We start from the raw sequence: 113895 nt of genomic DNA, 5'->3' as shown, positions 1-113895 counted from the left end.
CACTTCGGCAGTGTCACCGATCTGCTCGTCGAGGCCTCGCTGGACGCGGTGCGGCGGGAACTGGACCAGATGCTGGTCCTGTTCAGCGAGAGCAGGACCGCCCCTGTAGGACTGGGCGACATGCTCACGATGATCGCCGGCTACCCCTCCGACGATCCCCTCACGGTGCTGATGACCGAAGCGGTGCTCGCCGCCACCCGGATCGAGCGGCTGCGGACCGAACTGGCCGTCCTGCTCGGCCGGTGGCGCTCCGCCACCGCGAAGTGGCTCGAGGAACAGGGAGTGGAGGACGCCGAGGCCACCGCCACCGTGATGGGCGCCGTCCTGGACGGCTTGGTGCTGCACTACATGCTCGACCCCGGACTGCGTTCGACCGCTCTGACCGTGCCCATCATGCGCATGGCCGGGCTGACGCCCGACAAGAGCGACCCCGTCGATGCCACCTGACGACTGACCCGTATCGCCGGGCGGCCCAGTGCCGTCGGAAGGAGCCGAGTGCGGTCGTCAAAACCCCCAGGAGGGCTCCATGGCAGAGACGACGACCCCGCGCGGCCAAGTGCACCTGCGCGCGGTGACCAAGACCTACGGGACGGGCGAGGCCGCGCTCACCGCGCTCGCCGGCGTCGACCTCGACATCGAGGCCGGCGAGATGGTGGTGGTGCTCGGCCCCAGCGGGTCGGGCAAGACGACGCTGCTGAACGTGATCGGCGGCATCGAGACCGCCGACAGCGGAACCATCGAGGTCGCGGGGATCGACCTCACCGGGCGTCCGCCGCGGGACCTGGTGGGCTTCCGGCGCGACCACGTCGGCTTTGTGTTCCAGTTCTTCAACCTGGTGCCGACCCTGACGGCGCGCGAGAACGTCGAGGCGATGGTCGAGCTCACCGGACGCGGCGACCGCCGCAAGGTGCCCGAACTGTTGGAGGCGGTCGGACTGGGCGACCGCATGGACCACTTCCCCGCCCAGCTGTCCGGCGGCCAGCAGCAGCGGGTGTCCATCGCGCGGTCCCTGGCCACCGATCCCGACCTGCTGCTGGCCGATGAGCCGACCGGGGCGCTGGACCAGACGACCGGGAAGTCGGTGCTGAAGCTGCTGCAGGACACCAACCGGCAGGGCCGCACCGTGCTGATGGTGACGCACAACGCCGCCGTGGCCGCGATCGCGCACCGCGTCATCACGATGCGGGACGGCGCCGTCCAGTCCGTCGAGCGCAACGCCGCCCCGGCCGACGCCGTGTCCGTGGGCTGGTGAGCTCCGTGCATCGCGTCCTGATCACCAAGACCCGGCGCGACCTGCGCCGCCGCCTCCCGCAGTTCGCCGCGATCGCGGTCACCGTCATGGTCGGCGTCCTGCTGTTCGTCGCCAGCTACGACGCCTTCCGCAACCTGACCACCTCCTACAACCGCACCTACGACCGGCTGCACTTCGCCGACCTCACCGCCACCGGCGGCGATCCGCAGAAGACCGCGCAGGCCGCACGGAACGCCACCGGTGTCGCGCGCGTGGCCACCCGTACCCAAGCCGACATCCCGCTGCGCCTCGGCGGTGACAAGCTGCTGGGACGCGTGACCGGCATGCCGCGCACGGGGCCTGCAGCGGTGGACGCCGTCGATCTGAAGGACGGCCGGAACCTGGCCGCGGACGACCCGGACGGCGTGCTGCTGGAGAAGCACGCCGCCGATACCTTCCACCTCTCCCCCGGCGACCATCTGCAGGCCTTCGACGGCCGGACCTGGCGCACCCTCACCGTGCGGGGCGTCGTCGTCTCCCCCGAATACCTGTGGCCGGCCCGCGACCGCCAGGAAGTCCTGTCCGACCCCCACTCGTTCGCCGTCGTCTTCGCCCCCGAGCAGACCGCCCGCGCCCTCGCCGGTTCGAAGGCCCAGCCCCAAACCCTGGTGCAGTTGAAGGGCTCCGCGCCCGCGAAGGACCTCGACCGAGCAGCCGGCGCACTGCGGACCGCCGGCGCGGTGGACGTCACCGAACGCGCCGACCAGGCGTCCAACGCGACCCTGCACGAGGATCTGACGGGCTTCCGGCAGATGGCCGTAGGCTTCCCCGTCCTGTTCCTGGCCGCGGCCGCGATCGCCGCCTACGTCCTCATCACCCGGCTCGTCCTGTCCGAGCGCAAGGTGATCGCGACCTTCCTCGCCGGCGGCGCGCCCCGCCACGTCGTCGTGCGCCACTACCTCGGCCACGGGACCATCGCCGCAACCGCCGGCGCCCTCGTCGGGGCGGCCCTCGGGCAGTTGGCCACCTCGGGGATGACCCACGCCTACACCAAGGGGCTGGGCATCCCGGACACCGTCGTGCAGGCACGGCCGCTCACCCTCGTGATCGGGGTGCTGTTCGGCGTCCTCGTCGGCTTGGCCGGCGGGATCGCGCCCGCACTGTCGGCGTCCCGCGCCGCGCCCGCCGAGGCGATGCGCGGTGATGGAGGCGCGCTGCAACCGCCCGGACCGTGGAGCCGGGGGGTGGCACGAGCCCGCCGCCTGCCCGTCGTCGCCCGCCTCGCCCTGCGCGGACTCACCCGTAGCAAGCGCCGCACGGCCGCCACCATGACCGGCACGCTGCTCGCGCTCGTCCTGGTGCTGGTGTCCGGCGGCATGATCATCAGCATGCGGTCGATGATGAACACCCAGTTCGGCGACGTGCAGCGCCAGGACGCCACCGTCACTGCCGCACCGAGCACACCCGATCTGACACAGGACCTGCGAAGGATCGGCCACGTCGCACGCGTCGAACCGGTCACGGTTGTACCGGTGAACCTCACCGCCTCGGGCCGCTCGTACCAGACCACGCTGACCGGGTACCAACTCGGCACCCGCATGCACGGCTTCCGCACCGACCACGGCGGCGACGAGCCACTGCCCTCCACCGGCGTCCTCGCCGGCAAGGGGCTGGCCGCGAAACTGCACGTGGCAGTCGGCGATCCCGTCACGGTGCACTCCCCCGGCGGCGCGCGCACCGTCCGGCTCGCCGGATTCGTGGACGAGCCGCTCGGCACCTCCGTCTACGGCACTCGGCAGACCGTCCAGTCGCTGACCGGCGCCCGGACCGACTCCTACGAGCTGCGCTTCACCTCCGGCACCGGCTCCCAGCAGCGCGACCAGGTCCGCGCCCAGATCAGCCGACTGCCCGGAGTGGTCGCCTACGCCGACTCACAGGCCGTCAAACGCCAGTTCAACAGCTTCCTGAAGCTGTTCTGGATCTTCGTGGGGGTGATGCTGGTGCTCGGCGGCGTCCTGGCCCTCACCGTCATCTACGTGACGATGACGGTCAACGTCGCCGAACGGACATCGGAGCTGGCGACACTGCAGGCCGCCGGTGTGCCCCTGCGGCGCATCGCGGGCATCTTGGCGGTCGAGAACCTCACCGCCACCGCACTGGCGACACCAGTCGGACTGGTCGCCGGGGTCGCCGCGGCCTGGGCGGCCCTGAAATCGTTCGACAGCGACATGTTCTCCATGGAACTCAAGATCGGCTGGCCCACCCTGGTGCTCGCCGCCCTCGCCATGCTCGGCGCGTCGTTGCTGTCGCAGATCCCCGCCAACCGCATGGTCCGCCGCCTCGACATCGCCCGTATCGTCCGGGAGCGGGCGCAGTGACGAAGAGCCCGCCCTCCTGACAGTGGTGGAGCCCGCGGCAGAGCCTCGGGCTCCACCACTCGGTCCCGGACGCGCCCATTCGGCAGGTTTCCCGTGATTTCACAGACCGAAGGCGCGCCGGACAAGGAGATCGAAAATGCGCTGCGGCAGCAAGACCCTGGCGAACGGCAACCGGGTGGCGTCCCGCCCGACCCCATAACGCAAGCGAGGAGACCGCGAGACGGCGATCTTGGCGATCAGTTCCGCCGCCTCGGCGGGATCGGCGCCTTTCGGCAGGCTCTCGTTCAGGAGCCGCTCGGCTGCCTCGCGGACATCGTCGTAGTCGGCGATGGTCGTTCCGCCGACCGAAGCGGCCTTCAGGACCTCGGTCCTGAAGACGCCGGGTTCGATCAGCGAGACATGGACGCCCAGCGGCCGCACCTCGTATCGCAGCGCTTCGGTGTAGCGGGCCAAGGCGGCCTTGGACGCGGCGTAGAACGCCTCGTTCGGCTCGCCGACCCAGGCGGCGAGCGACCCGACGTTGATGATGCGGCCCCGCCCTCGTCGGCGCATCTCGGGCAGCACCGCGTTCACCATGCGGGCCGCGCCCAGCAGGTCGGTCTCCAGCACGGCGCGGGCCTCGTCCATCGAGGCCTCCTCGGCCATCCCTCGATGCATGACCCCGGCGTTGCTGACCAGGACGTCGACCGGCCCGGCTCGGGACACCACCTCGGCGACGCACCGCTCGACGGACTCGCTCGACCGCACGTCCAACCGCAGCATCACCACATCGCCGGCGTCCGGCAACGCCCGCCGGCTGGTGCCGAAGACACGAAAACCCTTCGCGGCGAACAGTTGCGCGGTCGCCTTCCCGATACCGGAGGACGCGCCGGTGACGAGGACGTTCTCGCGGCTGGCAGACCAGCCTGCGCGAGATCACCACATCCCACTGGACGGAGCAGCGTTCGACGAACCCTCGCGTCCGGCAGGCGGCGCAGGTGATCGGCAAGCAGCATCCCGTACCGCAGGCGCTGCTCCTCGTCTCCACCGTCCGCGCCGACACCCGCAGCTCCCTGGTGCGTCCGTTCGCGGGGACCGCCAACGACTTCATCAAGACCCACATCGAGATCCTCGAACGCACCGGCGACGTCGATTACACCAAGCCCCCGGTACCGCAGGTGCCCCGAACGCCTCGAGCAGGAACGGCCCATCAGCGCCCTGGCCGCGCCCGGTCGGTGAGTCGAGCCAGGTAGGCGTTATAGCGGGCGAGTTCGGCATCGCCGTCGCGATCGGCCTGCCGATCCGAGCGCGCCGCGGTGCGGCTGTCCGCTCTGAACCATTGGACGAACAGGGCGGCCAGGACGAGCATCGTGGGGACTTCCCCGAAGGCCCAGGCGATCGCGCCTCCGGTGGTCTGGTCGGTAACGGCGCTCAGCCGCCACGCGGTAGGCGGGTGGGCGAAGAATCCGACGATGGGGGACGCTGACATCATCACGGCGATGCCGAAGAAGGCGTGGAACGGCATGCCGAGGAACAGCTCCAGCATCCGCAGCGGATGGGGCGGGCGGTGCGGGGCCGGGTCGACTCCCACGATGGGCCAGAAGAACAGGAGCCCGACCGCAAGGAAATGGGCGAGCATCAGCTCGTGGCCGAGCCAGCTGCCCATGGCCCAGTCGAATAGCGAGGTGAAGTAGAGGCCGTAGAGGCTGCCTATGAACAGCGGCAACGTAAATAGCGGAGCTGAGACGGCCCGGGCGAAGCGGCTGCCCTGGAGCCGGGCGAGCAGCTCGCGCGGACCCAGGCGGCCACGCCGGGCGGGCAGGGTCCGCAAGGCGAGCGTCATCGGCGCCCCGAGCAGCAGCAGGATCGGGGCGAGCATGGACAGGACTATGTGCTGGATCATGTGGACGCTGAACAGCTCCATGCCGTAGCCGCCGATCCCGGTGCATGTGACTTCGGCGATGCACGCGACCCCGGCGGTCCAGGCGACGACCCGCAGGATCGGCCAGCGGTCACCGCGGCGCCGCAGCCGTGCCACCGCAGTGCCGTAGAGCACCACAGCGAGCAGGCATAGGACGGGTTCGAGCGGGAGCGGCTGCGGATGCCATGCCAGAAGTCGTTGGAGTGTGGGGTGCGCGGTCGGCATCCACATCGGCCCGCTCATGTGCATGTGTCCGTTCATGGGGTGCCCGGGTGCATGCCGGGCACGAGGGCCGGGATCATTCCCGGTGCGGGCGCCGGATCGGGAAGCTTTTGGATCATGAAAGCCGCCTTCGGTCGTCAGGGCTCCAGGAGGGCGCGGCCGACGTAGTCGCCGGGCGCCGTGGTGCCGCCGGGGACGGCGAAGACCGCGCTGGACTCGTGCCGGATGAAGCGTGTGAGGCCGTCGGCGCCGTCGAGTTTGCGCTGGACCTGGACGAACCCGGTGGTGGGGTCGTTCTGCCAGGCGATGAACAGCAGCCCGGCGTCGGGTGCGCCGTCGGCGCGGTGGCCGTCGTGGTAGGAGAATCCGCGGCGCAGGATGGTGGCTCCGCCGTTGGACTCGGGCGCCGCCACCCGTATGTGGGCGTCGCCGGGGATGGCGAGCGTTCCGTCCGGGGCGGTCGCCGACAGGTTCACCGGTGTGGTCTCGCCGCCGCCCGACAGCGGGGCGCCGTTGTCCTTGCGGCGGCCGATGACCCGCTCCTGGCGGGCGGTGGGCAGTTGCTCCCAGGTGTCCAGCAGCATCCGGATACGGCGCACGACCGCGTACGACCCGCCGTTCATCCAGGCCTCGGGGCCCGTGGTGTCGGTGACGAAGACCTTGGCGTCGAAGTCGCGGGCGGACGGGTGCGGGTTGTTGGTACCATCGACCTGGCCCATGAGGTTCCGAACGGTCATCGGCCGGCGGGTGGCCCCTGGGGCGCGGTTGAAGCCGTTCATCTGCCAGCGCACCCGTGCGGTGCCGGTCGCGGTGCGCTGCAGGATCCGCAGTGCGTGCACCGCGACGAGCGGATCGTCGGCGCCGATCTGGATCCACAGGTCACCGCCGCTCTTGGCGGGGTCGAGCGCGTCGGCGGAGAAGGGCGGAATCTCCACCAGCGCGGCGGGCATGCGATCGGCGAGCCCGGTCTTGGCAAAGAACGTGCGCCCGAAACCGAACGTCACCGTCAGCGAGGACGGGCCGGCGTCGAGCGCGATCTGATCATCTCCGCCGGGCGGCCGTCCGGCCGTCATCGCCTCGGCCGCCTGCGACCAACGCCGCATCAACCCGGCCACGGCGCCACGGTTCACGCCGGGTCGCAGGTCGAACGCGACCAAGTGCCCGCAGACCTGCAACGGCGTGGCGATTCCGGCCTGGTGACGTCCATGGAACGGAACGGCCGCGGCACCGACGGTGGCGAGCGCGGGTCCGTCGTGTTCAGGCCATCTGCGGGCGGCGGCGTCGGCCAGGCCCCCGACCGCCAGCCCGCCGACCCCGGCCCCGCCCGCCGCGCTCAGCAGCCGGCGGCGGGAGATGCCCGGGCGTTGCCTCGATTCCTCCATATGTGTTCTCCAAGTGCCTCGGTGCGCGCCGCGCCCGGGGCGGTCCCCCGGCGCGCGGCGCGCGGAATCGGTCACTGACCTGGTCGATAGGTCGCCGGCTTCACCGGCGCCTTCACGGTGATCGGCGGTGAAGCGGCGAAGCGCAGGACGAAGGTGACGGTGTCGCCGACCCGGGGCTTGCGTTTCAGGCCCATCAGCATCAGGTGGTCGCCGCCGATGCGCAGTGCCAGCCGACCGCCGGCGGGGACCGGCAAGGTCGGCTCCTTCTTCATCGCGCCGGTAGGCGTGGTGCTGTGCAGGGTGACGCTGGCTGCGAGGTCACTGGTCACCGCGGTCAGCTGATCGGACGCCCGCCCGGTGTTGGCGATGGTGAAGTACCCGGCGGCCATGTCCGCCATCGGCGGTTCGGGCACGTAGGCGCCGGTCACCGCCAGGTGCGGGCCGCTCCGGCCCGCACCGCGCGGCGAACCCGTGCCGTGCGCGGAGCAGGAGGCCACGGCCGTGGCCAGCAGCAGCGCCGCCGCGGCGGCCGGGCCCCTCACAGCCGCCCTCGGACGATCTTCGGCAGGTCGGCCGCGTACCGCTCGGTCGTCGTGCCCGAGGTGTAGATCATGTGGACCCTGTCGTCCGCCGGAGAGAAGGCCAGGACCTCAGCGCCATGGGTGACGGTGTAGGTGCCGTCGGTGTTCTTCACCGGCTTCTCCACGGCGACGCCGAGGCTGCGTGCGGCCTTCTGGACGGCGGCGAAGTCGCCGCTCAGACCGATGAAGCGGTCGTCGAAGGCGGCGAGCCACCGGTGCAGCCGCTCGGGGGTGTCGCGGGCGGGGTCGGTGGTTACGAAGATCACCCGAAGCTGCTTCTGGTCTCCGGCGGGCAGCTTCTTCACCGCGTTGGCCAGGTCGGCCATCGTCGTCGGACACACGTCGGGGCAGTGGGTGTAGCCGAAGTACATCAGCGTCGGTTTCCCGGCGGTCTGCTTGACCAGGTCGAAGGACTTGCCTCGGTCGTCGGTCAGTGTCAGCTCCGGCTTCGGCAGCGGCCGGTTCAGCCGGACGGCCGTCCCGCCCGTCGGGGAGGCAGTGGTCGTCGCGGCCGCCGCATGGCCGTCGGCGGCCGAGCCGCCGCACGCGGCGACGGTCAGGCAGACGGCGGCGAGGCCGCCGGCGAGTCCCGCGGCTCCGGCCATCAAGCGGAACGGGCGGGAGGAGGCGTGCGAGAAGGCACGCATGAAGGCCTCCAGAGGAGAGGATTCGCCGCAGGCGTGCAATTCCGCACGCGGCGACGCAACACGTGAATGGGGTCAGGCCGTGGGCACGGCCATGGCAGGCCGGCCCGCCCGACCTGCAGTGATTGAGTACAGGTGGGTGAGCGGCGCAGAACGTCGGCTAGGCCGCCTCGGCGAAGCGGCGGCTCGCGCCGGCCGGAGGCGGTCCACGCCGGATCACCGCATGGTGAAGGACGACGATCCCGTCCGGGACGGCGGCCCGCTCGCGGCGGCGCGCACCGGTGTGCAGGCGGCAGACCGGAGTCACGGCCGACCCCACCACCAGCGCGGCCAGCAACGCCGCCGCAGGCCCTGCAAGCCGTTCCGCCGTGCGCAGCGAAAGCCGGACCAGCAGCCACAAGGCGCGCTCGCCCCGATGGACGACCCAGCCGAGCAGGAAGGCGGCGGCAAGGTGAACGGCGAACATCGCCGGGCTTGGCATCAGCGGCATCGGCATGCCCGCCGCCGCATGCCCGGCCCCATGATGGGCGGCCGTCGCGTGCATGGAGGCCGGCATGCCGCCTCCGGCGCCATGCCGCCCCAGGCAGAACAGCACGTGCAGGATCACCTGCCCGCACAGCAGCGTTGCGACGATGCCCGACCGGGACCGCTCCCGATCGGCCAGCGGGGTCACCAGGACGAGCATCGCGAACACTCCCGCCAGCAGTGCTCGCCAGGAGGGACCGCCTCCGGCCACGGCCGCGTGCGCGCACGCCGACACCGAGACGCAGACGGCCGAGAAGGCCGCTGATCTGAGGACGCGCAGACCCGCGTCGGCGCGCCTCGCGCCGGGCACCGGGCCCGTCATCGCGCGGTCCGGGTCGAGCAGTCGCTCATCCCTCCGCCCCTCTGCGTCCGCCGGTCAGTTCCGCCGCCTTACCCGAAGATGTACTACGAACCGTAGTACATGCCCCCGCAGCAGGTCATGACAGCCGGACGCACCGCCCGAAGATCCCGGCGTCTCCGTGGTTCCCGCATACCATCTTTGCATAGTGCAAGAGTGGGCATAACGTGAGGCGACATGCCCTCCCCACCACGACCGACCTTGAGGAACACCAGACATCCCCGGCGACCGACCCGAACCGAGAGCACACCGCCCATGAGCCTGTCCCTCCGCGAACGCCTCATCCTGCTGCGGATCGAACGCGAACTGCGGCACCGCGATCCTCACCTGGCCGCCCTATTCGACACGCACGGCAGCGAGCCGCGCCCCAACGGCACCCCCGTGCCGCCGTCCCCCGACGAGCTTCCAGGCTGGCTGCTGATCGTCATGGCCTCGTGCGTCCTCGCCGTGGCCGTGATCGTCGCCCTGCTCTACCCATCGCTCTCCGACGCCCCGTCATCGGGTCCTTCCTCGGGGCCGGACGCCACCACGGTCTCCGCCACTCCCGGCAGCGGACGGCAGGTCTCCACACTTGAGCCCCACCGCGATTGACGGGCATGATCTGCCAGACCGGTTCCGCACCGCGGACAGGCCATCTAGCTGCAATTACGAGTGTGCGACGGGGGACAGGGCGTGGAGCCGACCGCAGGGGGCAGGCGACGATTCCTGAGGGTTCTTCCCTTCGGGATGATGACCGTGGTCGCCGCCGTCGATGTTCTCGCCGGGTCCGGCGTGGGCTACCTGCCGCTGCTGTCGCTCGGTCCCGCCTTCGCGAGCCTCTCCTGCGGGGTCCGGCGCACCGCCGCCGTCGGAGCACTCGCCGTCGCCCTCTGCGCCATACTCGGCCTCTACGATCAGAAGCTCGGCACCCGGGCCAACACCCTCACGTTCGTTTCGATCATCGGCGTGGCCGCCGCGGGCATGCTCGCCGCCGGCTTCCGCGAGCGCAATGAGCGGGAGCTCGCCGACGTGCGGACCGTCGCGGAGGTGGCGCAGCGCGTGCTGTTGCGTCCGATGCCCCGCAAGGTCGGTCCCGTCCAGGCCGCCGTCCGCTACGTCTCCGCGGCGGCCCACGCGAGGATCGGCGGCGACCTGTACGAGGTGGTGCCCACGCAACACGGCGTCCGCGTGATCGTCGGAGACGTGCAGGGCAAGGGCCTGGACGCCGTCGAGACCGCCGCGGTGGTGCTCGGCGCCTTCCGCGAAGCCGCCTACGACGAGCCCTGTCTCGATGGCGTGGCCGCCCGCATCGAGACGGCCCTCACCCGGCATCTGACCAGCGAGCAGTTCGTCACCGCGATTCTGGCCGAGATCCAGCCGGACTACGGCGCGACGCTGCTCAACCGGGGCCATCCGGCCCCACTCCTGCTCCACCGCGACGGGCTCGTCGAGCCGGTCGATCCGCCCGAGCCCGCGCCCCCGCTCGGCCTGTCCGGCCTTGCCGATGCGCCGGTACCGGCACGCGCGCAGAAGCTGGAACCGGGCGACCGGCTGCTCCTCTACACCGATGGGGTCGTGGAGACCCGTGACCAGGAAGGCACCTTCTACCCGCTGACCGATCGAGCGGCGCACCTTCTGGCCGCCGACGACCCCGAGGCGGCTCTGGACGCACTGGAAGCGGATCTGACCCGCTTCCGGGGCGCACCGCTGGACGATGACGCCGCCATGCTGCTCCTGCAATGGCGAGCACCCACCGAGCGCGGCGCGCACCGCCTCAGGTGACCAACTGAAGGCAGCCGGCGGCCATCCCGTAGCCGGAGCCGGCGGCGCACAGCAGCAGGCTCAAGGCCGGATAGGCCCTGGGTGGATCGGCCCTGGGCGGATCGTCGGATCCGCTGAGAGAGCGCTGCGCATCGAAGAACAGCCGCTCGGGCACCAGGGGGGCCCACGCCACCCGCTCCTCCTCATCGGCGGTGGTCTTGCCGATATAGGCGGGATTGCGGACGATGTCGTGGACGACCGACCATGACCAGCGCGGCCCGCCCCGCGGAGCCCGGACGCCCCTGCCCTCGAGCTCACGGATGATCGGCAGGATGCCCTGCCCCTGGGCGACCCGGCTGATGATCTCCCGGACGACGCTGGCCTGCGGCTCCATGGGCAGCTGCGTCACGTACCGCCCCCGCTCATCACGAATGCACCGGTAGCCGTAGGGCACCGGCCGACCTCTTCTCCGCGCCACCGCATCCCCCTTCACTGCACGCGGTCGCCGTTACGCCTGAGCAAGCATCCCCGCTTCCATTGCATAGTGCAATAGTTGCAACGGAACGGAGCTGCTTCGCCACGAGGAGCAGCACGCCTCCGGCACCCGCCGAGCGCTCATACCGAGGCGGCACGCCGCCCTCAGGGGCGGCTTCGCGGAGAAGGCCTCACTCCCAGCCGAGCGGAACGGCGTCGGAGACCGGTGGCTCGCCTCCGGCCTCGCTGAACGCCCGCAACGCGGCGACCAGGGCACTGCGTTCGCCCGGCGGCATACGCGCGACGATCTCGGCGATATCGGCGCGCCGCCGGGCCGTCACCTGGTCCACCACAGCGCGCCCGCCCGGGGTGAGCTCGATTCGGATCTCCCGGCCACTGTCGGGACTGGCCCGGCGATCGACCAGTCCAGAGGCGACCAGGCGGTCGACCATGCGCATCGCCGTCGACGGGTTGACGTCGAGCAGGCCGGCGAGCGTCACCAGCTTGGCGGGCCCCTGCGAGGACAGCACCACCAGCAGACGGAACTGCGGCAGCGTCACCGCGTCCTCGACGGCCGCCAGCGACCGGGCCGCGACCGCGACGAGCAGCCGCGAGGCGGTCAGCATCGCCGAGGTGAGTTCGTCGACATCCCCGACTTCGGGACCGGCGTCCCCACTTCCTTGGATCACGATCATGTTTCTACCGCTCCGGCAACGGGCGCGCCAGTCGCGCTCCGTCGCCACCGGCTCGGCCTGGGGAATGTCATTCGCGGCAAAAATGTTGCATACTGCAAAAGTTACGGGACGGACAGGGAGGGACGACTCAACAGTGGGCAACACGGTCAGCCGTCGAGAGATACCCGTCGAGACAGGCGCTCGCCTCCTGGTCACGCGGCTCCGTGAAACGCAGGGCGGGCTGATCGCCCTGGCCCTGCTGGTGGGCTGCGGGGCCGGGCTCGGCGCGGTCGTGTTCCGGGAGCTCATCACCGCGTTCACCCACCTGTTCACCGGGCATGCCGACTACTCGGTCGCGGGCCACGCGGCCAACCCGTACCTGCCGTGGCTCGGGCCGTTCTTCGTGCTGCTCGTTCCGGTGGTGGCCGGGCTGGTCTACGGGCCGCTGGTGCATCGCTTCGCCCCCGAGGCCCGCGGCCATGGAGTCCCCGAGGTCATGTTCGCCGTGGCACAGCGCGGCGGCCGCATCGGCGCCCAGGTCGCCGTCGTCAAGTCCCTGGCGTCGGCGCTGACGATCGGGTCGGGCGGCTCGGTCGGCCGCGAAGGGCCCATCGTGCAGATCGGCGCGGCGCTCGGCTCGGCCCTCGGCCGCCTGGCCCGCCTGACCGAGAACCGGCTGCGCATCCTGGTCGCCTGCGGCGCCGCCGGTGGCATCGCCGCCACCTTCAACGCGCCCATGGCCGGGGTCTTCTTCGCCATGGAGCTCATCCTGCGCGACTACACCGTCGAATCCTTCGGCGTCGTGGTGCTCGCCAGCGTCACCGCCAGCGTCATCGGCCGCGCCGTCCTCGGCTCCGAGCCCTTCATGTCACCGCCCCACTTCGAGGTCGCCCACCCCGCCGAGTACGTCCTGTTCGCCCTGCTGGGGCTGCTCGGCGCGGTGGTCGGAGTCGGGTTCACCCGCGTCCTGTATCTGGTCGAGGACCTGTGCGACCGGGCCTGGCGCGGCCCCGAGTGGCTCCGCCCCGCCGCCGGCGGCCTGCTCCTCGGACTCCTCCTGCTCGCCGTCCCGCAGATGTACGGCGTCGGCTACCCCGTGCTGCAGAACGCCGTCAACGGCCGGTACGCCATCGCCTTCCTGCTCGTGCTGCTTATGGCGAAGATCGCCGCGACGAGCCTGACCATCGGCATCGGCGGCTCCGGCGGCGTGTTCGCCCCCAGCCTGTTCATGGGCGCCATGCTCGGCAGCGCCTTCGGCGCCGCCGCCCACCACGCCGTCCCGTCCCTCACCGCCTCGCCCGGCGCCTACGCCCTCGTCGGCATGGGCGCGGTCTTCGCCGGCGCCGCCCGCGCGCCCATCACCGCCGTCGTCATCCTCTTCGAGCTCACCGGCGAGTACTCCATCATCCTGCCGATGATGACCGCCATCGTCGTCGCCGCCCTGATCGGCAGGCGGCTCACACCCGACACCATCTACACCCTCAAGCTGCGCCGCCGCGGCGTCGACCTGGACGCGCCGTCCGTCGACCCGCGGATGACCGCCCCGGTCTCGACCGTCATGGCCCCGGTCCCCGAGCCCCTGCCCGCCTCCTCGACCATCGCCCCCGCGTCCCGGCGCCTGGCCCTGTCCGCCCACGGCGCCCTCCCCGTCATCGACGGCGACGGCGCCTACCAAGGCCTCGTCACCTCCCGCGCGGCCGCCGAAGCCCTGGCCGACCCCGAACCCCGCGGGACGGAAGGCGGCCGTCCGGCGACCGTGGGCGCGCTGGCCGAGATGCCCGCCCCGCTCACCGCCGACATGCCCCTCGCCGACGCCCTCCACCACCTGACCACCACCGACGGCACCGGCCTGCCCGTCCTCGACACCGACCGCTCCGCCCTCGTCGGATGGGTCACCCACCAAGCGGTCCTCCGCGCCCTCCACGCTCCCCGGCCGGCGGCCGCGGTCTCGGCCGAGCCGACGAACGCGATCTCAGACGCCCTGACCGAAGCATCCGCCCCTCCGCAACAGACATCCGTGTGACCGAGTACGAATCCCCGGCGTGCAGGACAGCCCGACCGGCCTCAGCAGTCGTCACGCTTCGTCCCGGCCGTAAAGGCACCTCACCCGATGACCCCACAACAACTCGAGGAGCGGCTGCGCTCTGGTCTCGGCCACGTCCTCATGACCTCGGCGTTCTTCGACGCTCTCCACCTCGCCGTCTGGGAGGCGGTCAGCAACGCCATACGGCACGCGGCGACCCCGGACCCCGCCGTCGACGTGCGGACCGAGCCGACCGGCGACGTCGTCGTCACCGTCACCGACCACGGCCCCGGCTTCGACCGAGCCGAGATCTCGCACATCACCGCCCCCTACCGGGGTCTCGCTCTGATCGCCGCCAACGTCACCTCCGTCGCCTACTCCCCGGCTCCCGAGGGAGGAACCATCGTCACGCTCCGAAAGGCACTGCCCCGCAACGACCGGTGAGGCGCCGGCCGGCAGCCTGTGACGTAGATGGTCCCCGGTCGGCCGTGTAGTCGTCGCGTCGGACGAGGCGGCCGCTCATGCGATCCGGGCGCTGTGAGCGATCTGTGAGCGGTCTGCGGCACCGTCGCCGTCATGGACGACGCGATCCGGGCCGAGGGCCTGGTCAAGAAATTCGGTAAGACGGTCGCGCTGGACGGTGTGGACCTATCGGCTCCCCCGGGCAGTGTGCTCGGGCTGCTGGGCCCAAACGGCGCGGGGAAGACGACGGCCGTGCGGGTGCTCGCGACGCTGCTGCGGCCCGATGCGGGGCGGGCCGAGGTGCGGGGACTGGACGTGGTGCGCGACGCCGCGAGGGTGCGCCGGCTGATCGGGCTCACCGGGCAGTACGCGTCCGTGGACGAGGACCTGACCGGGGCCGAGAACCTCGTGCTGATCGGGCGGCTTCTCGACCTGCGCAAGGCCGAGGCGCGCGCCCGCACCGTCGAACTGCTGGAGCGGTTCGGGCTGACCGACGACGCGGGGCGCAAGGTGTCGACGTACTCGGGCGGGATGCGGCGCCGCCTCGACCTGGCCGCCAGCATGATCGCCCGGCCCGCCGTGATCTTCCTGGACGAGCCGACGACGGGCCTGGACCCCGGGCGCCGGGAGGAAGCGTGGCGGCTGATCCGATCGATGACGGCCGACGGCGGGACCGTCCTGCTGACCACCCAGTACCTGGAGGAGGCCGACGCGCTCGCCGACGCGATCACGGTGATCGACCACGGCCGGGTGATCGCGACGGGGACGCCCGCGGACCTGAAGCGCGTCGCGGGTGGGCAGACCCTCACCGTCCGGCCGCGCGACCCCGGACGGCTGGTGGAGACCGCGGCGGTCCTCAACACGGTGACCGGCCGCGACGCCGAGTCGCCCAGCCGAGGCGTGCTCGTCGCCCCGGTCGTCGGCGAGGACGGGGACCGCGCGCTCGCCGAGACCGTCCGGCGCCTCGCCGCCGCGGGGATCTCCGTCACCGAACTGTCACTGCGGCTGCCGAGCCTGGACGAGGTCTTCTTCACCCTGACCGGCCACCGCACCGGCGACACCAGCGAGGGAGAGGCCGCATGACCGCGACCATCGACACCACGACGACGATCGTTCCGCCGGCCAGGCGGCCGTTCGGGCTCGTCCGGCACAGCCTGCTACTGGCGGGCCGCAGCCTGACCAAGAACCGGCGGAACCCGGGCCTGCTCAGCGACGCCCTGTTCGTCCCGATCATCTTCCTGCTGCTGTTCGTGTACCTGTTCGGCGGCGCGGTGGCGGGCTCGACGCACCGGTACCTGCAGTACATCTTCCCCGGCGTGCTGGTGATGACGGCGATCCTGGTCGGGATGCTGGCGACCGGGCTCAGCATCAACACCGACATCAAGAAGGGCGTGTTCGACCGGTTCCGCAGCCTGCCGATCGGCCGGTCGGCTCCGCTCGCCGGCTCGGTCATGGGCGACCTGATCCGCTACGCCGTCGCCGTGGTGGTGCTGTTCGCCACCGGCTACCTGCTGGGCTTCCGCGTCGAGACCGGGCCGCTGCGGGCGCTCGGCGCGGCGGCGCTGGCGGTGACGCTCGGGTTCTGCATGAGCTGGATCACCGTGCTGATCGGCGTGCTGATCCGGGAGGAGGTCATCGTGCAGTCGGTGGCGTTCCTGGGCATCTTCCCGCTGGCCTTCGGGACGAGCATGGTCGTGCCGACCCGCACCCTGCCCGGCTGGCTGCGGGCGTGGGTGAAGGTGAACCCGGTGAGCCACGCCGTGGACGCCTGTCGCGGCCTGCTGATCGGCGGGCCGGTCGCGCACCAGGCAATGCTCACGCTGGTGTGGTCGGCGATGTTCCTGATGGTATTCGCGCCGCTCGCGGTGGCCGCCTACCGGCGGCGCAGCTGATCGTCCAGAAGGGCGAGCGCGTCGGCGACCTTCAGGGCGGCGCCCTTCGCGTAGGCGTCCCGGTAGGCGCGCTCCCCCAGGGCGCGCCGCAGCAGCCGGGACGCCTGGACGACATCGGGATTGAACGCGTCGGGCGAACCGCGCAGAACCGATGCGGCGCCGAGGGTCTCGGCCGCCGCCTCAGGCGCGGACGCGGCGCCCAGCCGTGCCACCGCGATGCCGGCGACCGCGGCGATCGGCAGGTCGGGCGCATCCATGGCCAGGGCAAGGGCTTTGCGGAGACGGCGGCGGGCTCCGTCCGGGTCGTCCGCCTCGATCGCCAGGTGCGCCATCGCGGTCTCCACCAGCGAACCGAACTGGGGGTAGGAGGGGACGCGGGCGAGGTACTGCTCGGCGGCCGCGTAATGGTAGCGGGCCTCGTCGGCGTCGCCGTCGTGGCGGGCGATGTCGCCAAGGGCGAGATGCGCGGGGACCAGGTGCCGGACCGGCGTCGCGGCACCAGGGCCGGTCATCGCGGCGAGCTCGTCCCGGGCCCGCCCGACGTCGCCGGAGCGGGCCCGGGCCACCGCGAGCATCACCCGCTGCATTCCCGCGCCTCCCTCCTGCCCCAGCTCGCGCAGCAGCTCGACGGACTCCTCCAGCTCGGCGATCGCGGTCTCGAAGTCGCCCGCCACCGTCCGTGTTTCCGCCGAGAACGCCAGCGCCAACGCCAGCCCCGCCCGCTCACCGGACCGCCGGAATCCCGCCAGGGCCGCGGCGATGTCGCGGGCGCCCTCGTCCATGGCACCGCGGTTACCGTTCAGCATCGCCCGCACCAGGTGCAGAGCGGCACACGCCCAGGGATCCGGCTCCGCGCTCAGGCCGCGGTCGACGGCCGCGAGCCCGCGGACGGGGTCGTCGTCGAGCAGCGCGGCGGACGGTTCGGCGAGCGCGGCGAGCGGATGCCCGGCGGCCGCGCCCGGTCGTAACCGTCGAAGCAGCGGATCATCGCGAGCGCCGCCGCCTGACAGGACGGTGTTGAACGCGTAACTGCCAAGAGCCACCGCGGCGGCGTCGCCTGGGACGGTTTCCTCACCCCGCATCCCCAGCACGAGGCGCAACCGCCGTGCCGCCTCGGCGTGATCCCCCTGGATCATCCAGAACGAGGCGAGCGCCGCCCCAAGGCGGACGGCGGACGCGGCGCCGTCCGACTCGACCGCCCACGCCAGCGCCGCGGACAGATTGTCGCGCTCGCCATCCAGCCTTTCGATCCAGTGCAACTGCCCGGCGCCGCGCAGGTGCGGCTCCGCGCGTTCGGCCAGGTCGAGGAAGCACGCCAGATGAGCCGCCCGCGCCGCGCCGGTCTCCCCCGCCGCCTCCAGCTGCTCCAGCCCGTACTCGCGGATCGTCTCCAGCATCCGGAAGAGCGGCCGCGGACCGTCGATCACCTGGAGCAATGACCGGTCGGCGAGGGCGTCGAGGGCCTCCAAGGCGTTCGCCCGTCCGCCGACTCGTGCCGCACCCTCCGGGCTGATCGCCCCCGGGAAGACCGACAGCCGCGCGGCGAACCGGCGCTCGGGGCCGTCCAGCAGGTCCCAGCTCCAGGCGACCACGGCGCGCAGCGTCCGGTGCCGCGGCAAGGCCGTGCGGGCTCCGCCGCCCAGCAGGGCGAACCGGTCCTCCAGCCGCGCGGCGAGCTGCTCGGCGGGCATCGTGCGCAGCCGCGCGGCGGCCAGCTCGATCGCCAGTGGCAGCCCGTCCAGCCGACGGCAGATGTCGCCGACCAGGGCGGCGTTCTCCGCGCCGACCTCGAAACCGCGCCGGACCGCCGCCGCCCGCTCCCCGAACAACCGCACCGACTCCGCCTCGCCCATCGGCGGGACCGGGCACAGCGCCTCTCCGTCCAGCCCGAGCCGTTCCCGGCCGGTCGCGAGGATCCGCAGGCCGGGGCAGCGGCCGAGGAGATCATGGGCGAGCCGGGCGGCGGCCTCCACCACGTGCTCGCAGTTGTCCAGGACGATCAGCGCCTCGTCCGGCGACAGCGCGTCGACCAGCAGCTCCGTGGCGCTGCGCCGCCCCATGCCGTCCCGTAGCCCGAGGGCCTCGGCCACCGCCCGCGGGACCCTGTCCGGGGCGGCGACCGCCGCCAGCTCCACCAGCCACACCCCGCCCGGGAACCGGCCGGCCACCTCCGCCGCGACGGTCGTCGCCAGCCGCGTCTTGCCCGCACCGCCCGGGCCGACGAGGGTGACCAGCCGCCCCTCCCAGAGCCGGCTCGCGATCCACGCGCGCTCTTCCTCCCGCCCGACGAAACCGGTCGACGGGGCGCGCAGGTTCCCCCGCGGCCGCTCCGGCGGAGCCGACCGCAGTACCGCGAGGTAGGCCTCCCGCGACTCCGGCCCAGGGTCGGCGCCCAACTCCTCGGCCAGAACGTCCCGGAACCGCTCGTACGCCGCCAGCGCCTCGGCGGGGCGTCCCGCACGGTGCAGAGCCCGCACCAGCAGCGCCTGCACCCGCTCACGCAGCGAATGCCGCGCCGCCAGCCCATCCAGCTCCGCGACGAGCCCCGCAGGATCGGCTCCTGCGGCGAGGTCCGCAGCGACACGGTCCTCCGTCGCGGCGAGCCGCAACTCCTCCAGCCGGACGGCCGCGGCGTCGGCGAACGGCAAGCCCGCCGCATCCGTCAGCGCATCCCCTCTCCACAACTCCAACGCCTCGCCCAGAACGGCGGACGCGCGAAGGGCGTCGCCCTCCCGCAAAGCCCGGGCACCCTCGCGAGCCAGCCGCTCGAAGGACAGCGCGTCAACCGCCTCACACGGAACATCCAGCACGTATCCCCCGGGCAGCGACCGCAGCAGCCCCTCGGGCAGCACCCGCCGCAACCGCGAGACCAGCGCCTGCAACGCATGAACGCGATCGGACGGCCCACCTTCCGGCCACAAATCGCGCACCAGCACATCAACCGCGACCGGCCGACCCGGCTCCAACGCCAACCTGACCAACAGCACCCGCAACCGCGCGCCGCCCACCGCGACGCCAACGCCCTGATCGGTCACCGACACCGGCCCGAGGATCGCAACGCGCATGCCCTCACTCTGCCACCGGCGGCTCCGCGAAACGGCTCCGGCAGAAACCGATGGCGGCGTGCAGCGCTCCCTGCTGTCTCAATCGCGCAACCCTCGGAGTCGACATCGCCTTGAGCCCCGCCAAGAAGCCGCACACGATTCGCGGGAGCGGCTACGCGCATTGCCAGTCGCCGGACATCCACGAGTCCGCGAGCAACAGGGCGCCTGGAGGTACCTTCACGAGATCTGTGCCCTGGGCGGGCGCGGCCGAGTGAGGAAGCCGGTGATGGCGGCGGCAATGGCAGGGTAATCGTCCCCGAACCAGATGAAGTGGCTCGGGGCGGTACTGGTGAGGAGGCGGGCGCCGGGAATGGCGGCGGCCAGTGCCTCGGCCTGTGCGAAGGGCACGGCGCGATCTCTGGGAGCAGCGATGATCAAGGGCGGCTGCTCGACGAAAGGCACCTGCCCCCCGCGCGCCATGCTGCGCAGGTCCGCAGCGAAGCCGGAGCCTGAGCGCATCCGCGCGAAGAGGTCCAGCAGCAGTGCGCGGTGTTCGGCGGACAGCCCGGAGACGAGCCCGGGGATCGGCCCGGTGGTCAGATCGCGTAGCAGCAGGTACAGCGCCGTCCGCGGGGCCCGACGGACCAGGCCGTGGACGAACGCCCAGCTGGCGCGTTCGACCAGCGGCGCGAACAGCAGGTTTCCGCCCAGCCGCGTGCGGCGGTCGGGCCAGGGAAGGAAGCCGACGGCGCTTTCCAGGATGAGACGCTCGACGAGGTCGGGATGCCGGGCGGCGAGGATCACCGCCGTCGGGCCGCCCGCCGACTGGCCGACGACCGCCGACAGCCGCTCGATTCCCAGGCCGGCGCAGAGTTCGGCGACCGCATCGGCGAACCGGGAGGGAGACGGCCCGGTGCCGATCGGCGTGCGGCCGTATCCTGCCCGCGACGGTGCCAGCACCGAGCATCCGGCCTCGGCGAACACCTCCTCCCCCAGCGGCAGGCTCGCCCGCATGTGCCCGCCGTGCAGGATCAGCACGACGGAGCGCCCGCGCTCTTCGAAGCGATACTCCAGCGGCCCGAAGGACGTCTCGGTGACAGTGGTCGGACGCTCGCGCATGGAGGTGCTCCCTGCCGTGGGCCTACGTCTTCCTGGCCGGGGACAGCCGGCCGGGGCCAGGATGTCACCGCTGCGAAAGCGCGCGACCGGCCACGTTCGGCCGGTGGGCCTGCGGCATGCAGTCGCCTCACCCGGATGGGCGGGCGTCCGGTAGGGCGGCTTCGGCTTGCGCGGCGGCATTACGGATACCGCGGGGGCGGCCGGCCCGGACCCATTGCCAGTACAGTCCTGCCGCGATGGCCAGTGACGCGCCGATGGAGACGATCGGGTCACCGCGGGTCAGGTTGACCACAAGTGTGAAGGCGACGGCCAGCGCACCGACCACGTTGACGACCAGGAACGTCCACCGCCGGTCGCGGAACGAGAAGCGTGTCATCGCGGTCAGGCCCGCGATGAAGCTGACGAACACCGACGCGGCGTAGAACAGGACGAGTCTTTGGTCGCGGCCTCCTGCGGCGGCGGTCGCCGCGGCGGAGATCAGCAGGAACACCAGGACACCCCAGTACGGCGTGTGATGGACATTGGTGCGTCCCACCCAGGCCGGCAGGATCCCGCTGCTGGTGCCGTCTTCGCGGTTCGGGGTACGGGCCAGCGCCTTGAGAAGTCCGGGCCCGGCCTGGAACGACGAACTGGCGGCTGCCAGCAGCAACAGGGCCGTAAGCGCCTGGAACGCCGCGAACACCGGGCCGGGAGCGGCGACGTGGGCCAGGCCGGCGATCTGGGTCGTGTCCGAAGGGGGAACGCCTATTTTCAGCCGTACCGCTTCTGCCGTCAGCCCCAGCGTCAGGGTTCCGACGATGGCCAGGGTGAGCCACAATGTGATGCGGCCGAAGCGGCGGCGGCCCCGGTCGTCCAGCTGGCCCAGCTGCGCGATCGCCGAGGACGGCGCTTCGATTCCGGTGGCCAGCGCCATCGCGACGGGGAAGGCCAGGGCGACCGCCAGCACCGGCGGGTGGGCGGCGTGGGAGGTGATGGTCCCGGTCGGGTGAGGAGCGGCGGATATGCCGCTCACCAGGACCGCGGCCGCCACGACGATGAATGCGACGGTCATTACCGCGAAGACGGTCCGGCCGAGGTGCCCGAACCAGGTGCCTCCCGCCACCGCGACGACCAGCAGCACCGCGATCACGATCCGCCACGGCGCCAGGGCGGGAGCGACGGCGATCACGGCCGAGGCACCGGCGGCGGAGCTGATGGCGATGGTCAGGACGAAGTCGACGATCAGTGCGCCGATCGGGACGAACGCGGCTCCTTCCCCGAAGGCCTCGCCGGTCGCGGCGGCCGCGCCACCGCCCTGGGGGTATCGCGCCACCAGCTGGTGGTAGTTGACGATGACCAGCACCACGATCGCCACCACCAGGCTCATCGTGGCGAACAGCAGACCGAGATCACCCTGCAGAGCCCGCAACGCGGCCTCGATCGCATAGGCCACCGACGACACTGGATCAGCCATCACCGCGAACGCGAACGCGAACAGCAGTATGGGCCGCGCATGCATCACCCCGGCGGCAGCAGGTGACCGCGCCGGCTTCCCGTAGCGCTGCCTGTTCTCCGCCCCCATGGTGTGCGCCCTTCCGCTGGACAGACGGGTTCTGACCGCCGACCAGACTTCCCGGCACACCAACGGAGAAAGTACCCGCCTGACCCGGGTCAATCCGGTCGCGGGCCGCTGTGTCTCCATGGACGGTCATGCTCGGCCGGACGCGGTCCGCCATGGCGAGCGTGCCTGAACGGGCCGGTCATAGGTAGCGCAGCCACAGGTACGGGGTACTGATCGCCACCGTGGTCAAGGTGACGATGATGCCGTACTTGGTGAAGTGCCAGAAGCTGATCGGGGTGCCGTTGCGGGCGGCGATGCCGAGCACGACGACGTTGGCGCTCGCGCCGATCGCGGTGGCGTTGCCGCCGAGGTCGGAGCCGAGCGCCAGCGCCCACCACAGGACGTGCTCGCCGCTGGCGTGTTCCTGGTGGACCAGGTCGGCGACGATCGGGCTCATCGTCGCGACGTAGGGGATGTTGTCGACGATGGCCGACAGTCCGGTCGAGGCCCACAGCAGCAGCATCGCCGTGAAACCCACCTTGCCGTGGGTCGCGTCGGCCGCCGCGCGCGAGACGTCGCCGATCACTCCGGTCTCGACCAGCCCGCCTACCATGATGAACAGGCCGCCGAAGAACACCAGGGTCGGCCATTCGACCTCTTCCAGCGCCTGCTCGATGGTGACCTTGGTCGCGGCGACCAGGAGTCCCGCTCCCAGGAGCGCGACGGTGGACGGCTCGTAGTGCAGCACCGGATGCAGCACGAACGCGGCGATCACCAGGCCGAGCACGCCGAGGCCCTGGACGAGCAGCCGCCGGTCGGTGATGGCCTCCTTCTCCTGCAGCGCCATGACCGCCGCGACGCGCTCGGGATCGTAGGTGAACGAGGCGCGGAACAGCCACCGGCACAGCCCGCAGAACACCACGACCAGCACCACCACCAGCGGCGCGAGATGGACCAGGAAGTCATTGAAGGTCAGTCCACCGCGGCTGGCGATGATGATGTTGGGCGGGTCCCCGACGAGCGTCGCGGTGCCGCCGATGTTGGACGCCATCACCTCGGCGATCAGATAGGGGACGACGTTCAGCGCGAGCCGCTCGCACACCAGGAAGGTGACCGGTGCGACCAGCAGCACCGTGGTGACGTTGTCCAGCAGCGCCGACGCGCCCGCGGTGATGACCACCAGCATCACCATGAGGCGGTACGGCTTGCCGCGCGCGCGTTTCGCGGCCCAGATCGCCACGTACTCGAACACCCCGGTCTGCCGCAGCACCGAGACGATCACCATCATGCCCAGCAGCAAGAAGACGACGTTCCAGTCGATCCCGGTCTCTTCGGAGAAGAAGGCCGCGCGGGCGTCGGTGACGTGCAGCAGGAGCATCAGTCCTGCGCCGCCGAGCGCCACCGCGGTGCGCGGAACCTTCTCCGAGGCGATCAGCACGTAGGCGATGACGAAGATCGTGATTGCGGCTGCGGCGGCCAAATCGCCTCCAGGTCGGGGGGAACGGTCATGGGATGCGACGAACTGGTCCGCCATGACGGGGACGGCGAATCACCCCGTCCGGCGATCAGGAGCCGGTGTCCTCCCGCCCCGAGTGGTGCGTGCGGTGGCTCAGCGAGCGCGCCCGGTCGAACCAGGCGGGGACGTCGCGTTCCTCGTCGAAGCCGCGCGCGACGATGATGTCGGTGGAGGAGTGGGCCAGGATCGACAGCACGATGGTCACCGCGACCAGGTGGAAGATCTTGTCAGCGGCGTCGATCCGCGAGTCCAGCACCAGCAGCCCGTACACCACCGAGGCGAACCCCTTGGGGCCGAACCACATCACCGCGCCCTGCTCGCGGGCGGTCAGCCCGGACCTCAGGAACGACACCCAGATCGCCACCGGCCGCGCGACCACCAGCGCCAGCACCGCGAACGCCCAGCCCGTCCAGCCGACCTCGCCCAGGAACGCCGGCGAGATCAGCGCACCGAACACCAGCAGCGCGGCCAGCTTCAGCAGTTCGGCGACCAGCTCGCCGAACTCCTCGAACGCGGCGCGATGCTGCTCCCCCATGGACGCGACCGTGATCCCAGCGGCGAACGCCGCCAGGAACAGGTTGCCGTGCGTGGCTTGCGCGAGCGCCAGCACCAGCAGCCCGATCGCGACGGCGTTCAGCGGCTCGTACTTCGGTGAGATCGCGAACAGCCGGGTGCGTTCCAGCATGATCGCGGCCCAGGGCACCACCACACCGATCACCAGGCCCAGGGCCAGCTCCCAGGCGAGCTCCCCTAGGTGCAGATCGCCACTGCCCTTGGCGATGGCCAGGAACAGCACCACGAACGGCAGGACGATGCCGTCGTTGACGCCCGACTCCACGTTCAGCAGATGCCGCAGCCGCGGCGGGACACGGTCGTTGCCGACCAGCGCCGCCGCGAACACCGGGTCGGTGGGGGTGAGGATCGCGGCGATGAGCAGCGATTCGATCCAGTCCAGGCCGACCACGTACCGCGCCAGCACCGCGGTCACCAGCAAGGTGAGCGGCAGGCCCCAGCCCAGCGCCCGCCCGGGCAGCCGCCACGCGGCGCGCAGGTCACGCCACCCGGCGTGCATCCCGTCGGTGAACAGCACCGCGAACAGCGCCAGCTCCGCCAGCCCGGACACGATCCCGTTGCCGGGCTGGAGACTGACGGCGCCGGTGACACCGTCCCCCAGCAGGAACCCGCCGACCAGGAACAGCGCCGCCGTCGACAGCACCGTCCGGTGCGCCAGGCTGGACAGCAGAACGGCCAGCAGCAGCAGCGCAGCGAACGCCAGCAGCAGATTCGTCATCGGTGACCAGGGCTTTCTGGGTCGACAAAACAGGACCTGCCGACCAGACTTCCCGGCTCACCAAGGCACGACCTTAACGGGATCTCGCGGTGTTTTCCACGCGACGCCGCCCCGCTGCGGGCCCCTCTTCGGCCGCGGACACCATGAACCGGGCCTGGTATAACGTCGGAGCGTGCGCGCCCGTGACCTCGCCGTCGAGTACCCCACCGTGACCCCCGACACCAACGCGCTGGAAGCCGCTCGGCTGCTGACCGAGCACGCTCTCCCCGGGCTGATCATCGTCGACACCGAGCGGCGCCCCAAGGCGGTCCTGCCCGGATCTCAGCTGCTGAGGTCCATCGTCCCCAAGTACGTCCAGGACGACCCCAACCTCGCACGCGTCTACGACGAGCAACATGCCGACCTGCTGTGCCGGCAACTCGCCGGCAAGACCGTCGCCGACCTGCTCACCAAGGCCAAGGCCCCCTGCCCGCCGTCGACGCCAACGCGACGGCGATGGAGATCGCCAGCATCATGGCCGCCACCCGCAGCCCTGTGGTGGCGGTCTCCACCGACCCGAAGGGCACCGACGCCCCGCTCCTCGGCGTCATCACCGTCGCCCAACTCCTCGACCATCTGCTCCCGCGCGCCTGACGCCGGTCATCTCCGAACCGCTCAAGGCGAAGGCAGTCGCCGATCGCCAGGAGCGTGGAAGCGACCATTCGGTAGACGAGAGGGCAAGTCGGCGTGGCCGGTGATGCGCCCTAACTGCAGGCGGCAAAGCAGACGAGCGTAAATAGGCTCGGCGATGCCGCCGAGAGCGCACTGCCGCTGCCGGTGAACGGTTCACGTGCCAGATCCTCGGCGAGGAGTGCGCCGCCTCAGGGCGGGCGCTGTGGGGTTCAGCCGAGGTCGCGGTGAGCGAACCGCCAGGTCCCGGCGGCGATGAGGACGACGGTTACGGCAGCCAGGGCGCCCGAGTCAGCGAGCCGGATGCCGTTCTTGAGGGGTTCGCCATCGATGTAGTAGTGGAAGGGCGTGAGGTGGCGCAGCCAGCCGGCGCCGATCTGGGGAGCGAAGCCGTGGATGGCGTAAGTGAGTACGCCCACCCCGGCGGTGGTACCGAACACGGTGGCGCGGCCTGTGCCGGTGGCGCCACCGATGGCAGTGGCCAGGGCGCCGAACAGTGTGCCCAGCAGCGCGACATTGAGGGCCTGGGCGGTGAAGTGGCCGAGCGGGATGGTGCCGAGTTCAGCGCTGGTGCGCACGGCCAGCAGGGCGCCCAGCACCACCGCGGCTATCAGCAGGGCGCCAGTGGCCAGGGCCGCGAAGCGGTGCAGTAGCAGGCGGGTGCGGCCGATGGGGTGGGCCAGCAGCAGCTCGAGGTAGCCGGACTCCTCGTCGGCGGAGACCATGCGCGCGCCGGTGGCGGCGCCGTAGAAGGTGGCCAGCAGCGGGACCAGCAGCCCGAACACCGCTCCCTGCAGGTAGCCGGCGGCCGAGGTCATGTCTTCCAAGCCGAACCCGCGCATCGCCTTGGGCACGTTGCGGGCGGTATCAGCGGTGACCTGCGGGTAGAAGCCGGCGTACATCATCGCCAGCAGGCCGGTAGCCGCCGCCCAGACGGTGAAGACGCGCCGGTTGTCGAACAGCGTCTTGGTGAACATTGAGCGGCTGAAGGCGCGAGCCGGCGCAGAGGTGCCGGACGGCACGGCCGGGGAAGCGGTGGTCATGTCGATTCCTCTGCGTGTGAGGGGTTCAGGAGAGGGAGTCACGAACGGCGGAGGTTTGGCGGGTCAGGCGCTGCGGCCGTCTGCGGCGGTTTGGGAGTGTTCGCCGGCGTAGTAGGCGTGGAACAGCTCTTCCAGGTCCTGGGTGTCGGTGCGCAGGGCGGTGACGGTGTGCCGGGCGGCGGCCTTGATCAGGGCATCGGGACTGCCGCCCACACGACAGGTCAGGGTGGTCCCCTCCACCGCCAGGCCGGTGATGCCGGGCAGGCCGGTGAACTCTTCGGCCTGGACCGGCGCGGCGAAGTCGATGCGCACTTGCAGGAATGATCCAGCGCGCAAACCGGCCACGGTGTCGAGGGCGACCAGGCGGCCTTCGCGGATGATGGCCACCCGGTCGGCGACCGCCTCCACCTCGCTCATGATGTGGCTGGACATGAACACCGTCTGCCCGGCCGTTTTGGCCTCGGTGACCATGTCCAGAAAGGTCTGCTGCATCAGCGGGTCCAGCCCAGAGGTGGGCTCGTCCAGGATCAGCAGCTCGGGGTGGTGCATGAACGCCTGAACCAGGCCGACCTTCTGACGGTTGCCCTTGGAGAGGCTCTTGATCCGCGCGTTCAGGTCCAGCGCCAGGCGGTCGGCCAGCTCGATGATCCGCGCCGCGGGGACTCCGCCGCGCATGTCGCCCAGGAAGGCCAGGCACTCACCGGCCTTCTGGCGGCCGTCGACCACGAAGTCGCCGGCCAGGTAGCCGATGCGGCGACGCAGCTCGACGTTGGCGCGAGGGTCACGCCCCAGCAGCCGGACGGTGCCGACGGTGGGGCGGATCAGGTCCAGCAGCAACCGGATGGTTGTGGACTTGCCGGCACCGTTGGGGCCGAGGTACCCGAATACCTCTCCCGTCTCCACACGCAGGTCGAGGCCAGAGAGGCCCCGCCGAACGACCCGCTGGGGCCAGTGCCCGGATACATAGGTCTTGGTGAGCTCGGTGAGCTCGATCGCCGCACGCATGACCCAAGAGAGTATCAGAATCTTCAAAGATTTTTGAAGATTCGGAGCTGTTAGGCTCGCTCTATCATCGTGGACCGAGGGGGGACGACCTTGGCAGACACCACCGAAGCCGCCGAACGGATGGCCTTGACGCTGGCTCAGGGCGGCATGCAGAAGGCGACGGCGCGCGTGATGGCGGCTTTCCTGTTCGCCGACACCGACAGCGTCACGGCCCCCGAGTTGGCCGAGCAACTCGGCATCAGCTCCGGCTCGGTGTCAGGGGCGATCAAGATGCTGTCCACCGTCGGGCTGATCGAGCGGGTGCCCGCCCCGGGAAGCCGCCGCGAACACTACCGGCTGCGTGACGGCGCGTGGGCCACGCTGATGTCGGCGCAGAACGGCATGGTGCAGGCCATGTTCGAGGCCGCCGACGAAGGCATCGCCGCTGCGGGCCCCGACTCCCCGGCCACCCGGCGGCTGGAGGAGATGCGTGACTTCTACGGCTTCATGTTCCGTGAAATGCCCGCTCTGGTCGAGCGCTGGAGCGCCGAACGGGGCACCACCTCCCACCCCACCGCCGGCATGCCCGCCTCAGACAGCTGAACCAGCGTCATGGCGCACGGCTCGCTGCGGGCGAGGGCGCACTGAAGGCGATGCCAGGCCCAGCTCTTGATCATCAGCTGATCCTCCGGGGGCGGCTGGTGGCCGCGGGGCGAGCCATAGCGGTCGAGCTGGGGATGGTTCCGCCGCGCCAGCCAGGATGATCAGCGGTGCGTTGCGCAGCGACGCGCAGTCCGCCGTGCCCCTGAAAGCGTCCAGCAGCGCCCTGGCCCGCCGCTTGCGCGGCGCAAGGGCCTGAACTTCAATCGGCCAGGCGTCACCCACACTGTCCGAGCACGGCGCGGCCACCCCACAGCCCACATCACCGCCCCTTGGGCGAACTGCCGCTCTACCTGTTCGGCCGCAAGGACGCCGCGTACCTCCAGGTCAGCGTGCAACCGCCGCGATCCTCGGTCGGGCACGTAACGCGCCCTCCGATCCAGGAACTCCTGAACCAGGGGCCATGGCGACCTCGTGCGCCGAGGCGGACGGGCCGTCACATGCCCTCGGATGGCGAGGAGCGTTCGGCGTCTGCCGCCTTGATGTGCTTCCAGCGCTTGTAGATCTCGGCCAGCTCGTTCTGGAAGAACCTGAAGAAGTCGCGCATCTCAGCCATCCGGGCTCCAGGCGACGTCTCGGTGCCGCCCAGCACGCCGACGCCTTCGTCGGCCAGGTCCGCGATCATCTTGAAGTAGACGGCCTTGGACACGCTGCCCTCGTACCAGGTGTCCTCCGTCAGCCGGTAGCGATGGCTCCGCGACCCGGCGGTCGGTTCGCGCACGAGGATCCCGATGTGCATCAGGTGGCGCACGGCCGTGGAGATCGCGCCCGGGCTCGCGCCGAGCCGTTCGCCGAAGTCCGCCGCCGACAGCGTCTCGGTGTCGCTGGTCATCATCGTGACGAGCACCCGCGCCGACATCGGCGGGAAGCCGAAGTCGGCCAGCGCCGCCGCCAGATGCTCGACGAAGTCGCGCACCGAGCCCTCGTCCCGGCCCGCCGATGTCCCCTCCACGCCTCATCACTCCCTCTGGTCGACAAGAACAGCTTCTCAAGCTTTAGAAGGTTTACGAGTTTCTAAATCTAGAATACCGTCCGAGGCATGACTCCCGTGATCTCGATGTCCGGCGTCGAGAAGTCCTTCGGCCGGACCCGCGCACTGGACCAGCTCGACCTCTCCGTGGAACCCGGCGAGGTCCATGGTTTCCTGGGCCCCAACGGGGCCGGGAAGACCACCACGATCCGCATCCTGTTGGGGCTGCTGCACGCCGACGCCGGTCAGATCCGCGTCCTCGGCGGCGACCCCTGGACCGACGCCACCGAGCTGCACCGGCAGCTGGCCTACGTGCCCGGCGACGTCAACCTGTGGCCGGGGCTGACCGGCGGCGAGACCATCGACCTGATCGCCCGGATGCGCGGCGGGATCGACCCGCGCCGAAGAGCCGACCTCATCGAGCGCTTCGACCTCAACCCGAAGAAGAAGGCCCGCACCTACTCCAAGGGCAACCGGCAGAAGGTGACCCTGATCGCCGCCCTGGCCTCGGAGGTGGAGCTGCTCGTCTTGGACGAGCCGACCTCGGGGCTCGACCCGCTGATGGAAGAGACCTTCCGCCAGGTGGTCCACGAAGAGGCCCGCAACGGCCGCACCGTACTGCTGTCCAGCCACATCCTGTCCGAGGTCGAGGCGCTGTGTCACCGGATCACCATCATCCGCGAGGGGCGGACGGTAGAGACCGGCTCGATCCAGGACATGCACCACCTCAGCCGCACCTCGATCACCGCACGGCTGACCGGCGAGGCCCCGCGCGATCTGCCCGGCGCCCACGAGGTGCACGTGGCGGACGGGCAGATCCGCTGCGAGGTCGGCACCGACCGGCTGAACGAGGTCCTCGGCCGGCTCATCGCCGTCGGGGTGCAGAACCTGGTCGCACAACCACCCACGCTGGAGGAACTCTTCCTGCGCTACTACGTCGACCGCCCCGCGGCCGGCGCGGACGCCTCCACGACGCATTCGGGCGCGCGCTCGGGGAGCGTGCGGTGAGCGGCAATCTCGCCGGCACCCGCAAGCTGATCCGGCTGATCCTGCGCCGCGACCGGATCCTGCTGCCCCTGTGGGTGCTGTGGATGTCACTGGCCCCGGTGAACTTCGTGTCCATGACCAAGGACCTGTTCCCCACGGCCGCCGACCGCCACCAGTACGCCGACACCAGCGGCAGCGACCCGGCCTTCCTCGCGCTGTTCGGCCCGCTGCACGGCGACAGCCTCGGCGGCATCGTCGCCCAGCGCCTCGGCCTAGTCCCGCTGATCGTGGCACTGATCAGCATCCTCACGGTGATCCGCCACACCCGCACCGAGGAGGAGAACGGCCGCCGCGAGCTGCTGGGCGCCACGGTCATGGGGCGGCACGCCCCGCTGGCGGCCGCCCTCATCGTGACCATCGCCGCGAACCTGGTGCTGGCCCTCATCATGACCGCCGGGCTGTCCGGCAAGGGTCAGCCCGGCGGCGCGTCCTTCGCGCTGGCGATGCAGTTCGCCATCTGCGGATGCGTCTTCGCCGCGGTCGCCGCCGTGGCCGCGCAGGTCACCGAGGGCGCGGGCGCAGCGCGCGGCGTCGCTATCGGCACGCTGGGCGTGGCCTACCTGCTGCGCCTGGCGGGCGACGCCGACGGCAACGCGCTGGCCTGGCTGTCGTGGCTGTCTCCGGTCGGCTGGGCACAGCAACTGCGCCCCTTCGCCGACGAGCGGTGGTGGATCCTGCTGCCCGCCGCCGCCCTCGCCGCGCTGCTGATCGCCGCGGCGTTCCGGCTGTCGGCCCGCCGCGACCTGGGCGCTGGCCTGTTCGCCGCGCGCCTCGGCCCCGAAACCGCCGCACCGGCGCTGAGCGGGCCTTTCGTCCTGGCCTGGCGCATCCACCGCGGCATGCTGCTGGCCTGGATCGCCGGGCTGGCCGTCCTCGGCGCGGTGTTCGGCGGGCTGGCCGAGGGGGTCGGCGACGCGCTGCGCGACAACACCGACCTCAAGGACGCGTTCACGCGCCTGGGCGGCGAGGCGACCCTCGTCGACACCTTCCTCGCCTCGGGCATGAGCATCGTCGGACTGATCGCCTCCGGCTATGCGGTGCTCACTACGCTGCGACTGCGCAGCGAGGAAGAGAAGCTGCGGGCCGAGCACGTGCTGACCACCTCAGTGCCCCGGCTCCGCTGGGCGGCCGGGCACCTGCTGTTCGCGTTCCTGGGCACCACCGCCGCCGTCGCCGCCGCAGGACTGGCCGCCGGGCTGGTGCACGGCCTGGGCACCGGTGACCTCGGACGACAGCTGCCGCGCATCCTCGGTGGCGCCCTCGTCCAACTGCCCGCCGTCTGGACGCTGGCCGCGATCACCGTGGCGGCGTTCGGCCTGCTCCCCCGCCTCACAGCCGCCCTGGGTTGGGGCGCCTTGGTGATCTTCCTGTTCCTCGGGCAGTTCGGCGCGCTGATGGGCATGAGCCAGCGCGCGCTGGACCTGTCCCCGTTCACCCACATCCCGAAGCTACCGGGCGGCGATGTGTCAGTCGCGCCCCTGCTATGGCTGACCGCCCTCACCACGGCGCTCGTCGCACTCGGCCTCGGCGGGTTCCGCCGCCGCGACTACACCACCTGACGGCCCGTGGCGCGGCCCGCGCCAGACCGCACCCGCCCGTTCACCATGCGATCGGGGATGGCGGCGTGTCGCCTTTCACGTGAGGCCCCTCCAGCTCCTCAGGCAGGTCCCAGCCGAGCCCTGAGCCGGGCGGCACCGAGCCGGACATGACGTTCACGCCCGGTGCCCAGGGACCCAGAATTCTCACGAACGATCCCCCGAGGTGCCCGAGGCGGTCCGTCGTAGGGACCAGGCACCGGTGCCGCCGCGGATCTGGATGAGGGTGTGTCGGAGCATCTCGATTTCCCCCTGATAGACGCCAGTCGTCGAGAGTACTTCACGTACGATGGCGAGGGACGAACTCAACCGGTCGATGCCGAACGGGCCGTCACCACGGTGCTCTACTCGCAACCGCGCCAACTCGCCGGTATAGAGGAGGACTTCCGCCCGGTCGCCGCGGACGGCCGTGTCGAACGTCCGAATCTCGTCCAGTCCAGGTCCTTCCAGGGCTGCCCCCGCCCCGGTGACCACGTCCTCGCTCGGCGTCAGCGGGCTCACCTGAATGTGCCAGGACGCCGCTCCGGAGCCGATCTCCAAGACAGAACCGCTGGACAGCGCCACCCGCCCCTTCTCCCCCGGCGCCTCGCACAGGATCTGCTTCGGCCCCGGCCGCCGTCCAAGAACAGAGTCACGCAGTTTGAGAGAAAAGGGGGCTCCGTCGTCCTGCCAGAACACCGCAATGCCCGGCGGGCCCACATAACGGAGAACCTCAAGACCTCCGCCGCCGACCGCGGCCTCGAAGGTCGGTAGATCGTCCACCGTCTGGACCGTGACGCGCCACGAGCCGCGCGCCTCGATCCGAACGTAACGCACCGCCAACGGCGCCCCGTCCGCCAATTCACGGTCATCAAGCACCACACGCGCTGAGGTATGTCCAGGAGAAACGAACGCCAACCAGTCATTGACCGCCGTCGGGGATAGCCCGGCCCAGGCCCACAGAAGATCGGCGGCATCGGACCCGATCTCCAGCACGAGAGGGACCAAGCGATATCCAGCCACCTCGAGACAGGCGGTGCCGCTGTCATGGTATTCGGCGGGTCGTCCGCCGGAAGCATCCCCCGGCAGAACGGCCTCCAGCGGCTCCCATCCCGCCGCACCCGCCAAGACCATGTCATCGACCTCAGCGGTGGATGCAATATTGGCCGCACCCCCCCTTCTCGCGGCCTCCCGCGCCTTATACCAGTCGGGCTTCACGCTTTCCGGATAACCAAATGATCGCCAATAGACGAGCGGAAGAACCGATGCGAAGCCAGCGATGAAGCAACCCATCACGACCGGTTCGATGAGCGACTCAAGAGGAGCATAGGAGAAGAAGCCACCCAGCGCCCAGAACCCGAATGCCACAGCAAGGCAGTTGCCCCCTAGGCCTGTCCCGCGCCCACCGTCCATCGAACTTTCCAAGAAAAGATACTCCTTGTATCTTTCCGAGATCTTTCCCGATGAGATCCTGCGATGCAGGGTGAAGCAGGCGATCGAGACCAGCGCACAGCCGAGCGGCACCCAGACGGGTAGGGTCTCCGACTCCATTCACTCTCCTGCAGACGCACGTCCCCTGAAATGTTGACACAACACAGCGAATAGCATTCTATTCGTCGCGCTCCGGTAAGGCCATAACCAGGCCCACTCGTTGTCCAGCAGCGCCGACGCGCCCATGGTGATGACCACCAGCATCACCATGAGGCGGTACGGCTTGCCGCGCGCGCGTTTCGCGGCCCAGATCACCACGTACTCGAACACCCCGGTCTGCCGCAGCACCGAGACGATCACCATCATGCCCAGCAGCAAGAAGACGACGTTCCAGTCGATCCCGGTCTCTTCGGAGAAGAACGCCGCGCGGGCATCGGTGACGCGCAACAGCAGCATCAGCCCGGCGCCGCGGCTCGCAGCGAGCGGCTGGCCGATGCGGCTTGGCCGCGGGAGGCCCAGCGGCAGCAGGTCCTGGTTGAGCGTGCCGGGGGCACTTTTCATCTGGTGGTTAGGGAGGACGTGGCCGCGGCCTTGGCGGACCTCGCGCGAGGCGTGGGGGCGACGCGGCTGGTGGTCGGTGCTGGACGCCGGCCCGCGTGGCGGCGCCCCTGTTCGGCGCGGGGGGTGGGCCCCGCCGTGGCCGAGCTGGCTGGCCGGATCAATGTGCAGATCGTCGCGCACCGGTTCGCCGGGCGGGGACCCCGCGTGGCGGGCCGTGGGGGTAGCGTGTTGAGCCGACGGCACCGGGAGATCGACTGGGCCTTGCACTGGCCGGGCCGTCGCTGCCGGCCTTCGCTCCGCCGAACATCTAGGCTAATTGATAGTATTGATGGAGGCACAGTCTCGCTTCTCTCATTTTTGGCTGCGAGTTCGAACCCACCCTCCCCCGTATCGCATGATTTCCCCAGCCAACTCCCGCCTCCGTTCTTCTTCTATCAACCATTGAGGCTTAATGCGCTCAGGCGGACCGACTTGCGAACGGCGCCACACAATGAAGATAGGAATAAACCCGGCCGACCAACAAATGACGCCCAACCACCCAAGAAGCCCGATATTCCTACTAGCCGAGTATTGAAGAAACAGCGCCCCAGCGAACCAAAGGCCACAGCCGACCGCAGCAGGAAACTGAGTGAACAGGGCACTGTCTTCTAGCTTCCCTCCTCCGCCACCAAGGTAGGCGTCGACGAGCTTCCTGCGCCGCCGATCAAAGTAAGCATCAAGGAAGGTGTGCGTACGCCACATCTTCAATGCGCACGCATGCTGCACGAATCCCAGAATTGAACCACCACCAAGAGCGGCAACAACTATCCAGAAGGCGCCGGTACCACCTTCCGGAAGGATGCTCGCCCCGACCGTCACCCTGGTCACCCCTCTATGCTTTACCATCTGAACCGCGTCGCAAAGAATCCGGCGATTCTACTGCCAAAGGCGCCCCCTGCATAGCCTGCCACCGTAGCACCGATCGCCGTACTCGGGCCAGGAAATGCACTGCCCAGGAAGCAATCCGGGTAGGCCCCCATTTTCGTTCGACTTGAGGTTGTCACCAAAGTTCTTACACAGCCAGTTGAAAAACGAAATTCACGTAATACCTGGACGTGAGCTTGGGCATATATTGAGGCATCCCAGGTCTACAGAGGCCGACAAGAATAGTCATGCGTCATGCTCAGGGCGGAGTACCGGAACGAAAGGGGCCGCCTGTGCGCAGTGCCTGTGGTGACTCCGATGATCGGCCTGGCCCACAACCAGGCCGCTCTGCTCCAGATCCTGCTGAGACTTCTGCAGTCGGAGTCAGCCGATGTACGGCACGCGCCAGGGCTACTACGCCTGGAAGCAGCGCGGCCCGTCCCGCCGGGCAGGCAGGACCGGGCGCTGACCGAGACGATCGCCAAGATCCAGGCCAGGTCTCGCCGGACCTACGGCGCCCCGCGCGTCCATGCCGAACTGCGGCTGCGGTTCGGAGTGCCCGTCGGGCGCAAGCAGGTGGCTCGTCTGATGCGCACCGCCCGGCTCGAGGGTGTGCGCCGGCGCCGCCGGGGGCTGACCCGCCGGGCCCCCTCAGTTGTCCCCCGCGGGTGATCTGGTCGTCCGCGACTTCACCGCACCCGGACCCGATCGGGTCTGGACGGCCGACATCACGCACGTTCCGACCGGCGAGGGCTGGTTGTATCTGGCGGTGGCGCTGGATTGTTCTCCCCGCGGATCGTGGGCTGGGCGATGGCCGACCACATGCGCACAGAACCGGCACTCAAGGCGCTGGAGACGGCGAACCGCCGACCCGCCCCCGGGGTGATCCATGACAGCGACCAGGGCAGTCAGTACACGTGGAAGAAGCAGCAGCAGAACACGCAGAACCCGAAGCCCGACGTCGCCGACCCGGACCAGATGGACCACTTCACCTGGTACGAGACGCACGGCTTCACCAAGACCTACCCGGGTGGGAAGAAGATCCTCACCCCGGCCGAAGTGCTCGGCCGCCACCTGCCGTCCCCGGACGCGGACGGCTGATCCCCGCCCATCTCGACAGGTCGGTCCGCCGGAACCACCCGGCGGACCGTCCGCCGTCCGCTACCGGCTTGCGTTCGCGGAGATGCGGGCGGCGACGGTCTTCGCCAGATAGGGCTCCAGAGGTTGGTCCGGCAGGTCGGAGTCGCCCGAAACCAGCAGCGGGGTGCCGTCGCCGGCGATGCCGAAGCAGAAGATGCGGCCGGACCTGGCGCCCTCGGCCGGGTCGAGGGCGACCAGGTCGTCCGCCGAACCCCACATCACCTGCTGGTCGGGCGCCAGCCCCGTGCGGAGCCGCGCCTTGCGCCGCTTCTTGTTCATGGTGTGGGACGCCCACGTGTTGACGTGCCCGGTCTCCAACCGCTCCGAGCGCCGCGGCTTGTAGACGCGGGCCTGGGCGTCCAGGGCGAACGGCCCGAGCGGCCAGCGGTGACCGATGGTCACCACGCGTCCGACGGACTCGAAGCCGTACGTCTGGAACCGCTGCCACGGATTGCGCCACTCCAGCACCGGTTCGGGCGGCACGCCCGCGTCCTGGAGGTGGCGGACCGACGCCGCGAGGACGTCCTGGACCCGCGCGACGGCCTGCTGCCACCTGGGCGGCTCGCTGCGGAGCCGGTCCTCCCGCTGCGCGGCCTGCGCCGCCGCCTGCTCGTCGAACCTGCGGCGTTCGGCCGACACCAGGTCATCGAAGTCCGACAACGTCCCCGTCCCTCCTGACGCCGGGCCAGGGAGCCTCGCGTGCGCGGTGGCCGGCAGTTCAAAGATCGCACACGCACCGCGAGCGCGTCATCCCCGGGAAACACCGGGTGGTGGCGCCCCCGCCGGGCCCGGGATCATGCGGCCATGAAGTTGATCGGCGGGCTGCGGCCGCCCGCGCTGCCCACGACCCCGGCGGGCGTGGAGCTGTGCGCGGTGGCGGTCTTCGTGGGCGTGCGGGCGGTGGACCTGGCGCAGTTCGCGGTCGCGTCCCCGGTCGCCCTGCGGCGGGCGACCTCGCCGGTGATCCTGCTGGTCGTGCTGGGCGGGTACCTGGCCGAGTCGGGCGCGGTCGGCGCGGCAGCGGTGCGCGCGCGGGCCTACCGCGACCGCCGCTGGGGGTGGGCCGACACGGTGGCGGCGGGCGCGGTGCTGCTGGCCCAGCCGTTGTTCACCGCCGCCTCCGACCGCACGGGGAGCTGGACGGCGTGGGGGTTCGCCTGCACGTTGAGCAGCGCGGTGGGGGTGGCGGTCGTCTTCACCCGGCGGCGGCACATCGCGGTGGCGGTCGCCGTGCTCGCCGGGTGCTACCTGGCCGCGACCCTGCCGGGCGCGGCGGACGGGTCGGCGGCGGCGACCGTGCTCGGCAACGCGTTCGCCTATGCCGGGTTCGCGGTGCTGGCCCGGCTGATGGTCGGGTACCTGCGGCGGTTGGCCGCCGACGCCGAGCGCGCCCGGCTGGAGGCGGCGCGGGCGGCGGCGGACGCGGCGCGGCTGCGCGAGCGGGAACGGCAGCGGCTGCTGCTGCACGACAACGTCAGCGTGCTGCGGCTCTTCGCGGACGGCGGTGTCCCCGACGAGCTGAACGGGCCGTTGCGCGCGCAGGCGATGGCGCTGGCCAACCGGGTACGCGCGTTCCTGGACGACACGGCGGGCGACCCTGCGGGTGCTTTCGCGGGCGGCACGGCGAGCGGCTCCGCAGGCGATCGGGTGGACGGTGCGGCGCCCGCGGCCGATGCTCGCCGCGGCGGCCCGTCGCTGGTCTGGGCGGTGCGTGACGCGGTCGCCGAATACCGGGACCTGCCGGTCGAGACCAGCGTGGACCTTGCCGAGGGCGTGCACCTGCCGGACGCGGCGGCCGGGGCCGTCCGCGCGGCCGTCGCGACCCTGCTCGCGAACGTGCGGGTGCATGCGGACGCCGCCAACGTCGTCGTGCACGCCGACGCCGACATCGACGAAGGGGAGTGGGAGGTGACCGTCACCGACGACGGCCGCGGATTCGATCCGGGGACGACCCCGCGCGGGTTCGGGCTGCGCGTCCAGGTCGAGCAGGCCCTGGCCGTGCACGGGATCTCGACGCACGTGCATTCGGTTCCGGGCGACGGGGCGCGCGTCACGCTGCGCGGTCCCCTGCCCGGCGGCGCCCCGCCCGGCGCCGCCCGGCCCCAGGCGGCGGACGGCGCCGGGCCGGGCACGGGGGAGGCGGCTTCATGACGGGAAGGCGGCGCGTGCGGGTGGCGGCGATCGACGACGACACCCTCATCCGGGACGGCCTGCGGGTGTTGGTCCCGGGCCTGGACGTGGTGGCCGCGTGCCGGGACGTGGCCGAGTTCCTGGCCGTCCGTCCCCGGGCGGAGGTCGTGCTGCTGGACCTCACGCTGACCGGTACCGGCACCGGTCCGGTGCTCCAGGGGCCCGGAGCGGTGGCGGCGCTGGCGGCGGACGGGTGGCGCGTTCTCGTCTACACCAACGAGCGGCGCCGCGCCGTCCTGGTCGCTTGCCTGAACGCGGGGGCGCGCGGGGTCGTGCACAAGGCCGAGCCGCTGCCCGCGCTCGCCGACGCCGCCGCCGAGGTCGCGGCCGGGCGGATCGTCATCACGCAGGCCCTCACCGGGCTGGCGGAGCTGGCCGAACGGCGCGGGCGGCTGCCCGGCCTGTCGCCCCGGGAGCGGGAGGTGCTGGCGGGGCGGGCGCGCGGCGAGTCGTTCCGCGCCATCGCGCGCCGCCTGTTCATCACCGAAAGGACCGCCTGCGGATACATGGACCAGGTCAAGGACAAGTTCGCCGCCTACCTGCGGGAGCACTCCGCCGCGGACCTGGAGCGGGCCCTCGGCCTGGAGCCGGTGGGGCTTTCCGACAGGGACCCGCGCGACCCGCCGGGACCAACGTGAGGAGCCGCATGCGCCAGCCGACCGTCCCCTGCCCGGTGCCGGGCCGCGTCCGACGTCTCGCAGCGGTGCTGGTGGCCGTGGCCGCCGCCCTGTGCGGTCTCATCCTGCACGCCCCCGCTACACCCGCGCGTGCGGACGCGCCGCCCGCGCGCGCCGACGGGCCGTCCCTGCGGGCGAGTCCGGCCCGCCCCACCAACCGCGAGCCCGTCACGATCAGCGGCCGGTTCCCGGGCGCCCGCTCCGGCTGGGACGTCTCGCTGTTCCGGGAGACCGGGATATTCGGCGGCGAATGGGAACACCTCGCGACTAACAGGACGGGCAAGGACGGCACGTTCGCGTTCCGCCTGGACCGCGTCGACGGCGACGAGACCTTTCGCGTCCTCCTCGCCGGCGACCGGTTCTCCAAGGACTTCAAGCTCAGTGTCCGGTACGAGTCAGTGGACAAGCGCTGGATCCGCGGCGACGCCACCGCCAACCGCAGGGCCTTCTTCGCCTGTTTCGACTCCGGCGGCGACCGGTGCCAGAGCGACAACGACGCCAACACCCCGCCCGGCTGGCTCGCCGCCGTCCTGGTGCTCTGCCTCCTCGGCGGCGGCGCGCTCGTGGTGTGGGCCGCGATGGCGCTGCCCCACAAGGCGCGTGCCGCCGCGGCCGCCGTGGGCCTGGTCGTCTGGGTTCCGGTGTTCGCCGACCTGGCCTTCGGCTACGCGATCCCGCGGATCGGGATGGAGCACAATATCGTCCTCGTGACGTTCCTGTACCCGCTGTACCTGCTGGTGCTGCTGCTCGGCATCGCCGTGATGATCGGCTACCCGCTCCTCATGGTCTTGCTGATGCGCGAGGACGTCATGCCGCCCGGCCGCGCCGGGCGCGCGATCCTGTTCGCCGCCGTGCTCGCCGTGCTGGTGGTCTGGGGGCAGGTCTACGCGCACGCGCCCGCCGTCGCCGCCGGGCCTTTCGCGGTGAAGACGCACTGGCTCCACGACGCGGTCCACACCTGGCCGCTGCAGTGGCCGGTGTCGGTGCTGTGGACCGTCCTGCGGTTCTTCGCGACGCCGGCGGGCCTGGCCGCGTTCGGGGCGCTCGCCACCCTGTCCGTGCTGCTGCCCGCCCCGAAGAGACCGGCGGGCGCGTCGATGGCGGCCCTCGCGCACGGCGCCGCCGCCAACGTCTCGGCCGTCGTCGTCGGCAGCGCCGGCCTCGCCGTCATCTCGATCGTCGCGTTCGCCGCCCTCGTGCTGGCGGCCGTCGCGCTGATGGCCTACGTGATGTTCTGCATCCTCGTCGCCTTCACCACCGCCGCCATGCTGCTCTTCCTGCTCAAGCGCTGAGGTCCGGCGGGGCGCCCGCCCGGACTCTCCGCGACCGGACTGGCCGGGGACCTCCACCCGGAGACGCCCACCTGCCGGGCGCGGCAGCGGCCCGCCCTGATCGTTGGCCGTGGAGGGCGACGAGCAGGGGCAGCGGTGGGCGATGGCGATCGATTCGCGGGTCCGCGAGCGGCTGGTGCGGACGGTGTCCTCGGCCACGTGCGAGATACGGGCCGTGCTGCGGACCCGGATCGTCCTCACGGCCGCCTGACGGCTGGCGAGCGGGAAGGCTCAGACTCTCCTGCTTGGGCAAGTCCGGGCCTTCCCGGTTCGTAGTGGTTCGTCTCGGCGAGCTCAACTCGGCGGGTCGGGCGGCGGCCGCTGCGAAGTCCAGCATCCGATGATCGAGCGGGCTCGCGGGACGCGCAGCGCGGCCGGGTCGCCGACGCTGTCGGCAGGTTCAGCGCGGACGCAGGCGACGTCGTCCGGGGCCGCGAGAGGCGAACACGGGACCCGGCATCCCAGCCGACGTGCAGGACCAGCGCCGTGGAACGCCGCCTGCAGCCGCCCCAGTGCGTGCTCCGCGCCGGCAGGCACCCGATGTCTGCCGGCGGGGCAATGGTGGGATACCTGACGCCGGGATGCGTCCGTCTACGTCACCGTCATGCACTCGGCCGTCCCCTCCGAGATGCGGGGCAGTGGATCAGCGTCAATGCCGGACTCGATGCGGCTGATCCACGAGTTCTGGACCTGTCCCTGCCGAAAACCTCGTCCGCGCAGGTCAAGCGGCATGTTCGTACTCGTTGATGATCCCTCCCAGCCGTTGCCTTCTTCGGATGTTCAGGTGAGCGATCTGGTTCGGTTCGGTGATCGCTGAAGGCAGCGGCTTCAGCGGGCGTGCGTTGGCGATGCCCTGATGAGGCCGATGCTCGTTGTAGAAGGTTTCGAACTCGCAGAGGGCGTGGAGCACGTGCCGCTGGTTCCAGACCAGAGTCCGGTCGAGGAGTTCACGGCGGCAGGTCTGCACCCACCGCTCCATCACCGCGTTCATCCTCGGCATCCGCACCCCGGTCAGCACCGTCTGGGTACCGGCATCGGCCAGGACGGCGTCGAACAGGTCGGGGAATTTGCCGTCGCGGTCGCGGATCAGGAAACGTGCCCGGCAGCCGGCGTCCTCCAGGTCCATGACCAGGTTCCGGGCCGCCTGCGTCACCCACCAGGGTCCGACCGGAACCGCACACGTGGAAGAGCTGGGCAGACCAGCCGATCACCCCTGCCCGCAGGCAGTCGATAACTCGACCGTCCGTCCGAAACGGCCGAAAGATCGACCTCGAATCACCATCGGTGGATCGAGGCTAAGGGCGGGGAGGGCGGCTGCGGGTAGACGGAGGTCCCTGGGCGGAACGGACCTTCGGCCCTGTCTGGGCCGATGCGGCCAGTGGTGGACTTGGTCCGCCGCTGCGGTGAGAGAGGAAGCCCTCGGCATCATCGTCGTCAGCAACGCTGGGGAGCCCGTGAACGCGCTGGATCTGGCCCGATGGCAGTTCGGGATAACGACCGTCTACCACTTCATCTTCGTCCCGCTCACCATCGGGTTGTCGATCCTGGTCGCGGGCATGCAGACCGCCTGGCACCTGAAGAAGGACCCGGTCTACCTCCGCATGACGAAGTTCTTCGGGAAGCTGTTCCTGATCAACTTCGCGATGGGGGTGGTCACGGGGATCGTGCAGGAGTTCCAGTTCGGCATGAACTGGTCGGACTACTCGCGGTTCGTCGGTGACGTCTTCGGGGCGCCGCTGGCCATGGAGGGCCTGCTGGCGTTCTTCCTGGAGTCCACCTTCCTCGGCCTGTGGATCTTCGGGTGGGACAGACTGTCGCCGCGGCTGCACCTGGCGACCATCTGGCTGGCGGCGATCGGTACCAACCTGTCCGCCTACTTCATCCTGGCGGCCAACTCCTGGATGCAGCACCCGGTCGGCTACAAGATCAACCCTGTGACGCACCGCGCCGAGCTCACCAGCATCGGGAAGGTGCTGACCAACTCCACCACCCTGGTGACCTACCCGCACGTGCTGTCCGGCGCGTTCCTCACCGGCGGGGTGTTCGTCGTCGGCATCAGCGCCTGGCATCTGCTGCGCGGGCGGGAGGCCGCGCTGTTCCGGCGGGCGCTGCGGGCCGGCCTGGTGGTCTCCCTGCTCGCCGGCATCGGGGTGACCGTGTCCGGTGATCTGCAGGCGCGGATCATGACCCGGCAGCAGCCGATGAAGATGGCCGTCGCCGAAGCCCTCTACGACAGCTCCGCGCCCGCGTCGTTCTCGCTGTTCACCGTGGGGTCCCTCGACGGCGGCGAGGAGCTGTGGAGCGTGCGGGTGCCGCACGTGCTGTCGTTCATGGCGACCGGGGATCCCGACGGCAGGGTCGACGGCATCAACGACGTGCAGCGCAGGTACGAGGCGGAGCACGGGCCGGGGGACTATAGGCCGGTCGTGCCGGTCACCTACTGGAGCTTCCGCTTCATGATCGGATTCGGTGGGCTCGCCATGCTGCTGTCGCTGGCCGGGCTCTGGCTCACCCGCCGCGGCCGCATGCCGGGCGGGCGCTGGTTCCACCGGGCGGCGCTCGCCTCGATCGCCCTGCCGTTCCTGGCCAACTCGATGGGGTGGATCTTCACGGAGATGGGCCGCCAGCCGTGGGTCGTGGCGGGCGTGCTGCGCACCCGGGACGGGGTGTCGCCGGACGTCGGCACCGCCGAGGTGATCACTTCGCTGGGCGTGTTCACGGTGCTGTACGCGGCGCTGGCGGTGGTGGCCGGCGTGCTCATGGTCCGGTACGTCCGGCAGGGACCGCCGCCGGAGGGCGAGACGCCGCAGGCCGACGAGCCCATGCCCGCCTTCTCCTACTGAGCGCGGCTCGCGCCCTGACCGATCCCGTACCGAATCCGGAGAGAGACTCATGGAACTGACCACCGTCTGGTTCATCCTGATCGGGGTGTTGTGGACCGGCTATTTCGTCCTGGAGGGGTTCGACTTCGGGGTCGGCCTGCTGCTGCCGTTGCTGGCCCCGCGCCGCGACGGGCACAGCGAGATCGACCGCCGCGTGATGATCAACACGATCGGCCCGGTCTGGGACGGCAACGAGGTCTGGCTGCTGACAGCCGGCGGCGCGACCTTCGCGGCCTTCCCCGAGTGGTACGCCACGCTGTTCAGCGGTTTCTACCTGCCGCTGCTGCTGATCCTGGTGGCGCTGATCGTGCGCGGGGTGGCGTTCGAGTACCGCGGGAAGATCGACAGTGACCGGTGGCGGCGCAACTGGGACCGCGCGATCTTCTGGGGTTCGGCGGTTCCGGCGCTGCTGTGGGGGGTGGCGTTCGCCAACATCGTCCGCGGCGTCCCGATCAACGCCGAGCACCACTTCACCGGGAACCTGTTCACCCTGCTCAACCCGTACGGGCTGCTGGGCGGGCTCACCACGCTGGCGGTGTTCGCGCTGCACGGTGCGGTGTTCCTGGCGCTGAAGAGCGACGGTGAGGTGCGGTGGCGGGCGCGGGACTTCATCGCGCGGATGTGGCTGCCGATCACCGCCGTCGCGGCCGTCTTCCTGGCCGTCACGCAGATCGCCTACGGAAGGCCGCTCACCTGGTTCAGCGCGGCCGCCGCAGCCGCCGCACTGGTCGGCGGGATCGCCGCGGCGTTGCGGCAGCGGGAGGGGATCGCGTTCGCCGGCACCGCGATCGCGATCGTCGCCACGGTGGTGACGCTGTTCGGAAACCTGTGGCCGGACGTGATGCCCTCCTCGACCGCCGGCGCCTTCAGCCTCACCGTGCACAATGCGTCCTCCTCCGGCTACACCCTCCACGTCATGACGTGGGTGGCGGTGGTGTTCACGCCGGTCGTGCTCGCCTACCAGGCCTGGACGTACTGGGTGTTCCGCAAGCGCCTCACCCGCCGGTCCATCGCCCCCGCCGAGGCCGCACGGTGAAGCCCCTGGATCCGCGGCTGCTCCGCCACGCGCGCGCGGTACGGGCCTACCTCGCGGGCGCGGTCGTACTCGGACTGGTCACCACCGGGCTCGTGCTCGCCCAGGCCGTCCTGCTCGCCCACATCCTGGCCGGCGCGTTCACGGGGCAGGGCACCCGCGCGCTCATGCCCGCGTTCCTCGCTCTACTGGCCGTGGCGGCCGCACGCGGCGCGGTCACTTACGGCGGCGAGACGATGGCCCTGCGCTCCGCCTCCACCGCCAAGTCCCAGTTGCGCCGCGCGCTCGTGGAGCACGTCCTGCGCCTCGGGCCCGCACCCGGCGGAGCACAACCGGACGCCGCGAGCCCGGACGCCGGGGACGCCCGCACCCCCGGAGAGCTGGCGACCCTGGCCACGCGGGGGCTGGACGCCCTGGACGCCTACTTCGCCCGCTACCTGCCCCAGCTGGTGCTCGCCTGCATCGTCCCGCTTGCCGTACTCGCCGTGATCGGCGGAGCCGACCCGGTGTCGGCCGGAGTCATCGCGGCGACGCTGCCGCTCATCCCGGTGTTCATGGCGCTCGTGGGGCTGCACACCCGCTCCCGCACCGAATGCCAGTGGCGGCTGCTGGAGCGCCTCGGCGGGCACTTCCTGGACGTGGTGGAAGGACTGCCCACGCTGAAGGTGTTCGGCCGCGCCAAGGCGCAGGCGGCGGTCATCCGGGACGTGACCGACGCGCATCGGCGGGCGACCATGCGGACGCTGCGCGTGGCGTTCCTGTCGGCCCTGGTCCTGGAACTGCTGGCCACGCTGGCGGTGGCCCTCGTCGCCGTCGAGGTCGGCCTGCGGCTGCTGGACGGCGGCATGCCCTACGAGACCGCGCTGCTGGTGCTGCTCCTCGCGCCGGAGGCGTATCTGCCGCTGCGGGGCGTCGGCGCGCAGTTCCACGCGAGCATGGAGGGCGTCACCGCCGCGCAGCGGGCCTTCGAGATCCTGGAGATCCCCGTGCCGGCGCGGCCGTCCGCGCCACGCGACCGCGACGATGCGCGGGTGCTGCTGGACGGCGTGACGGTGCGCTATCCGGGGCGCGACCGGCCCGCGTTGTCCGAGGTCACACTGGCGGTCCGGCCGGGCGAGCGGCTCGTCGTCGTCGGCCCGAGCGGGTCGGGGAAGAGCACCCTGCTAGGCCTGCTGCTGCGCTTCGTCGACCCATCCGCGGGACACACCGGGTTCGCGGACGTGCCCGCGGAGGAGTGGCGCGAGCGGATCTCCTGGGTGCCGCAGGACCCGTACCTGTTCGCCGGGAGCGTGGCCGACAACATCCGGCTCGCCGATCCCGGCGCCGGCGACGAGGCCGTCCGGCGCGCCGCACGGCTCGCGGGCGCCACCGGCTTCATCACCGCGCTGCCGCACGGCTTCGCCACCCCGGTCGGCGAACGCGGCTCCCGGCTGTCCAGCGGGCAGCGCCAGCGCATCGCCCTGGCCCGCGCGTTCCTGCGGGACGCCCCGCTGCTCCTGCTGGACGAGCCGACCGCCCACCTCGACGCGGAGAGCGCCCACGGGATCCGGGCGGCGGTCGAGCGGCTCATGGCCGGCCGGACCGTCGTCCTCGTCACCCACGACCACTCCTGGACCGCCGCCGCCGACCGTATCGCCGCCCTCGACGCCGGACGGCTGCAGATCCGGCCGGCGGCGGACGCCGCACCGCTGGCGGTGGCGTCGTGAACGCCCTGGCGAACGCCCGGCGCACGCCGGTACCGCGGCTGCTGGCGTTCGCCCGGCCGATGCGCGGCAGGCTGCTGCTGGCGGCCGCGGCGGGGGCGGGCACGACCATCGCCGGGATCGCGCTGCTCGGCGTGTCGGGCTGGCTGATCGCCAGGGCCGCCGAGCATCCGAGCGTCACCGCGCTGACCATCGCCGTCGTCGCCGTGCGCGCTCTCGGCGTGAGCCGCGGGGCGCTCCGCTACGCCGAACGGCTGACCTCGCACGACGTCGCGTTCCGCGTGCTGGGCGACGTCCGGGTGCGGATCTACGGGAGGCTGGCCCGGATCGCTCCGGCGGGGCTGCGCGACTTCCGGTCCGGCGACCTGCTCGCCCGGCTGGTCTCCGATGTCGACACCACCCAGGACCTGTTCGTCCGCGGCGTCATCCCGGTCGCGTCGGCCGCGCTCGCCGGTGCGGGGGCGGTGACCGCCTGCGCGTTCCTGCTCGCCCCGGCCGCGGGCGCGCTGGCCGCCGGGCTGCTCGTCGCGGGCGTGATCGTCCCGCTGTGCTCGGTGCCGCTCGCGCGCCGCGCCGCGCGCCGGGCCGCCACCGCCCGGGGGGAGCTCACCACGCGCGTCGTGGACGCCTTCTCCGGCGCCGCCGACCTGATCGCCTTCGGCGCGCAGGGACGCGCGGTCGCGGCCGTGGCCGCAGCCGACACCGACCTGGCCGCGCACGAGCGGCGCAACGCGTCCGTCCAGGCGCTCGGCGCGGGCCTGGCCACCGCCGTCAGCGGCCTCACCGTCTGGGCGGTCCTGCTGCTCGGGGTGTCGGCGGTCCGGGACGGCGCACTCGGCCGGGTCCCGCTCGCAGCCCTCACCCTGACCGCGCTCGCGGCGTTCGAGGCGGTCGCGGCACTGCCCGCGGCAGCGGCGCGGCTGGCCGAGACCGGCTCGTCCGCCCGGCGAATCACTGCCGTGCTCGACGCGCCCGACCCCATCCGGCGGCCGTCCCGCCCGCTACCGCCGCCCGAACCGCCCGTCACCGTCCGGCTGCGCGGCGTCGGGGCCAGGTACGGACCGGGCGAGGCCTGGGCACTGGACGGTGTCGACCTCGACCTGGAGCCGGGCCGTCGCGTCGCGCTCGTCGGCCCGAGCGGAGCGGGCAAGAGCACGGTCGCGGCCGTCCTGCTGCGCTTCCTGGACCCCCAGCGTGGAACCGTCACGCTGAACGGCCGGGACATGACGGCCCACAGCCCCGGCGACGTCCGGCGGCTGATCGGCGGCTGCCCGCAGAACCCGCACGTCTTCGACAGCACGCTCCGGGAGAACCTGCGGCTCGCTGCTCCGCGGGCGAGCGAGGACGACCTGCGCGCCGCCGCGGCCGCAGCCCGGCTACTGCCATGGATCGAGTCCCTGCCACAGGGCTGGGACACGCACGTGGGGACGCACGGCGCGGCCATGTCGGGCGGCGAGCGGCAGCGGCTCGCCCTGGCCCGCGCGCTGCTGGCCGACCCGGCGCTGCTGGTCCTCGACGAGCCGACCGCCCACCTCGACCCGGACGCCCGCGCCGCCCTGACGGCCGACCTGCTCCGCGCCACCCGCGGGCGCGCCACCCTGCTCATCACCCACGACCTGGACGGGCTGGAGGACGTCGACGAGATCGCCGTCCTCGACCACGGGGAGATCGTCCAACGCGGCACCCACGCCGAGCTCGTCCAGCAGGACGGCCTCTACCGCCGCATGTGGAAGCACCGGCATCCCTGAACGGCACACGTTCGCGATGGACGCGTGGCGCCGTGGAACCCGCGGAGCGGGACGGTCAAGACGCCGGCACCGTGAGGCCCTCCCCCCGGATGATGGCCGGGGGGAGGGCCTCACGCGCCTCACCGACCGGGACGGGCGGCGCGACGTCCAGGACGTCGGCGACCGGACGGCGCGGCGAGGACGGCGCCCTCGACCCGGAGTGGCCCCGGCAGCAGCGAGTGGCCGGGGCCGACCGCCGAGTCGGGCGGGGCCATCGACATGCCGTCGGCGACACCCGGCGCCGGGTAGCGGCGCGGGGTGCGGGGACCACGGATCTTGGAGCGGCGGTCGGCCTGGAGGTGGTTGTTGACGGACTGCGTCAGCCCGATCACGATCCCGCCGATGATGGTGAAGGCCTTGCCGAACACGCGCCAGGCCGCCTCGACGCCCGGATCGTATTTGGTGGCGAAGGCCTGGGCGGGCTGGTCGTTGCCGGCCATCCCCGCCTCGGCATCCAGCGCGCCCTGCAGCCGCGTCCACACGGTCTCCAGATCGTTCTGCGCTCGCGCGAACCCCTGCGCGGCGGCGATGACTTGTTCCGGAGTGACATCGACAACGGTCATTTCCAACGCCACATGTGTTGATTGGCCTCAAGTGAGACCGTGAACCTGGCGTACGCGTGGCCGATCGCCTTGTGGAACTCGGTGATGGCCTCGGCCATGCGGCGCGCATCGGCCATCCACCGCCCTCGGTCGGACCCCACCAGCGGCTGACGCCGGCGGCGGAGGTGAACAGCGCCGACACGGTGGCGGGGTCGGCGGGCAGGTTCAGGACCGCGGTGTAGTCCTCGGCCCGCGTGCTGGTGGCTCCGGTCATCGTCCCGGCCCCCTCTTCGTTGTACAAGCATTCACTTGTACAAAGAGCTGCTTGTGAAAGTAGCAGCTCAGCCCATCTGTCAACAGGTGGCGAAAGCCGCAACGCGGCGAGCCCGGCGCCCCAGAGTCGGCAGTACGTCCCGCCACGGAACTCCTGCGCGGCTGACCCGGGGTTGCTTGCCGCAGTGCTCGCAGCGCGCGCCGACCATCAGCATGTGCCGCGCACATGCCGCGTATCGGTGGTGGGTGGCGGCCTGTTGTGCCGCGGGGCAGACGGCGGCATCCTCGTCGAGATCACCCTAGGGGGGCCGCCATGGGCAACCGGGAACTCATCGGCCAAGGGCTGCAGCAGTTGCAGGCAGGGCTGCGTCCCTTCGTGGAGCAGACGATGTCCGCCGCTCGGGGGCGCGATTGGGTTCAGGACAAGCGGCGGCGCGACAACGAGCGCCTCGGGCCCGGGAGGCGCTCCTCCAGTCTGAGCGACCCGCGCTTTCTGCTCCGGGTGATCACCGAGGAGCGCCAGATCTTCCGCAGTGCTTTAACACGGTCAGGGCTACCGCTGACCTCACGGCTGCGCACGGTCGGTAATACCTACGCCCATGAGTTCGAGGACTCGGCCTTCGACGACACCGCCACCCATCAGGCGCTGACCGCGATGTCGCGGTTGCTGCGTCTGGCCGGTGCCGTCCATCACGCCAACGCCGTTGAGGCCCTCACCGGCGCCCTGGCCGACGACTTGCCCAATCTGCCCGGTGTCCCGTACCGCCGCAACGACCGCCCCAGGCCTGCGTCGCCTCGTCACTCCCCACAGCAGGGGCTCTGCGACGGCACGTCGGCCCCGGACGGCCTCGACGACCGTGACGGAGTCGAATCCTTCAACGACCGTGTCGCCCAAGCGGTCGAGGTGGGTGAGGCAGGTCGGCCCGACCTGGCCGTGGAGCACCTACAGGAAATCCTGAACGACATGCACGGCACGCTCGACCCTGCACACCACGACGTACTGGTCGTTCGGCACGAACTCGCCAACTGGCAAGGGGAGGCCGGCGCGCCCGCCGAGGCGGTGAAGGCCTTCGGCGGCCTGCTGTTCGACGAGTTGAACGTGCTGGGCCCTGACCATGTGGAAACTCTGACCACCCGCAACGACCTCGGCCACTGGATCAGTGAGGGCGGCGACGCCGCCGGGGCCCGCGAGATCTTCACCGACATGCTCCCCCGCTGCACCCGGGTTCTGGGCTCCGACCACATCGTCACCTTGGCAGCGCGGAACAACCTGGCGCGTTGCACCGGCCGAGTTGGGGACGCCGCAACAGCCCGCGACCAGTTCAGCGACCTGGTCCCCTGCTACGAACGCGTCCTTGGCCCCGACCACCCCATCACCTTGGGGGTGCGCAACAACTTGGTGCAGTGGACCGGCGAAGCCGGCGACACCGCCAAAGCCCGCGCCCTGGCCGGCGGCCTGCTCCTGCACCACGAACGCCTCCATGGCCCCGACCACCACGACACCCTGATCGCGCACGGCGTCCTGGCGCATTGGACCGGCCGGGCCGGCGACGCCGCAACGGCCCGCAACCTGTTCACCGACCTGCTTCTTACCTACGAAAGGCTCTTCGGCCCCGACCACCACACCACGTTGCTCGCGCGCGTCGAAATGGCGCGATGGACCGGTGAGGCCGGCGACCCCGCAACAGCCCAAGACCTGGTCGGCGACCTGCTCCTGCGCCGCGAACGCCTCCTGGGCCCCGACCACCCCGACACCGCGGCCACTCGCAAGTACCTGGCGCACTGGCGCGCGAAAGCGGAACCGTAATCGATCCACCTGCGGTATGACCAATTCGCCGTAGGGCATCGGGCGGCGGCTGTTCGGACGTCGAGATTGTGGTGATCAAGCCGTCTAACAGGGGCTTCTTCGTTTCACCGGCCGAACGTCAGCATCGCGATCACTCCGTGATCACCATCACCCCAGGATGATGAAAAAGGGTCAGTGGATCAATGAGCCTTTTTCAGCGACAGTTCCGTGTGCACAGTCTTGAGGCTTTTCGGGGCTATGGAGGCGGATGTGGGGTCGGTTCGCCCGCATAATTCTGTCTCGTCCCAGAACCTCAAGTGAGCGCGCTCTGCCTTGCCGGATTCTGCATACGCCTGGGCATCTGGTTCCGCGTGGCGTACAGCCTGGTCATGGGCACACGCCGTGGTTATCCCAGTGATCTGTCCGATGCCCGCTGGGCGTTGATCGAGCCGGTCCTGACCGCCTGGCGCGAGGAACGCATGGCCGGTGCGCTGGCCATCGGCCGTCCACCCGAGCACGACCTGCGCACCCTGATGAACGCGATCTTGTACGTCGACCGGACCGGCATCCCGTGGCGCTACCTGCCGCACGACTTCCCGCCCTACCAGACCGTGTACGCCTACTTCGCCCGCCGGCAGCGCGACGGAGTATTCGCCCAGCTCACCGGGCTGCTGCGTGACCTGGTCCGCGAGCAGGAAGGGCACCGGGCCCAGCCCAGCGCCTGCATCATCGACTCCCAAAGCGTCAAGACCTCCATCGACGTGCCCACCGCCGGCCAGGGCACCGATGCCGGCAAGAAGATCGTGGGCCGCAAACGCCACATCGTCACCGACACCCTCGGGCTGCTGCTGGCGGTGCTGGTCACCGCGGCCAGCGTGCCGGACGGCACCGCCGGCATGCAGCTGCTGACCGGCGTGGCCGCGACCCACCCGACGATCACCAAGGCATGGGCCGATACCGCCTACCGCACCAAGGTCATCGACCACGCCGCCACCCTGGGCATCGACCTGGAGCCCGTCCGCCGCGACCCCGCCACCAAAGGATTCGTGCCGCTACCGCGACGCTGGGTGGTGGAGCGCACGTTCGGCCGGCTGATGTTGCACCGCCGCCTGGCACGCGACTACGACACCTTGCCGGCCCGATCCGAAGCCATGGTCCACGTCGCAATGATCAACCTGATGAGCCGCCGCCTCACCGGCGAGGCCACTGTCACCTGGCGGGGCACTTGACACCACAGATACAGGACGAAACTCCCTCTTAGGGGCGATCGGTGTCGAGGGCGATGTCCAGGACGTCGGCCATGGTGCGGATCATGTGCTGGACGCCGATCTCGTTGCGGCCGATGAGCATGTGGTCGTGCTGGCCGTTGCGGACGCCGTCGCCGCAGCTGGGCAGCATGAGGAAGTCCTCGTCGCGGACGGCGGCGTGGACCTGTTCGTACACCTCCTGGTACATGGCCGTGGTCGCCTCGTCCGTGGCGGGGGTGAGACCCATCCAGCTGTGCCGCACGGTGCAGGTGGTCGGTGCGTCGTGGGGGAGCATGTCGATGATCTCCACGCCGACCGGGCTGTTGGCCAGGATGAGGTTGGGATAGACCCAGTAGATGAGGCCCATGTTCGCGCTCGGGGTGCGGTCGGGCCGCGTCGCTTCGTCGGGGGCGTCGGCCAGGGCGGTGATCCAGTTGAAGGGGAAGCCCATCCGGTGGTGCCGGCCGAAGGTGTCGTGGATCGAGGTGTCGGCCATGGTGTTCTGGCCGATGAGGCTCTTGCCGTGGACGAAGGGGAAGTGGTAGCCCTCCGCGAAGGCCTCAAGCGCGCCCTTCCAGCTCACGCCTGAGGTGAACTCCCGGGCCGTCAGGTAGCCGTAGTCCTGGTACCTCCACTGGGCGAGCTCGGCGTCCAGCGGGCCGAGGTGGGCGTCCAGGTCCAGCGGGGCGTCGGCGGTCAGCACCGCCCACACGAACCCGTGGCGCTCCTGCGAGGGGAGCTCGACCAGGCCGTAGCGGCTCTTGTCCAGGTCCGGGAAGCCGGCCCGGCCGGGGAACGAGGCCAGGCAGCCCTTGGTGTCGTAGGACCAGGCGTGGTACGGGCAGGTGAAGCGGCGGGCGACGCCTTCGCCTTCGGCGGGCCGGGCGCCGCGATGGCGGCAGTAGTTGAGGAAGACGTGCGCCTTGCCGTCGGCGTCCCGGGTGACCAGCAGCGAACTGCCCAGGACCGTGCGGACGAAATAGGCATGCGGCTCGGTGAGCTGCGCGCTCTGCCCGATGGCGAGCGGGGTGGTCTTGAGCAGCGCGAGCTCGCGCTCGTACAGGGCGGGATCGCGGTAGTACGACAGCGGCACCGCCAGGGTGCTGTCGGCCATCTCCGTCGTCTTGCGCACGGCGATGTCCAGGGCGCGGTCGGTCAGCGATTCGTCCAGCGGCGCGCTGGAGCGGCCGGGGGGCACGGCGATGTCCGTCATAAGGCGACCATACATATAATGGTAGTCGTCTAGTCAAGAGCGCTCGGCGACCCTGTGCGCGGGCCGGGGCCGATCGCGGCCCCTTAGGATCGCGGGGATCCGTCCGAGGAACGGCGGCAGGTGGATCGGAGGCGGGCGCGCGATGGCCAGGACGCATGGATGGCGCGGTGACCAGCCGGGCGACGACGTCGAGGCCCGAGGCCGGATCATCAGGGCGACGATGCGGTGCATCGACCGGTACGGGGCCAAGACCCGCCTGGCCGACGTCGCCAAGGAGCTCGGCGTCACCCGGCAGACCGTCTACTTCTACTTCGCCGGCACCGAGGAACTACTCGTGGCCGCCGCCCAGCACGCCGTCGGCGACTTCCTGGACCGGCTCGCCGCGCACGTCGCCCCCATCAGCGGCGACGCCGAAATCCTGGCCGAGGGCATGCTCCATACGATCCAAGAGCTGCCAAACGATCCCTACCTCGGGATCCTGCTGCCCAGCGGCCATACCGGCACCTTCACCCAGAGCATCACCTCGCCCACCGCGATGGCGCTCGGCCGCATGATCCTCACCCGCTTCGACATCGACTGGACCGCCCGCGACTACACCGCCACCGACCTGGACGAGCTCGTCGAACTCATGCTCCGGCTGCTGCAGTCCTTCGTCATAGACCCCGGCCATCCGCCCCGGTCGCCGGAGGAATTCCGCGCCTACCTCCGCCGCTGGTTCAGCAGACTTCTCCACTCCCCCTCGCCCGCCACAGCGGACGGCGACTGACCCCGGCCCGGCCCCGCACGCATGGCCGGTGTGCCCTTCCCGCGCCTCGGTCGCGACCGCGCCCACTCCACCTCGGCCTCGGTCGGCGTAAACGCCTCCGCCAACCCAGGCGCCGACAACACCCGCGCAAACTGCGGATACGCGGTCCGATCGATCGAGGTCACCCGCAACCCCAGGACCGCCGCCAACCCGACGCCGATCACCCTAACGATCAACCGTCAGGCCATGATCCCTAATGACTCGTTCACCGGACTCGATGCCGGGGCGGGAGATGCACGGCACGATTCCGCGTCGCCGCAACCAGGTCGGGTGCTCGGCGGAGTGGTACGCCTTGTCGGCGCGCATCTTCACCGGCCGTCGCCGACGTGGCCCACGGCGCGATCGGATCGCTGGCAACGCCATCAGCAACGGCTTGAGGGCCTGGCTGTCGTGGACGTTGGCCGCCGAACACAGCGACCACCAGCGGCAGCCCAGCAGCGTCGGACAGCACATGGAGCTTGCTGCCCTTCTTGCCCCGATCGACCGGATTGGGGCCGGTCAGCGTGGCCGTCCGCCCATCGCCGGTTCACCGCCTCGGGCGGGGCTGTGGCCGCGGCTGCATCGCGCGATGCTGGACGAGCTGGGTGCGCGGGGCCAGGTGGACTGGGCATCGGCGATCGTGGACGCCGCGGCTGTCCGCGCGAAAAGGGGGCACGATCGCGGTGAACACCGCCCGATCGTCCACCGCCGCCGTCCCGCCACCCTGCCGCCGCGGTCTGAACACCGGGATCAGCGGCTCGACAAGCTCCCACAACTCATCCGGCACCAGACGCACCGCAAGATCCGACGACACGATTCCGCATTGTCCCGCAGGACGCGTAATTCTTCTGCGGCAGCTCGGCCGGCAATCCCAGGAGCATCGCCCACGCCGTACGGTGTGGCTCCACTCGAGGAAACCGGCAGGCCGACCGGCCCATCAGCTCCTCGAACATGCCCCGCCACCGGCCACCGCACGATCTTTGGATGTCCACACAACACCCGGTGATCACGCGGAGGCCGTTCGTACCTACCTCGCGGTCTGGGTATCAATGCATCAACCCCACGCGACCAGCGAGATCACCATCTACAGCTGGAGTACTAGTTGGGGATGACGTTCTCCGCGCCGAGCAGATGCTCGTACGGGTCGTCGTCGGCACCGATGGACTCGGGCATGTCGTAGTAGGTCTTGATCGTCAGGTCGCCGTTTTCAGCCCAGGTGAAGGTCTCGATGCTGTGGGTCCGCAGGGTCTTGCCGTTGGCCGTGAACAGGCACTCGATGACCCAGGCCATCTCATCTCCGTTGACGTGCGCGACGACCATGTTCATCTTGAGGTGCTCGTTGAACATGTCCCAGGCCTCAGAGGTGGCGTGCGCCAGCCCGTGCTTCTCCTTCGTCCCCACGGGGTCGAACATGCGGACCTCGCCCTGCGCGAGCGTGGCCCAAGAGGCGAGCCATTCCTCGCGCCGTCCTTCGTTCCAGTAGGGACAGTGGATTCGAGCGTGTGCAAGCCGCGCCTCGCGGGACGGAACACCCATCAGGACTCCTTGACGTAACCGGGGATCCTGACAGTAGGCCAGAAATTGGACACGTGTCCAGCAAAACCTGCCAGCGGCTGCCCCAGGTGATCGTCAAGGCTCCTGCCGTGGTGCGCGGTCAGGGCGGGCAGCCGGTCCCGAACCCACTGGTCCGCTGCTATGAACGAAACGCCATGCGCGGCTCTCGGCGCCGGAACAAGGCGGCCACCGACGCCTCAAGCCCTCCAGCAGCGCGAGGTGATCCGGATGAGCTACGGCCGAGGGGACGGTCGTCGTCACATGGCGTTTCGTCACAGTTCATCATGACCACAACGGCCGTCACCCATGCCGACCAACACATCCGTTACCTGCAATGAGCCCACAACATCACGAACTACAGTTGCCGTGATAACCCACATGAGACACCCTCTTAAAGGATGCACGTAGCCACTTAAAGCGTGTTCCTTGTTGTCAAGCAAACTTTTTCTAGGCGGCGCGCACCACATCCACCGCGCGAGGCGCCCTGTTCGGCGCAGCCGATCTAACATCGCCGCACCCCGCTCAATAGCGCGTGCGCAGCAGCGGAGGTTTCAGTGCCGATCAATGTGCCGGGCGGCCAGCAGCCGGACCGCCTCCAATTGGCCCGGCGATCACGGACGCGCGGCGTGCCTGGGTTAGCGCTCGACGAGATCGATGAGCGGACGCGAAACTTCTGCCCGCAGGGTCCACGGAGCAGTCCGCTTCGGGCGGCATGAGGCGCATGTCTACACGCCCTACCGTGGGCAGATGGACGACCACCCGACCATGCGAGCACTCGCCGCCGCTCTACGGTCCTGGCACGTACTCCTTGATGGGATCGATACGGCTGATCTCACGCTCGCCACCGTCAATCCCGGCTGGAGCGTCGGCGACGTCATCAATCACGCGATCGCGGTCACCGCCAAGTTCACCGCCTCCGCCGATGGCACGACCGACCGGCCACGCACTTCGCGCCACGACTTCATCGGCACCGACCACCGCGCCGCGTGGGGCCTCGCCGCCGATCATGCACTAACCGCCTGGCGTAGCGCCGATCCGCGCCGACACTGCCGTCTTCCCTTCGGCACCTTCACCGCCCAGCAGGCCGCCGGCATCAACTTGTTCGACCTGCTAGCCCACGGCTGGGACCTTCACCAAGCCACAGGTGCCACCTTCACCTGCACGGACGCGACATGGACGGCCGGTCTCGACGCCGCTCGCCTCGCCATTGGGATGCAGAGAGACCTCCGCCACTACGCCCCGGAAATTCCAGCACCGTCCGAAGCGGCCCCGCAGACCCGCCTGTTGAACTACTTGGGACGGCGCCCTACCTGAGCGCCAGCAGAGCACGGCAACCTAGAAATCGAGTAAGACCACGCTATCTCGACCCGCCTCACTTGGTGAGTCGGCGGTCGCAGATGAGGGCGGCGGCCATGCCGACGAAGGGCAGGAAGTGTTCGGGTACGCGTTCGCGGCGGCGCTGCAGGCGCGCGCTGGAGGACGCGCGCGCCGACGCCGCGGCCGTGCGCGAGCAGCTCGGCGCCGCCACCGAACGCGCCCGCGCAGCCGAGGCACGCGCGCAGGCCCTCGAACGCGCCGCCGAAGCCGAGTGACACCGCACGCGCGCCAAGCGCGCGCCGTGCGGGAGCGGGTGCTTGCTGGGGTCGGGCTGGCCGTGCTGGCGGTGGGCTATGCGGTGGCGCTGTGGCGGATCTCCGGCTGGACGGGAAGGGCAAACCAGCCCGCCACGTCTGTGGGGACCTCCCCCTTGATTGTGGACACCTCGAGACCTGGATCATGAGTGGTCAAGGGAGAGGAGTCCTTGTTGGGGACGTTCAGGTACCCGGCGGAGTTTCGCTCTGACGCGGTGGCCTTGGTGCGGTCGTTGGGCAAGCCGATCGCCCAGGTCGCCAAGGAGCTTGGGGTCAACCATGAGACGTTGCGGACCTGGGTGCGTGCGGCCCAGACCGCAGAGCTTCCCGGGCGGCGGCCGAGTCGGCCAAGGACGCCGAGTTGGCCCGGCTGCGCAAGGAAGTCGCCGAGCTGAAGCTCGAGCGGGAGATCTTGCGCAAGGCGGCCGCCTATTTCGCTCGGGAGACGTTGGATTGAGCCGCTTCTCCTTCGTCGAAGCCCACCATCGCGCGTTCGGCGTGAAGCGGCTGTGCCGGGTTCTGGGTGTCTCACGGTCGGGGTTCTATCGGTGGCGGCAGGCCAGTGCCGCCCGGGCCGCCCGCAAGGCCGCAGACCGGTCTCTGGCCGAACGGATCCGTAGGATCCACGCCGGCTCCGGCGCGACCTATGGATCGCCGCGGGTGCACTCCGAACTGCGCGACCAAGGGCATCGGGTGAATCGCAAACGCGTCGAGCGGATGATGCGCGAGCACGCCATTGTCGGCCGGCATCTGCGCCGCCGGTGCCGGACCACTGTGCCCGATCGGTCGGCCTCGCCGGTGCCGGACCTGCTGCGGCGTGACTTCAGTGTCGGGGCGGCTGACGTGCGCTGGTGCGGTGATGTGACCTATCTGCCGGTCGCCGGGAGGTGGATGTACTTGGCGACCGTGATCGATATCGGGACCCGGCGGCTGCTCGGCTACTCCATGGCCGAGCACATGCGTGCCGAGCTGGTCGTCGATGCCCTCAACGCCGCCGTGGCCACACGTGGCGGGAACGTCGCTGGAGTGATCTTCAATTCCGACCACGGGGCCCAGTACACCTCCCAGGCATTCGCCGAGGCATGCGCGGCGGCTGGAGTCCGCCGGTCGATGGGAGTGGTCGGCTCCAGCGCTGGCAACAGCCTGGCCGAGGCGTTCTTCGCCGGCCTCAAGCGCGAGATCTTGCCCGCCGGGGGGGGTGGCTGGCCCAGCACGGGCCAGGCCCGGATGGAGGTGTTCCGCTGGCTGACCTTTTACAACACCCGAAGGAGACATTCGGCCCTCGGCTACCTCAGCCCGGTCGAGTACGAACAGAGATCATCTAGGCTGGCAGCCGCCGCATAGCAACCGGTGTCCACGATCAGGGTGGAACCCCATCCGCAGGGTGTCGAGTTGCTGGGATCCGCCCACCGGCATCCGTGTTCATCCAGGTGTGAGGCGGCCTTGTCCGGCGATCCACTCCATCGACACGAATCAAGGGCGACTGACGCTGCAGCGACCTCCGCCGCTGAATATGACCTTGTTCGTCGTTGAGCACCTCCAACCTTGCGGGCAGGAGCAGAGGGAGCCAGTTGGGGAGCCACCGTAGGTGGACTCCCCCGGACCCACCTCGACTCTCCCAGAGCGTTTCTGCAGGTGAGGGGCTCCCCGATCGACTTCCATCGACCTTGATCCACTGATCTTCTGTGCCTGGGGGTCAAGGGGTCGTGGGTTCAAATCCCGCCGTCCCGACAGAGTTTATGCAGGTCAGAGGGCTAAACTGGAGTCGCTCCGGGGCTCCCTGAACGGCGCTCGGGAGCCATAAGGGGAGCCAGCAGCCGCGGACTCACAGCCAGAAAGCGGCTTTCGTCCCAGTGGATAGATCACGTTAGCCGGAAACGCCGCACCGAGCCCATGACGCTCGGTCAAAAGGTCCTCCCCGGTCGCGTCCAGCGGAACTTGCATATGAGGGCGATGCAGCGGGTGGCGTGCTGGACGCCGGCGCTTTTGCGGGGGCAGTTGCCCAGGATTTTGATCACTTCATGTGCGCGAAGACGTGCTCGACGCGGATGCGCACGCGTTCGTGGACGGTGTTGAGATCGTGCTGCCAGGCGGGCAGCTCGCCAGCGTCGCGGGGCCGCCGGTAGGGTGTCGGCGCCGTGCCGGTCAGCGACCGGGGCCGGCAGACTCCACCGTCGCCCATTGCCGACCTGCTCACCGCCACTACCTGCAACGATCCGCACCAGACGTCGGGACTGCCGCACCGACAGGACGGTGAACACCGGCACCCATTCGTCCCGATCGACCTTGATCAGCCGCTCCACGTCAAGGACAACGATCTTGATCGCCGGCGTATGCGGTTCACGACCTCATGAGCGAACACCGCTGCCGAACCGGCTTGCGGCCGGGTCCCTCAGCAGGACCCGGCATGGAGCCGTTCGAGCGACGATCCCCACGTCGCGGGTCAGGTGAGGAGGGTGCGGGCGGCGCGGACGACGGCCTCGTCGACCAGGCGGCCGTCCTCACCGACGGACACGGCGGAGCCGGAGGCCAGGGCGGCCTCGTGGCGGGCGAGCAGGGCGCGGGCCCGATCCAGCTCGGACGGTGTCGGAGTGAAGACCTCCGCGGCGACCTGAAGCTGAGCCGGGTGAATGCAGGCGCGGCCGCGGAAGCCGAGCCGCTTGAGGCGCAGCGTGGTCGCGCGAAAGGCATCGAGGTCGCGGAACTCGGTGGAGACCGGGCCGATCGGCGCACGGAGCCCGGCGGCGGCGGACGCCGCGACCACCTGGGACCTGGCCCAGAGCAGCTCGGACTCGTCCGGGCCGGGGGTGACGCCGAGGTCGGCGGCCAGGTCGGCCTCGCCGAGCTGGAGGCCGGCGACCCGCGGCGCGGCCGCGATCTCGGGTGCCGCCAGGACGGCGGCGGCGGACTCCAGCAGCGGAACGACGGAGAGGCCGGGCGCGCCCGCGAGGGCGGCGTCGAGGGCGTGCAGGTCGTCCGCACTTTCGACCTTGGCGGCGCACAGGCCGTCGAGGCCGGGGCCGGCGACCGCGCGGGCGTCGGCGCGGCCGAGTTCGCCGGGATTGACGCGGACGGTGACGTGCGGCCGGTCGGCGGGCAGCGTGCGGAGCCAGGCCGCGACGGCGGTGCGGGTCTCCGCCTTGGCGGCGAGGGGTACCGCGTCCTCCAGGTCGACGATCAGTTCGTCGGCGCCGAGCGTCAGGGCCTTGGTGAGGCGGTCCGGGCGGTCGCCCGGGACGTAGAGTGCGGTCGTCCTCACCCGACGGTCTCCTGACCGGAGGTCAGCGCCTTGGCGATGACGGTGCGCATGATGTCGTTGGTGCCCTCGCCGATGCTCATCAGCGGCGCGTCCCGGTAGAGGCGCTCGACGGTGAACTCCTTGGAGTAGCCGTAGCCGCCGTGGACCTGCATCGAGGCGAGGGCGCAGTCGATGGCGGCCTCGCTGGCGAAGGTCTTGGCCATGCCCGCCTGCATGTCGACGCGGTCGCCGGCGTCGGCGCGGGACGCGGCCCAGTACACGAGCAGCCGGGCGGCCTGCACCTTGATCGCCATGTCCGCGATCTTGAGCTGGATCGCCTGGAAGTCCTGGATCGGGCGGCCGAACGCCTCGCGCCGCGCCGCGTACCGCAGCGCCTCGTCGTAGGCGGCCTGCGCGATGCCGAGGGACCGGGCGGCGACGTTGATGCGGCCGGTCTCCAGGCCGGACAACACCTGCTGCATGCCGCGCCCCTCGGCGCCGCCGAGCAGGTTCCCGGCGGGGACGCGCACGCCGTCGAACACGATCTCGCATGACTCGGTGCCCTTGTAACCGAGTTTGGGCAGGTCGCGCAGTACCTCGAAGCCGTCCTCGACGATCAGGACGGACATGCCGCGGTGCGCGGGCGAGGCGGACGGGTCGGTCTTGACCAGCACGGGCAGCGGGCCGGCGTGCCGGGCGTTGGTGATCCAGGTCTTGCGCCCGTCGATCACGTAGTGGCCGCCGTCGCGGCGCGCGGTGGTGGCGATGCCCTGCAGGTCGGTGCCGGCGCCGGGTTCGGTGAGGGCGATGCCGGTGCGGCGGCGGCCGGCGGCGAGGTCGGGCAGGAACCGGGCCTTCTGCTCGGCGGTGCCGTGCCGGGCGATCATCCAGCAGGACAGCGAGTGGCTGCCGAGGATGCCGGCGATGCCCATCCAGCCCTTGGAGATCTCCTCGAAGACGAGGGCGAAGGAGACCATGTCGGCGCCGAGGCCGCCGTACTCCTCGGGGACGGTCAGCCCGAACAGGCCGAGCCCCTTCATCGTCTCGACGATCTCGGCCGGGTATCGGTCGGCGGCCTCCCATTCCCGGGCGACGGGCCGGATCTCGCGGTCGACGAAGTCGCGGAGGGCGTCGCGGAAGAGGCGCTGCTCTTCGGTCAGTTCGAAGTCCATCAGGCGTCCTTGGCGAAGACGGGGAGGTGGCGGCCGTCCGGGAGGGGCCGCCAGCCGAGCCGGACGGGCTCGTCGCAGGTCCAGGGGCCGGGGCCGTCCAGGTGGGTGAGGATGATCGGGCCTTCGGCGAGCCGGACCCGCGCGACGGTGTAGGGCACCTCGGCGTCCGGGGACGGGGCGCGGTGCACGACGGTGAACGAGTCGACGGTGCCGCGCCCGGAGGCGTCGGCGAACTCCAGGTCGGTGCCGCCGCAGCGGGTGCACAGTTCGCGCGGGTAGTGCTGGGCGTGGCCGCAGGCGCAGCGCTGGACGACCAGGCACCTGTCCCGGGTGGCGTCCCACCACCGGTCCTCGATCACCGGTCGGCTCCCAGCAGGACGGTGGCGTGGCTGGACAGGATGCCGCCGGTGCCGTGCGCGAGCGCGACCTCGGCGCCGCGGACCTGCCGGTCGCCGCATTCGCCGCGCAGCTGCCGGACGGCCTCGACGAGCAGCAGCAGCCCGTATTGCCCGGGGTGGCAGTAGGACAGGCCGCCGCCGTTGGTGTTCAGGGGGAAGGCGCCGCCGGGGCGGGTCCGAGCGCCGGCGACGAATCCGGCGGCCTCGCCGGGCGCGCAGAACCCGAGCCCTTCGAGGGTCAGCAGGACGGTGATGGTGAAGGAGTCGTAGACCTCGGCGACGTCCACGTCGGACGGTCCCAGCCCGGCCATCGCGAACGCGCGGCGTCCGGAGTCGAACGAGCCGGGGCGCAGCAGGTCGTCGGCCGAGGTCATGCTGGTGTTGGTGGTGGACTCGCCGTAGCCGAGGACGACGACCGGCGGCCGCCGCAGGTCGCGGGCGCGTTCCAGCGAGGTGAGGACGACGGCGCCGCCGCCGTCGGTGACGAGGCAGCAGTCGGCGGACGTCAGCGGCGTCGAGATCATCGGCGCGTCGAGGACATCACCGGCGTTGAGCGGTCCCCCGCCGTACCGGAACGCCTTCGGGTTGCGCAGCGCCCATTCCCGCGCGGCGACGGCGACCTCGGCGATCTGCTCGCGGCCGGCCTTGTAGGCGTGCAGGTAGCGCTGCGCGGCCATCGCGTAGTACGAGATCGGGTACAGCGGCGCGTACGGCGACTCGAAGATCGCCTCGGGGGTGTGCGGGTCGGCGGCGCCGCCGAGCGACCGCGACCGCGCGGACCGCTGGTTCGACGCGAACGCGATGAGGACGGTGCGGCACTGCCCCGCGTCGATGGCCTGCGCGGCGCGGGCGACGAACATCTCGAACGCCGATCCCCCGGCGAACGTCGAGTCCGTCCAGGACGGCCGGACGCCCAGGTAGTCGGCCAGCTGGGTGGCGGAGAACCGGGAGACGCCGGTGGTCGCGACGCCGTCGACGTCGCGGAGCGCGAGCCCGGCGTCGTCCAGCGCGCGGCTGATCGCCTGCGCGTGGAGGGCGAGGACGGACGCGCCGGTGACGCCGAGGTCGGATTCGGCGGCGCCGGCGATCGCGACCGTCACAGCGCCCCTCCTGGAACGCGCACCTCGCAGCCGGCGGGGGCGACGGCGACGCGGCCGTCCTCCACCACCTCGACCTGCTGCTCGATGGTCACCAGGTCGCCGTCCACCGCCGTGACGGTCCCGGTGCAGCGGACGGTCTCGTTCGCGAACACCAGGTTCTTGAACCGGAACCGGAGGGTCGCCAGCCGCGCGGACGGGCCGAGCCAGTCCTGCACCTGCTCGGCGAGCAGCGCGCCGAACACCTGGCCGTCCACGACGGGTGCGGGGAGCCTGCGCTGTTCGAGGAACGCGGGGTCGTAGTGCATGCGCTGCCAGTCCCACGTCGCGCCCGCGTAGGCGATCATGTCGGCGAGTTCGATGCGCCGTACCAACTCGGGGACCGCGTCCCCCACCGCGACGGCCGTCATGCGATCTCCACGTAGATCAGCGTCTCCTCGTTGGTGGCGAGCGGTTCGCCGCGCTGGTCGGTGTAGGCGGCGGTGGAGGTGACGATGAGCATCGCCTGCCCTCTGCCGTTGACCCGCTCGGTGATGTCGCTGATCCGCCAGGTCGCGGTGATGACGTCGTCCGGGCGGACGGGACGGTGGAACGCGTAGGAGTTGCCGCCGCGCACCAGCCGCGTGCCGGGGACGTCCAGATGCCACAGGTGCCCGGCGTACCCGTCGTCGCCGCGCGGCAGGCCGGTGTACTGGTTCGTCTCCATGATGAGCGTGGGCGGGGCGATGACGCCGCCGTACCCGTGCTCGCGCGCGTAGGCGTCATCGGTGTAGAGCGGGTTGCCGTCGCCGACGGCCTGCGCGAAGTACCGGATCGACGCGCGCCCGAGCTCCTCCGGCGCCGTGTAGACGACCTCGCTCCCGATGAGCGCCTTCATCTCCTCGGTCAGCAGGCTCATGCGCTCTCTCCCGCCGGGGCGAGCACCGCCGTCGGGACGACCTCGATCAGGAAGTCGGGGCGCAGCAGGGCCGAGCACACCACCGAGGACAGCGCCGGGGAGTCGCCGAAGTACCTGCGGCGGATCTCGGCGACGTCGCCGTAGCCGGCGACGGCGTCCGGGGTGAGGTACTCGACGAGCCGGACGACGCCGCCGTAGGGCGGCCGGTCGCCGAGGCCCGCCTCGCGGAGCGTCGCCGCGATGGAGGCGTAGACGTACTCGGCCTGGGCGAGCAGGTCGCCGTCGAAGATGCCCTTCTGGGTGGCGGGTTCGAGCGCCCCGAACCCCGACATGAACAGGGTGCCGCCCGCCGCGACGCCCGGCTTGTAGGTGAGCGTGTCGTACCGCTTCCAGCCGGGGTTGACGGTCTTCAGCGTCGCGGTCGACGCGGTCGCGTCCAGCGACACCATCGCGCCCGGCACGACCGGCCGGTCGACGATGATGCCGGCGGCGCCGGGGTACACCCCGTCCCCGGTGCCGAGGAGTTCCTTGCGGACCCGGCCGCAGCGCGGGTACTCCGACCGGGTCGCGCTCGCCGTGTAGTCGGTCGTCTGGACGAGCGCGCCAAGCCCGAGCCCCGCGGCTTTCAGCAGGTCGGCGGCCTGTTCGAGGCACTGCCGGTACTGGGAGCGGAAGTCGCCGCCGCGCGGGTGGAGGCTCGGGAGGTAGACGGTGCCGCCGGCGACGCGGACCGTGCCGCGATGCATGCCGTCGTCGAGCGCGGCCTCGATCAGCTCGCCGCCGCCGGGGAAGGCGGTCAGCTCGACGGCCAGGTCCTCGCCGCCGGGCAGCGCTTCGACGGCCACCGTCGCGACCGGCGCGCGGTGGGCGCCGAGCGAGTCCCGACGGGCCGCGTCGACCTCGGCGTACATCGCGAGCGCGGTCCCGGTGGCGTACTCCACGACATGGACGACGTCGCACGGCCCCGCACCGGCCTTCGCCAGCTCCGCGAGGGCCCGCCCGTAGGCGCCCCGGACCGTCCCGGCACAGGCGGACAACCGTAAGGTCATGCTTCCTCCGTTGCTGGTCGCCGCGCCTCCAGGACCGCGAGCAGCGGCCGGGTCGACGTGCGGTCGGGCAGGGCGAGGATCTCGGTCACGTGCCCGGGGTCGCCCAGGTTCGCGAGGGCCTTCTCCCGGACGGTCCGGTCGATGCCGGGATCGTCCGGGCCGCCGCCGCTGCGCGGGACCTCGGCGCGGATCTCGCGGCCGTCGCGGGTGACGGCGCGGAGCCGTCCCGGCTGGTCGGCGGCGGCGCCGCCGAAGTCGACGACCTCGGTGCGGACGCGGCCGGCGAGGGCGAGCACCTCGGGACGGTCGATCGCGTCGTAGGTCGCGGTGGTCACCGAGCCGTCGATCACCATGGCGGCCACGCTCCAGGGCAGGCTGAACTTCGCGTCGTAGGGCGTGCGGGGCCGCTCCTTGCCGGGCGCGCAGACGATCGGCGCGGCGTCCGGGTGCACCTCGGCGGTGATGCTCTCGACCCCGGCGCCGTGCAGGCCGCGTGCGGCGTCGAGCTGGGCGTGCAGGAGCTGGCAGGCGGGATACGGCTTGACGGTGATCCGGGTCAGCTCCCATCGCTCGCCGAGCCCGTCGACGACCGCCGCCGGTTCGACGCGGCGGCCGAGCAGCGCCCCGTACAGGCCGTGCTCGCCCTCGATCACCGTGCCGGGCCCGGTGGCGCCGTGGCACGCGAGGGTCGCGGCGAGCACTCCCGCGCGCGCGGCGAAGCCGGCGTGCAGTTGCTTGGTGGACGCGCCGGTGTTGAGGAACTCCAGCAGGCCGCCGGCCTGGCTCCCGGCGATGCCGAGGGCATGGACGGTCTCGTCGACGGTCAGCCCGCGCATCCGGGACGCGGTGAGCGCGGCGGCGAGCACCCCGCAGGCGGCGGTGGCGTGCAGGCCGCGGGAGTGGAAGCCGTGCGGGGCCGCGGCGCCGAGCCGGCAGATGGCCTCCAGCCCCACCATGGCGCCGAGCAGAAGGTCGGGTCCGCCGAGCCCGAGCGCCTCCGCCTCCGCGAGCGCGACCGGGACGACGGGCGCGGACGCGTGCACGAGCCCGCCCGCGTGGGTGTCGTCGAAGTCGAGCGCGTGCATCAGGACGCCGTTGGCGAACGCCGCCTCGGCCCTCGTCACGCGGCCTTGGCCGGCGGGCTGCCCGATGACGGTCGCCTCGGGACGTCCGCCGCCCAGCTCCAGCGCGGTCAGGACGGCGGCGTCGGCGGCGTTCCGGCGGGATGCGGCGACCGCGCATCCGAGACCGTCCAGGACCTGCCGAAGCGCGGCGCGCCGCACGGGTTCCGGCACGTCCTCATGGATGAGCCCGAGCGCCCATTCCGCGAGTGCGCGGGCGGCCGTCATGCGGGCACCGGGCCGAAGGCGCCCGCGGCGGCGAGTTCGGCGACGCGTTCGGCGGTGTAGCCGAGGACCTCGGCGGTGACGTGGGCGAGGTCCTCACCGCGCTGCGGGGCGCGCCGGTAGGCGGGCGGCCGGTCGCCGGCCCGGACCGGCGAGGCGAGGTTCTTCACCGTCCCGTAGCGGGGGTGGCCGGTCTCGACGACGAGGCCGCGGGCGGCGGTGTGCGGTTCGGCGAGCGCGGCGGCGACGTCGTTGACCGGCCCGCACGGGACGGACGCGGCGTACAGGGGCTCCAGCCATTCGGCGACCGTCCGCGTCAGGAACAGCGGTTCGAGCAGGTCGAGCAGGTCGCGGGCGTTGCTCTGCCGGTCCGCGAACGTCGCGAAGCGCGGGTCGCCCGCCAGGTCCGGACGGCCGAGGACGGTGGTGAGCCGCCGCCAGAACTTCTCCTTCGCGCAGCCGACGACGAGCCAGCCGTCCTTGGCGCGGAAGTTCTGGAACGGCACCAGTGACGGGTGCGCGGAGTGCCGGGTGCGGGACGGGACGAACCCGGCGTTGAGGTGCCAGACGCCCGGGTAGGTGAGCATGGAGATCGCCGTGTCGTACAGCGAGACGTCGCAGTCCATCCCGGCGCCGTCGCGGCGGGCGGCGTGCAGGGCGGCCAGCAGCGACAGCACGGCCACGTAGCCGCCGGAGTAGTCGACGAGGGACAGCCCGGACTTGGCGGGCGGCCCGTCCGGCTCGCCGGTCAGGTCCATCCAGCCGGCGAGGCCCTGCAGGATGTAGTCGTAGCCTGGCTCCTTCGAGCGCGGGCCGGTCATGCCGAAGCCGGTGAGCGAGCAGCACACGATCCGCGGGTTGAGGTGCTTGAGGTCGTCGTAGGTGATGCGCAGCTTGGCGGGCACGTCGCCGCGCAGGTTGGAGTAGACCGCGTCGGAGACCCGGACGAGCTCCTCGAACACCGTCCGGCCCGCCTCGGTGGACAGGTCGAGCGACACCGACCGCTTGTTGCGGTTGAACGCCTCGTGGAACAGCGAGTCCTCGCCGTCGGCGTACGGGGGGACGTAGCGGCCGACGTCGCCGCCGGTCCACGGGTCCTCGATCTTGATGATCTCGGCGCCGAGGTCGGCCAGGTGCAGCGAGCCGAACGGGCCCGCGCCGTACTGCTCCAGCGAGACGATCCGCACGTCCTCCAGCGGCCTCATGCCAGCTCCTTGATCAGGTCGATGATCCGGGCCTGCGCGGTGCGGATCTCCTCGGGGGCGAGCCCGTGCGCGGGGGGCGTCAGCTTGATCGTCGTGGCGTGCCCGGCGTAGTCGGCGATGCGGTCGGCGACCTGCCCGGCGGTGCCGCTGAGGGTGAGCGCGCCGACCATCCGGTCGGGCACGGCGGCGGCGAGGCCGTCGGCGCGCGCTCTGGCGCGGAAGGCGTCGGCCACCGCGTTCTGCTCGGCGGCGAGGTCGTGGAAGGCGAAGAAATCGGCGTAGGTGCGGACCGACGCGTAGAACCCGGCCACCCCCGCGGCACGCCGGCGCGCCTCCGCCGGGTCGTCGTCGATGGAGCAGGCGGCCGACACAACGATGTCCATGCCGGGACGCAGCAGGGGCAGGGCGCGCTCGCGCAGCCACGCGGGCGAGCACAGCTCGTGCGAGATCCAGCCGTCGGCGATCTCCCCGGCCAGGCCCGTCATCACCGGGCCCGTCCCGGCGAGGTAGACGGGGAACGGGGTGGCGGGGAAGGGTCGCCGGTAGCCGCGCACCCGCAGGCTCGCCAGCTCACCTTCGACGGTCATCGGCTCGCCGGACGCGGCGTGCGCGGCGAAGTGCCGGATGATCGCGACGGTCTCGCGGAGCCGCGCGGCCGGGCGCTCCCAGCGCACGCCGTGCCAGTCCTCGTTGAGCCGCTTCACGCCGGTGCCGAGGCCGAGGACGAACCGTCCGCCGGACAGCTCGGCGAGGTCGAGAGCCTCCAGCGCGGTGGTCATCGGGCTGCGGGCGAAGGCCAGCGCGATCGCCGTGCCGACCTGGGCGCGGCGGGTTCCGGCGGCGACCGCCGCCGCCGGGACGGTCGCACTGCGGTGCAGTTCGGGGAGCCACACGGCCTCCGCGCCGGCGTCCTCGGCGGCCCGCGCGGCCTCGACCAGCTCGGCGAGGGTCTCGCCCCACGGCCCGTAGGTGATCCTCATGCCGTCATCGGCCCGGTCTTGGCCTCGGGGAAGTACTTCTTGTCGTGGGGCGCGTCCCGCTTGTAGACCATGACGGTGCGCGTCCACGAGACGACCTCGTCGCCGTCCTGGTTCAGGCCGCGGGTGTCGGCGGTGACGATGCCGGCGTAGGGCCGGGACGCCGACTCCCGCATGCCGGTGATCAGCGACTCGGCGTAGAGGGTGTCGCCGACGAACACCGGGTGGGTGAGCCTGATGTCGGTCCAGCCGAGGTTCAGCAGCGCGGTCTGGCTGATGTCGATCACCGACAGGCCGAGGACGAGCGCGACCGTCAGGCCCGAGTTCACGATGACCCTGCCCGTCGGGGAGCGGGCGGCGAAGTCGGCGTTGTAGTGGTTCTGGTTGGTGTTCAGCGTCAGCAGCGTGAACCAGGTGTTGTCGCTCTCGCCGATGGTGCGGCCGAACGGGTGCTGGAACACGTCGCCGACGGCGAAGTCCTCGTAGTACCGGCCGATCCGGGCTTCGTGGACGGTCATCCGGCCTCCTCCGGTCGCCCCGGTGGGGGGCTGCCCCGAAGCTAAAGGTCGGACTTTTTGCCGTCAACCCCTCCGTCGCGGGCGCCCGATCGGTTTCCCGCTGTCGGTCCGCCCCCACCAGGGCGGGTCCGGTCGATCGCGGTGTAGGTCTCGCGCAGGTTCTCCAGATGCGCCCGGCACGCCTCCCGCGCGCCCGCCTCGTCCCGCGCCTCGACGCGGGACAGGATCTCCCGGTGGTCGCGGTCGACGCCGTGCCAGAACCGCGGCGGCGCGTTCTCACGCAGGAACCGCTCATTGAGCACCCGGAACACCGGCTGCGCGACGACCTCCAGGAACGGGTTGCCGGCCATCCTCAGCAGGACGGTGTGGAAGTGCCGGTTCGGCGCGAAGATCTCCGCCGGGTCGAGCCCGCCCGGGTCGAACAGGGAGCCGCGCAGCTCGGCCCGGACGCCCTCGTCCCCGCGGGCGGCGGCGAGCCCGGCGGCGGGCACCTCCAGCATCTCCCGGATCTCCAGCAGCTGGTCGACCGTGACCCGGTCGTCCAGGGCGAGCAGGTTGAGGCTGGTCGCCAGGTACTCGGTGATCTGGTCGGGGCGCGGATGCGACACGAAGCTCCCGCCGGCGACGCCGCGCGTGGTGGTGACCAGGTTCTGGCTGGCCAGCAGACGCAGCGCCTCCCGGACGGTGCCGCGGCTGACGCCGTGCTCGGCCGACAGGTCGGGCTCGACGGGCAGCCGGTCGCCCGGCCGGAACTCGCCGGCGAGTATCCGCGCGCGCAGCCCGGCCGCGATCTCGGCGTACGCCGGCACGGGAGCGGCGGGCCGGCCGGCGGGCTCCTCGGCGGTCACGCACGGCATCGTACCGGCAAAGGTCGGACTTTCCCGGAGCCGGGCATTGACGCGCCGCACGGGCACCGGGCAAGCTTTCGGGTATCCCAGAACGAAACCAAGTTTCTGAATGCGGAACACGGAGGTGAGTGCGTGGCACTCCTCCCCGGCGGCGCCCCGCTCACGATGGCGGGCGGCGTGCGCGAGTTCGCCGCCTCCACGCCGCACGCCGCCGCGGTCGTCGACGGCGACCGCACGCTCACCTACCGGGCCCTGGACGAGCGCGCCAGCCGGCTCGCGCAGGCCCTGCTCGCGCGCGGGCTGCGCCCCGGCGACCGCGTCGCCGTCCGGCTCGGCAACCGGCTGGAGTACCCCGAGGTCATCGCCGCCGCGGCCAAGGCGGGGCTGGTGCTCGTCCCCGTCGGGACCAGGCTCACCGAAGCCGAGGAGTCCTTCGTCCTGGAGCATTCCGGCGCCCGCGCCCACGTCTCCGACACCGAGCCGCCGGTCCCGGTCGAGGTCGTCCTGCGCATCGGCGGGACGGGCGCCGGCTCCTACGAGAAGGCGCTCGAGTCGGCGCGGGCCGCCGATCCGATGGCGCCCGTCGGCGAGAACGCCCCCTGCTGCCTCTACTACACCTCCGGCACGACCGGAAAGCCCAAGGGCGTCCTCAGCAGCCACCGCGCCCGGACGCTCATGTGCTACCTGTCCGCCATGGAATGGGGTCTCGGCGCCCGCCGCGTCAGCCTCGCCGTAGCGCCGATGTACCACGGCGCCGGGATGGTCTTCGACTACGCGCCCGTCGTCACCGGCGGCACCGTGGTCATGCTCCCCGAATGGGACCCGGAGCGGATGCTCGCGCTCGCCGAACGGCACCGCGCCCAGTCGGTGTTCCTCGTGCCGACCCACGCGCAGACGCTCCGCGCGTCCGGCGCGCTCGGCCGCTACGACGCGTCCAGCCTCGACACCCTGTACTTCAACGCCGCGGCGCTGCCGGCCGTCCTGAAGAGCTGGGTCATGGACGCCTTCCCGCACGCCGGGGTGCACGAACTGTACGGGTCCACCGAGGCCGGGATCGTCAGCAACTGCCGGCCGTCCGACGCCGGCCGGACCGGTTCGGTCGGCCGGCCCTGGTACATGACCGAGGTCCGGGTCGTGGACCCGGCGGGCGTCCCGGTCGGCCCGGGCGAGCGCGGCGAGCTGTTCAGCCGCTCCCCCTTCCTCATGAACGGCTACCTGCGCGACGACGGCGCCACCGGCGGCTGCACGACCGAGGACGGCTTCCTCACCAGCGGCGACATCGTCGTCCGCGACGAGGACGGGTTCCTCTACGTGGTGGACCGCACAAAGGACATGATCATTTCCGGTGGGGTGAACATCGCGCCGCGCGAGGTCGAGGACGTCCTGCGCACCTTCCCCGGCGTCGCCGACTGCGCGGTCGTCGGGCGGCCGGACGAGCGGTGGGGCGAGCGCGTCACCGCGTTCGTCGTCGCCGGTCCCGGCGCGTCCGTCGACGCGGCGGCGCTGGAGGCGCACTGCCGCGAGCGGCTGTCCGGTCCGAAGGTGCCCCGCAGCGTCGAGTTCCTCCCCGCTCTGCCCCGCAACGCCGCCGGCAAGGTCCTCAAGCGCGAGCTCCGCGACCGCTGACCGCTCCCGCAACCCGGAAGAGGTGCCCTGTGCGACCCCACGTCGAACTCATCCAGGAAGACGACTACATCTGGCACGCCGCCGAACTCGCCGGCGGCGAGGGCCGGGCCAGCGAGCGCCGCCTGTCGGTGGACGAGGAGGACGGCTCGTGCTCGCTGCGCGTCGACTTCCACACCGACTGGGGCCGCGGCCCCGGCATCCACCACGCCGACACCGAGTACCACGTGCTCGAAGGATCGATGACCTACAACGGCAAGGAGATCGGCACGGGCGGCTACGTCTACGCGCCCAAGGGCGTCCCGACCGGGGCCATCACGTTCGGCGAGGGCACCCGGATCCTGCACTACCGCGAGTACGGCGACGCCGGCTTCGACCCGGTCGAGAGCACCAGGGCGCCGCGCTGGAAGGACGCCCGCGAGGACGTCATCGTCATCGACAGCGAGGCCATGGCGTGGGACGCCGTCCCCAACCCCGGCCCGATGCCCGGCATGTTCATCAAGTACCTGCACGTCGACCCGGTGACCGGCTTCTACACCCGGCTCGTCCACGCCCAGGAGGGATGGACCGACCACCGCCTCGCGCACCACCCGTGCTACGAGGAGGCGTACACCGTCCAGGGCCACATGGAGTACAACTTCGGCACGCTGGACCTCGGCACCTACTTCTTCCGTCCGGCCCGCGTGAAGCACGGCCACTTCACCAGCCTGGAAGGGGGCGCGACCTGGCTGCTGCGCTCCGACGGCGAGCTGTTCAACTGGTACACCCAGAGCGAGTGGGTCCGCTGGGGCGGCGAGGCCATCAACTGGGGCCCGGGAGAGACCCGCATGCGGTGGTCGGCGTCCTCCCACGACCTCGGCGCCGGGTCGCCCGGCCGCAGCGAACGCGACCTCGCCGACCTGCGCGCCTCCGTCGAGTACCAGCGTGAACGAGGCGAGATCGATGAGGAGTACGTGCAGCACGGCACCGGCACGGACAAGAGCCTCGTCGCGATCGCCAAGGCGCTGGACGCCGCCCGCCTCCAGGGCGGGCACGGCGACCACGACGGCCATGACCACGAGCACGGCCCGGTGCACGCCGACTGGGGCGCCGACCCGCGCTCCCTCGAACACCCCGACGAGCGCACCGACGCCCTCGCCCACGTCCCGGGCGCCGGGCGCGCCTGGAAGAAGGGCGACCCGATCCCCGCCCCGATCCTGTCCAGCCGCCCCGTCCGCAGCCGCACCGCCGGCCGCTGGAACGGCGACGGCATGTGACCGCCCGGGAGGAGGGAGCGAGCGTGCCCGCGGACCGGCGGTACGACCTCGTCGTCGTCGGAGCCGGCACCGGCGGCATCCCCTGCGCCGTCGAGGCCGCGGCGCGCGGCGCCCGGGTCCTGCTGGTGGAGAAGGACTCCCGGATCGGCGGCACCCTGCACATCAGCGGCGGGCACATGTCCGCGGGCGGCACCCGCCGGCAGCGCGAGCGCGGCATCGAGGACTCCGTCGCGGCGCACCTGGCCGACATCGACCGGATCAGCGGCGGCACCGCCCGCCCGGACCTGGCCGAGCTCGCCGCGCGCCACGCGCCCGGGACCGTCGACTGGCTCGACGACCACGGGTTCGACTTCGCGCCCGAGTCGCCCCGGCTCGTCTACGGCCACGAACCGTACGGCGTCCCCCGCACCTACTACGGCAGGGACGCCGGGCTGTCCATCCTGGCCGTCCTCCGGCGCCTCCTGGACGAGCAGATCGCCGCCGGACGGGTCGAGCTGTGGCTCGGCAGCCCGGCGATCGGCCTCGGCGAGCGTCCCGGCCGCATGCCGGACGTCACGGTCCTGCGCGACGGCGCCGACGAGGTCGTGGTGGCCGCCCCCGCGGTCGTGCTCGCCACCGGGGGGTTCGCGTCCGACAAGGCGCTGTTCGAGGAGATCGAGGGGGTGACCCTCGTCAGCGCGGCGTACCGCACGTCCACCGGCGACGGGCTGGTCATCGCGCGCGAGGCGGGCGCGGGCGTCGGCGGGCGCGGCCGGTACCTGCCGACCTTCGGCGGGCTCCCGCACCCCACCGCGCCGGGCCGGGCGTACCCCGGCGACCGTCCGCTGCTGACCGCCGCCGAGCGGCTCCCGTGGGAGATCTACGTCGACCGCGCCGGGCACCGGTTCGTCGCCGAGGACGAGCGCAGCATCGACCGCAAGGAGCGCGCCCTCGCCGCGTCCACCGACGGATCCTTCTGGACCGTCTTCGACGACAGGGCGCGGCTGCGCTCGGTCCCCATGGTCGTGGGCTGGAGTCCGGAGGACGTGCTGGCGAAGGCCGGGACGCGGACCGGCGTCCACACCGCGGGCGACCTGGCCGGGCTCGCCGCGCTCGCCGGCATCGACCCGGGCGGCCTGTGGGCCACCGTCGATCGCTACAACGCGGCCGTCGCCGCGGGCCGCGACGCCGAGTTCGGCCGCACCCACCTGCCCGCCCCCATCGCGGAGCCCCCGTTCTTCGCGATCGAGAACCACGGCATCACGCTGATCACCTTCGCGGGGGTGGACGTGGACGGGGACCTGCGGGTGCGGCGCGCCGACGGCACCGTGATGGACGGCGTCCACGCGATCGGCGAGCTGATCGGCGCCGCCGCCACCTGCGGCAACAGCTTCTGCGGCGGCATGCTCATCACCCCGGCCCTCGCGTTCGGCCGCCTCCTGGGCCGCCGCCTGGCGCCGACGTGCCGGGATGGCCGGGTCCGCCGCGCGGTGCGGCCGATGGATGAGCTTCCCGTAGTGCAGCGGCCGCCTCGGTGGCGGCCGACGATCGAGCCCGGAGGTACCCCGACATGATCCGCCACATCGTCCCTGCCGGTTCCGCACGGGGCACGGGGCTCCGGTCCGATGGGTGAGGACGCCGCGGCGGACCTCGCCGACGACTACCGCGAGGCCGGCTTCGGCGGGCGGCTGGGCCCCGGCGACAGGCCGGCGCTCCTCGTCGTCGACCTGGTGCGCGCCTACCTCTCCCCCGAAAGCCCTCTCTACGCCGCGCCCGCACCGGCGATCGTCGACCGTGTCGCCCGGCTGGCGTGCTCTGCCCGCGAGCACGGCCACCCGGTGGTGTTCACCTACGTGTCCTTCAAGCCCGGCGGAGTGGACGGCGGCCTGTTCTACCGTAAGGTGCCCGCCCTGCGGCTGTTCGACGAGGGGTCGCCCTGGGCGCTGCCGCCGGACGAGCTCGTCCCGGAGCCGGGCGACCTGACGGTGCGCAAGCGGTACCCCAGCGCCTTCTTCGGAACGCCGCTCGCGAGCACCCTCACCGCGCTGCGCGTCGATTCCGTCGTGATCACCGGCGTCAGCACCAGCGGCTGCGTCCGGGCCACCGCCGTGGACGCGCTGTGCCACGGGCTGCGGCCGACCGTCGTCGCCGACGCGGTCGCCGACCGCGACCCGCGCCCGCACGAGGCCGCGCTGTTCGACCTCCACGCCAAGTACGCCGACGTCCACGACACCGATCAGGTGCTGGACGGGTGGGCCACGAAGATCCGTCGCCCCGGAGCGACACGTTGAAGGAACGCTGTTTCCATGGGAGGTTCGCCGTGCGGTACCTGATCGTCGGCTGCGGGAACGTCGGGATGGAGCTGGCACGCCGGTGGACGGCGCGCGGGCACGAGGTCACCGGGACGACCACGTCCGCCGGGCGCACCCGTGAGCTGGAAGGGGTCTGCTCGGACGTCGCCGTCCTGCGCGGCTCGGACCAGGACGCCCTGGCCGAGGCGGCGCGGGACGCGGAGGCCGTGGTGCTGACCGTGAGCCCGCGCCCGTCGCGCTCCTTCGACGCCGCCCAGCGGGCCGCCGAGTACGCCGACACGCTCGCGGGCACCGCGCGGACCGCCGCCGCCGTCCATCCCCGCGTCGTGTTCACCAGTTCGGGGTCGGTCTACGGGGCCGGCGGCGGGACGGTCATCGACGAGACCGCCCCGACGACTGCGGACGAGGACGCCTCGCCGCGCGCCTTCATAGCGGCGGAGCAGGCCGTGCTGGCGTCGCCGCGCGGCGCCGTGCTGCGCATCCCCGACGTGTACGGCCACCCCCGCGACATCGACTATCCGGCGCGCGTGAGGTTCGCCCACGAGCACCTCGGCGGGAGCGTCCCGTTCGCGGCCGACGCGCTGCTCTACCGGATCGACTACCGGGACGCGGCCGCCGCCCTCGACTACGTGGTGAGCGTGGGGCTGACCGGCGTCTACAACGCCTTCCCGGACGCGGAGGTCCCGCCGACGAACGCGGGGGCGTTCGGGGAGATCTGCAAGGCCGAGGGCCTGCCGGAGCTGGCCTTCCGCGCCGAGATCCGGACACCGGAGGTACCGGTGACGTCCGCCAAGCTGCGCGCAGCCGGTTTTGCCTTCGCCCACTGACACGTCGAGTTGTGGCGTGTCGCCCTTATGAGAACGGTAATAGGGGGCGACACGCCACAAGCCAACGGGAGGGGTCAGCGGACGTGCTGGACCGTCACGGACGGGTCCACGGCGTCGCCGACGCCCCACAGCCAGACACCCGACCACGCGTCGCCGAGGACGGTGCGCAGGAACATGGCGCTCCACCGCGCGGACGCCTTGACGCTCGTCTCCTGGGTCACCGCCTGGGCGGACGGATCGGGAGCGGCCCCCGCCGGGTTCTGCATGTCGGTGATCCCGTAGTGGTTGGCGCCGGTGACGGACACCAGCATTTTCGGCGGCGTCTGGATCGCCTCGTAGGTGCCCTGCGCCGCGGCGGGCGCGGCGATGCCGTCCACGGTCCCCTGCACGAGGGCGACCGGCACGGTATTGGCGACGGGCGGGTTGCCGGAGCCCCCGGGCGGGCTGTTGTTGGTGCCGAAGAGCGCCGCACCCTTCAGTTCGGCGGGCGCGGCGGCGGGCGTGGCGCAGAACGGCGGAGCGCACGCGCCCATGGTGAGGGCGAGTCCGGCCGCGCCGCCGAAGGAGTGGCCGAGCAGGACGAGGGAGCCGGTGTCGATCCTGCCCTTGAGCGGTGAGGCGGCACGCGCGTCCTCGTCGCGGGCCCATGCGACGATCCATGACGCCTGGGCCTCTTCGGGGAACAGGCCGCTCTGCCCGTAGATGACACGCCGGTGGTCGGGCACGACCACCACGAATCCGTATCCGGCGACCGCGCGGGCGTAGGCGGAGTACGCGGACCTGCTCACGTTCGCGCCCTGCAGCAGCAGCGCCACCGGCAGGTCGGCCCTGATGTCGGACGCGGCGGGCGCGTACACGTCCGCCGGGTCGCCGTTCACGGTGGTCGCGAAGGCGATGGGCGCATCCTCGTCTGCCGCGGCAGAGACGGCCGGGAGGACGGACGTGGCCAGCGCGAACGCGGCGGCCACGGCCATCGTGGCACCGGCCGCCCTCACGAGCGGCCCTTGCGGCGGCGCGGGAGGATCAGCAGGGCCGCGCCACCGGCCATGACCAGTGCCGAGGCGACCAGCGCGTAGGTCGGCAGGCCGTCGGGGCTGCCGGTGTACGGCAGGTCCCCGCTGCCCTTGCCGGATCCGCCGCCCGAACCGCCGCCCGAGCCACCGCCCGAGCCACCGCCGGAACCACCGGAACCGCCGCCCGGGCTCCCGCCGCCGGTGAAGGTGAGCGGGATCTCGGCGGTGTTCGGCCCCTGGTTGCCCGGCGCGGTGACGGCGATGACGCAGGCGCCCGCCTTCGCCGTGCAGGTGGCGCCGCCGGCCTTGGCCACGAGCTTGATCTTCGCGTCCTTGGACTTGGCCTGGGTCACGAAGTTGCCCTGGGCGTCGGAGGCGCCGACGATCGCTCCCCCGGTGCTCTGCGCGGCGCAGTCGGTGGGCAGCTTCGGCCCGGGCTTGCACTCGCCGAGGGTCACGAAGGTCTCGTTGGGGGTCAGGCCGGTCACCTGGACGGTGATCGTGTCGCCGGCCTTCACCCCGCTGGTCTCGCTGGCGGTGATCTTCGGTGCGGCCAGCGCGGGCGGTGCGAGCGCGAGCACGCAGGCGCCGGCGAGTGCGGCGACGGCGCCGGCGCGCCTTCTCATTCGGGACACGGGCGTTGCTCCTTCGGTCATCTGCTGCGGCGTTGGACGACGGTGACGGCGGCCCCGGCGAGCACGAGCAGGCCGGCGGTGGCGGCCCAGAGCGGTGTCGACGGGCCGCCCGTGCCGGGTCCCGCGCCGGCCGCCGGAGCCGCCGACGCGCGGACGGCGGCGCCGCCCTTGAACGGCGAGCCCTTGAAGCCGACGCGGACGATCGCGCTGTTGGCGGTGACGACGGAGGGCGGGACGGTACCCGGCAGCGGACCGGCGCCGATGACGCACTGGCGGGTCGTGCAGTCGAGGCCGTTGAACTTCGGGCGGGCCTTCAGCCTGACCTCGGGGAGGTCGCCTTTGGCGTCGATGTTGACGAAGGTGGCGCCGCCGCCGAGGTCGCAGTCCTTGAGGCCGTTGGTGTAGCCCTCCCGGCACATCCCGACCGCCACGGACCTCAGCCCGGGACTGAACCCGCTCCCGGTGACGGTGATCGTCTCACCCTCGGTGAGGTCGGTGGAGCGGCTGACCTGGAGCCGCGCCGCGGCCGGCGCCCCGGCGGGCGGGGCGAGCGGGGACAGCGGGGACACCGCCAGAGCGGCGAGCACGATCGCGATCACTGGGCGGCGCCTCCGGTGCTGCGCGCCACCGGTGGCCGCAGCGGGCCGCCGGGCGCCGGGACGGGGACTTCGGTGACGCGGCCGGGCTCGACGGTGTAGGCGCGGCAGGCCAGCGCGAGCGTCTCCGGTGCGGCCGGACCGGCGACCACCACGGCGGTGCCGGTGGCGCAGAGCCGGCGCAGCACCGCGGGGACGGCCGCCGCGCACGGGCCTCCCGCGAGACCGTCCACCAGCAGGAGCCGGGGCCGGGTGAGCAGCGCCTCGGCCAGCGAGAGCAGGCCGCGTTGCGCGTCGGTGAGCGTTCCGGCGGGGTCGGCGGCGAGCCCGCGCAGCGGGGGGAAGACGTCCAGGACGGAGTGCGCGGCGGCGCCGGGATCGGCGTGTCCGAGCGCGCGGGCGTGCGCCGCCAGCCCGGCCGCGACCGGCAGCCCGCCGGGGGCGCGCGGGTCGGGGCCGGCGAGGTGGCAGAGTCCGAGGGTCGTCCGCTGCCCGGCGTCGAGCGCGGTCAGGTCGGCGCCGCCGAGCGCGACCCTGCCCTTGCACGGCGTGTGCCCGGCCAGCGCGGCCAGCAGCACGCTCGCGCCGGTGCCCGACAGCAGGATGGTCTCGCCCGCGTCCACCCGGAGGCCGACCCGGTACAGCCTGACCGGGCCGCGCGGCACCGACAGCGCTCTGACGTGCAGGAACGGCGGCGGCTTCACGATCTGCGGGCCGCACACGCGCAGCGCCAGGAGTGCGCCCAGGATCGGCGGCAGCGCCGTCAGCGTCAGCGCGGTGCCCTCGGCGCAGGTCCCGCGCAGCGCGGCGGCGCAGCCGTATCCGGCCAGCCCGCCGGTCGCGGCGGTAACGCACGTGAGACCGGCCGCCGCCAGATGGCGCGGATCTGGCAGCGGCCGGAGAACGGTGGTGTCGAGGGCGGCGACGGCCAGGCAGGCCGCGGCCAGGGCGACGGTGAAACCGGCGGCGAGCGGGACCGGTCCGGGAGCGCTCGCCATCAGCATCGGCGCGGCCGCCGCGGCGAGCAGCAGCCAGGGGACGGTCTGCGCGGCGCGGGCCGTCCGGTGCCCGACGACCACCAGCGCGACCGCCGGAAGCAGCGCCCAGGCCAGATACCGGACGGGCTCGGCGCCGATCAGGTTCCACCGGAAGGTCAGCAGGTGCAGCCCGCCCATGAGCGGGGCGCCGGCGGCCCATCCGGTGAGCAGGTAGACGGGCAGGGCCGCCCGGACGTCGCGCTCGGCGAGCACGTCCCGCACCCTGGCGGCGCGACGACCGGACGCGGCGGGCGGCGCGTGGGGGACGGCGGTGGCGGCCACGGCGAGCACGGCCGCCGAAACCCCCGCGATGACCAGCGCCGTCCCCGGATCGGCGGCCGAGAGCGTCGCGATCCAGGCCGCCGCGGCCAGGCCGGCGAGCGCGGCGGCCTGGTCGCGGGCCGGGCCGCCGGGCGTGCGGAGCGCGCTCGCTCTCGGCGCGGCGAGCAGCGGAGCCGCGAGGATCCCCGCGGCCATCAGGGCGGTGGCGAAGACGGGGACGGCGGGGACCAGCCCGGCCAGCGCGACGACGGCCCCGGCCGGCGCACCGCCGGCGGCCGCCACCCGGTACGGACGCAGCCGTCCGGACAGCCACAGCGCCGGGACCAGCGCCGCGCAGGCGAGGACGAGCGCGGTGACCGCCATGTAGGTCACGACATCGCCGGGGACCCGCACGACGCCGCCGAGGGCGTCCGAAAGGAGCAGCACGGTGCCGCCCGCCAGCGGCCCGGCCGCGGCCACCGCGAGCCGGGGCGCCGCACCGGCGGCCGTGCGGCGGGGCGCACGCGGGGTCGGAGCCGTCATCGCGCCTCCCCCTCGGGCAGGGCGAGGAACCGGTCCAGCGCTTCGACGTCGACGGGTTGCAGGGTCTCGCCGCTCCGGCGTTCGAGGTAGCCGATCAGCTCGTCGCGGTCGACCACGTACGCCCCGGACGGCGACGGCGCCACCGAGTCCAGGTAGCCGATGACGTCGGCGAGCTCCACCGCGGGAGCGGTGCGCGGGGCCGCCTGCCGATGAGCCGCGTCCGCGGTGCCGTGCGCCGGGAGCCCGAGCGCACGGCGCCGGCGGCGCCGTGCCCTGGCCCAGCGGCCGAGCGTCAGCCGGATCCCGATGAGCAGCAGCAACGCGGCGAGCGCGTTCACCCCGAGCAGCCCCCACGGGTAGGCGTTGAAGCCGGTCGTGAAGGGGACGGACCCCGCGTACCGGCCGCCGACCACGAAGTGGCCGAAGGCGGCCGGGGGCAGCACAACCGGGATCCGGTACGTGGCGGTCTGGCCGGGCCGCAGCGTGCCGGTCCTCGGCGCGTCAAGCGGGCTGTCCGGGGTGCCGCCGGATCCCCAACCGACCACCAGCGGGGCGTTCTCGATGGGGTCGGCGCCGGAGTTGCGGATCCGCAGCACCAGCGTCCGCCGCGGCCGGCCGCCGAAGAGTTCGCCGCGGTCCGGGCTCCCGGTGATCTCCAGGCCGACCACGTCCGCGCGGACCGGGGCGACGCCTCGGTCGATCCGCGCGGTCGGGTGTCCCTCGACGGTGAACGGCGCGGTGGCGGTGACCGGCGCCCCGGCAGCCCCCGGCAGAGTGCCGGCGCGGACGACGCACGGGCACGCGGAGGGCAGCTCCCCCACGGTGAGGCCCGCCTCGAACGTCCCGGTGGGGGCGACCATCGCGGTGACGGCGTGCTCGGTGTCGCAGTCCGCCGAGCCGTGCACCGCGTCGGCGCCGCAGATCTGGACCTGGACGGTCGTGCCCGGCGTCCACGCGCTGCCCCGCACCCATGCGGTCGTGCCCGCGGCGGCCTTGCCGGGCTGGACGCTCACACCGGGCGGCGCCGTCCCGGCGGCGACGGCGGGGACGGGGTGGCCGCACAGGGCAGCGGCGGCGGCGAGGAGCACGGCGGCCGACCGGAGCCTCACAGGAAGACCCCCGTCTCGCGTGCGCCCAGGCCCGCGCGCTCCCGCCAGCGGCGGATCAGCCGGGGCAGCACGGACCACAGGACGAAGACGATCCCCGCGAGCGTGAGCAGCGCCGGCCAGGGCACCGCGGTGAAGCAGGTCTGCGCGCGGACGTCGATGCCGCCGGCGGCGACGAGCTCCACCCGCACGGTGACCGCGTCCAGCGCGGGCGGGTCGTCCCAGGGCAGCGTGATCTCGGTGCGCTCGCCCGGCAGGATCTCCGGGAGGCGCTGGTCGGGCCACCGCTTGATCTCGTGGCCGAACACGCCCGTCGCCCGGACGCGGGCGGTCGGCGAGATCCGCTGGTTGCCGGTGTTGACGACGGTGTAGCGGATCGTCCCCCGCTCGTGCCGCGCGAACGGGACGAGCGGCTCGGTGCGGGCGACGCCGAGGCCGTCGGCGCGCAGGCCGGGCGTCAGCGGTCCGGCGACGCGCAGGTAGACGCGGGCGGCCACGGCCCGCCGGATCCCCACGCGGGCGCCCCCGTCGCGCTGGACGCTCTCGATGGCGGTGTTCAGCGCGACGACGCCGCCGATGTGCTCGCCGGGGGTCGCGTTGGCGGGGACCTTCAGCGTGAACGGGATCTCCTTCGCACCGTGCGCGGGGATCTTCGGGGACGAGGACGTCAGGGAGATCCAGGCGCCGACGTCGCGCGGCTTCTCCTCGGGCGGGCGCAGCGCGAACCCGGCGTCGCGGGGGGTGTTGTAGGCGTCGGCCCCGTACACCCGGAAGGTGATGGGCGCACCGGTCAGGTTGCTGATCCGCACGGAGTCGCGGACGGTCGCGCCGGGCGGCGCGTCGAAGGCGAACGAGGGGCGCGCGGCGGGGGCGCCGCTGCGGTTCGCGGGCTCGACCGACCACGCCCCGTTCCCGGTCGCCCGGCCGGGCGCGGCGGCGGCAGGGCCGGGCGCGGTCAGCGCGGCGGCCAGGCCGACCGCCGCGGCCGCGGCGGCGATCCGGTGTCGGGGGCTCATCGGTCACCTCGAGTCGGGCCGGGCGGTGGGCGGGCGCCCGGCCGCGGGGTTCGGGACGGTCAGGACAGCGTCAGGGTGAGGACGGCGGTGTAGCGGCCGGCGCCGGTCGCGGCGGGGACCTTGAGGCTGACGCCGGCCCCGGCGCCGAACGTGCCGCCGACGATCTGCCCGGCCCCGTCGGGCGCGCTGCACAGCGTCGCCGCGGTGGTGGTGTCGAGCGGCCCGGCGGTGCCGGGGGTCACGGCGCCGGAGCCGGACGCGGCGGTGCAGGCCGGTGTCCAGGTGAGGTTCCCGGCCGGGATCTTCGTGCCCGCCGCGGAGCCGAAGTCGGTGAGCGTGCCGGTGAGGGACCAGCCCGTGGTGCCGCCGCGCGCGTCGATGACCTGCACCTTCTTCAGCGACCCGGTGGCGGTCTGGTCGGATCCGTTGAGGGTGACGGGGGTGAGGTCGACCTCGCCCGGCTCCTGCGACATGGTCAGCGGGCCGCCGTCGACGGTCAGGTTGATCTTCTGCTCGCCGCACTCGTCCACGGACTTGCCGGAGCACTGGCCGGTGGGCGGCTCCGCCTTCGCGGTGACGGTCAGCGGCACGGCCCGGCGCACGGTGCCCTGGGTGACCACGATGGTGCGGGCGCCGGCGGCGGCGGACTCGGCGACGGTCGCCGACGCGGTGAGCTTCCCGGCGGCGTCCACGGAGGCGGTCGCGCCGGTGAGGTCGCCGGCCTTGCAGGCGGCGCCGTTGGCGTCGCACAGGGCGATGCCCGCAGCGCCGGGCCGCCAGCCGGAGCCGGTGATGCTGACGGCTCCGCCCTGGACGACGGTGGACGGGTTGACGGAGGCTCCCGGCCCGCCCTCGCCGACGCTGATCGTCGCGAGGGTCGCGGGGGTCTGCTGGGGCGTGCAGGTGATGGTGGCCTGCGCGCCGGCGTCGGCGACGATCGTCAGGCCGCCGGGGGCGAGGTCCACTTCGCCGGTGCCGGTCAGGGTGAGCTGCCCGGTGACCTCGCCGATCGGGACCGCGCCGTGCGCGGGCACCGGCCCGGTGCGCTTCGGCGCCTCGACCGGCACCGTCCCCGACTGCGCCCCGGAGACGGCGAGCGTCCCGGAGGTGGTCCACGAGTCGATCGGCAGCGGCGCGACTCCGGGCAGGTCGGAGAAGTCGGCCTTGACGGTGACCGTGTCACCGGCCTTCGCCGAGGCCGGTGCGGTGACGCTCACGGTCGCGTCGTAGTCGAACACCGTGCTGAAGATCGTGCACTGGTAGGGGACCCGTCCCGCGGCGGCGTGCGCGGTGCCCGCCGCGGCCACCTGCACCGAGACGGCGCCCGCCGCGGTGACGACCGCGGCCGCTCCGCGCAGGGCCGTGCGTGTGCGTCTCATCGTGCGTCGCTGCTCCTTCCGCCGACCGCTGCGCCGGTCCGTTGTTTCCCATAGGGAAACTGGGTTTCGCAACGTGGACATAGCGAAACCGCATCGGAGCGGCACTGTCAAGGGGCGGGCGCGGGTGGCAACAGAATCGTTTCACTCTGGGGATCGCCGTTTCCCTACCGAAGGGTTACCGTTCCCGACCATGCGCACGGTGCTGCGAAGCCTGGCCGAGCTGGCGATGACGGCCGGCCTCGTCCTCGGCCTGTTCGTCGCCTACCTGTACTGGGGAACCGGCGAGTACACCCATCGGCGGCAGGGCGACCTGCACGACGAGCTGGAACGGCGCTGGAACGCGGCGCGGGTGCACAGGCTCGCGGCGGACGAACCGCGCCGGGAGAAGAGCGGCGCCACCGCCGCGCCCACCGACGGGCAGGCGTACGCGCTGCTGCGCATCCCGAAGTTCGGGCCGTCCTACGAGTACACGGTGGTGCAGGGCACCGGCACGGCCGACCTGCGCAAGGGGCCGGGGCACTACCCGGGCACGGCGGGCCCCGGCGAGATCGGCAACATGGCGATCGCCGGTCACCGCACCACCTACGGCGCCCCGTTCCGGCGCAACGACGAGCTGGCGCGCGGGGACGAGATCCTCATCGACACCGCCACGACGACGTTCGTCTACACGGTGACGAGCCGCACCGTGGTGCGGCCGAGCCGCACGGACGTCGCCGCGCCCGTCCCGGAGCACGCGGGGGCGCGCCCCCGCAAGGCGATGCTCACGCTCACCACCTGCCACCCCGAGTTCTCCGCCGCCTACCGGCTGGTCGTGTTCGCCGAGCTGGCGGGACGGCGGCCGCGCGCCGCCGGAGCCTGATCCCCGTGCTACCGTCTCCCACACCGGAACAGCGTTTCCAAAAACGGGCTTCCGAACAGAGGAGGCGGTCGTGGGGCCGCACACGCACGGCTGGTGGATCCTGCTTCACCTGGTGCTCTTCGTCTTCTGGCTGGGCGGCGACCTCGGGGTCTTCTACTCCAGCCGATACGTCCTCAAGCCGGACCTGACCCCGGCCGCGCGCGCCACCGCGCTCAGCGTGATGAGCGGCCTCGACCTCGGCCCGAAGATCTGCCTGGTGCTGTTCCTGCCGAGCGGGGTGACGCTCATGGCGCTGGACCCGCACGGCGCCGAGCTGTTCGGCGCGCCCGCCTTCGGCTGGTGGCGGGTCGCGCTCGTGTGGGCGTTCGCGCTGGCCTGGCTCGCGGCCACCGTCGCCGACCACCGCACGCACGGGCGCTTCCCCTGGGTGCGGCGCGCCGACTGGGCGGTCCGGCTCGGCCTGATCGCCGCGCTCGCCACCGTGGCCGCCTACACCCTGCTCGCCGACCGGCCGTTCGGCGTCACCACCGAGCCGCGCTGGCTGGGCGGCAAGGTGGCGCTCTACACCGCCGCCATCGCCTGCGGGCTCGGCATCCGCCTGACGCTGCGCCCCTTCGGGCCCGCGTTCGGCGCGTTGATGAACGGCGGCTCCACGCCGGAGATCGAACACGTGCTCAGGCGCTCGGTGGACGGCTGCCTGCCCTACGTCTTCGGCATCTGGGCGGCCGTCCTGGGCGCGGCGGCGCTGGGCGTGCTCAAGCCCGGCGCCGACCTGTGACCCGTGGACCCGGTGCCGCCCGCTCCGGCCGCACCGCCCCCCGGAGCCGTGTCACCCGCTGTGGCCGAGCGCGCCGGACAGGCGCGCGGCGGCCTCCACCAGCGGCGGCGCCAGCTCGGCCATCCGCGGCTTGAACCGCGACAGCGGACCGGCCACGCTCAGCGCCGCGATCACCCGGCCGTCGTGGTCGAAGACCGGCGCGGCGATCGAGGCGGTCCCCTCCTGCCGCTCGCCCTGCGAGGTGGCGTAGCCGCGCTTGCGGATCGCCGCCAGCTCCTTGCGCAGCCGCACCTCGTCCACGATCGTCCGCTCGGTCAGCGCCTCCAGCCCGTGCCGGCCGATCAGCCCGTCGACCTCGGCCTCGTCGAGGAAGGCCAGGATCGCCTTCGACGAGCTGCCGGCGTGCAGCGGGTACGGGATGCCGAGGCTGACCTCCACCCTCAGCTCGTGCGGCGGGACGACCTGATCGACGTACAGCCGGGTGTCGCCGCGACGGATCGACAGCGTCGCGGTCTCGCCGAGCTGCTGGGCGAGGCGGCGCAGCTCCGGGGCGGCCAGCGCGCGCAGGTCCATCCGGGCGAGGTAGGCCCGGCCGAGCGCGATCGCGGCGTGCCCGAGGGCGTACCGGCGGGTGACCGCGTCGACGCTGATCAGGTCGCGGCTGCGCAGCGCGGTCAGGATCCGGTGCACGGCGGCCTTGGTCAGGCCCAGCTCGGTGGCGATCTCGGTGACCCCGAGGTCGGGCCGGCCGCTGCGGCCGAACAGCAGCAGGACGTCCATCGCGCGCTCCACGGCGGCGATCGACCGGCTCTGCCCCTCGCCGTCCTCGGCGGGCGGGGCGGGGACGCTCTGGGAGGTCGCACGACGCGACACGGCGGTTCCTTCCGACGGACCGGGCTCAGCCGCAGTCTAGGCCATCGCGTTTCCCTTACCGAAACGCTCGTCACCGATTCGGGGCGTTGACACCCGCTCCGGGCCATCGTTACCGTGAGCGTTACAGTGTTTCCTGGAGCGAAACGAAGGATGCGATGCCGTGGCGGTCGACGCACAGACCTTCCGGGCGGTGCTCGGCCAGTGGCCGACGGGCGTCGCGGTGGTCACCACGACCGCCGAGGACGGCTGGCACGGCATGACCGCGGGCTCGTTCTGCAGCGTCAGCCTCGACCCGCCGCTCGTCCTGGTCTGCCTCGCCCGCGACATCCGCACGCACGGGCTGATCGAGCACAGCGGCGTGTTCGCGGTCAGCTTCCTCGGCAAGGACCACGCGGCCATCGGGCACCGGTTCGCCGGCCGCGAGCCGGGCGACCGCTTCGCGCGCGGCACCTGGACCGCCGCACCCACCGGCGCGCCGGTGCTGGCGGAGGCGCTCGCCTGGCTCGACTGCCAGGTCGCGCACGCCTACCCCGGCGGCGACCACACCATCTTCGTGGGCGAGGTGCTCGCCGCCGAGGCGCCCCGCCGCACCGCGCCGCTGCTGTTCCACTCCCGCGCCTGGGGCCAGCTCGCCGATCCGCTGCCCGACGAGGTGACGATCGCCGACACCGGGCTCGCCGCCGCGCTGCACCGCAGGCTCACCGCCTCCGGCACCGCGCCCGCCCGTGTCACCGGGGACGGCGCCGCGCGGCTGCTGGACGCGGTCCGCGCCGCGGGCGTCCGGGTCCGGCTGCCGCTCCCGCCCGTCCCCGGCTCCGGCGGCCCTGCGGGGCCGCCCTGGTCGGCGCTGGTCGAGGACGCCGCGTCCCTGGCGCGGGTCCCGCACGGTTCCCCGGTGACGGCCGAGATCGCCGACGGGCCGGACGCGCCCCGGCTGATCGCCGCCGCCCGGGCGCGCGGGCTGCCCGTCGCGGGCCGGGTGCGCGACGTCTTCGACCCCGCCCGGCAGGCCGCGGTGCTCGCCGCCGTCGACCGGCTGCTCGCCGCGGGCTGCACCGAGATCGCGCTCGACGAAGGCGCCGCGGCCGCCTCCCCGCTGGTCGTCCGCAACGTGCTCCAGGAGGCCGTGGCGCTGGCCCGGCCGGTGCCCGTGCGAGTGCGGCTGCGCGAGGCGTGCGGCCTCGGCCTGGCGAACGCGCTGACCGCGATGAAGAGCGGCGTGCGCAGCTTCGACGTGACGCTCGGCGGCGTCGACGGCGGCCTGTGCGCCGAGGACGTGCTGTTCCTGGCCGCCCGGCTCGACATCGCCACCCCGATCGACCGGGCCGCCCTGGTGGCCGCCGCCACGGACCTGGAGGCCGTCTGGGGTTCGGCCCTGCCCGGCCGCACCTACCGGACCGCGTCCTGACCAGCTGAAGGGATCCAGCAGATGACCCAGCCGACGACGCTGACCGGTGAACGGCTCGTCGAGTCGATGACCGATGCCGAGCGGGACCGCGCCGCGCGCGTGGAGGCGGTGCTGCCGCGGCTGCGCGAGACCGCCGCGGCCGCCGACGCGGGCGCCGCGTTCCCCGCCGGGCACGTCGCGCTGCTGCGCGAGGCCGGGCTGCTCGGCCTGGTGGTGCCCGCCGAGTACGGCGGCCTCGGCGGCGGCCTGCGCGACCTGGCCGCCGCCACCTACGCGATGGGCACCGCCTGCCCGTCCACGGCGCTGTCGTACTTCTTCCACAACACCAGCGCCTCGCGCGGCCTGCTGCCGCTGGAGGCGGTCGAGGCCGGCCTGTTCAGCGGCGACGGCGAGGTCAAGCCCGTGCGGGCGTTCGCCGAGAAGGTGCTGAACCGGATGGCCGCCGGGACGTGGATGGCCAACTTCGCCAGCGAGGAGGTGAAGTCGTCGAGCGCGAACATCGCGATCGCCACCACCGCGACCCCGTCCGACGGCGGCTGGCGGCTCAACGGCGTGAAGTCGTTCGGCTGCGCGACCGGCGTCGCCGACACCTACCTGGTGACCGCGCGGCTCGACGGCACCTCCGACGCCGACGGCCTGGCGCTGTTCCTGGTGCCGCGCGAGGCGCCGGGCGTCGCCTCCCGCCAGCCGTGGAACGGCCTCGGGATGCGGGCGTCCAACAACCACGGCGTGACGCTCACCGACGTGTTCGTCCCGGCGGACGAGGCGCTGACGGTGTCCGGCGCGTTCGTGCGGATGCTGCGGATGAGCCGGGGCAGCTTCGTCGGCAACCAGCTGGCGATCTCCGCCTGCTACCTGGGCGCGGCGCAGAACGTCTACGACTTCGCCGTCGAGCGGCTCACCCGCCGGACGTTCGCCGACTCCGGGCGGCCGATCGCGTCCTCGCCGATGCACCAGGTGATCATCGGCGACATGGCCGAGCGGCTGGAGACGGCCTACCTGTGGATCCGCCGCCAACTGGAGCTGGAGACCTCCGAACCGCCCCTGCGTCCCAAGCCCGAGGTCTACGCGCAGTGGCGGATCGCCAAGGGCGACATCGCCGAGGCGTGCTTCCAGGTCGTGCTCGGCGCGTTCAAGGCGTGCGGCACCTCGGCGGCCACGATGGACGGCGTCATCGGGCGGGCGCTGCGCGATCTCGCCATGGGCCTGGTGATGACGTTCCCGGCGGAGCGGGGCAGGCTCGAGGCCGCGCAGATGGTGACCGAGAGCAAGGAGAACGAGTTGTTCGCGAGCGTCCCGAGATGAGCCCGCCGCACCGCGACCTCGTCGCCGGGACCTGGGCCGCGTCGCCCGGAGACGGCCCCGCCCTGGAGGACCCGGCCACCGGCGCGCCGGCCGGCCCCGCCGGGGTCACCGGCGGTGAGCGGGTGGAGCTGGCGCTGGCCGCCGCCGAGGAGGCGGCGGACGGCTGGGCCGCGCGGCCCGCCGCCGAACGCGCCGCCCTGCTGGACGCGGTCGCCGACGCCCTCGAACCGGTGACGGGCGAGATCGCGGCCCTGGAGGCGTCGGCCACCGGCGTCCCGATACGCCAGACGACGCCGCTCGGGATGATCGTGCCGGGGTCGTTCCGGCTGGCCGCCGAGCGGCTGCGCGGCGGGTTGAACGCGACGCTCACCCACGATGACGGCCGCGCGGCCGAGGTGCGGCGGCTGCCGTGGGGCCCGGCCCTGTGCCTCGTCCCGTGGAACGCGCCCGCGCCGATGGCCGCGCACAAGGTGGCCAACGCGCTCGCCGCGGGCTGCCCCGCGATCCTCAAGCCGAGCGAGTACGCTCCGTACGGGAGCCAGCGGTTCGCCGAGGTCGTCGCGGACGTGCTGGCCGGCGGCGGCGTGCCGGGCGGGGTCTTCCAGCTCGTCCACGGCGACGGCCGCACCGGTGCGCGGCTGGCCGCCGACCCGCGGATCCGCGCGGTCTCGTTCACCGGCGGGGCCGTCGGCGGCGCGTCCGTCGCCGCGGCCTGCGCCGCCGGGATCAAGCCGGTGCAGCTGGAGCTGGGCGGCAGCAACCCCCTGGTCGTCATGCCGGACGCCGACACCGGGCGCGCCGCGCGCGCCGCCGTCGACCTCCTCACCACGCTCAACGGCCAATGGTGCCGGGCGCTCGGCCGGCTCATCGTGCCCGAGGGCCGCCAGGACGCGCTCCTCGACGCGATCGGCGAGCGGCTCGCGGCGCTGCGCGCGGGGCCGCCGCTGGACGAGGCCACCGACCTCGGGCCGCTGGTCCACTCGCGGCACCGCGCCCTCGTCGCCGCGCAGCGCGACGCGCTCGGCGGGCGGATCCTCTCCACGACCAAGGTGCCGGACGAGGGCAACCACCTGGCGCCCGCGCTCGTCACGGGCGTGGACCCCGGTGACGCCACCGAGGAGATCTTCGGTCCGGTCGCGACCGTCCACCCCTACCGGACGCTCGACGAGGCCGTGGCGCTGGCCAACGGAACCGCGTACGGGCTCGAAGGGTACGTGAACGGCACCGACGAGGACGCGGCGCTCGCGGTGGCACGGCGCATCCGCGCCGGGGAGGTGAAGGTCAACGGGTCCAGCGTGATGAGCCTGCACGTGTTCGCGCCGCGCCCCGCCTGGGGCGCGTCGGGGCTGGGCGAGGAGGGCACGGCCGAGACGCTGCGCTTCTTCACCAACCCGCAGGTCGTCGGCGTCGAGGACGGTTTCGCGCTGCACTCCCGGGAACCGTGATGGCGCCGGTGCTGGTGGCCGGGGCGGGGCCGGTCGGGCTCACCGCCGCGCTCACGCTGGCCCGCCGCGGCGTCCCCGTCACCGTGCTGGAGGCGGAGCCGGAGCTCGCCGCCGAGTCGCGCGCGTCCACGTTCCATCCGCCGTCGCTGGAGATGCTGGACGGGCTCGGCGTGCTGGACCGGTTGCTGGAGCGCGGCCTCGTCTCCCGCGCATTCCAGTACCGGGACCGGCGCGGCGGCGTCATCGCCGAACTGGACCTGTCGGTGCTCTCCGGCGACACGCCGTACCCGTTCCGCGTCCAGTGCGAGCAGAGCAAGCTCACCCCGATCCTGTGCGACGAGGTACTGGACGCGGGCGGCGAGGTCCGGTTCGGCTCGGCCGTGCGGACGGTGCTGGCGTACGGGAGCGGCGTGGAGGTGACGACCGCGCGCGGCGAGCGGTTCCGCGGCGCCTGGCTGGTCGGCGCGGACGGCGCCGGATCGGCGGTGCGACGCTCCGTCGGCGTGGAGTTCGCGGGCATGACCTATCCCGAACGGTTCCTGGTCGCCTCGACCACGACCGCCGTCGAGGACCTGCTGCCCGGCATCGCCGCGGTGAACTACGTCTTCGACCCCGACGAATGGCTGGTGCTGCTGCGCACCCCCGACCACTGGCGCGTCCTGTTCCCGACCCCGGAGGGCACGCCCGACGCCCGCGAGCTGACGCGGCTTCCGGAACGGCTGCGCGGGGTCGCCGACGCTCCGTGGGACGTCGCGCACGCCAGCCTGTACCGCGTCCACCAGCGCGTCGCCGGGACGTTCCGCGCCGGGCGGGTGCTGCTCGCCGGGGACGCGGCGCACGTCAACAACCCGCTCGGCGGGATGGGGATGAACAGCGGCATCCACGACGCCGTCCTGCTGGGCGGCGCCCTCGCGGACGTCCTGGACGGCGGCCCGGAGGCGGCGCTCGACGCCGTCGCGGCGGCGCGCCGCGACACGGCGCGGTCGTTCGTGCAGCGGATGACCCACGGCAACTGGGAACGGATGCGCGATCCGGCCGGGTACCACGACGAGCTGCGGAGGCTGGCCGCCGATCCGGCCGAGGCGCGGCGGCATCTGCTGCGCACGTCGATGATCGCCTCGCTGCGGGACGCCGCCTGATGCCCGTGGGCGAGATCGTGCGGGAGAACCCGGCCCGGCGCACGGAGATCGTCGGCCGGGTCCCCGCGGCGGGCGCGGCGGACGTCGACCGGGCCGTCCGGGACGCCGAGGCGCGGCAGCGCGACTGGTGCCGCGTGCCGGTCGAGGACCGTGCCGCGGCACTGCTGCGGGCCGCCGACGCCGTCGACGCGATGCCTGGCGTCCCCGAACTGCTGGCCCGCGAGTCCGGCAAACCGGTCGCCGACTGCGCCGGGGAGATCCGGTTCGCCGCCGCCTACCTGCGCTGGGCCGCCGAGCACGCCCCGGCGGCGTACGCCGACCGGGAGACCGACGACGCCGCCGGACGGCTCGTCCTGCGGCACCGCCCGTACGGCGTGGTCGCGGCCATCACCCCGTGGAACGCTCCCGTCATCCTCACGCTGCTCAAGGTGGGCCCCGCGCTCGCGGCGGGCAACACGGTCGTGGTCAAGCCGTCGCCGCTCGCGCCCCTCGCGGTCGGCCGCGTGCTGGAGGCGTTCCCGCCGGGGCTCGTCCGGGTCGTGCACGGCGGCGCCGCGACGGCGCGGGCGCTGGCCGGGCATCCCCGCGTGCACAGGGTGGCGTTCACCGGCGGAGCCGAGGCGGGCCGCGCCATCGGGGCGGCCGCCGCCAAGGCGATCACGCCGGTGCTGATGGAACTCGGCGGCAACGATCCGGTCGTGCTGCTGGACGACGCGGACCTCACCGACGCGGCGATGGACCGCCTCGTCATGGCGTCGTTCGCGACGGCCGGTCAGGTCTGCATGGCCGCCAAGCGCCTCTACGCGCCGAGGTCGCGGCTCGACGAGGTCCGCGACGCCTATCTCGCGGCGGCGGAACGGACCCTGGTGCTCGGCGACCCCCTGCACCAGGGGACCACGGTCGGCCCGGTCATCTCGGCCGGCGCCGCCGGCCGTGTCCGGGAGCTGATCGCCGATTCGGCGCGGCGGGGCGGCACCGTCACGGAGCTGGGCGCCGTGCGGATCGACGTGGAGCGCGGGCACTTCGTCCGGCCCACCCTGGTCACGGACGTAGGCGACGACGCGCCGGTGGTCGCCGGGGAGCAGTTCGGCCCCGTCCTACCGCTGCTGGCCTACGACGACGAGGACGAGGCGGCGGCGCGCGCCAACGCCGGGGACCTCGGTCTCGGTGCCTCGGTGTGGTCGGCCGACGAGGACCGCGCGTTCGCGTTCGCCCGCCGGTTCGACGCCGGCTTCACGTTCGTCAACACCCACAACCGCACCGGGATGGCGCTGCGCGCGCCGTTCGGCGGGGTGAAGCGCAGCGGGCACGGCCGCGAGTACGGCTTCGAGGGCCTGCTGGAGTACGTGCAGACCTGCGCGGTCCACGCGCCCGCCGCGTTCCGCGCGGGCGGCGCCGGGACGGGCGCGGGCGCCTATCCCGCGTGACGGCCGGCCACGGCGCCGCCTCGCGCACCGTTACCCGATCGCGGCGCCGCCCCATTGCCTTCGTGTCTCTCGGCGTGCTTAATAGGGGGGCCACATTGGAAACTCCGTTTCTCTAGCAGAAACAGAGTGGTTGCCCTCGGAGGCAGCATGCGCGCCGTCCACGCCGTCCGGACCCTCGCCGCGGCCAGCACCGCCACCCTCACCCTGACCGCCCTCGGCCCCCTCTCCCCCGCCCACGCCGCCGTCACCCGCGTCCAGACCACCGTCGAGATCCGCTGCGCGTTCACGGTCCTGAACCAGAGCGCGGACTGGTACTTCCCCGCCGGCGACCCGCAGGGCCTGGTGTGGCTCCAGCACGGCTTCGCCCGCTCCAACGACAACGTCGCGGACCTGGCGTCCAAGTACGCCGCGGCCGGCTACCTCGTCTTCACCCCCACCCTTCCGACGGCGAACCTGTACGGCTGCACCCTGCAGAACCTCGGCAACAACACCGACTTCCTGAGCAACGTCGCCGATCTGTTCGCCAAGATGTCCGACCCGTCCGACAAGCTCGGCCGCAGCTTCGCCAAGGCGAAGGCCGCAGCGGGACGGTCCGACCTCGCGCTGCCGGGCTCGCTGGTCTTCTCCGGGCACTCGGCCGGCGGCGAGGCCGTGAGCTACGTGGCCGGACGGCTCCGCACCGACGGCCTGGCGGCGTGGGCGCGGCTGCGCGGCCTGGTCCTGCTCGACCCGGTGAAGTCGTTCATCGGCAACAACCTCGACACCGGGCTGAAGGCGGTCGACGGCACCGGCCGCATGGTCCGCACGATCTCCGGGCCCGACGGCACCTGCAACAACAGCGGCAGCGGGACCGACGCCGTCCAGGCCGACGTGCACGCCCCGTTCGTCGGCGTCCGGCTGACCGACGGCGAGCACACCGACGCCGAGGGCGCCAGCACCGACTCCGTCGGGACCCTCGCCTGCGGCACGCCGCAGGCGAAGAACGTCGAGGCACTGCAGACGTTCGCGGTCGCCTGGGCGAAGGACGCCTTCAACGGCACGCAGACCGCCGCCTACCTGCCCGGCGGGTCGTACTACCAGAGCAGGCTCGGCTCCGGCCTGATCCAGACCCTGGCCGGCGCCTCCTGACCCGTCCGCCTCCGGCGGGCCGCCGGGTCCCGCGGCCGGAAGTTTCCGCCCGCGGGATCTGGCGGAGGGCGCGCCCCGATTGTAGGGTTTTGGAAACAGCGTTTCGCTAGAGGAACCGGGAGGCCCGATGGGTCCGGTCCGGGTGGCCGCCGTCCAGTTCGCGGTGGGCCTCGACGTCCCCGCCAACCTCGCCACCTGCCTGCGCATGGTGGACCGCGCGGCGGCCGAAGGCGCGGGCCTCGTCGTCCTGCCGGAGTTCTGCAACCGCCTGTCCTGGTACACCGACCGCGACGACGCCCGCCGGCACGCCTGCACCCCCGGCGGCCCGTTCCTCGCCGCCGTCGCCGCCCGCGCCGCCGCGCACGGCGTCCACGTCAAGGCCAACGTGACGCTGGCCGGAGGCGGCGGCCGGGTGACCGTGAGCAGCCTGCTGTACGGCCCGGACGGTGCGCTGCTCGGCCGCTCCGACAAGCTCACGCTGATGGGCGCGGAGGGCGACCACCTCGATCCCGGCACCGCAGCCGGCCCCGTCATCGCCACCCCGTACGGCCGGCTCGGCATGTACGCCTGCATGGAGGGCGTCACCAGCGACGTCCCCCGCGACCTGGCGGTACGCGGCGCGCAGGTGCTGCTGAACAGCCTCAACTCGTTCGCCACCGACGAGGCGGACCTGCACGTGCCCGTCCGCGCCGCCGAGAACCACGTATGGGTGGTCGCGGCCAACAAGGTCGGCCCGCTGCTGCCCGCCGCGCTCCTGCCCGCGATCGCCGAGCGTCTCGGCGTGCCGCCGGACCTGCTGGACGGCGCGGGCGAGAGCCAGATCGTCGCCCCCGACGGGACGGTCGTCGCGAAGGGACCGCGCACCGGCGAGGCCGTCGTCGTCGCCGACATCGACCCGTCGCTCGCCGACCGCAAGACCCGCCCGGACGGCACCGACACGTTCGCGGCCCGCAGACCCCGGCTGTACGCCCCGATCACCGAGACGCCCCGCCCCCGCACCGCACCACCGGGCGACGAGAAGGCGGACGCGGCGGTCGTCCGCTCCCCCGACCTGGTGCGGCGGGCGGCGCAGGCGGGAGCCGAGCTGATCGTCCTGCCGGAGCTGGCGTTCGGTCCCGGCGCCGATGCCGGCGCCGTCGTCGAGGAACTCGCCGCCGCGCTTCGCGGCACCACCGCCCATGCGGTGACCAGTGTGCGGGCAGGCGCCGTGCACGCCGCCTACCTGGTGAACGCGGACGGCCTGGCAGGAAGCCAACCGCAACTGCACGCCAGCGCCCGGCATGCCGACTGGGCGACCGAGTACGGCGAGCGGCTCGACGTCTTCACGCTCCCCTGGGGACGGCTCGCGCTCGTCACCGGCGACGACGCCCTCTACCCCGAGGTCTTCCGGCTCGCCGCCATCGCCGGCGCCGACGCCGTCGCGGTCCCGTGCACGCCCGCGCAGGACTGGGAGACCGCCCTCGGCCTGCCCGAACGCGCCGCCGAGAACCGGCTGAACGTCATCGCCTCCGGACCGGAGGAGGGCCTGATCCTGGCGCTCCCCGCCGACTTCACCCTCTGGACGCCCTGGGAGGGCCCGTTCGAGGGCCGCATCAGCCACCCCCTCGTCACCCGCGCCACCGGACCGGTCACCGTCGCGGCGATCCACCCCGCGCAGGCCGTCAACCGGCTCGTCTCCAAGAACACCGACCTGGTCGGCGGGCGTCCCGCGCACGCGGTCGCCGCGCTGGCCGACGACGCACCGAGCGGAGCGCTCCGTTGAAGGAAACCCCCGAACCGAAGGAGAGCCTGCGGCACGTCGAGCAGATGGTGGACGAGTCCCCCGCCATCGACGTGACCGAGACCTTCCACCGTTACAAGGCGATCCTCGCCGGGCTCAAGGCGAGGATCGACGCGCGGTTCGACCTGGCACGCGACCCGTCCACCGAGGCCCTGGAGTCCTACGGGAACCCGCCCGAGAGCCCCGGCGGGAGCCTGGCCGCGTACAGCGGGCCCGAGGTCGACTGGATGGTCCACTCCTGGCTCGGCGACCCGGCGGCCGGGTTCGCCAACCTGCACCTGACGGTCTGGCTCGGCCCGCACGTCCGGGTGCCGCACCTCGGCATCGCGCTGCTGGTCTGGCCCGAGGGCTGGTTCTACGTCGACTCGGTGCCGCGCACCAACCTCCTGGCCGACGGCGCCTACTACGACGCGTACTACGAACCGCTCAACAGCGGCTGGCTGGCCGTGCGCGAGGACAACCCGGAACTGGAGTGGTTCACCAGCCGGGCGGGGTTCATCAGAGCGAGCCTGTCCCCCACCGCGCACTGCTATTCGTTCCCCCGGTCGGACAAGAACATCGACCTGGTCGAGCGGCTGCTGACCGAGCACGTGGACCGCTGGCTCGGCTGGGTCGACGCGGCCGGGCCCGTGCCGGAGGCCGACCGGCCCGCGCTCGCCGCCGCCGACCTCGCGACCCGCCGCAACATCGCCGAACGCGACCCCGCGAACGTGATGGGCGTCCGCTACTTCGGGCAGGAGACCACCGACCGCCTCGTCCGCGCCCTGTGGGGCGGCGACCGAGAGCTGCCGCGCCCGTGAGCGCGTCCGGCGGCACCGGCGTCCGGTCGCTGTGGTGGTCGGCGGACACCGGCGGCGGGCCGGAGAAGGCGCCGTTCGGCACCGCGCACCTGAAGGTGTACTACCCGGCCCGCGCGGAGGGCACCGACGCCGAGCGGCTGTCCGGCGAGTTCCCGCCCGACCCGGCGGGCGCCCCGTACCCGGCCGTCGTGTTCTGCTCCGGCGTGAACGTCGAGCAGGCGGTCTACCGGCCGCTGGCGTCCGCCATCGCCGCCGCCGGCTTCGTCGTCGTGACGTTCGACCGGGTCGCGGAACTGTTCGGCGGCCGGTACGGCCTCACCCCCGGCGTCGACCTGGACGCCGCGCGGCCCGACGCCTACGGCACCCGGCCGACCTGCCCCGCCATCCCCGCCGTCCTCGACGCGCTCACCGGCATCGACCTGCTCAAGGGGGCCCTCGACCTGGACCGGGTCGCGCTCGGCGGGCATTCGGCGGGCGGCACCGTGGTGCTCCAGTCGGCGCGGTTCGTCCCCGGCGTCCGGGCCTGCTTCGCCTACGGGACGCACACCATGGTCGCCACGATGCTGGGCTGGCCAGCCGGCACCGTCCTGCCCGCGCAGGTCAACTGCCCCGTGCTGCTGGGCGTCGGAACGCGAGACGGCGTCATCATGGGCAGCTCCGACCGCTACGGCCAGGACGCACCGTCCGATCCCGTCAGCCGCACCTTCACCGAGGCATTGCACGACCCGCGCGACCTGCTCGCCGTCGTGCGCGGCGCCAACCACTTCGCCGTCGCGGACCCGGTCGACCCGACCGCGGCCCGCGCCTTCCTCGACCTGGAGCCCGAGACCGACCCCGCAGAGGCCCGCCGCGCCTTCACGGACCTGGCCGTCGGCTTCCTGCGCGCCCATGTGCGCGGGGACGAGGTGACCCCGTCCGCCGACCCCGCGCACATCGACCTGCGGCACCGATAGGAGCCACCATGCTCAAGAACTTTTGGTACGCGGTCGAGTTCGCGCACGCGGTCGCCCGGGCGCCGAGGCGGGTGACCTGCCTGGGCCAGGACTTCGTCCTGTACCGCAAGCGCGACGGCGAGGTGGTGTGCCTGTCGGACCTGTGCGTGCACCGGGGCGCGGCGCTGTCGGCGGGAAAGCTGACCGGCGACGGGATCGCCTGCCCGTACCACGGATGGCAGTACGAGCCGGACGGCGCGTGCAGCAGGATCCCCGCGAACCCGCCGGGGCGCGGCATCCCGAAGAAGGCCCGCGTCGACTCCTATCCCGTCCGCGAGGAGTACGGGCTGATCTGGGCGTTCCTCGGCGACCTACCGGAGGACGAGCGCCCGCCCATCCCGCACTTCCCCGAGCACGACGACCCGTCCTTCGCCACCGTGTACGTCGAGATGGTCATCGAGGCCAACTACGAGCGGACGTTCGAGAACGTCGTGGATGCCTCGCACACGCCGTTCGTGCACGGCACCCGGTTCGGTAACCCGGACAAGCCGGAGATCCCCGACTACGAGATCGTCCAGGACGACTGGTCGGCGGTCGCCGACATCGCCCTCAGCCCGCCGCCCGCGAAGGGCCTGTGGAAGCGGCTGTACAAGGAGAGGCCGGAGGAGGTGCTGGTCACCAACGGCTGGTACCTGCCCAACATCGTGAAGCTGCACGTCCGGCTGCCGTTCGGGGACATGATCCTCTACGACCACAACGTCCCCCTCGACCGGAACCGCACCCTCGTCAAGATCGTCGGGTACCGGAACTTCTTCACCGGCCGGTGGGCGGACCGCGACGCGCGCAAACGGATCCTCAGCATCCTGCTGCAGGACAAACCGGTCGTGGAGAGCCAGCGGCCGGAGCTGCTGCCCTACGACCTGGCCGACGAGCTGCACCTGCGCAGCGACTCGCTGCAGGTCGCCTACCGGCGGCGGCGCCGGCAGCTGATGGCCGCCGGCTGGTGGGTCGGCGACGAGGCGCAGCTACCGGTCAACGGCGCGCGCGGCAGCGCGACCGTGATCCCCTCCCCCGCCCGGCGGGAGAACCCGGAGCTGGCCCGCGCCTGGCAGCACCGCGCCCGCGGCGGCGACCCGATGCCCGCGGGCGACGCGGCGTCCGTCGACACCCCGGCGTCCGTCGACACCCCGGCGCCCGCGGCCGAGCCGGTGCCCGCCGGGGAGGCCACCGCCACCGAAGGAGAGAACGAGTGAGCGTGTCTCCGCCCAAGGCACTGAGCGACCGGACGCTGGCGGCGCTGGCCGGCGTCGAGAAGCTGACGACGGTCCTTGAGAAGGACCTCACCGGCCCGATGTCCCCGGAGCCGGTCGGCGCGCTGACGGTGCTGCGCGGCGAGCGGATCGCCAAGGTCGTCCGCATCGGGCTGACCGTCGCGCAGATCGGCATGGACAGCCACATGATCTTCGCGTTCACCGGCGCCGACTCGGCCGTCCCGCACTTCACGCTCGACTCGGTGCAGGCCGGCGGCTACCTCGCGTACCACATCGACCTCGTCCCGCGCGCCGACCTGGGCTCGCATCTGGAGTACGTCAACGCGGTGTACCAGCCGCTCACGCCGGTGTACGAGGAGGTCCAGGAGCGGTTCGGGCCGTCCACCGCCGCGATCGGCCCGCGCCAGCACGCCATGATGTCCCCCTGGATGCTCGTCAACAGGGCCGACGAGGAGCACTTCGCCACCATGGGCACCTATCTCGACCGCTACTTCGAGCACTGGCGCGACCTGCTGGTGAAGGGCGTCCCGGACGACGTCCGCGCCACGCTCGCCGGCACCGACCTCGCCGCGCGCGACGCCCGCAACCGCGCCGCCCTGTTCAGCCCGGAGGTCGACCCGGTGTGGGGGAACGTCGCCCGGCTGCTCGGCGACGAGCAGGCCGAGGAACTGCGCGCCGAACTGCTGACCAACGACCTGCCGGAAGGGGAGCGCGCCGGTGCCTGAGCCCAGCGAGTGGCAGAGCCGGATCGAGGGCGAATGGCACGGCCGCCCGTCGCTGTTCGACGCCACCGGCACCTGGCGCGGATACGAGGACATCCGCCGGTCGTCGGTCTTCGAGGACGGCGTCACCACGTACTACATGGACGGCGGCCTGGAGGGCGGCGGCCCGCTCGCCGGGCGGTTCCGCCTCGGCGCGCCGTTCGCGTTCGGCGTCACCGACTCCGACAGCGACCGCGTCTACACCGGTCCGGACTTCCACGGCACTGGGCAGCCTTACGGCGGGTTCGTCGACGCGCACTACTACGGGCCGGGCTGGCAGGCCGACCTCAATACCTGGAACCACGTCCTGCCCGACGGTGAGACGCAGGTGTACTCGTCCACGCTGTACCAGGGCTGGACGGTGATCGGCTGCTTCAACGGCGTCTACAAGCGCAGCACCGACTACGACACCAACGCCGGGACCAGGGGCGCCATCGACCGGTTCCTCGCGGACGAGACCCGCAGCGGCCCCATCCCGTACATCCTCCCGACCAAGCAGCGCGGCGCGTACAGCGGCACGTGCGAGCTGTGGGGCGCCGACCAGAAACCGGCCGGCGAGGTCACCGTCTCGATCGAGCTGCAGCCGATCGACCTGCTGCGCACCCGCCAGCACGTCACCTGGACCGGTGCCGCCGAGCGGAGCTACTCCGTGGTGGCCCGGCGCGACGGGTTCCGCTCCTTCTACGAGGGGCCGGACGCCTGGGGCAACGCGCAGGCGTTCGGCCGGGCCAACTACCCCGTCCTGCACTTCACCGACGTGTGGAAGGCCAAGGGCCGCGAGTTCATGATCGACACGTCGCCGGGGATGAGCGCCGGCGAGACCCTCACCGTCGTGTACGAGCTGTTCAAGGGCAACGTCCTGCACGGCGTCCTGCACGGCGTGCTGACCTGGGAGGCCGGCGCGTGACCGGGCCGGCGGTGGTCGTCACCGGCGGCACCCGCGGCATCGGCCTCGGCCTCGCCCGGGAGTTCCTGGCGCGCGGCGCCCGCGTCGCCGTCTGCGGCCGGTCGCGGGAGTCGGTCGACAAGGCGCTCGCCGGACTCGGCGACGGCGCGGTCGGCGCCGTCTGCGACGTGGCGGACCGTGACCAGGTGCAGTCGCTCTGGGACACGGCGGCCGGGGCGTTCGGGCGCGTCGACCACTGGATCAACAACGCCGGTGTCTCCACGACGCGCCGTCCGCTCGCCGACCTCCCGCCCGCGCAGCTCGACACCCTGGTGGCGGCCAACCTGCTCGGCGTGATGCACGGCAGCGCCGTCGCGGTGCGCGGGATGACCGCCCAGGGCGGTGGCACCGTGTGGAACATGGCCGGGCTCGGCAGCGACGGCCGCACCGTCCCCGGCCTGATCGCCTACGGGTCGACCAAGCGCGGCACCGACTACCTCACCACCGGCCTCGCCAAGGAGCTCAAGGGCGGCCCGGTCAAGGTCGCGCACCTGTCGCCCGGCATGGTCGTCACCGACCTGCTGACCGTCGGCTACTCCCCCGAAGAGCTGGAGAAGGCCAAGAAGGTCTTCAACGTCCTCGCCGACCGGGTGGAGACCGTGACGCCCTGGCTGGCCGACCGGGTGCTGGCCGGGACGAAGAACGGCGGGACCGTCGCCCGGCTCACCACACCCAAGATCATGGGCCGGTTCCTGCTGGCCGCCGTGCGCAAGCGCGACCTGTTCGGTGCCTCATGAGCGACTACCCGCCCGTGCTCGCCGCCGAGGACTTCGTGCCGGTGGCCCTCACCGCGCTCGGCGTGGCACTGCTCCGCCGCCGGCATCCGCTGCTGCCCGCCGCGGCCGCGCTGATCGTGGCGGGCGGCTTCGCCAAGGCCGCCTGGAAACTGATCGTCGCCGTGGACGGCCCCGACCTGCCCGGGCTGCACGGCGCCCTGTTCCCGCTGCTGGCGACCGGCTTCACCGCGCTGGCGTTCGCGCTGTCGCGGGAAGCGGCCCGCCCGCCGCACCCCGCCGCGTTCGCCGTCCCGCTCGCGGCGGCGCTCGCGGCCTCGGCGGCCTTGCGCGACACCTGGCCCGCGATGGTCTGGACGATCATCGCCGTGACCGTCGCCGCTGTCCTGCTCCTGCGCTCCGCCGCGCGCGCGGGCGACCGGCTCGCGGCGACCCTGTTCGGCCTCTGGCTGGCGGGGCAGTACCTGCTCGGCCCGATGGCGGCGCGGGCCGAGCAGTCCATCGCCCTGCAATGGGTGGAGCAATCCTGCAACACGCTCGCCCAGGCGGCCTTCGCGTTCGCCGCCTGGCGGCTCACCACGACGGCCCGGAGCAAGGAGGGAGTCGCCGCATGACGGACGCACTCGGCTGGCGGCGCAAGTTCGGCGTGATCGCACCGTCCACCAACACCATCGTCGAACCCGACTTCCACCGGATGGGCGTCCCCGGCGTGACGTCCCACTTCTCCCGCATCCACATCCGCGACCAGAACATGGCCGGGGACGCGGGCATGGAACGGCTGCTGGAGCAGATCCGCGACGAGATCGGCGCGGCCTGCGAGCGGGTCCTGACCTGCGAGCCCGACTACATGGTGATGGGCATGTCCGCCGAGACGTTCTGGGGCGGCGTCGAGGGCAACAAGCAGTTCGTCAAGCAGATCCACGACATCACCGGGCTGCGGGTCGCGACCGGCGCCGAGGCGTGCGAGCGCGCGCTGAAGCTGCACGGGGCGCGGCGCATCGGCGTCGTCACCCCCTACCAGCCGGTCGGCGACGCCAACGTCCGGCGGTTCTTCACCGAGATCGGTTTCGAGGTCGACCGGATCATCGGCCTGAAGTGCCCGACCGCCGTGTCGATCGCGCACGTCACCGAGGCCGAACTGCGCGCCGCGTTGCGCACCCTCGCCGAGGGCGAGGTCGACGCCCTGGTCCAGTGCGGCACCAACCTGTCGATGGTCACGACGGCGGACGAGGCCGAACGGTGGCTGGACCTGCCCGTCATCGCCATCAACGCCGCCACCTGGTGGATGGCGCTCCGCGACAACGGGATCGACGACAGGGTGTCCGGCGCCGGCTCCCTGCTCCGCGACCACTGAGCCGGCCATGACCAGAGGCGGTTACGTCGACACCGGGTGGGGCCAGGTCCACTACCGGATCAGCGGCGAGTCGGGGCCCTGGATAGGCATGTTCCACGAATCTCCCCTGTCCTGCCGCGTCTACGAGCGGGTGCTCCCCCTGCTGGGCCGGCACGCCCGCGCCGTCGCCTTCGACACCCCCGGCTACGGCGCGTCCGCCCCGCCGCCCGGACCCCGATTCGAGATCCCCGACTACGGTCGCGTGCTCGCGGAGGCGGCTGCCCGGATCGGAATGGAGAGACCCGTCCTCGGCGGCGTGCACAGCGGCGCGTCCCTCGCGCTCGCGGCCGCCGCCCACCTTCCTCCGGCCGGCCTGGTACTGAGCGGCGTCCCGCTGTTCACCCCCGAAGAACGGGCGCGCTTCATCGCCGGCTGGACCCCCAAGGCGCCGCTGGACGACCGAGGCTCCCAGTTCGCCTGGGCCGTCGAACGCTACCGTCGCACCTGGGGGCCCGACCTCCCCGGCGAGCTCCTCCACCTGGCCGTCGTCGAGCTGATGCGCGTCGCGGACCGGTACGACTGGGGCTACCAAGCGGCTTTCCGGTACGACCCGTCCGAGGCGCTCGCCGCGGTGGACGCGCGAATCCTCCTGCTGAACGCCGAAGGGGACAGGCTCGCCGCCAAGGACGCCGCCGTCCTCGAACTGGCGCGCGACGCCCGCCTCGTCGTCCTGCCGGACTTGCCGGGGCAGCCGCACCTCCGCGCCCCCGCCGCCTTCGCCGCCCACCTCATGGCCTTCACCCAAGAGGTGAACAGAACCACCCCGAGCTAACCCGACCGCAGTGCCTCGTACGCGCAGGTCAAGCGGCATGTTCGTACTCGTTGACGATTCCGCCCGAACGTTGCCTTCTTCGGATGGTTCAGGTCGGCGATCCGGTCTGCTTCGTTGATCGGAGGAGGCAGCGGCTTCAACGGGCGGGCGTTGGAGATGCCCTGATGCGGGCGATGCTGGTTGTACCGCTGCAGCGGCCTCCACTGCCGCCGAATATGATCTTGTTCGTCGTTGAGCACCTTCAACCTTGCGGGCAGCAGCAGGGGGAGCCGATTGGGGAGCCACCGTTGGTGGACTCCCCCGGACCCGCCGCGACTCCCCCAGGGCGCTTCTGCAGGTGAGAAGCTCCCCGATCGACTTCCATCGACCTTGATCGACTGATCTGCTGTGCCTGGGGGTCAAGGGGTCGTGGGTTCAAATCCCGCCGTCCCGACAGAGAAGTACCAGCTCAGAGGCCGTTTCCTCCAACCGGAGGACCGACCTCTTGATCGTTTGTTAGCCGTTCGTTAGTGAACCCAGCCGCCCCTGGCGGCACTCACCCGGTTCACACAGGACCAGAAGAACCGGCCCCGGCCCGATCCACCCCACCGGATGTCCACACGTCCCGGACCACCGGCCTCGTGATCATCATCCGATCCGAGCACCGTCGACCACCCAGGTCGGACGACCCGGGCCGCAGCGCCGTCGCGACGAACCAACGCCCCGCCGCGAGTAGCAGGTTCGTCCGCCACCAGCCTTAGCGACGCATGTAGGCGCGGCTGGGCCAATCGACAGTCGCCCCTCCGCGCGCTTCGGGGACATCCAGCCCGGCCGCGATGAATGGTCAGCAGGTCGGACAGTTCAGTGACAAAGAGCAGCAGGTCACCAGTCGGAGCCCGTTGCGAGAGGGTGGCCACAGCTGTGTCGGCACAGCGGCGGGCTGGTCAGGGCCCCCTTCGCGGGTGGTGCCGGTGTGCCGTCATGACGGCACGACGGCGGCGAGGCGGTCCCATCGCCGTCTCGACGCGGGCGAGCAGGTAGGGCGGCAGGGCCCGCACCACGGCGGCGGCCGCAGCCACCAGCTCGCCCTGCGGCCGCCGCCAGCCGCGGCGACGTGCCGCGGCAGCCCAGATCCTGCAGGGCGTCCACGTAGGACGTCCCGGGGACGTCTTCCTCGCCAGCCAGGACGTCCTGAGGGATCCCCGGGACGTCCTGCCGCCAGGCGGCATGGCGAGCGCGCACCGCTGCCGGGCGAGCCGGGCGGGAGGCGGCCGAGATCTCCGACCGCGTCGCCAGCGGCGGCCTCGGGATGAGGAGCTGGGACTCGGATCGTCTACCAACACCATCTGGCCACCAGCACCCTCGCCGCATAACGATCACGAACAGGTGTCCACTTCACGGGCAAGGCCCGACCGGACCTTCATGGTTCCGCGCCTCCGCCCCTCCATGGCGGATGCCTCAGGTGATCAGGCCGGCGCTGGTCAGCCAGATGTGTTCGCATGTCGCCGACGCCTCTTGGAGCTTCTCGCGGGATTCCTGTGAGGCGTGGTAGAAGGTCCGCTCGATCATCCAGCACAGGGCGCGTGCCATCGCCGAGGCCTGGTCCGGTTCAGTGCCGGCCTGGATGCCGGCGCGTTCCAGGACAGCGGTGATGGCTGCGATGAACAGGTCGGCCGTGTGGTTCCACAGCTCGCCGATCTCCGGCACGGTCAACGACAGGTCGATCGCCGTGCGCATGACCAGGCCGTGCTCGTTCCACAACTCGACCGTGCGCTGCATGGCCGCCGCGATGGCCTGACGCGGTTCCTCCGTCTGCGCGGTGGCCCGGGACCGTTCCCACAGGTGCTCGACGGTCCGGGCCACGAGCGCCGTGACCACTTCTTGTTTGGAGCCGAAGTAGAAGTACAGGGCACCACGTGTGATACCGGCGCCCTGGGCTACGTCGCCGACGGTCATGGCGTCGTAGCCCTTGTCCGCAAGCAAGGCCTCACAGGTGTCGAGGATGGCCCGCTCCCGGACATCGCCCTTGCGTTCGGTGGCGCGACGGCCGCGCGCTGGGTGGTGGCCGGGCATCAGAGCTGAGCGCCCTCGGCGAAGTCGGTCGTACGGGAGAGCGCCTCCCACGCGCGGATGTCCTCGTCCACGGCCGTGCGCGCGGCGGTGACCAGCCGCAGCGCGTCCGAGCCCAGGACGAGGTGCGCCGGCGGCTGCTCGACCGAGGTGATGTGCACGACCGCTTCGCCCGCCTTGGCCGGATCGCCCAACTGGTTCCCGCTGGCCTTCTGCCGCGCTTCGCGGATGGGGGTGAACAACTCGTCGTAGTCGTCGATGGTCCGCGCGGCACGTGTCATGGACCGTCCGGCCCAGTCGGTGCGGAAGGAGCCGGGCTCGATCGCCGTCACATGGATTCCGAACTGCGCGACCTCCTTGCCCAGCGCCTCAAGGATGCCCTCCAGGGCGAACTTGCTGCCGCAGTAGGCGGACATGCCGGGCACGGCCATCAGCCCGCCCATGGAGGTAACGGCCATCAGGTGTCCGCGGCGACGTCGGCGCATGTGGGGCAGCGCCGCCTGCAGGGTGGCCACCGCCCCGAACACATTGACCTCGAACTGCCGCCGCACCTCGGCCAGCGAGGTCTCCTCGAAGGTGCCCTCCAGGCCGTAGCCGGCGTTGGCGACGACGACATCCAAAGGGCCGACGCTCTGCTCCACCTCCGCGACCACACCGGGCACGACGTCATCGTCCGTCACGTCCAGCAGGCGACCGTGAGCGTTACCGGGCCTGAGTGCTTCGAAGGCCCGCAGGTCCTCCTCGGAGCGGACTGTGCCGACGACGGTGTGCCCTGCGGCCAGGGCGGCCTCTGCGAAGGCACGTCCGAGGCCCGTGCTGACGCCCGTGATGAGCCAGTTCTTCTCTTGCACTGTTCCTCCAGAGAGGTATCGCGAGGAGCCGTAACGCTCCCTCCACGAAAAGTCTACACGGTGTCGATTTTTACCGTCGCAACGTCGATTCTGGTAATGCTCGCGGGATGGGGTACTCAAGGTCATCCGCGTGCCGCGCACCGCCCGAATCGGCGCCGCCGAGGCCCAGCAGCCAGCCCGTCAACCAGAACCGCACCCCGATCAGCACGGGGACGCCAAGCGAGGGCCGGGAGAAGATGCGGGGGGCCTGACCACCGTTAAGCCGCCACTCGCCTGTCGGTCAAACGGCGGCCGCACTCGACCAGGGCGTGACTGTACGACGTGGCCACATCTCGCCGAAGACGGCTGGTCCGACCCCATGCTCATGGCGCTGTCCGGACACCGGAACATCCGCAGCAGCCGATGCCGCAACTCCTGAGCCAGCCCATCGAGCCACTCAATAGCGCGCGCCGCCGCCTGGGCATACCAGCGAAGCTGCTCGACCAACTCACCAGAGTTCAACGCCGCAACCGCCTGATTGAGATTCACCCCAACCCGCTGCACCTGCCCAGCCGCCAGCAACACCGCCGCCAGCGCCTCCCGCAGCACGGCGTACTCCAACACAGCGGTGCCGCCCTCCGAGCCGAAGACCGTCGACGTTGCTGGCGAACTGGGTGGCCCTCGGGCCTGTCTGCCTGGTGGTGTCGGCGGCCGGGCCCGGGAACTTGCTCGTTGCGGCTAGGGCGAAGACCGGATCCGCGTCGACTACGCCGACCTGACCACCGTCACCCCTGAGGTCTACACCACCGATGTGGGCGTCGACAGCGGCGGACATCCCGTGCAGACCATCCCCAACCGCGCCTTGGAACGCGAGAAGTACGCCCGGTTGCGCGGCGAGCTCGACCGGCGTCTCACCGCCGCAGGCTGTACCACCTGACCATCCCCCGTGTGATCGCTCGAGAAGACCGATCGGCCCAGGCCGCTCGGCGCGGCCACGGCGTATGAGCGCCTCCGTCAGCCGAACAGGTCATCCGCCCCCACGGGTCAGCGACTCGCGTTGCCGGCGCGCGGGCCGACAACGGGCCACCCGGCGCGGTCTAAGCGGTCGCCGTCAGCTCTCTGCGACACGATGGGGTCCGGCAAGACGCCTGCAGGCACGTCGTAACAGTGACGGCTGGGCGACACGCTGCCGTGCGCGCCGGTGCCGCTGACCCGCGGTGACGAATACGCTGCGGCGGTGGCAAGTCTTTCCTGGCGACACCCGACGATCACTCCTGAAACCCACCAGGCGACCTCCTTCGAGATCTTCTTCGACCTGGTCTTCGTCTTCGCGATCACCCGCGTCGTCTCGTTCATGGCACACTCGCCGTCCGCACCGGCACTGGCCCGCGGGCTTATCCTGCTCCTGTTGCTCTGGTGGTCCTGGGCCGCCTACGCCTGGCTCGGCAACCGAGTGCACGCCGACCGCGGCGTCATCCGAACCGGGATGCTGATCGCGATGGCGGCATTGTTCGTCGCCGCACTCGTCATGCCGGACGCCTTCAGCCACCACGCCGCCACCGTCGACGCGCCGCTCGTCCTAGCGGTGGCCTTCAGCGTCGTACGGGCGATCTACCTCGGACTGCACCTGTCCTCGGCGGGAGATGATCGGAGGTTGCGCGCCCAACTCCTCCTCGACGCCATCCCTCAGACCATCGCCTTGGCCATCCTCCTCACCGGAGCCGTGCTCGGCGGAACCTGGCAGACCGCACTGTGGGCCACCGCGTTCGCCATCGACTTCGGCGGCGGCAGGATCGCCTCCGGCCTGGGCGGCTGGACGATCCGCAGCGCCGCTCACTTCGCCGAACGGCACCGCATGGTGCTGATCATCGCGCTCGGCGAGTCCCTGGTCTCCGCCGGCGCCGGCGGAGACCTGACCGGGACCGCGGCGCTCCTCGCCGCGCTGGTCGGGTTCGTCGCCGTCGTCTGCCTGTGGCTGCTCTACTTCTCCAGGGTGGCGGACGCCGCCGAGGCAGCCCTCGAACGCGCGTCCGGTGCGCGCCGCGCAAAGATCGCCCGCGACGCCTACACGCTGCTGCACTTCCCCCTCATCGCGGGAGCCGTCTACATCGCGCTGGGCGTCCACGAGGTCCTTTCGGGGCTGTCCGGCGACTCCCCCGATACAGGCCGGCCTCTGGAATGGGGCGCTTTGACCGCCCTGTATGCAGGGGCCGCCGTCTTCCTCCTAGGACGAGCGGCGTTCGTCAGCCTCACCACCCACTCCGGCCAGCCCGCACCACTGATCGTCGCCGCAGTGCTCCTCGCGCTGATCCCCCTGGCTCGACTTCTGCCCGCGATGGCCGCACTCGCTCTGGTTACCGCCCTGCTTGCAGCGCTGGTCGCCTTCGAGCAGCGAACAGGTGAAGTTCAGAGAGCCTGAGGCGGTGCAAGGCGCGGCAGCACGGCAATGTCCGGGTCACCAGTTGTTCACCGCGGTGAACTGCCAGCGGACCGAGGATCCCGGCCTCGTATCGCTAATCCATTGTCGCAACCGCTGAGCGCGGGCCTGGCAGACCTGATCGGGGGTGAGCGCCGGGCGCCGACTGAGGCGCCGCCCGCGGGCCCGCGCGGCCTCCAAGCCCTCGCGGGTGCCCTCCACGATCAGCTCACGGACGAACTCCACCAGGGCCGCGAACACATGAAAGAGCATCTGGCTGCCGGGCGTGGTGGTGTCGATCGCCTCATGCAGCGACCGGAACCTGATCCCGTGCGTGCGCAGCCCGGCGACGATCGCGATGAGGTTCTTCAGCGAGCGGCTCTGGCGGTCCAGCGACGGCACCACCAGGGTGTCGCCGCGCCCGGGCGCGCTCCAGCGCCTTCCACAGCTCGGCGCGCGGAAATGTGTTTGCGGGAAGTCGAACCGGCGGGCGGCGCGCGTCTGAGGGGTGTGAGCGAGCCCAGTGAACCGGCCCCGGATCCGGGAGCCGGCGGAACCAACCAGCCGGCGCAGCCGCCGGCCAGTGCCCCGGCCTGCCGCCGGCGCCGTGTCCGGGTCGTCCCGCCGGCGCCGTGTCCGGGTCGTCCCGCCGACGCAGGAGCAACTCGACGCGTTATCGGCCGGAGAACGGCTGGAACTGATGGACAAGCGGCGAGCGGGGCGGCATCAGTGGTTCAACACCAGCGGCATCCTGCTGACGGTCGTGCTCACCGCGCTCGGCCTGTACTTCACCCGGCAGACCATGGTCAGCAGCCGGCAGGGCCAGATCACCGACCGGTACACCAAGGCCGTCGAACAACTCGGCTCCCCTCAGCAGGAGGTCCGGCTCGGCGCCATCTACGCGCTTGACCGGCTCGCCTCCGATTCCAGCCGCGACCACAACACGATCATGGACGTCCTGGCCGCCTACGTGCGCGTCCACGCCCCCGCACCCAGGACCCCGACACCCCGCGAGCCCACCGCCGACGTCCAGGCCGCCCTGACCGTCCTGGTCGGCAATGACCGGACCCGCCAGCCCCATCCACTCGACCTGCACGCGGTCCGGATACCGGATGCCGACCTCGCCAGTTCCGCATCCAACAGTGCCCGAAGAGACACCTACTTCCACGGCCCCTATCTCACGGTCACCCAGCTGCGGCACGCGGGCTGGTACGTGGCGGACCTGCGCGGCGCGATCCTGGAGAACGCGGATCTGAGCGGTGCCGCCCTGGGAGCCGCCGACCTGGGCAGCAGCGACCTGCGTCACGCCGTCCTGCGCAACGCCCACTTGCACGGCGCGCGACTTCACGGTGCGGACCTGACCGGCGCACAACTGAAAGGCGCCGACATACGCAGCGCCGACCTGACCCACGTGCTGGGCATGACACCGGACCAGATCCGCCAGAGCGCCCTGACCGACCCCACCACCCGATTCTGAAATCCACGCCAAAGCCCACCGCCCGCAACACGGCCGGCATCGCCGGTTTGAGAGATAGAGGCATGCTGTCATGACGGTGTGACGACATTCGCGGGCGGCTCCGCAGGGCTGGACGCCAGGTGGGCGACGCTGCTGCGAGCACAGAACGTTCCGCTCGTCGACACCGACGCCGAACTGGTGTCCACCGCGACTACTGCCATGGCACCGTGGTGAGCCGTACGGGGTTCGGTGACGGCGGTTGGCGTTGGTGTGTTGGTTAACGGCAGTGGTGGGCCTCGTACTCGGCAGGTGGCACGTCGCCGCGATCTGAGCGATCGGTCGGTCGGACTCCAGCGCCAGCCGCACGGCCCGGTCCCGAAGTTCTAGCGGGTATTTGCGTGGTGCTGCCATCGACAGTCATTCTCCTCCCCGCCAGCCAGGACCATGACTGGCTTGAAGGACTTCACCGAACCCGGGGCACCTCATTTCGGTGCTGCACGGGCTTTGTCTGTATGGGGGCTCGGCCGGCTGCCCCTTGCCAGGCATGGCGCCGCGCACCCAACGAAGGGCTGTCGATCGGGAACGCCGTCTGGCACTGGGCGGAGTCATCCATGTGCTAGCACCATGCCGATGTTGCTCGGTGAGGGGCCGGCCACGGTCGAAGCCCGTGTGGTGAGGGTGGCCAGAACCCTGGTCAGTGCTCTGACCGGTTCTGAGTCCGCCGATCCCTGCTGTTCGAGCCGCGCGATCGCCGCCAGTACGCAGACGCAGGCGTAGACCAGTTGGGTGGGGGTGACCGGACGGTCTCGGCTCGTCGGTGGGCCGGCCAGGTGCCAGACCCCCTGCAGCAGCATGACGACGCGTCTCGGGAGCGGGCTGGCGTTTCGTGCTCGCCGTTGAGTAGACGGTTGAGTACGGCTTGGGGGTCGTCCGCAGGTGAGTTGAGGTCGGGCATGTCGTCCAGTTCAGCGGCGAGGAAGTCGTGAAGACCAGTGAGTGATGCCGATGAACGGCTTCCGTCTTGGCCCGAGGCTGGCGCGCCGATGCCGGCGAGGTACCAGCTGATCAGTTCGGCGCACGCGTGCGCCGGGTCTGCAGCATGTACTCGGCCTGGGTGACCACTCCGACCGTCTCCATATGCTGGCCCGAAGAGCGCACCCGCCTCCGGTAGCCACGGCGCGACACCCGGCCAGGCGGCGGCCCGGCCCGCTACGGGGCGTTGGCCAGTACCAGCCCCAGCACCGTGAACGCCAGCGCCGGCAACACCCACGCCAGCATCCACTTGTCGTTGTTGAGGATCTGCTTGCCGGCGACGGCCGCGGCGACCGCCGCCAACGCCGCCGGTAACGTCCCGAACGCATACCTGGCCGTCCGCACCACACGCTCCACAATCCCCGCCTCCGGCCCCCGTCCAACCGACAACACGGCCCAACCCCACGCCTGCGGTGATGCTGGACAGGTCTGACACACGGTAAGCCGAAGTCCTTGTTCGTAGCGTCAGCATCAGACCTTGTTCACTCGGCTCTCTGCCAGGTGCCGTCGGAGGCGTAGTAGGCAGGGTCGGTGTAGGAATGGGCCGTGGCATTGAGCTGGAAGGGTTTGCCGACGGGTGAGAGGATATCGGCGGTTCCGGTCGAGCTTCCCTGGCTCCAGTCGAACTGGAGCTTGTAGGTGAACAGGAACTGCTTCGGCGAGGTGTCGACCACGTTGATCACAAAGGTCTCGGTATCGGATCCCGAGACCGTGTACGCCTGGTCGACGGGCACGCCGCGGGATTTACCGGGAGTGAGCAACTTCAACTGTGGGACCGGCTGGCCGAGGTCGGCCCGGTAGTAACGAGGTGACACCCCGTTGCCGCAGCCGATTCCGTTCGTCACGGTCAGGCCGTGAACGGCCGGGGCCTTGTTCAATACCGTGAGCCTCAGGTCCCGGAGGACCACCTGGCTCGCGCCGCGTGCCTGGACGGTGACGGTGTAGGCGACCGTGTCCTTTTCCACGCCGCCGTGGCGGAGTGCCCACAGGTCGCCGCCGGCCATGTCGGCGACGCTGACGTCATGGTACGGAAGGGCCGACAACGGCTTGGGAAACGTCCATTGGTGACAGTGGTTGAGGTCGCCCTGGGACATCGTCACGGTCCAGGCGATCGGAACCGGCTTGGCGGTCAGGCCGGCGGCGCCGCTCGCCTTATGGATCTGCGTGGTGAGCAGGTTCTGGATGATCGGCACCGCCGCCGCGGTGACGGCTGCGGCGACCAGCGAGACGGTCCAGCCGATCGGCCGCTTCCACCACGGGGGTTTCCGTCCGGCCTGATCGGCCTCCCGCGATGCGTCCTGAGTGGATCTTTGTGGCGGCGCGGCCGATTCCGAGTTCTGAGATTGTCGGCGTTCCGTCTCACCGAACCGCTCCTCGGCCATGGCCCCGCCCCCTGCCCTCCGCAGCGTAAAGATCTCCAGCCGATTTTTGACCTTACCTGAGAAGTGCCGGTTATATTTGCCGCCGGGAGATTCAAGGGGGAAACGACATGAGCGGATCCCGCTCGAAACAAGATCCACTTAAACCGGCACCAGCATCGAGGGGCGGCAGGTGGCGCAGCATGCTACCGCTCGTCGGATTCGTCATTGCCGGCGTGGCGGTCGGGCTGGTCGCGGCCCTTGTTGTTCCCCGGCTGATGCCCTCGCCCGACAAGAAGACGGCCGCCGCTCGGAGCCCGGTCTCGTCAGCGGCAGGTCGCTTCCAGCGGGTCCGTACTCTGCAGTTTCCTCACGAGGTCGAGTCGGTGGCCTTCAGCCCCGACGGTTCCCATTTGGCCGTCATGGCCGGGACCGGCCAATTGACGACGATCCAAATACTGGACACCTCGTCCTGGCATACCAATTCTCGCATTCCCGACGCGGAGGCTCGGTTTCTGGCCTATAGCCCGGACGGTCGCCGCCTGGTGACCGACGGCATGGCCGGTGCCCGGCTGTGGGACCCCGGAACGGGCCGCCCGGCAGGCGATCTCTCTCCGGGAAGCGACATCGACGGCCGCGGGCCGGTCGCCTTCAGCCCAGACGGCTCGACCTTGGCCCACGCCCAGTCCGTTGACGCCCAGACCGGTACGGCCGCACGTACCGAACTGCACTTCTGGAACACACGGACCCTGGCGACCGCTCGCACGTACGCGTTCGCAGGGGGCGGGCAGAACCGGGCCGCCGAGGCACATGCCATCGCCTACAGCCCGGATGGTTCCGTTGTCGCCGTGGGCGGGCAGTACCTGACCTCCGCATCCGGCAGCGCCCAGGTCGAACTGGTGAGGACTGCGGAGGCGACGGCGTCCAGGACACTGGTCACCAGCTTTTCTGACAAGACCGTGAACCTCAACGCCGCCGTGCAGTCCGTGGCGTTCAGCTTCGACGGACGGACGCTCGCTGTGTCGACCTGGGACGGTCAGGCAATGAACGGCGTGCGTCTATGGGACCCGTCCAGTGGCCGGCTGGTCACCACCGTCACGGCGGATGGCGGCGGCACCGTGACCTACAGTCCAGACGGACGGTTGCTCACCTTCGGCACCGCGGACGGCGATGTGGTCGAGGTCTGGGACACCACGCGGCGCCAAGCGGTGACGACACTGCAACTGGGCCAGAACGCCGACGGCACCCCTACGTACAGCGGAGGCCAGCAGTTCGCCCCGGACGGGCGGTTGCTCGCAGTGCCGGTCGGCTCCACCGTCCAGTTGTGGTCGATGCCGGGCGGCCCGGCACCGCGACCCAGCGCGAAGAAGAACCCCATCACGGCCACCGACCCCATCACGGCCACCGACCCCAGTGCGAGCCAGAGCCCGGCCACCTCCGCGACGCCCAGCGCGTCGGGCACACCCACGGCCGGCGCGGGCGCAGGAGCGGGCGCACGGTGCGGCGACGCCGGCACCGGCCCGACCAGCGGAAGGCTTCAACTGATTATCAAGTCCGGGACCGCGACCTGCGCCCAGGCACGGAAGGTCCTCAACGACTACCGCGCCTCCCGCAACCGGCAGGGCTCTGGCGGTTTTGCCACCGTGAACGGCTGGAGCTGCGGCCACAACAGCATCGCCGGATACCAGCAGTCCGGCGAACTCGAAGGCTGCCAGCGCGGCCCGGACGCCTTCGAAACCCGCACCGACCGGTGAGGCCCACTCAATCCGATCATTGGCCGGCGATGCGCTCCTGCACACCGACTACGCACCCGCCCGGCAAGGGCGCACGAGCAACCGCGAGGCTCCGGGAGAAGGGCGTTTACCCCGGGAGCCTCCCGGCGCGCTGACCTGCTTGATGATCCCGTTCCGGGGTGTTGCGGTCATGACCCGTGAAGGCGGGTCAGGCTTCGACGGCCTCAACCGCCCCCTGGTCATCTTGGCCGTGGGCGCGGAATCGGCGTACGTGCGGAGACATGACCGCACAGGAGGTGGCGCCGAGGATCAGCACGGCGGCTCCGGCGG

The 113895-nt window shown here is 71.9% G+C and carries 107 protein-coding genes and 2 pseudogenes (1 of these 109 only partly in view); 58 read left to right on the top strand and 51 right to left on the bottom strand.

Annotated elements, in window-relative coordinates:
- From ABT299_RS13310 to ABT299_RS13300, 3 genes are all read left to right on the top strand, one after another.
- Nucleotides 1–447, top strand: partial view of a TetR/AcrR family transcriptional regulator gene (locus ABT299_RS13310; RefSeq protein WP_500250899.1) — the 3' portion only. 150 nt of this gene lie to the left of the window's left edge; 447 of the gene's 597 nt are visible here — the last part of the coding sequence; its start codon lies beyond the left edge, outside the window; it ends in the stop codon at nucleotides 445–447.
- Between the two features lie 79 nt (nucleotides 448–526).
- Nucleotides 527–1252 (top strand): ABC transporter ATP-binding protein, encoded by a 726-nt coding sequence (locus ABT299_RS13305; protein WP_500250898.1) that lies wholly within the window; start codon nucleotides 527–529, stop codon nucleotides 1250–1252.
- Nucleotides 1249–3609 carry an ABC transporter permease gene (locus tag ABT299_RS13300; protein WP_500250897.1) on the top strand — a complete coding sequence of 787 codons (2361 nt, stop codon included), beginning with the start codon at nucleotides 1249–1251 and terminating at the stop codon, nucleotides 3607–3609. The genes ABT299_RS13305 and ABT299_RS13300 overlap by 4 nt, the downstream gene beginning before the upstream one ends.
- 99 nt (nucleotides 3610–3708) lie before the next feature.
- On the opposite strand, the pseudogene ABT299_RS13295 reads toward ABT299_RS13300, so the two are convergent.
- Nucleotides 3709–4482: pseudogene (locus ABT299_RS13295) on the bottom strand (SDR family NAD(P)-dependent oxidoreductase); the annotation flags it as partial.
- 104 nt (nucleotides 4483–4586) lie between these two features.
- Here ABT299_RS13295 and ABT299_RS13290 point away from each other — a divergent pair.
- Nucleotides 4587–4841 (top strand): hypothetical protein, encoded by a 255-nt coding sequence (locus ABT299_RS13290; protein WP_500250896.1) that lies wholly within the window; start codon nucleotides 4587–4589, stop codon nucleotides 4839–4841.
- Here ABT299_RS13290 and ABT299_RS13285 read toward each other — a convergent pair.
- The 5 genes from ABT299_RS13285 to ABT299_RS13265 all read right to left on the bottom strand — a co-directional run bounded on the left by ABT299_RS13285 (nucleotide 4799) and on the right by ABT299_RS13265 (nucleotide 9023).
- Complete coding sequence (locus ABT299_RS13285) at nucleotides 4799–5752, bottom strand: cytochrome c oxidase assembly protein (protein ID WP_500250895.1); 954 nt, start codon at nucleotides 5750–5752, stop codon at nucleotides 4799–4801. The genes ABT299_RS13290 and ABT299_RS13285 overlap by 43 nt on opposite strands.
- A gap of 116 nt (nucleotides 5753–5868) precedes the next feature.
- Nucleotides 5869–7113: an iron uptake transporter deferrochelatase/peroxidase subunit gene (gene efeB / locus ABT299_RS13280; RefSeq protein WP_500250894.1), complete on the bottom strand. Its 1245-nt coding sequence runs from the start codon at nucleotides 7111–7113 to the stop codon at nucleotides 5869–5871.
- Nucleotides 7114–7184: 71 nt separating this feature from the next.
- Entirely contained in the window at nucleotides 7185–7655 is a 471-nt protein-coding gene (locus ABT299_RS13275; RefSeq protein ID WP_500250893.1) for a copper chaperone PCu(A)C, read from the bottom strand.
- Complete coding sequence (locus ABT299_RS13270; RefSeq protein ID WP_500250892.1) at nucleotides 7652–8341, bottom strand: SCO family protein; 690 nt, start codon at nucleotides 8339–8341, stop codon at nucleotides 7652–7654. The genes ABT299_RS13275 and ABT299_RS13270 overlap by 4 nt, the downstream gene beginning before the upstream one ends.
- 157 nt (nucleotides 8342–8498) lie before the next feature.
- On the bottom strand, nucleotides 8499–9023 hold the full coding sequence (locus tag ABT299_RS13265) for a hypothetical protein (RefSeq protein WP_500250891.1): 525 nt from the start codon (nucleotides 9021–9023) through the stop codon (nucleotides 8499–8501).
- A gap of 453 nt (nucleotides 9024–9476) precedes the next feature.
- On the opposite strand from ABT299_RS13265, the gene ABT299_RS13260 reads away from it, so the two are divergent.
- Both ABT299_RS13260 and ABT299_RS13255 read left to right on the top strand, forming a co-directional pair.
- Nucleotides 9477–9812: a DUF3040 domain-containing protein gene (locus ABT299_RS13260; RefSeq protein WP_500250890.1), complete on the top strand. Its 336-nt coding sequence runs from the start codon at nucleotides 9477–9479 to the stop codon at nucleotides 9810–9812.
- Nucleotides 9813–9950: 138 nt separating this feature from the next.
- Nucleotides 9951–10982, top strand: coding sequence for a PP2C family protein-serine/threonine phosphatase (locus ABT299_RS13255; protein ID WP_500250889.1), 1032 nt, complete (start codon nucleotides 9951–9953; stop codon nucleotides 10980–10982).
- Here ABT299_RS13255 and ABT299_RS13250 read toward each other — a convergent pair.
- Nucleotides 10975–11370, bottom strand: coding sequence for a recombinase family protein (locus ABT299_RS13250; protein ID WP_500250888.1), 396 nt, complete (start codon nucleotides 11368–11370; stop codon nucleotides 10975–10977). The two genes, ABT299_RS13255 and ABT299_RS13250, sit on opposite strands and share 8 nt — an antisense overlap.
- A 256-nt stretch (nucleotides 11371–11626) precedes the next feature.
- Nucleotides 11627–12130: a MarR family winged helix-turn-helix transcriptional regulator gene (locus tag ABT299_RS13245; RefSeq protein ID WP_500250887.1), complete on the bottom strand. Its 504-nt coding sequence runs from the start codon at nucleotides 12128–12130 to the stop codon at nucleotides 11627–11629.
- A gap of 133 nt (nucleotides 12131–12263) precedes the next feature.
- Here ABT299_RS13245 and ABT299_RS13240 point away from each other — a divergent pair, with 133 nt between their 5' ends.
- From ABT299_RS13240 to ABT299_RS13225, 4 genes are all read left to right on the top strand, one after another.
- Entirely contained in the window at nucleotides 12264–14132 is a 1869-nt protein-coding gene (locus ABT299_RS13240; RefSeq protein WP_500250886.1) for a chloride channel protein, read from the top strand.
- Nucleotides 14133–14219: 87 nt separating this feature from the next.
- The gene (locus tag ABT299_RS13235) at nucleotides 14220–14576 is read left to right on the top strand and encodes an ATP-binding protein (RefSeq protein ID WP_500250885.1); all 357 of its coding nucleotides are present in this window, start codon (nucleotides 14220–14222) and stop codon (nucleotides 14574–14576) included.
- Between the two features lie 132 nt (nucleotides 14577–14708).
- On the top strand, nucleotides 14709–15677 hold the full coding sequence (locus ABT299_RS13230; protein WP_500250884.1) for an ATP-binding cassette domain-containing protein: 969 nt from the start codon (nucleotides 14709–14711) through the stop codon (nucleotides 15675–15677).
- Complete coding sequence (locus tag ABT299_RS13225; RefSeq protein WP_500250883.1) at nucleotides 15674–16486, top strand: ABC transporter permease; 813 nt, start codon at nucleotides 15674–15676, stop codon at nucleotides 16484–16486. Before ABT299_RS13230 ends, ABT299_RS13225 begins: the two co-directional genes overlap by 4 nt.
- On the opposite strand, the gene ABT299_RS13220 is transcribed toward ABT299_RS13225, so the two are convergent.
- The 5 genes from ABT299_RS13220 to ABT299_RS13200 form a co-directional block, all read right to left on the bottom strand.
- The gene (locus ABT299_RS13220) at nucleotides 16468–19368 is read right to left on the bottom strand and encodes an ATP-binding protein (protein ID WP_500250882.1); all 2901 of its coding nucleotides are present in this window, start codon (nucleotides 19366–19368) and stop codon (nucleotides 16468–16470) included. The two genes, ABT299_RS13225 and ABT299_RS13220, sit on opposite strands and share 19 nt — an antisense overlap.
- Before the next feature lie 399 nt (nucleotides 19369–19767).
- Nucleotides 19768–20649, bottom strand: a complete 882-nt coding sequence (locus tag ABT299_RS13215) for an alpha/beta fold hydrolase (protein WP_500250881.1) — start codon at nucleotides 20647–20649, stop codon at nucleotides 19768–19770.
- A gap of 127 nt (nucleotides 20650–20776) precedes the next feature.
- A complete protein-coding gene (locus tag ABT299_RS13210) occupies nucleotides 20777–22210 on the bottom strand; it encodes a hypothetical protein (protein ID WP_500250880.1) in 1434 nt (477 codons plus the stop codon).
- A gap of 178 nt (nucleotides 22211–22388) precedes the next feature.
- On the bottom strand, nucleotides 22389–23669 hold the full coding sequence (locus tag ABT299_RS13205) for an ArsB/NhaD family transporter (RefSeq protein ID WP_500250879.1): 1281 nt from the start codon (nucleotides 23667–23669) through the stop codon (nucleotides 22389–22391).
- An 85-nt stretch (nucleotides 23670–23754) separates the two neighbouring features.
- Nucleotides 23755–24996, bottom strand: a complete 1242-nt coding sequence (locus ABT299_RS13200) for a cation:proton antiporter (RefSeq protein ID WP_500250878.1) — start codon at nucleotides 24994–24996, stop codon at nucleotides 23755–23757.
- Nucleotides 24997–25491: 495 nt separating this feature from the next.
- Here ABT299_RS13200 and ABT299_RS13195 point away from each other — a divergent pair, with 495 nt between their 5' ends.
- Complete coding sequence (locus ABT299_RS13195; protein WP_500250877.1) at nucleotides 25492–25629, top strand: hypothetical protein; 138 nt, start codon at nucleotides 25492–25494, stop codon at nucleotides 25627–25629.
- Between the two features lie 248 nt (nucleotides 25630–25877).
- On the opposite strand, the gene ABT299_RS13190 is transcribed toward ABT299_RS13195, so the two are convergent.
- Nucleotides 25878–26708, bottom strand: coding sequence for an efflux permease Rv1217c-related protein (locus ABT299_RS13190; RefSeq protein WP_500250876.1), 831 nt, complete (start codon nucleotides 26706–26708; stop codon nucleotides 25878–25880).
- Nucleotides 26709–26771: 63 nt separating this feature from the next.
- A complete protein-coding gene (locus ABT299_RS13185) occupies nucleotides 26772–27713 on the bottom strand; it encodes an ABC transporter ATP-binding protein (RefSeq protein WP_500250875.1) in 942 nt (313 codons plus the stop codon).
- A 90-nt stretch (nucleotides 27714–27803) separates the two neighbouring features.
- Between ABT299_RS13185 and ABT299_RS13180 the strand changes: the two genes are divergently transcribed.
- On the top strand, nucleotides 27804–28295 hold the full coding sequence (locus tag ABT299_RS13180; protein WP_500250874.1) for a GbsR/MarR family transcriptional regulator: 492 nt from the start codon (nucleotides 27804–27806) through the stop codon (nucleotides 28293–28295).
- A 493-nt stretch (nucleotides 28296–28788) separates the two neighbouring features.
- Here the strand turns inward: ABT299_RS13180 and ABT299_RS13175 are convergent, their stop codons facing one another.
- Entirely contained in the window at nucleotides 28789–29304 is a 516-nt protein-coding gene (locus tag ABT299_RS13175; protein ID WP_500250873.1) for a GbsR/MarR family transcriptional regulator, read from the bottom strand.
- An 87-nt stretch (nucleotides 29305–29391) separates the two neighbouring features.
- Here ABT299_RS13175 and ABT299_RS13170 point away from each other — a divergent pair, with 87 nt between their 5' ends.
- The gene (locus ABT299_RS13170; RefSeq protein WP_500250872.1) at nucleotides 29392–30330 is read left to right on the top strand and encodes an ABC transporter ATP-binding protein; all 939 of its coding nucleotides are present in this window, start codon (nucleotides 29392–29394) and stop codon (nucleotides 30328–30330) included.
- On the top strand, nucleotides 30327–31928 hold the full coding sequence (locus tag ABT299_RS13165) for an ABC transporter permease (protein ID WP_500250871.1): 1602 nt from the start codon (nucleotides 30327–30329) through the stop codon (nucleotides 31926–31928). Before ABT299_RS13170 ends, ABT299_RS13165 begins: the two co-directional genes overlap by 4 nt.
- A gap of 183 nt (nucleotides 31929–32111) precedes the next feature.
- Here the strand turns inward: ABT299_RS13165 and ABT299_RS13160 are convergent, their stop codons facing one another.
- The 3 genes from ABT299_RS13160 to ABT299_RS13150 form a co-directional block, all read right to left on the bottom strand.
- Nucleotides 32112–33494, bottom strand: a complete 1383-nt coding sequence (locus ABT299_RS13160; RefSeq protein ID WP_500250870.1) for a hypothetical protein — start codon at nucleotides 33492–33494, stop codon at nucleotides 32112–32114.
- The gene (locus ABT299_RS13155) at nucleotides 33495–34115 is read right to left on the bottom strand and encodes an ArsB/NhaD family transporter (RefSeq protein WP_500250869.1); all 621 of its coding nucleotides are present in this window, start codon (nucleotides 34113–34115) and stop codon (nucleotides 33495–33497) included.
- Nucleotides 34116–34286: 171 nt separating this feature from the next.
- Nucleotides 34287–34802: a hypothetical protein gene (locus ABT299_RS13150; protein WP_500250868.1), complete on the bottom strand. Its 516-nt coding sequence runs from the start codon at nucleotides 34800–34802 to the stop codon at nucleotides 34287–34289.
- Nucleotides 34803–35156: 354 nt separating this feature from the next.
- Here ABT299_RS13150 and ABT299_RS13145 point away from each other — a divergent pair, with 354 nt between their 5' ends.
- A complete protein-coding gene (locus ABT299_RS13145; RefSeq protein WP_500250867.1) occupies nucleotides 35157–35510 on the top strand; it encodes a helix-turn-helix domain-containing protein in 354 nt (117 codons plus the stop codon).
- Between the two features lie 150 nt (nucleotides 35511–35660).
- Entirely contained in the window at nucleotides 35661–35939 is a 279-nt protein-coding gene (locus tag ABT299_RS13140; RefSeq protein WP_500250866.1) for a hypothetical protein, read from the top strand.
- A 60-nt stretch (nucleotides 35940–35999) separates the two neighbouring features.
- Here the strand turns inward: ABT299_RS13140 and ABT299_RS13135 are convergent, their stop codons facing one another.
- Nucleotides 36000–36638 carry a hypothetical protein gene (locus ABT299_RS13135; RefSeq protein WP_500250865.1) on the bottom strand — a complete coding sequence of 213 codons (639 nt, stop codon included), beginning with the start codon at nucleotides 36636–36638 and terminating at the stop codon, nucleotides 36000–36002.
- Between the two features lie 144 nt (nucleotides 36639–36782).
- Between ABT299_RS13135 and ABT299_RS13130 the strand changes: the two genes are divergently transcribed.
- From ABT299_RS13130 to ABT299_RS13115, 4 genes are all read left to right on the top strand, one after another.
- Nucleotides 36783–38129 carry an ATP-binding protein gene (locus tag ABT299_RS13130; RefSeq protein WP_500250864.1) on the top strand — a complete coding sequence of 449 codons (1347 nt, stop codon included), beginning with the start codon at nucleotides 36783–36785 and terminating at the stop codon, nucleotides 38127–38129.
- Nucleotides 38126–38806 (top strand): LuxR C-terminal-related transcriptional regulator, encoded by a 681-nt coding sequence (locus ABT299_RS13125; RefSeq protein ID WP_500250863.1) that lies wholly within the window; start codon nucleotides 38126–38128, stop codon nucleotides 38804–38806. Before ABT299_RS13130 ends, ABT299_RS13125 begins: the two co-directional genes overlap by 4 nt.
- 8 nt (nucleotides 38807–38814) lie before the next feature.
- Nucleotides 38815–40137, top strand: coding sequence for a hypothetical protein (locus ABT299_RS13120; protein ID WP_500250862.1), 1323 nt, complete (start codon nucleotides 38815–38817; stop codon nucleotides 40135–40137).
- A gap of 109 nt (nucleotides 40138–40246) precedes the next feature.
- On the top strand, nucleotides 40247–40387 hold the full coding sequence (locus ABT299_RS13115; RefSeq protein WP_500250861.1) for a hypothetical protein: 141 nt from the start codon (nucleotides 40247–40249) through the stop codon (nucleotides 40385–40387).
- A gap of 510 nt (nucleotides 40388–40897) precedes the next feature.
- Here the strand turns inward: ABT299_RS13115 and ABT299_RS13110 are convergent.
- Entirely contained in the window at nucleotides 40898–41302 is a 405-nt protein-coding gene (locus ABT299_RS13110; protein ID WP_500250860.1) for an integrase core domain-containing protein, read from the bottom strand.
- Nucleotides 41303–41630: 328 nt separating this feature from the next.
- Between ABT299_RS13110 and ABT299_RS13105 the strand changes: the two genes are divergently transcribed.
- The 4 genes from ABT299_RS13105 to cydC are packed head-to-tail and all read left to right on the top strand — an operon-like array spanning nucleotide 41631 to nucleotide 47542.
- Nucleotides 41631–43019 carry a cytochrome ubiquinol oxidase subunit I gene (locus tag ABT299_RS13105; RefSeq protein WP_500250934.1) on the top strand — a complete coding sequence of 463 codons (1389 nt, stop codon included), beginning with the start codon at nucleotides 41631–41633 and terminating at the stop codon, nucleotides 43017–43019.
- Nucleotides 43020–43068: 49 nt separating this feature from the next.
- Complete coding sequence (cydB, locus tag ABT299_RS13100; RefSeq protein ID WP_500250859.1) at nucleotides 43069–44094, top strand: cytochrome d ubiquinol oxidase subunit II; 1026 nt, start codon at nucleotides 43069–43071, stop codon at nucleotides 44092–44094.
- Complete coding sequence (cydD, locus tag ABT299_RS13095; RefSeq protein WP_500250858.1) at nucleotides 44091–45797, top strand: thiol reductant ABC exporter subunit CydD; 1707 nt, start codon at nucleotides 44091–44093, stop codon at nucleotides 45795–45797. Before cydB ends, cydD begins: the two co-directional genes overlap by 4 nt.
- Nucleotides 45794–47542, top strand: coding sequence for a thiol reductant ABC exporter subunit CydC (cydC, locus tag ABT299_RS13090; RefSeq protein WP_500250857.1), 1749 nt, complete (start codon nucleotides 45794–45796; stop codon nucleotides 47540–47542). Before cydD ends, cydC begins: the two co-directional genes overlap by 4 nt.
- A 119-nt stretch (nucleotides 47543–47661) precedes the next feature.
- On the opposite strand, the gene ABT299_RS13085 is transcribed toward cydC, so the two are convergent.
- Nucleotides 47662–48144 (bottom strand): hypothetical protein, encoded by a 483-nt coding sequence (locus tag ABT299_RS13085; RefSeq protein ID WP_500250856.1) that lies wholly within the window; start codon nucleotides 48142–48144, stop codon nucleotides 47662–47664.
- Between the two features lie 565 nt (nucleotides 48145–48709).
- On the opposite strand from ABT299_RS13085, the gene ABT299_RS13080 reads away from it, so the two are divergent.
- Together ABT299_RS13080 and ABT299_RS13075 are read left to right on the top strand one after the other, a co-directional pair.
- Nucleotides 48710–50203 (top strand): tetratricopeptide repeat protein, encoded by a 1494-nt coding sequence (locus ABT299_RS13080; protein WP_500250855.1) that lies wholly within the window; start codon nucleotides 48710–48712, stop codon nucleotides 50201–50203.
- Nucleotides 50204–50571: 368 nt separating this feature from the next.
- A complete protein-coding gene (locus tag ABT299_RS13075; protein WP_500250933.1) occupies nucleotides 50572–51411 on the top strand; it encodes an IS5 family transposase in 840 nt (279 codons plus the stop codon).
- A 28-nt stretch (nucleotides 51412–51439) separates the two neighbouring features.
- Here ABT299_RS13075 and ABT299_RS13070 read toward each other — a convergent pair whose 3' ends face one another.
- Complete coding sequence (locus ABT299_RS13070; RefSeq protein ID WP_500250854.1) at nucleotides 51440–52642, bottom strand: aromatic ring-hydroxylating oxygenase subunit alpha; 1203 nt, start codon at nucleotides 52640–52642, stop codon at nucleotides 51440–51442.
- Between the two features lie 142 nt (nucleotides 52643–52784).
- On the opposite strand from ABT299_RS13070, the gene ABT299_RS13065 reads away from it, so the two are divergent.
- Nucleotides 52785–53408, top strand: coding sequence for a TetR/AcrR family transcriptional regulator (locus ABT299_RS13065; protein ID WP_500250853.1), 624 nt, complete (start codon nucleotides 52785–52787; stop codon nucleotides 53406–53408).
- A 204-nt stretch (nucleotides 53409–53612) separates the two neighbouring features.
- Here the strand turns inward: ABT299_RS13065 and ABT299_RS13060 are convergent, their stop codons facing one another.
- On the bottom strand, nucleotides 53613–53900 hold the full coding sequence (locus tag ABT299_RS13060) for a transposase (RefSeq protein WP_500250852.1): 288 nt from the start codon (nucleotides 53898–53900) through the stop codon (nucleotides 53613–53615).
- A 624-nt stretch (nucleotides 53901–54524) separates the two neighbouring features.
- Nucleotides 54525–54962 carry a hypothetical protein gene (locus ABT299_RS13055; protein WP_500250851.1) on the bottom strand — a complete coding sequence of 146 codons (438 nt, stop codon included), beginning with the start codon at nucleotides 54960–54962 and terminating at the stop codon, nucleotides 54525–54527.
- A 765-nt stretch (nucleotides 54963–55727) separates the two neighbouring features.
- Between ABT299_RS13055 and ABT299_RS13050 the strand changes: the two genes are divergently transcribed.
- From ABT299_RS13050 to ABT299_RS13040, 3 genes and pseudogenes are all read left to right on the top strand, one after another.
- Nucleotides 55728–56294, top strand: a complete 567-nt coding sequence (locus ABT299_RS13050; protein ID WP_500250850.1) for a TIGR03086 family metal-binding protein — start codon at nucleotides 55728–55730, stop codon at nucleotides 56292–56294.
- Nucleotides 56295–56392: 98 nt separating this feature from the next.
- Nucleotides 56393–56572 (top strand): hypothetical protein, encoded by a 180-nt coding sequence (locus tag ABT299_RS13045; RefSeq protein ID WP_500250849.1) that lies wholly within the window; start codon nucleotides 56393–56395, stop codon nucleotides 56570–56572.
- A gap of 212 nt (nucleotides 56573–56784) precedes the next feature.
- Nucleotides 56785–57955: pseudogene (locus tag ABT299_RS13040) on the top strand (IS3 family transposase).
- A gap of 670 nt (nucleotides 57956–58625) precedes the next feature.
- Here ABT299_RS13040 and ABT299_RS13035 read toward each other — a convergent pair.
- The 13 genes from ABT299_RS13035 to ABT299_RS12975 all read right to left on the bottom strand — a co-directional run bounded on the left by ABT299_RS13035 (nucleotide 58626) and on the right by ABT299_RS12975 (nucleotide 69357).
- Nucleotides 58626–58808, bottom strand: a complete 183-nt coding sequence (locus ABT299_RS13035; protein WP_500250848.1) for a hypothetical protein — start codon at nucleotides 58806–58808, stop codon at nucleotides 58626–58628.
- Nucleotides 58809–59054: 246 nt separating this feature from the next.
- Entirely contained in the window at nucleotides 59055–59870 is an 816-nt protein-coding gene (locus ABT299_RS13030; protein WP_500250847.1) for an HpcH/HpaI aldolase/citrate lyase family protein, read from the bottom strand.
- Entirely contained in the window at nucleotides 59867–61021 is a 1155-nt protein-coding gene (locus tag ABT299_RS13025; protein ID WP_500250846.1) for an acyl-CoA dehydrogenase family protein, read from the bottom strand. The genes ABT299_RS13030 and ABT299_RS13025 overlap by 4 nt, the downstream gene beginning before the upstream one ends.
- On the bottom strand, nucleotides 61021–61380 hold the full coding sequence (locus tag ABT299_RS13020; protein WP_500250845.1) for a Zn-ribbon domain-containing OB-fold protein: 360 nt from the start codon (nucleotides 61378–61380) through the stop codon (nucleotides 61021–61023). The genes ABT299_RS13025 and ABT299_RS13020 overlap by 1 nt, the downstream gene beginning before the upstream one ends.
- Nucleotides 61377–62519 (bottom strand): acetyl-CoA acetyltransferase, encoded by a 1143-nt coding sequence (locus ABT299_RS13015; protein ID WP_500250844.1) that lies wholly within the window; start codon nucleotides 62517–62519, stop codon nucleotides 61377–61379. Before ABT299_RS13015 ends, ABT299_RS13020 begins: the two co-directional genes overlap by 4 nt.
- Complete coding sequence (locus ABT299_RS13010; protein ID WP_500250843.1) at nucleotides 62516–62926, bottom strand: MaoC/PaaZ C-terminal domain-containing protein; 411 nt, start codon at nucleotides 62924–62926, stop codon at nucleotides 62516–62518. The genes ABT299_RS13015 and ABT299_RS13010 overlap by 4 nt, the downstream gene beginning before the upstream one ends.
- A complete protein-coding gene (locus ABT299_RS13005) occupies nucleotides 62923–63414 on the bottom strand; it encodes an FAS1-like dehydratase domain-containing protein (protein WP_208271859.1) in 492 nt (163 codons plus the stop codon). The genes ABT299_RS13010 and ABT299_RS13005 overlap by 4 nt, the downstream gene beginning before the upstream one ends.
- Nucleotides 63411–64463: a Rid family hydrolase gene (locus ABT299_RS13000; protein ID WP_500250842.1), complete on the bottom strand. Its 1053-nt coding sequence runs from the start codon at nucleotides 64461–64463 to the stop codon at nucleotides 63411–63413. The genes ABT299_RS13005 and ABT299_RS13000 overlap by 4 nt, the downstream gene beginning before the upstream one ends.
- The gene (locus ABT299_RS12995; protein WP_500250841.1) at nucleotides 64460–65812 is read right to left on the bottom strand and encodes an MmgE/PrpD family protein; all 1353 of its coding nucleotides are present in this window, start codon (nucleotides 65810–65812) and stop codon (nucleotides 64460–64462) included. Before ABT299_RS12995 ends, ABT299_RS13000 begins: the two co-directional genes overlap by 4 nt.
- Complete coding sequence (locus ABT299_RS12990) at nucleotides 65809–67014, bottom strand: CaiB/BaiF CoA transferase family protein (RefSeq protein ID WP_500250840.1); 1206 nt, start codon at nucleotides 67012–67014, stop codon at nucleotides 65809–65811. Before ABT299_RS12990 ends, ABT299_RS12995 begins: the two co-directional genes overlap by 4 nt.
- A complete protein-coding gene (locus tag ABT299_RS12985) occupies nucleotides 67011–67994 on the bottom strand; it encodes an LLM class flavin-dependent oxidoreductase (RefSeq protein WP_500250839.1) in 984 nt (327 codons plus the stop codon). The genes ABT299_RS12990 and ABT299_RS12985 overlap by 4 nt, the downstream gene beginning before the upstream one ends.
- On the bottom strand, nucleotides 67991–68509 hold the full coding sequence (locus ABT299_RS12980; RefSeq protein ID WP_500250838.1) for a MaoC family dehydratase: 519 nt from the start codon (nucleotides 68507–68509) through the stop codon (nucleotides 67991–67993). Before ABT299_RS12980 ends, ABT299_RS12985 begins: the two co-directional genes overlap by 4 nt.
- 41 nt (nucleotides 68510–68550) lie before the next feature.
- Complete coding sequence (locus ABT299_RS12975; protein WP_500250837.1) at nucleotides 68551–69357, bottom strand: FadR/GntR family transcriptional regulator; 807 nt, start codon at nucleotides 69355–69357, stop codon at nucleotides 68551–68553.
- A gap of 132 nt (nucleotides 69358–69489) precedes the next feature.
- On the opposite strand from ABT299_RS12975, the gene ABT299_RS12970 reads away from it, so the two are divergent.
- From ABT299_RS12970 to ABT299_RS12950, 5 genes are read left to right on the top strand one after another with little or no spacing between them, the layout of a single operon-like run.
- On the top strand, nucleotides 69490–70983 hold the full coding sequence (locus ABT299_RS12970; RefSeq protein ID WP_500250836.1) for a class I adenylate-forming enzyme family protein: 1494 nt from the start codon (nucleotides 69490–69492) through the stop codon (nucleotides 70981–70983).
- A 29-nt stretch (nucleotides 70984–71012) separates the two neighbouring features.
- Nucleotides 71013–72236, top strand: coding sequence for a DUF4437 domain-containing protein (locus tag ABT299_RS12965; RefSeq protein WP_500250835.1), 1224 nt, complete (start codon nucleotides 71013–71015; stop codon nucleotides 72234–72236).
- A gap of 23 nt (nucleotides 72237–72259) precedes the next feature.
- Nucleotides 72260–73789 carry an FAD-dependent oxidoreductase gene (locus ABT299_RS12960; RefSeq protein ID WP_500250834.1) on the top strand — a complete coding sequence of 510 codons (1530 nt, stop codon included), beginning with the start codon at nucleotides 72260–72262 and terminating at the stop codon, nucleotides 73787–73789.
- A 51-nt stretch (nucleotides 73790–73840) separates the two neighbouring features.
- The gene (locus ABT299_RS12955; RefSeq protein WP_500250833.1) at nucleotides 73841–74506 is read left to right on the top strand and encodes an isochorismatase family protein; all 666 of its coding nucleotides are present in this window, start codon (nucleotides 73841–73843) and stop codon (nucleotides 74504–74506) included.
- Between the two features lie 29 nt (nucleotides 74507–74535).
- Nucleotides 74536–75354: an NAD-dependent epimerase/dehydratase family protein gene (locus ABT299_RS12950; RefSeq protein WP_500250832.1), complete on the top strand. Its 819-nt coding sequence runs from the start codon at nucleotides 74536–74538 to the stop codon at nucleotides 75352–75354.
- A 74-nt stretch (nucleotides 75355–75428) separates the two neighbouring features.
- On the opposite strand, the gene ABT299_RS12945 is transcribed toward ABT299_RS12950, so the two are convergent.
- From ABT299_RS12945 to ABT299_RS12915, 7 genes are read right to left on the bottom strand one after another with little or no spacing between them, the layout of a single operon-like run.
- A complete protein-coding gene (locus tag ABT299_RS12945; RefSeq protein ID WP_500250831.1) occupies nucleotides 75429–76349 on the bottom strand; it encodes an alpha/beta hydrolase family protein in 921 nt (306 codons plus the stop codon).
- Nucleotides 76346–76993, bottom strand: coding sequence for a neocarzinostatin apoprotein domain-containing protein (locus ABT299_RS12940; protein WP_500250932.1), 648 nt, complete (start codon nucleotides 76991–76993; stop codon nucleotides 76346–76348). Before ABT299_RS12940 ends, ABT299_RS12945 begins: the two co-directional genes overlap by 4 nt.
- A 26-nt stretch (nucleotides 76994–77019) precedes the next feature.
- Nucleotides 77020–77601 carry a neocarzinostatin apoprotein domain-containing protein gene (locus ABT299_RS12935; RefSeq protein WP_500250830.1) on the bottom strand — a complete coding sequence of 194 codons (582 nt, stop codon included), beginning with the start codon at nucleotides 77599–77601 and terminating at the stop codon, nucleotides 77020–77022.
- The gene (locus tag ABT299_RS12930; RefSeq protein WP_500250829.1) at nucleotides 77598–79439 is read right to left on the bottom strand and encodes a hypothetical protein; all 1842 of its coding nucleotides are present in this window, start codon (nucleotides 79437–79439) and stop codon (nucleotides 77598–77600) included. The genes ABT299_RS12935 and ABT299_RS12930 overlap by 4 nt, the downstream gene beginning before the upstream one ends.
- The gene (locus ABT299_RS12925) at nucleotides 79436–80548 is read right to left on the bottom strand and encodes a hypothetical protein (protein WP_500250828.1); all 1113 of its coding nucleotides are present in this window, start codon (nucleotides 80546–80548) and stop codon (nucleotides 79436–79438) included. Before ABT299_RS12925 ends, ABT299_RS12930 begins: the two co-directional genes overlap by 4 nt.
- On the bottom strand, nucleotides 80545–81561 hold the full coding sequence (locus tag ABT299_RS12920) for a hypothetical protein (protein ID WP_500250827.1): 1017 nt from the start codon (nucleotides 81559–81561) through the stop codon (nucleotides 80545–80547). The genes ABT299_RS12925 and ABT299_RS12920 overlap by 4 nt, the downstream gene beginning before the upstream one ends.
- Nucleotides 81562–81620: 59 nt before the next feature.
- Complete coding sequence (locus ABT299_RS12915; protein ID WP_500250826.1) at nucleotides 81621–82940, bottom strand: WxL domain-containing protein; 1320 nt, start codon at nucleotides 82938–82940, stop codon at nucleotides 81621–81623.
- Nucleotides 82941–83130: 190 nt separating this feature from the next.
- Here ABT299_RS12915 and ABT299_RS12910 point away from each other — a divergent pair, with 190 nt between their 5' ends.
- Both ABT299_RS12910 and ABT299_RS12905 read left to right on the top strand, forming a co-directional pair.
- Complete coding sequence (locus tag ABT299_RS12910; RefSeq protein WP_500250825.1) at nucleotides 83131–83799, top strand: class E sortase; 669 nt, start codon at nucleotides 83131–83133, stop codon at nucleotides 83797–83799.
- 70 nt (nucleotides 83800–83869) lie between these two features.
- On the top strand, nucleotides 83870–84577 hold the full coding sequence (locus ABT299_RS12905) for a hypothetical protein (RefSeq protein WP_500250824.1): 708 nt from the start codon (nucleotides 83870–83872) through the stop codon (nucleotides 84575–84577).
- 51 nt (nucleotides 84578–84628) lie between these two features.
- Here the strand turns inward: ABT299_RS12905 and ABT299_RS12900 are convergent, their stop codons facing one another.
- Nucleotides 84629–85450 carry an IclR family transcriptional regulator gene (locus tag ABT299_RS12900; RefSeq protein ID WP_500250823.1) on the bottom strand — a complete coding sequence of 274 codons (822 nt, stop codon included), beginning with the start codon at nucleotides 85448–85450 and terminating at the stop codon, nucleotides 84629–84631.
- A gap of 160 nt (nucleotides 85451–85610) precedes the next feature.
- Between ABT299_RS12900 and ABT299_RS12895 the strand changes: the two genes are divergently transcribed.
- The 16 genes from ABT299_RS12895 to ABT299_RS12820 all read left to right on the top strand — a co-directional run bounded on the left by ABT299_RS12895 (nucleotide 85611) and on the right by ABT299_RS12820 (nucleotide 102691).
- Nucleotides 85611–86858, top strand: coding sequence for a flavin reductase (locus ABT299_RS12895; protein ID WP_500250822.1), 1248 nt, complete (start codon nucleotides 85611–85613; stop codon nucleotides 86856–86858).
- Between the two features lie 21 nt (nucleotides 86859–86879).
- A complete protein-coding gene (locus ABT299_RS12890; RefSeq protein WP_500250821.1) occupies nucleotides 86880–88163 on the top strand; it encodes an acyl-CoA dehydrogenase family protein in 1284 nt (427 codons plus the stop codon).
- Nucleotides 88160–89608, top strand: coding sequence for an aldehyde dehydrogenase family protein (locus tag ABT299_RS12885; protein WP_500250820.1), 1449 nt, complete (start codon nucleotides 88160–88162; stop codon nucleotides 89606–89608). Before ABT299_RS12890 ends, ABT299_RS12885 begins: the two co-directional genes overlap by 4 nt.
- Entirely contained in the window at nucleotides 89608–90747 is a 1140-nt protein-coding gene (locus tag ABT299_RS12880) for an FAD-dependent oxidoreductase (RefSeq protein ID WP_500250819.1), read from the top strand. The genes ABT299_RS12885 and ABT299_RS12880 overlap by 1 nt, the downstream gene beginning before the upstream one ends.
- 5 nt (nucleotides 90748–90752) lie before the next feature.
- Complete coding sequence (locus ABT299_RS12875) at nucleotides 90753–92174, top strand: aldehyde dehydrogenase family protein (RefSeq protein WP_500250818.1); 1422 nt, start codon at nucleotides 90753–90755, stop codon at nucleotides 92172–92174.
- A gap of 147 nt (nucleotides 92175–92321) precedes the next feature.
- Entirely contained in the window at nucleotides 92322–93302 is a 981-nt protein-coding gene (locus tag ABT299_RS12870) for an alpha/beta fold hydrolase (protein ID WP_500250817.1), read from the top strand.
- 127 nt (nucleotides 93303–93429) lie between these two features.
- Nucleotides 93430–95064 carry a nitrilase-related carbon-nitrogen hydrolase gene (locus tag ABT299_RS12865; RefSeq protein WP_500250816.1) on the top strand — a complete coding sequence of 545 codons (1635 nt, stop codon included), beginning with the start codon at nucleotides 93430–93432 and terminating at the stop codon, nucleotides 95062–95064.
- The gene (locus tag ABT299_RS12860) at nucleotides 95061–95882 is read left to right on the top strand and encodes an oxidoreductase (protein WP_500250815.1); all 822 of its coding nucleotides are present in this window, start codon (nucleotides 95061–95063) and stop codon (nucleotides 95880–95882) included. Before ABT299_RS12865 ends, ABT299_RS12860 begins: the two co-directional genes overlap by 4 nt.
- Complete coding sequence (locus tag ABT299_RS12855; RefSeq protein WP_500250814.1) at nucleotides 95879–96835, top strand: alpha/beta hydrolase family protein; 957 nt, start codon at nucleotides 95879–95881, stop codon at nucleotides 96833–96835. The genes ABT299_RS12860 and ABT299_RS12855 overlap by 4 nt, the downstream gene beginning before the upstream one ends.
- A gap of 8 nt (nucleotides 96836–96843) precedes the next feature.
- Nucleotides 96844–98067, top strand: coding sequence for an aromatic ring-hydroxylating dioxygenase subunit alpha (locus tag ABT299_RS12850; protein WP_500250813.1), 1224 nt, complete (start codon nucleotides 96844–96846; stop codon nucleotides 98065–98067).
- Entirely contained in the window at nucleotides 98064–98810 is a 747-nt protein-coding gene (locus tag ABT299_RS12845; protein ID WP_500250812.1) for a hypothetical protein, read from the top strand. Before ABT299_RS12850 ends, ABT299_RS12845 begins: the two co-directional genes overlap by 4 nt.
- Complete coding sequence (locus ABT299_RS12840) at nucleotides 98803–99753, top strand: hypothetical protein (protein WP_500250811.1); 951 nt, start codon at nucleotides 98803–98805, stop codon at nucleotides 99751–99753. Before ABT299_RS12845 ends, ABT299_RS12840 begins: the two co-directional genes overlap by 8 nt.
- Nucleotides 99750–100529 carry an SDR family oxidoreductase gene (locus ABT299_RS12835; protein WP_500250810.1) on the top strand — a complete coding sequence of 260 codons (780 nt, stop codon included), beginning with the start codon at nucleotides 99750–99752 and terminating at the stop codon, nucleotides 100527–100529. The genes ABT299_RS12840 and ABT299_RS12835 overlap by 4 nt, the downstream gene beginning before the upstream one ends.
- Nucleotides 100526–101140 carry a hypothetical protein gene (locus tag ABT299_RS12830; protein ID WP_500250809.1) on the top strand — a complete coding sequence of 205 codons (615 nt, stop codon included), beginning with the start codon at nucleotides 100526–100528 and terminating at the stop codon, nucleotides 101138–101140. Before ABT299_RS12835 ends, ABT299_RS12830 begins: the two co-directional genes overlap by 4 nt.
- Nucleotides 101137–101880 carry a maleate cis-trans isomerase family protein gene (locus ABT299_RS12825; RefSeq protein WP_500250808.1) on the top strand — a complete coding sequence of 248 codons (744 nt, stop codon included), beginning with the start codon at nucleotides 101137–101139 and terminating at the stop codon, nucleotides 101878–101880. Before ABT299_RS12830 ends, ABT299_RS12825 begins: the two co-directional genes overlap by 4 nt.
- 7 nt (nucleotides 101881–101887) lie before the next feature.
- Complete coding sequence (locus ABT299_RS12820; RefSeq protein ID WP_500250807.1) at nucleotides 101888–102691, top strand: alpha/beta fold hydrolase; 804 nt, start codon at nucleotides 101888–101890, stop codon at nucleotides 102689–102691.
- A gap of 1437 nt (nucleotides 102692–104128) precedes the next feature.
- Here the strand turns inward: ABT299_RS12820 and ABT299_RS12815 are convergent.
- Both ABT299_RS12815 and ABT299_RS12810 read right to left on the bottom strand, forming a co-directional pair.
- On the bottom strand, nucleotides 104129–104743 hold the full coding sequence (locus ABT299_RS12815; RefSeq protein ID WP_387020621.1) for a TetR/AcrR family transcriptional regulator: 615 nt from the start codon (nucleotides 104741–104743) through the stop codon (nucleotides 104129–104131).
- The gene (locus ABT299_RS12810; protein WP_387020619.1) at nucleotides 104743–105591 is read right to left on the bottom strand and encodes an oxidoreductase; all 849 of its coding nucleotides are present in this window, start codon (nucleotides 105589–105591) and stop codon (nucleotides 104743–104745) included. The genes ABT299_RS12815 and ABT299_RS12810 overlap by 1 nt, the downstream gene beginning before the upstream one ends.
- A 790-nt stretch (nucleotides 105592–106381) precedes the next feature.
- On the opposite strand from ABT299_RS12810, the gene ABT299_RS12805 reads away from it, so the two are divergent.
- Nucleotides 106382–106507: a hypothetical protein gene (locus tag ABT299_RS12805; RefSeq protein WP_500250806.1), complete on the top strand. Its 126-nt coding sequence runs from the start codon at nucleotides 106382–106384 to the stop codon at nucleotides 106505–106507.
- 264 nt (nucleotides 106508–106771) lie between these two features.
- Nucleotides 106772–107989 (top strand): low temperature requirement protein A, encoded by a 1218-nt coding sequence (locus tag ABT299_RS12800; RefSeq protein WP_500250805.1) that lies wholly within the window; start codon nucleotides 106772–106774, stop codon nucleotides 107987–107989.
- A gap of 36 nt (nucleotides 107990–108025) precedes the next feature.
- On the opposite strand, the gene ABT299_RS12795 is transcribed toward ABT299_RS12800, so the two are convergent.
- Nucleotides 108026–108694, bottom strand: coding sequence for a recombinase family protein (locus ABT299_RS12795; protein WP_500250804.1), 669 nt, complete (start codon nucleotides 108692–108694; stop codon nucleotides 108026–108028).
- Between ABT299_RS12795 and ABT299_RS12790 the strand changes: the two genes are divergently transcribed.
- Nucleotides 108594–109463, top strand: a complete 870-nt coding sequence (locus tag ABT299_RS12790; RefSeq protein ID WP_500250803.1) for a pentapeptide repeat-containing protein — start codon at nucleotides 108594–108596, stop codon at nucleotides 109461–109463. The two genes, ABT299_RS12795 and ABT299_RS12790, sit on opposite strands and share 101 nt — an antisense overlap.
- A 78-nt stretch (nucleotides 109464–109541) precedes the next feature.
- Nucleotides 109542–109676, top strand: coding sequence for a hypothetical protein (locus ABT299_RS12785; RefSeq protein WP_500250802.1), 135 nt, complete (start codon nucleotides 109542–109544; stop codon nucleotides 109674–109676).
- 975 nt (nucleotides 109677–110651) lie between these two features.
- Here ABT299_RS12785 and ABT299_RS12780 read toward each other — a convergent pair.
- Nucleotides 110652–110831 carry a hypothetical protein gene (locus tag ABT299_RS12780; RefSeq protein WP_500250801.1) on the bottom strand — a complete coding sequence of 60 codons (180 nt, stop codon included), beginning with the start codon at nucleotides 110829–110831 and terminating at the stop codon, nucleotides 110652–110654.
- A 125-nt stretch (nucleotides 110832–110956) separates the two neighbouring features.
- On the bottom strand, nucleotides 110957–111856 hold the full coding sequence (locus ABT299_RS12775; RefSeq protein ID WP_500250800.1) for a hypothetical protein: 900 nt from the start codon (nucleotides 111854–111856) through the stop codon (nucleotides 110957–110959).
- Between the two features lie 179 nt (nucleotides 111857–112035).
- Between ABT299_RS12775 and ABT299_RS12770 the strand changes: the two genes are divergently transcribed.
- The gene (locus ABT299_RS12770) at nucleotides 112036–113586 is read left to right on the top strand and encodes a WD40 repeat domain-containing protein (protein ID WP_500250799.1); all 1551 of its coding nucleotides are present in this window, start codon (nucleotides 112036–112038) and stop codon (nucleotides 113584–113586) included.
- The last annotated feature ends 309 nt before the right edge of the window (nucleotides 113587–113895 follow it).

This window comes from Spirillospora sp. NPDC000708, assembly GCF_040299565.1.
In the GTDB taxonomy this organism is placed as follows: domain Bacteria; phylum Actinomycetota; class Actinomycetes; order Streptosporangiales; family Streptosporangiaceae; genus Spirillospora.
Note: the sequence above shows the minus strand (reverse complement) of the source record. Positions and strands in the feature narration are given on the sequence as shown.

Bases quoted from the DNA above. Each gene is read 5' to 3' on its own strand.
- ABT299_RS13305 (WP_500250898.1), top strand. From the start codon at position 527: ATGGCAGAGACGACGACCCCGCGCGGCCAAGTGCACCTGCGCGCGGTG.
- ABT299_RS13285 (WP_500250895.1), bottom strand. From the start codon at position 5,752: ATGAGCGGGCCGATGTGGATGCCGACCGCGCACCCCACACTCCAACGA.
- efeB (WP_500250894.1), bottom strand. From the start codon at position 7,113: ATGGAGGAATCGAGGCAACGCCCGGGCATCTCCCGCCGCCGGCTGCTG.
- ABT299_RS13270 (WP_500250892.1), bottom strand. From the start codon at position 8,341: ATGCGTGCCTTCTCGCACGCCTCCTCCCGCCCGTTCCGCTTGATGGCC.
- ABT299_RS13265 (WP_500250891.1), bottom strand. From the start codon at position 9,023: ATGCTCGTCCTGGTGACCCCGCTGGCCGATCGGGAGCGGTCCCGGTCG.
- ABT299_RS13260 (WP_500250890.1), top strand. From the start codon at position 9,477: ATGAGCCTGTCCCTCCGCGAACGCCTCATCCTGCTGCGGATCGAACGC.
- ABT299_RS13255 (WP_500250889.1), top strand. From the start codon at position 9,951: ATGACCGTGGTCGCCGCCGTCGATGTTCTCGCCGGGTCCGGCGTGGGC.
- ABT299_RS13245 (WP_500250887.1), bottom strand. From the start codon at position 12,130: ATGATCGTGATCCAAGGAAGTGGGGACGCCGGTCCCGAAGTCGGGGAT.
- ABT299_RS13235 (WP_500250885.1), top strand. From the start codon at position 14,220: ATGACCCCACAACAACTCGAGGAGCGGCTGCGCTCTGGTCTCGGCCAC.
- ABT299_RS13230 (WP_500250884.1), top strand. From the start codon at position 14,709: ATGGACGACGCGATCCGGGCCGAGGGCCTGGTCAAGAAATTCGGTAAG.
- ABT299_RS13225 (WP_500250883.1), top strand. From the start codon at position 15,674: ATGACCGCGACCATCGACACCACGACGACGATCGTTCCGCCGGCCAGG.
- ABT299_RS13215 (WP_500250881.1), bottom strand. From the start codon at position 20,649: ATGCGCGAGCGTCCGACCACTGTCACCGAGACGTCCTTCGGGCCGCTG.
- ABT299_RS13210 (WP_500250880.1), bottom strand. From the start codon at position 22,210: ATGGGGGCGGAGAACAGGCAGCGCTACGGGAAGCCGGCGCGGTCACCT.
- ABT299_RS13200 (WP_500250878.1), bottom strand. From the start codon at position 24,996: ATGACGAATCTGCTGCTGGCGTTCGCTGCGCTGCTGCTGCTGGCCGTT.
- ABT299_RS13195 (WP_500250877.1), top strand. From the start codon at position 25,492: ATGGAGATCGCCAGCATCATGGCCGCCACCCGCAGCCCTGTGGTGGCG.
- ABT299_RS13190 (WP_500250876.1), bottom strand. From the start codon at position 26,708: ATGACCACCGCTTCCCCGGCCGTGCCGTCCGGCACCTCTGCGCCGGCT.
- ABT299_RS13185 (WP_500250875.1), bottom strand. From the start codon at position 27,713: ATGCGTGCGGCGATCGAGCTCACCGAGCTCACCAAGACCTATGTATCC.
- ABT299_RS13170 (WP_500250872.1), top strand. From the start codon at position 29,392: ATGACTCCCGTGATCTCGATGTCCGGCGTCGAGAAGTCCTTCGGCCGG.
- ABT299_RS13160 (WP_500250870.1), bottom strand. From the start codon at position 33,494: ATGGAGTCGGAGACCCTACCCGTCTGGGTGCCGCTCGGCTGTGCGCTG.
- ABT299_RS13145 (WP_500250867.1), top strand. From the start codon at position 35,157: ATGATCGGCCTGGCCCACAACCAGGCCGCTCTGCTCCAGATCCTGCTG.
- ABT299_RS13140 (WP_500250866.1), top strand. From the start codon at position 35,661: ATGCGCACAGAACCGGCACTCAAGGCGCTGGAGACGGCGAACCGCCGA.
- ABT299_RS13130 (WP_500250864.1), top strand. From the start codon at position 36,783: ATGAAGTTGATCGGCGGGCTGCGGCCGCCCGCGCTGCCCACGACCCCG.
- ABT299_RS13125 (WP_500250863.1), top strand. From the start codon at position 38,126: ATGACGGGAAGGCGGCGCGTGCGGGTGGCGGCGATCGACGACGACACC.
- ABT299_RS13120 (WP_500250862.1), top strand. From the start codon at position 38,815: ATGCGCCAGCCGACCGTCCCCTGCCCGGTGCCGGGCCGCGTCCGACGT.
- ABT299_RS13110 (WP_500250860.1), bottom strand. From the start codon at position 41,302: ATGGACCTGGAGGACGCCGGCTGCCGGGCACGTTTCCTGATCCGCGAC.
- cydB (WP_500250859.1), top strand. From the start codon at position 43,069: ATGGAACTGACCACCGTCTGGTTCATCCTGATCGGGGTGTTGTGGACC.
- ABT299_RS13085 (WP_500250856.1), bottom strand. From the start codon at position 48,144: ATGACCGTTGTCGATGTCACTCCGGAACAAGTCATCGCCGCCGCGCAG.
- ABT299_RS13080 (WP_500250855.1), top strand. From the start codon at position 48,710: ATGGGCAACCGGGAACTCATCGGCCAAGGGCTGCAGCAGTTGCAGGCA.
- ABT299_RS13075 (WP_500250933.1), top strand. From the start codon at position 50,572: ATGGGCACACGCCGTGGTTATCCCAGTGATCTGTCCGATGCCCGCTGG.
- ABT299_RS13070 (WP_500250854.1), bottom strand. From the start codon at position 52,642: ATGACGGACATCGCCGTGCCCCCCGGCCGCTCCAGCGCGCCGCTGGAC.
- ABT299_RS13065 (WP_500250853.1), top strand. From the start codon at position 52,785: ATGGCCAGGACGCATGGATGGCGCGGTGACCAGCCGGGCGACGACGTC.
- ABT299_RS13060 (WP_500250852.1), bottom strand. From the start codon at position 53,900: ATGTGCTGTCCGACGCTGCTGGGCTGCCGCTGGTGGTCGCTGTGTTCG.
- ABT299_RS13055 (WP_500250851.1), bottom strand. From the start codon at position 54,962: ATGGGTGTTCCGTCCCGCGAGGCGCGGCTTGCACACGCTCGAATCCAC.
- ABT299_RS13050 (WP_500250850.1), top strand. From the start codon at position 55,728: ATGGACGACCACCCGACCATGCGAGCACTCGCCGCCGCTCTACGGTCC.
- ABT299_RS13045 (WP_500250849.1), top strand. From the start codon at position 56,393: ATGCCGACGAAGGGCAGGAAGTGTTCGGGTACGCGTTCGCGGCGGCGC.
- ABT299_RS13025 (WP_500250846.1), bottom strand. From the start codon at position 61,021: ATGGACTTCGAACTGACCGAAGAGCAGCGCCTCTTCCGCGACGCCCTC.
- ABT299_RS13010 (WP_500250843.1), bottom strand. From the start codon at position 62,926: ATGACGGCCGTCGCGGTGGGGGACGCGGTCCCCGAGTTGGTACGGCGC.
- ABT299_RS13005 (WP_208271859.1), bottom strand. From the start codon at position 63,414: ATGAGCCTGCTGACCGAGGAGATGAAGGCGCTCATCGGGAGCGAGGTC.
- ABT299_RS13000 (WP_500250842.1), bottom strand. From the start codon at position 64,463: ATGACCTTACGGTTGTCCGCCTGTGCCGGGACGGTCCGGGGCGCCTAC.
- ABT299_RS12995 (WP_500250841.1), bottom strand. From the start codon at position 65,812: ATGACGGCCGCCCGCGCACTCGCGGAATGGGCGCTCGGGCTCATCCAT.
- ABT299_RS12990 (WP_500250840.1), bottom strand. From the start codon at position 67,014: ATGAGGCCGCTGGAGGACGTGCGGATCGTCTCGCTGGAGCAGTACGGC.
- ABT299_RS12985 (WP_500250839.1), bottom strand. From the start codon at position 67,994: ATGAGGATCACCTACGGGCCGTGGGGCGAGACCCTCGCCGAGCTGGTC.
- ABT299_RS12980 (WP_500250838.1), bottom strand. From the start codon at position 68,509: ATGACCGTCCACGAAGCCCGGATCGGCCGGTACTACGAGGACTTCGCC.
- ABT299_RS12955 (WP_500250833.1), top strand. From the start codon at position 73,841: ATGGGTGAGGACGCCGCGGCGGACCTCGCCGACGACTACCGCGAGGCC.
- ABT299_RS12940 (WP_500250932.1), bottom strand. From the start codon at position 76,993: ATGAGAAGGCGCGCCGGCGCCGTCGCCGCACTCGCCGGCGCCTGCGTG.
- ABT299_RS12930 (WP_500250829.1), bottom strand. From the start codon at position 79,439: ATGACGGCTCCGACCCCGCGTGCGCCCCGCCGCACGGCCGCCGGTGCG.
- ABT299_RS12920 (WP_500250827.1), bottom strand. From the start codon at position 81,561: ATGAGCCCCCGACACCGGATCGCCGCCGCGGCCGCGGCGGTCGGCCTG.
- ABT299_RS12915 (WP_500250826.1), bottom strand. From the start codon at position 82,940: ATGAGACGCACACGCACGGCCCTGCGCGGAGCGGCCGCGGTCGTCACC.
- ABT299_RS12910 (WP_500250825.1), top strand. From the start codon at position 83,131: ATGCGCACGGTGCTGCGAAGCCTGGCCGAGCTGGCGATGACGGCCGGC.
- ABT299_RS12890 (WP_500250821.1), top strand. From the start codon at position 86,880: ATGACCCAGCCGACGACGCTGACCGGTGAACGGCTCGTCGAGTCGATG.
- ABT299_RS12885 (WP_500250820.1), top strand. From the start codon at position 88,160: ATGAGCCCGCCGCACCGCGACCTCGTCGCCGGGACCTGGGCCGCGTCG.
- ABT299_RS12880 (WP_500250819.1), top strand. From the start codon at position 89,608: ATGGCGCCGGTGCTGGTGGCCGGGGCGGGGCCGGTCGGGCTCACCGCC.
- ABT299_RS12870 (WP_500250817.1), top strand. From the start codon at position 92,322: ATGCGCGCCGTCCACGCCGTCCGGACCCTCGCCGCGGCCAGCACCGCC.
- ABT299_RS12865 (WP_500250816.1), top strand. From the start codon at position 93,430: ATGGGTCCGGTCCGGGTGGCCGCCGTCCAGTTCGCGGTGGGCCTCGAC.
- ABT299_RS12850 (WP_500250813.1), top strand. From the start codon at position 96,844: ATGCTCAAGAACTTTTGGTACGCGGTCGAGTTCGCGCACGCGGTCGCC.
- ABT299_RS12830 (WP_500250809.1), top strand. From the start codon at position 100,526: ATGAGCGACTACCCGCCCGTGCTCGCCGCCGAGGACTTCGTGCCGGTG.
- ABT299_RS12825 (WP_500250808.1), top strand. From the start codon at position 101,137: ATGACGGACGCACTCGGCTGGCGGCGCAAGTTCGGCGTGATCGCACCG.
- ABT299_RS12820 (WP_500250807.1), top strand. From the start codon at position 101,888: ATGACCAGAGGCGGTTACGTCGACACCGGGTGGGGCCAGGTCCACTAC.
- ABT299_RS12815 (WP_387020621.1), bottom strand. From the start codon at position 104,743: ATGCCCGGCCACCACCCAGCGCGCGGCCGTCGCGCCACCGAACGCAAG.
- ABT299_RS12775 (WP_500250800.1), bottom strand. From the start codon at position 111,856: ATGGCCGAGGAGCGGTTCGGTGAGACGGAACGCCGACAATCTCAGAAC.
- ABT299_RS12770 (WP_500250799.1), top strand. From the start codon at position 112,036: ATGCTACCGCTCGTCGGATTCGTCATTGCCGGCGTGGCGGTCGGGCTG.